Annotated in this window: 92 protein-coding genes, 4 tRNA genes and 1 pseudogene; 15 read left to right on the forward strand and 82 right to left on the reverse strand. The window is 68.6% G+C overall.

The annotated features are described in order from the left end of the window. The 33 genes and pseudogenes from KUF83_RS14390 to KUF83_RS14550 form a co-directional block, all read right to left on the reverse strand. A pseudogene (locus KUF83_RS14390) lies at positions 1–400 on the reverse strand (DNA-directed RNA polymerase subunit alpha); the annotation flags it as partial. Between the two features lie 120 nt (positions 401–520). Further along, positions 521–925 (reverse strand): 30S ribosomal protein S11, encoded by a 405-nt coding sequence (rpsK, locus tag KUF83_RS14395; RefSeq protein WP_003956432.1) that lies wholly within the window; start codon positions 923–925, stop codon positions 521–523. Between the two features lie 69 nt (positions 926–994). Next, the gene (rpsM, locus tag KUF83_RS14400; protein ID WP_055513621.1) at positions 995–1,375 is read right to left on the reverse strand and encodes a 30S ribosomal protein S13; all 381 of its coding nucleotides are present in this window, start codon (positions 1,373–1,375) and stop codon (positions 995–997) included. 211 nt (positions 1,376–1,586) lie between these two features. After that, a complete protein-coding gene (gene rpmJ / locus KUF83_RS14405; RefSeq protein WP_003998809.1) occupies positions 1,587–1,700 on the reverse strand; it encodes a 50S ribosomal protein L36 in 114 nt (37 codons plus the stop codon). Positions 1,701–1,758: 58 nt separating this feature from the next. After that, on the reverse strand, positions 1,759–1,980 hold the full coding sequence (gene infA / locus KUF83_RS14410; RefSeq protein WP_003948620.1) for a translation initiation factor IF-1: 222 nt from the start codon (positions 1,978–1,980) through the stop codon (positions 1,759–1,761). A 317-nt stretch (positions 1,981–2,297) separates the two neighbouring features. Further along, complete coding sequence (map, locus tag KUF83_RS14415) at positions 2,298–3,134, reverse strand: type I methionyl aminopeptidase (protein ID WP_217455075.1); 837 nt, start codon at positions 3,132–3,134, stop codon at positions 2,298–2,300. A gap of 99 nt (positions 3,135–3,233) precedes the next feature. Next, a complete protein-coding gene (locus tag KUF83_RS14420) occupies positions 3,234–3,923 on the reverse strand; it encodes an adenylate kinase (RefSeq protein WP_217455076.1) in 690 nt (229 codons plus the stop codon). Beyond that, a complete protein-coding gene (secY, locus tag KUF83_RS14425; protein WP_217455077.1) occupies positions 3,923–5,236 on the reverse strand; it encodes a preprotein translocase subunit SecY in 1,314 nt (437 codons plus the stop codon). Before secY ends, KUF83_RS14420 begins: the two co-directional genes overlap by 1 nt. Before the next feature lie 248 nt (positions 5,237–5,484). Then, entirely contained in the window at positions 5,485–5,940 is a 456-nt protein-coding gene (gene rplO, locus KUF83_RS14430) for a 50S ribosomal protein L15 (protein WP_043676833.1), read from the reverse strand. A 2-nt stretch (positions 5,941–5,942) separates the two neighbouring features. Further along, positions 5,943–6,125: a 50S ribosomal protein L30 gene (rpmD, locus tag KUF83_RS14435; RefSeq protein ID WP_033319647.1), complete on the reverse strand. Its 183-nt coding sequence runs from the start codon at positions 6,123–6,125 to the stop codon at positions 5,943–5,945. Positions 6,126–6,127: 2 nt separating this feature from the next. Next, positions 6,128–6,730 carry a 30S ribosomal protein S5 gene (gene rpsE / locus KUF83_RS14440; protein ID WP_055513610.1) on the reverse strand — a complete coding sequence of 201 codons (603 nt, stop codon included), beginning with the start codon at positions 6,728–6,730 and terminating at the stop codon, positions 6,128–6,130. 67 nt (positions 6,731–6,797) lie between these two features. Next, on the reverse strand, positions 6,798–7,181 hold the full coding sequence (gene rplR / locus KUF83_RS14445; protein WP_189776125.1) for a 50S ribosomal protein L18: 384 nt from the start codon (positions 7,179–7,181) through the stop codon (positions 6,798–6,800). 3 nt (positions 7,182–7,184) lie between these two features. Continuing rightward, positions 7,185–7,724, reverse strand: a complete 540-nt coding sequence (gene rplF, locus KUF83_RS14450; RefSeq protein WP_217455078.1) for a 50S ribosomal protein L6 — start codon at positions 7,722–7,724, stop codon at positions 7,185–7,187. Between the two features lie 24 nt (positions 7,725–7,748). Further along, positions 7,749–8,147, reverse strand: coding sequence for a 30S ribosomal protein S8 (gene rpsH, locus KUF83_RS14455; protein ID WP_055614920.1), 399 nt, complete (start codon positions 8,145–8,147; stop codon positions 7,749–7,751). A gap of 237 nt (positions 8,148–8,384) precedes the next feature. Next, positions 8,385–8,570, reverse strand: a complete 186-nt coding sequence (locus KUF83_RS14460) for a type Z 30S ribosomal protein S14 (protein WP_003948630.1) — start codon at positions 8,568–8,570, stop codon at positions 8,385–8,387. Between the two features lie 5 nt (positions 8,571–8,575). Beyond that, complete coding sequence (gene rplE / locus KUF83_RS14465) at positions 8,576–9,133, reverse strand: 50S ribosomal protein L5 (protein WP_107022199.1); 558 nt, start codon at positions 9,131–9,133, stop codon at positions 8,576–8,578. Beyond that, positions 9,133–9,456, reverse strand: a complete 324-nt coding sequence (gene rplX, locus KUF83_RS14470) for a 50S ribosomal protein L24 (RefSeq protein WP_055513601.1) — start codon at positions 9,454–9,456, stop codon at positions 9,133–9,135. Before rplX ends, rplE begins: the two co-directional genes overlap by 1 nt. A gap of 2 nt (positions 9,457–9,458) precedes the next feature. Then, positions 9,459–9,827: a 50S ribosomal protein L14 gene (gene rplN, locus KUF83_RS14475; protein WP_003992364.1), complete on the reverse strand. Its 369-nt coding sequence runs from the start codon at positions 9,825–9,827 to the stop codon at positions 9,459–9,461. Between the two features lie 103 nt (positions 9,828–9,930). Beyond that, positions 9,931–10,218, reverse strand: coding sequence for a 30S ribosomal protein S17 (gene rpsQ / locus KUF83_RS14480; protein WP_143642848.1), 288 nt, complete (start codon positions 10,216–10,218; stop codon positions 9,931–9,933). Then, entirely contained in the window at positions 10,218–10,442 is a 225-nt protein-coding gene (gene rpmC, locus KUF83_RS14485) for a 50S ribosomal protein L29 (RefSeq protein ID WP_003998824.1), read from the reverse strand. The genes rpsQ and rpmC overlap by 1 nt, the downstream gene beginning before the upstream one ends. Further along, entirely contained in the window at positions 10,442–10,861 is a 420-nt protein-coding gene (rplP, locus tag KUF83_RS14490; protein WP_099500627.1) for a 50S ribosomal protein L16, read from the reverse strand. The genes rpmC and rplP overlap by 1 nt, the downstream gene beginning before the upstream one ends. Positions 10,862–10,866: 5 nt before the next feature. Beyond that, positions 10,867–11,718 (reverse strand): 30S ribosomal protein S3, encoded by an 852-nt coding sequence (gene rpsC / locus KUF83_RS14495; protein ID WP_217455079.1) that lies wholly within the window; start codon positions 11,716–11,718, stop codon positions 10,867–10,869. Next, positions 11,718–12,065, reverse strand: a complete 348-nt coding sequence (gene rplV / locus KUF83_RS14500; protein ID WP_030619142.1) for a 50S ribosomal protein L22 — start codon at positions 12,063–12,065, stop codon at positions 11,718–11,720. The genes rpsC and rplV overlap by 1 nt, the downstream gene beginning before the upstream one ends. Positions 12,066–12,106: 41 nt before the next feature. Then, positions 12,107–12,388 (reverse strand): 30S ribosomal protein S19, encoded by a 282-nt coding sequence (gene rpsS, locus KUF83_RS14505; RefSeq protein WP_005481224.1) that lies wholly within the window; start codon positions 12,386–12,388, stop codon positions 12,107–12,109. 12 nt (positions 12,389–12,400) lie between these two features. Then, positions 12,401–13,237, reverse strand: a complete 837-nt coding sequence (gene rplB / locus KUF83_RS14510) for a 50S ribosomal protein L2 (RefSeq protein WP_055614926.1) — start codon at positions 13,235–13,237, stop codon at positions 12,401–12,403. A 39-nt stretch (positions 13,238–13,276) separates the two neighbouring features. Beyond that, a complete protein-coding gene (gene rplW, locus KUF83_RS14515) occupies positions 13,277–13,693 on the reverse strand; it encodes a 50S ribosomal protein L23 (RefSeq protein WP_107022195.1) in 417 nt (138 codons plus the stop codon). After that, the gene (gene rplD, locus KUF83_RS14520) at positions 13,693–14,349 is read right to left on the reverse strand and encodes a 50S ribosomal protein L4 (RefSeq protein ID WP_217455080.1); all 657 of its coding nucleotides are present in this window, start codon (positions 14,347–14,349) and stop codon (positions 13,693–13,695) included. The genes rplW and rplD overlap by 1 nt, the downstream gene beginning before the upstream one ends. A 7-nt stretch (positions 14,350–14,356) precedes the next feature. Further along, a complete protein-coding gene (rplC, locus tag KUF83_RS14525) occupies positions 14,357–15,001 on the reverse strand; it encodes a 50S ribosomal protein L3 (protein ID WP_217455081.1) in 645 nt (214 codons plus the stop codon). Positions 15,002–15,018: 17 nt separating this feature from the next. Further along, on the reverse strand, positions 15,019–15,327 hold the full coding sequence (gene rpsJ / locus KUF83_RS14530; protein WP_003948644.1) for a 30S ribosomal protein S10: 309 nt from the start codon (positions 15,325–15,327) through the stop codon (positions 15,019–15,021). A 585-nt stretch (positions 15,328–15,912) separates the two neighbouring features. Beyond that, a complete protein-coding gene (locus KUF83_RS14535; protein ID WP_217455082.1) occupies positions 15,913–16,632 on the reverse strand; it encodes a hypothetical protein in 720 nt (239 codons plus the stop codon). A gap of 149 nt (positions 16,633–16,781) precedes the next feature. Continuing rightward, positions 16,782–17,210, reverse strand: coding sequence for a hypothetical protein (locus tag KUF83_RS14540; protein WP_217455083.1), 429 nt, complete (start codon positions 17,208–17,210; stop codon positions 16,782–16,784). Between the two features lie 90 nt (positions 17,211–17,300). Further along, on the reverse strand, positions 17,301–17,636 hold the full coding sequence (locus KUF83_RS14545) for a hypothetical protein (protein ID WP_217455084.1): 336 nt from the start codon (positions 17,634–17,636) through the stop codon (positions 17,301–17,303). Beyond that, complete coding sequence (locus KUF83_RS14550; protein WP_217455085.1) at positions 17,633–22,249, reverse strand: RHS repeat-associated core domain-containing protein; 4,617 nt, start codon at positions 22,247–22,249, stop codon at positions 17,633–17,635. The genes KUF83_RS14545 and KUF83_RS14550 overlap by 4 nt, the downstream gene beginning before the upstream one ends. 299 nt (positions 22,250–22,548) lie before the next feature. On the opposite strand from KUF83_RS14550, the gene KUF83_RS14555 reads away from it, so the two are divergent. After that, positions 22,549–24,198: a hypothetical protein gene (locus KUF83_RS14555; protein ID WP_217455086.1), complete on the forward strand. Its 1,650-nt coding sequence runs from the start codon at positions 22,549–22,551 to the stop codon at positions 24,196–24,198. Positions 24,199–24,667: 469 nt separating this feature from the next. Here KUF83_RS14555 and KUF83_RS14560 read toward each other — a convergent pair whose 3' ends face one another. From KUF83_RS14560 to KUF83_RS14645, 18 genes are all read right to left on the reverse strand, one after another. Further along, entirely contained in the window at positions 24,668–25,750 is a 1,083-nt protein-coding gene (locus tag KUF83_RS14560; protein ID WP_254643845.1) for an endo-1,4-beta-xylanase, read from the reverse strand. Positions 25,751–25,785: 35 nt separating this feature from the next. Beyond that, complete coding sequence (locus tag KUF83_RS14565; RefSeq protein ID WP_217455087.1) at positions 25,786–28,869, reverse strand: glycosyl hydrolase 115 family protein; 3,084 nt, start codon at positions 28,867–28,869, stop codon at positions 25,786–25,788. A 248-nt stretch (positions 28,870–29,117) separates the two neighbouring features. Then, positions 29,118–30,311 (reverse strand): elongation factor Tu, encoded by a 1,194-nt coding sequence (gene tuf / locus KUF83_RS14570; protein WP_217455088.1) that lies wholly within the window; start codon positions 30,309–30,311, stop codon positions 29,118–29,120. A 164-nt stretch (positions 30,312–30,475) separates the two neighbouring features. Further along, positions 30,476–32,605, reverse strand: a complete 2,130-nt coding sequence (fusA, locus tag KUF83_RS14575) for an elongation factor G (RefSeq protein ID WP_217455089.1) — start codon at positions 32,603–32,605, stop codon at positions 30,476–30,478. Between the two features lie 39 nt (positions 32,606–32,644). Continuing rightward, on the reverse strand, positions 32,645–33,115 hold the full coding sequence (rpsG, locus tag KUF83_RS14580; protein WP_030345396.1) for a 30S ribosomal protein S7: 471 nt from the start codon (positions 33,113–33,115) through the stop codon (positions 32,645–32,647). 2 nt (positions 33,116–33,117) lie between these two features. Beyond that, positions 33,118–33,489: a 30S ribosomal protein S12 gene (gene rpsL, locus KUF83_RS14585; RefSeq protein WP_003948652.1), complete on the reverse strand. Its 372-nt coding sequence runs from the start codon at positions 33,487–33,489 to the stop codon at positions 33,118–33,120. 291 nt (positions 33,490–33,780) lie between these two features. After that, positions 33,781–34,320, reverse strand: a complete 540-nt coding sequence (locus KUF83_RS14590; RefSeq protein WP_217455090.1) for a DUF1707 and DUF4190 domain-containing protein — start codon at positions 34,318–34,320, stop codon at positions 33,781–33,783. Positions 34,321–34,512: 192 nt separating this feature from the next. Beyond that, positions 34,513–38,412 (reverse strand): DNA-directed RNA polymerase subunit beta', encoded by a 3,900-nt coding sequence (locus tag KUF83_RS14595; RefSeq protein ID WP_217455091.1) that lies wholly within the window; start codon positions 38,410–38,412, stop codon positions 34,513–34,515. Positions 38,413–38,513: 101 nt separating this feature from the next. Continuing rightward, positions 38,514–41,999 carry a DNA-directed RNA polymerase subunit beta gene (rpoB, locus tag KUF83_RS14600; RefSeq protein WP_217455092.1) on the reverse strand — a complete coding sequence of 1,162 codons (3,486 nt, stop codon included), beginning with the start codon at positions 41,997–41,999 and terminating at the stop codon, positions 38,514–38,516. Positions 42,000–42,635: 636 nt separating this feature from the next. Next, positions 42,636–43,016 carry a 50S ribosomal protein L7/L12 gene (gene rplL, locus KUF83_RS14605; RefSeq protein ID WP_217455093.1) on the reverse strand — a complete coding sequence of 127 codons (381 nt, stop codon included), beginning with the start codon at positions 43,014–43,016 and terminating at the stop codon, positions 42,636–42,638. 109 nt (positions 43,017–43,125) lie between these two features. Beyond that, positions 43,126–43,656 carry a 50S ribosomal protein L10 gene (gene rplJ, locus KUF83_RS14610; protein ID WP_217455094.1) on the reverse strand — a complete coding sequence of 177 codons (531 nt, stop codon included), beginning with the start codon at positions 43,654–43,656 and terminating at the stop codon, positions 43,126–43,128. Positions 43,657–43,965: 309 nt separating this feature from the next. Then, the gene (locus tag KUF83_RS14615) at positions 43,966–44,844 is read right to left on the reverse strand and encodes a DUF1396 domain-containing protein (RefSeq protein ID WP_217455095.1); all 879 of its coding nucleotides are present in this window, start codon (positions 44,842–44,844) and stop codon (positions 43,966–43,968) included. Positions 44,845–44,967: 123 nt separating this feature from the next. After that, positions 44,968–45,867 (reverse strand): hypothetical protein, encoded by a 900-nt coding sequence (locus KUF83_RS14620; RefSeq protein ID WP_217455096.1) that lies wholly within the window; start codon positions 45,865–45,867, stop codon positions 44,968–44,970. 163 nt (positions 45,868–46,030) lie between these two features. Then, positions 46,031–46,756, reverse strand: a complete 726-nt coding sequence (gene rplA / locus KUF83_RS14625) for a 50S ribosomal protein L1 (protein WP_217455097.1) — start codon at positions 46,754–46,756, stop codon at positions 46,031–46,033. Between the two features lie 79 nt (positions 46,757–46,835). Beyond that, positions 46,836–47,270, reverse strand: a complete 435-nt coding sequence (gene rplK / locus KUF83_RS14630; RefSeq protein WP_030359033.1) for a 50S ribosomal protein L11 — start codon at positions 47,268–47,270, stop codon at positions 46,836–46,838. A gap of 169 nt (positions 47,271–47,439) precedes the next feature. Then, a complete protein-coding gene (gene nusG, locus KUF83_RS14635) occupies positions 47,440–48,333 on the reverse strand; it encodes a transcription termination/antitermination protein NusG (RefSeq protein ID WP_217455098.1) in 894 nt (297 codons plus the stop codon). A gap of 77 nt (positions 48,334–48,410) precedes the next feature. Next, a complete protein-coding gene (secE, locus tag KUF83_RS14640; RefSeq protein ID WP_055610500.1) occupies positions 48,411–48,698 on the reverse strand; it encodes a preprotein translocase subunit SecE in 288 nt (95 codons plus the stop codon). 109 nt (positions 48,699–48,807) lie between these two features. Next, positions 48,808–48,880: transfer RNA gene (locus tag KUF83_RS14645), tRNA-Trp, on the reverse strand. Between the two features lie 225 nt (positions 48,881–49,105). Between KUF83_RS14645 and KUF83_RS14650 the strand changes: the two genes are divergently transcribed. Then, entirely contained in the window at positions 49,106–50,332 is a 1,227-nt protein-coding gene (locus KUF83_RS14650) for a pyridoxal phosphate-dependent aminotransferase (RefSeq protein WP_217455099.1), read from the forward strand. A gap of 133 nt (positions 50,333–50,465) precedes the next feature. Further along, positions 50,466–51,494 carry an adenosine deaminase gene (locus tag KUF83_RS14655; RefSeq protein ID WP_217455100.1) on the forward strand — a complete coding sequence of 343 codons (1,029 nt, stop codon included), beginning with the start codon at positions 50,466–50,468 and terminating at the stop codon, positions 51,492–51,494. On the opposite strand, the gene KUF83_RS14660 is transcribed toward KUF83_RS14655, so the two are convergent. The 10 genes from KUF83_RS14660 to KUF83_RS14705 form a co-directional block, all read right to left on the reverse strand. Then, on the reverse strand, positions 51,439–52,158 hold the full coding sequence (locus KUF83_RS14660) for a hypothetical protein (protein ID WP_217455101.1): 720 nt from the start codon (positions 52,156–52,158) through the stop codon (positions 51,439–51,441). The two genes, KUF83_RS14655 and KUF83_RS14660, sit on opposite strands and share 56 nt — an antisense overlap. Before the next feature lie 99 nt (positions 52,159–52,257). Beyond that, entirely contained in the window at positions 52,258–53,313 is a 1,056-nt protein-coding gene (locus KUF83_RS14665) for a UDP-N-acetylmuramate dehydrogenase (RefSeq protein WP_217455102.1), read from the reverse strand. 108 nt (positions 53,314–53,421) lie between these two features. Then, positions 53,422–53,799 (reverse strand): DUF3291 domain-containing protein, encoded by a 378-nt coding sequence (locus KUF83_RS14670; protein WP_217455103.1) that lies wholly within the window; start codon positions 53,797–53,799, stop codon positions 53,422–53,424. Positions 53,800–53,964: 165 nt separating this feature from the next. Further along, positions 53,965–55,404, reverse strand: coding sequence for an MFS transporter (locus KUF83_RS14675; protein WP_217455104.1), 1,440 nt, complete (start codon positions 55,402–55,404; stop codon positions 53,965–53,967). Between the two features lie 105 nt (positions 55,405–55,509). Further along, complete coding sequence (locus KUF83_RS14680) at positions 55,510–56,079, reverse strand: TetR/AcrR family transcriptional regulator (RefSeq protein WP_217455105.1); 570 nt, start codon at positions 56,077–56,079, stop codon at positions 55,510–55,512. A 147-nt stretch (positions 56,080–56,226) separates the two neighbouring features. After that, positions 56,227–56,655 (reverse strand): MaoC family dehydratase, encoded by a 429-nt coding sequence (locus tag KUF83_RS14685; RefSeq protein WP_217455106.1) that lies wholly within the window; start codon positions 56,653–56,655, stop codon positions 56,227–56,229. 4 nt (positions 56,656–56,659) lie between these two features. After that, entirely contained in the window at positions 56,660–57,112 is a 453-nt protein-coding gene (locus tag KUF83_RS14690) for a MaoC family dehydratase N-terminal domain-containing protein (RefSeq protein WP_217455107.1), read from the reverse strand. A gap of 89 nt (positions 57,113–57,201) precedes the next feature. Then, the gene (rpmG, locus tag KUF83_RS14695) at positions 57,202–57,366 is read right to left on the reverse strand and encodes a 50S ribosomal protein L33 (protein ID WP_003948671.1); all 165 of its coding nucleotides are present in this window, start codon (positions 57,364–57,366) and stop codon (positions 57,202–57,204) included. A 91-nt stretch (positions 57,367–57,457) separates the two neighbouring features. After that, a tRNA-Met gene (locus KUF83_RS14700) sits at positions 57,458–57,530 on the reverse strand. Positions 57,531–57,576: 46 nt separating this feature from the next. Continuing rightward, positions 57,577–57,649: transfer RNA gene (locus KUF83_RS14705), tRNA-Thr, on the reverse strand. 239 nt (positions 57,650–57,888) lie between these two features. On the opposite strand from KUF83_RS14705, the gene KUF83_RS14710 reads away from it, so the two are divergent. Then, positions 57,889–59,154: an amidohydrolase family protein gene (locus KUF83_RS14710; protein WP_217455108.1), complete on the forward strand. Its 1,266-nt coding sequence runs from the start codon at positions 57,889–57,891 to the stop codon at positions 59,152–59,154. Positions 59,155–59,387: 233 nt separating this feature from the next. Here KUF83_RS14710 and KUF83_RS14715 read toward each other — a convergent pair whose 3' ends face one another. Next, the gene (locus KUF83_RS14715; RefSeq protein ID WP_308403000.1) at positions 59,388–60,338 is read right to left on the reverse strand and encodes a hypothetical protein; all 951 of its coding nucleotides are present in this window, start codon (positions 60,336–60,338) and stop codon (positions 59,388–59,390) included. A gap of 261 nt (positions 60,339–60,599) precedes the next feature. Between KUF83_RS14715 and KUF83_RS14720 the strand changes: the two genes are divergently transcribed. Then, entirely contained in the window at positions 60,600–61,256 is a 657-nt protein-coding gene (locus KUF83_RS14720) for an NAD(P)H-binding protein (protein ID WP_217455109.1), read from the forward strand. A gap of 171 nt (positions 61,257–61,427) precedes the next feature. Here KUF83_RS14720 and KUF83_RS14725 read toward each other — a convergent pair whose 3' ends face one another. Together KUF83_RS14725 and KUF83_RS14730 are read right to left on the reverse strand one after the other, a co-directional pair. Then, positions 61,428–61,640: a hypothetical protein gene (locus KUF83_RS14725; RefSeq protein ID WP_217455110.1), complete on the reverse strand. Its 213-nt coding sequence runs from the start codon at positions 61,638–61,640 to the stop codon at positions 61,428–61,430. A 336-nt stretch (positions 61,641–61,976) separates the two neighbouring features. Further along, positions 61,977–62,058: transfer RNA gene (locus KUF83_RS14730), tRNA-Tyr, on the reverse strand. Between the two features lie 201 nt (positions 62,059–62,259). Between KUF83_RS14730 and KUF83_RS14735 the strand changes: the two genes are divergently transcribed. Beyond that, positions 62,260–62,748, forward strand: coding sequence for a YajQ family cyclic di-GMP-binding protein (locus KUF83_RS14735; protein ID WP_217455111.1), 489 nt, complete (start codon positions 62,260–62,262; stop codon positions 62,746–62,748). 126 nt (positions 62,749–62,874) lie between these two features. On the opposite strand, the gene KUF83_RS14740 is transcribed toward KUF83_RS14735, so the two are convergent. Beyond that, positions 62,875–63,141, reverse strand: a complete 267-nt coding sequence (locus KUF83_RS14740) for a GlsB/YeaQ/YmgE family stress response membrane protein (RefSeq protein ID WP_217455112.1) — start codon at positions 63,139–63,141, stop codon at positions 62,875–62,877. A gap of 243 nt (positions 63,142–63,384) precedes the next feature. Here KUF83_RS14740 and KUF83_RS14745 point away from each other — a divergent pair, with 243 nt between their 5' ends. Beyond that, the gene (locus tag KUF83_RS14745; protein WP_217455113.1) at positions 63,385–64,719 is read left to right on the forward strand and encodes an APC family permease; all 1,335 of its coding nucleotides are present in this window, start codon (positions 63,385–63,387) and stop codon (positions 64,717–64,719) included. 85 nt (positions 64,720–64,804) lie between these two features. Here KUF83_RS14745 and KUF83_RS14750 read toward each other — a convergent pair whose 3' ends face one another. From KUF83_RS14750 to KUF83_RS14815, 14 genes are all read right to left on the reverse strand, one after another. Further along, positions 64,805–65,371, reverse strand: a complete 567-nt coding sequence (locus KUF83_RS14750; protein ID WP_217455114.1) for an SMI1/KNR4 family protein — start codon at positions 65,369–65,371, stop codon at positions 64,805–64,807. Positions 65,372–65,447: 76 nt separating this feature from the next. Continuing rightward, positions 65,448–66,566 carry a barstar family protein gene (locus tag KUF83_RS14755; protein WP_254643847.1) on the reverse strand — a complete coding sequence of 373 codons (1,119 nt, stop codon included), beginning with the start codon at positions 66,564–66,566 and terminating at the stop codon, positions 65,448–65,450. Positions 66,567–66,600: 34 nt separating this feature from the next. After that, on the reverse strand, positions 66,601–66,999 hold the full coding sequence (locus KUF83_RS14760; RefSeq protein WP_217455116.1) for a YccF domain-containing protein: 399 nt from the start codon (positions 66,997–66,999) through the stop codon (positions 66,601–66,603). Then, positions 66,996–67,859: a zinc metalloprotease HtpX gene (htpX, locus tag KUF83_RS14765; protein WP_217455117.1), complete on the reverse strand. Its 864-nt coding sequence runs from the start codon at positions 67,857–67,859 to the stop codon at positions 66,996–66,998. Before htpX ends, KUF83_RS14760 begins: the two co-directional genes overlap by 4 nt. Positions 67,860–68,099: 240 nt before the next feature. After that, positions 68,100–69,611 carry an NADH-quinone oxidoreductase subunit N gene (locus KUF83_RS14770; RefSeq protein ID WP_217455118.1) on the reverse strand — a complete coding sequence of 504 codons (1,512 nt, stop codon included), beginning with the start codon at positions 69,609–69,611 and terminating at the stop codon, positions 68,100–68,102. Further along, positions 69,608–71,194 (reverse strand): NuoM family protein, encoded by a 1,587-nt coding sequence (locus KUF83_RS14775; RefSeq protein WP_217455119.1) that lies wholly within the window; start codon positions 71,192–71,194, stop codon positions 69,608–69,610. Before KUF83_RS14775 ends, KUF83_RS14770 begins: the two co-directional genes overlap by 4 nt. 6 nt (positions 71,195–71,200) lie before the next feature. Further along, positions 71,201–73,195 carry an NADH-quinone oxidoreductase subunit L gene (locus KUF83_RS14780; RefSeq protein WP_217455120.1) on the reverse strand — a complete coding sequence of 665 codons (1,995 nt, stop codon included), beginning with the start codon at positions 73,193–73,195 and terminating at the stop codon, positions 71,201–71,203. Further along, positions 73,192–73,599 carry an NADH-quinone oxidoreductase subunit NuoK gene (gene nuoK, locus KUF83_RS14785; protein WP_217455121.1) on the reverse strand — a complete coding sequence of 136 codons (408 nt, stop codon included), beginning with the start codon at positions 73,597–73,599 and terminating at the stop codon, positions 73,192–73,194. Before nuoK ends, KUF83_RS14780 begins: the two co-directional genes overlap by 4 nt. Then, a complete protein-coding gene (locus KUF83_RS14790) occupies positions 73,599–74,324 on the reverse strand; it encodes an NADH-quinone oxidoreductase subunit J (protein WP_217455122.1) in 726 nt (241 codons plus the stop codon). The genes nuoK and KUF83_RS14790 overlap by 1 nt, the downstream gene beginning before the upstream one ends. Beyond that, positions 74,321–74,935, reverse strand: a complete 615-nt coding sequence (locus KUF83_RS14795; RefSeq protein ID WP_217455123.1) for an NADH-quinone oxidoreductase subunit I — start codon at positions 74,933–74,935, stop codon at positions 74,321–74,323. The genes KUF83_RS14790 and KUF83_RS14795 overlap by 4 nt, the downstream gene beginning before the upstream one ends. A gap of 2 nt (positions 74,936–74,937) precedes the next feature. Beyond that, entirely contained in the window at positions 74,938–75,906 is a 969-nt protein-coding gene (locus tag KUF83_RS14800) for a complex I subunit 1 family protein (protein WP_217455124.1), read from the reverse strand. Next, positions 75,903–77,549, reverse strand: a complete 1,647-nt coding sequence (locus KUF83_RS14805) for an NADH-quinone oxidoreductase subunit C (protein WP_217455125.1) — start codon at positions 77,547–77,549, stop codon at positions 75,903–75,905. The genes KUF83_RS14800 and KUF83_RS14805 overlap by 4 nt, the downstream gene beginning before the upstream one ends. Continuing rightward, on the reverse strand, positions 77,546–78,169 hold the full coding sequence (locus KUF83_RS14810; RefSeq protein WP_217455126.1) for an NADH-quinone oxidoreductase subunit B: 624 nt from the start codon (positions 78,167–78,169) through the stop codon (positions 77,546–77,548). Before KUF83_RS14810 ends, KUF83_RS14805 begins: the two co-directional genes overlap by 4 nt. Then, complete coding sequence (locus KUF83_RS14815; RefSeq protein ID WP_374106063.1) at positions 78,160–78,609, reverse strand: NADH-quinone oxidoreductase subunit A; 450 nt, start codon at positions 78,607–78,609, stop codon at positions 78,160–78,162. Before KUF83_RS14815 ends, KUF83_RS14810 begins: the two co-directional genes overlap by 10 nt. A gap of 348 nt (positions 78,610–78,957) precedes the next feature. Here KUF83_RS14815 and KUF83_RS14820 point away from each other — a divergent pair, with 348 nt between their 5' ends. From KUF83_RS14820 to KUF83_RS14840, 5 genes are all read left to right on the forward strand, one after another. Then, positions 78,958–80,163: a sensor histidine kinase gene (locus KUF83_RS14820; RefSeq protein WP_217455127.1), complete on the forward strand. Its 1,206-nt coding sequence runs from the start codon at positions 78,958–78,960 to the stop codon at positions 80,161–80,163. Between the two features lie 427 nt (positions 80,164–80,590). Then, positions 80,591–81,946 (forward strand): sensor histidine kinase, encoded by a 1,356-nt coding sequence (locus KUF83_RS14825; RefSeq protein WP_217455128.1) that lies wholly within the window; start codon positions 80,591–80,593, stop codon positions 81,944–81,946. Between the two features lie 349 nt (positions 81,947–82,295). Beyond that, positions 82,296–82,967: a response regulator transcription factor gene (locus KUF83_RS14830; RefSeq protein ID WP_055509708.1), complete on the forward strand. Its 672-nt coding sequence runs from the start codon at positions 82,296–82,298 to the stop codon at positions 82,965–82,967. Between the two features lie 266 nt (positions 82,968–83,233). Continuing rightward, positions 83,234–85,162 (forward strand): 2-oxoacid:acceptor oxidoreductase subunit alpha, encoded by a 1,929-nt coding sequence (locus KUF83_RS14835; RefSeq protein WP_217455129.1) that lies wholly within the window; start codon positions 83,234–83,236, stop codon positions 85,160–85,162. Continuing rightward, positions 85,155–86,249, forward strand: a complete 1,095-nt coding sequence (locus KUF83_RS14840; RefSeq protein ID WP_217455130.1) for a 2-oxoacid:ferredoxin oxidoreductase subunit beta — start codon at positions 85,155–85,157, stop codon at positions 86,247–86,249. Before KUF83_RS14835 ends, KUF83_RS14840 begins: the two co-directional genes overlap by 8 nt. An 82-nt stretch (positions 86,250–86,331) precedes the next feature. On the opposite strand, the gene KUF83_RS14845 is transcribed toward KUF83_RS14840, so the two are convergent. Next, positions 86,332–86,724: a helix-turn-helix domain-containing protein gene (locus KUF83_RS14845; protein ID WP_217455131.1), complete on the reverse strand. Its 393-nt coding sequence runs from the start codon at positions 86,722–86,724 to the stop codon at positions 86,332–86,334. Between the two features lie 93 nt (positions 86,725–86,817). Between KUF83_RS14845 and KUF83_RS14850 the strand changes: the two genes are divergently transcribed. Together KUF83_RS14850 and rarD are read left to right on the forward strand one after the other, a co-directional pair. After that, entirely contained in the window at positions 86,818–87,672 is an 855-nt protein-coding gene (locus tag KUF83_RS14850; protein WP_217455132.1) for an SDR family oxidoreductase, read from the forward strand. A gap of 266 nt (positions 87,673–87,938) precedes the next feature. Then, positions 87,939–88,913, forward strand: a complete 975-nt coding sequence (gene rarD, locus KUF83_RS14855) for an EamA family transporter RarD (RefSeq protein WP_254643864.1) — start codon at positions 87,939–87,941, stop codon at positions 88,911–88,913. Between the two features lie 32 nt (positions 88,914–88,945). On the opposite strand, the gene KUF83_RS14860 is transcribed toward rarD, so the two are convergent. Continuing rightward, entirely contained in the window at positions 88,946–90,166 is a 1,221-nt protein-coding gene (locus KUF83_RS14860) for a 4-hydroxybenzoate 3-monooxygenase (RefSeq protein WP_217455133.1), read from the reverse strand. Positions 90,167–90,205: 39 nt separating this feature from the next. Continuing rightward, positions 90,206–91,777 carry an MFS transporter gene (locus tag KUF83_RS14865; protein ID WP_217455139.1) on the reverse strand — a complete coding sequence of 524 codons (1,572 nt, stop codon included), beginning with the start codon at positions 91,775–91,777 and terminating at the stop codon, positions 90,206–90,208. Positions 91,778–91,918: 141 nt separating this feature from the next. Between KUF83_RS14865 and KUF83_RS14870 the strand changes: the two genes are divergently transcribed. Continuing rightward, entirely contained in the window at positions 91,919–92,353 is a 435-nt protein-coding gene (locus KUF83_RS14870; RefSeq protein ID WP_217455134.1) for a helix-turn-helix domain-containing protein, read from the forward strand. The last annotated feature ends 38 nt before the right edge of the window (positions 92,354–92,391 follow it).

Here is a 92,391-nt window from a genome sequence, read left to right on the forward strand (position 1 = left end):
GCTTGCCCTTGCCGTTGAGCGTGGCGAGGACGAGGTCGGGGTTGTGGACCTCGACACCGGCCGGGGGCGCGATGTCGGCGGCGGTGACCAGACCCGGGCCCTGCTTGCGCAGGTACATCACGACAGGCTCGTCGTGCTCCGAGGAGACGACCAGCTGCTTGATGTTGAGGATCAGGTCGGTGACGTCCTCCTTGACGCCCGGCACGGTGGTGAACTCGTGCAGGACCCCGTCGATCCGGATGCTGGTGACAGCGGCTCCGGGGATCGAGGAGAGGAGGGTGCGACGGAGGGAGTTGCCGAGGGTGTAGCCGAAGCCCGGCTCCAGCGGCTCGATCACGAACCGGGAGCGGAATTCGTCAACGACCTCTTCGGTCAGCGACGGGCGCTGAGCAATAAGCATGTTGATCCTTCAGTCATGGGCACCCACTATTTGATGCCCTTGAGTACTTCAAGGGTACGGGCGGCACGCCTCCGAAGAGCCGTACCGCCCGAACCCAGGAAAAACTAAGACAACCGTGCGTCAGACGCGACGGCGCTTGGGCGGACGGCAGCCGTTGTGCGGCGTGGGCGTCACGTCCTGGATCGAGCCGACCTCGAGGCCGGTGGCCTGGAGGGAGCGGATCGCGGTCTCGCGACCGGAGCCCGGGCCCTTCACGAAGACGTCAACCTTGCGCATGCCGTGCTCCTGCGCGCGGCGGGCGGCCGACTCGGCGGCCATCTGCGCGGCGAAGGGGGTGGACTTGCGCGAGCCCTTGAAGCCGACGTGGCCGGCGGAGGCCCAGGAGATCACGTTGCCCGAGGGGTCCGTGATCGAGACGATCGTGTTGTTGAACGTGCTCTTGATGTGCGCGTGCCCGTGAGCGACGTTCTTCTTTTCCTTGCGGCGCACCTTCTTGGCAGCGCCCTGACGACCCTTGGGGGGCATCTATAACTCCTACGGGGAGGTGGTCGGTCCTACAGCGAAGACCGCTGATGAAGCGTTGTCCGCTGAGGACTACTTCTTGCCCGGCTTCTTCTTGCCGGCGATGGCGCGACGCGGGCCCTTGCGGGTACGAGCGTTCGTGCTGGTGCGCTGGCCGTGGACGGGCAGGCCACGACGGTGGCGCAGACCCTGGTAGCAGCCGATCTCGACCTTGCGGCGGATGTCGGCCTGAACCTCACGGCGGAGGTCACCCTCGGTCTTGAAGTTGTTGTCCACGTACTCGCGGATCCTGACCAGCTCCTCCTCGGAGAGGTCACGAACGCGGGTGTCGGGGTTGACGCCGGTGTCGGCCAGCGTCTTCTGAGAGAGGGTCCGGCCGATGCCGAACACGTAGGTGAGGGCAACCTCCACGCGCTTTTCGCGCGGGATGTCAACACCGGAAACGCGTGCCATTCAATGGCTCCAGTTGTCGTTCGGAGGTCTTCCGCAGAACCGGATCCCGCCCGCCGTCATCTTCGTCACTGGAAGACTCGGTACGAACCGGGTCCCCGGCCTCCGACCGGGGGTGTCGGATCCCTGCGAACAGGCGATCCGGGCTCTGCGTATGAACATGTTCTGCTTGCGTCGCGCGAAGTTCTGCGGGTGCAGAAGGTGCGGTCGTGCGTCAGCCCTGGCGCTGCTTGTGGCGCGGGTTTTCGCAGATGACCATGACCCGGCCGTGACGGCGGATCACCCTGCACTTGTCGCAGATCTTCTTGACGCTCGGCTTGACCTTCATTGGGTGAGGTTCTCCGGGTCAGTGCCACCACCCCGCGGAAACGGGGCACAGGCAAGATCTACTTGTACCGGTAGACGATCCGGCCACGCGTGAGGTCGTACGGAGACAGCTCCACCACGACCCGGTCGTCAGGGAGGATACGGATGTAGTGCATACGCATCTTGCCGCTGATGTGTGCCAGGACCTGGTGGCCGTTCTGGAGCTCGACCTTGAACATGGCGTTCGGAAGAGACTCGACGACAGTGCCCTCGATCTCGATGGCACCTTGCTTCTTGGCCACGCTTCGCCCTTCGAATCGACTACCTTGATCGACTCCGCGCTTACCGCATGCAGACATGCGGATGCACGAGAGCCGACGAGTCAGTCTACGCCAGGGCCCTCGGAAAGACGAATCGAGAAAGTCTGCCCCATACGGAAGATCCCTAAGCAGCGAGCTCGGAGCCGTCCCCGCGAACGGGCCGGGCACGGGCGCTCCATCAGGGCGCAAGGCTGTGACACACGCGGCTTTGCCGCGCGGGCGCGACCGGCCACGGAAACCCGCGGCCGCCGCAGAACAGGCCCTGTCCACCCCAGGACCTTTCCACCCCGAGGGCGGACTCAGCCCAGGGGATCGGGCGCGGCCGTGATCCCGTACTCGGCGAGCTTCGCCCTGCCCCCGTCGGGAGCGGTGAGAACCAGCGGGCCCTCGTCGGTCAGAGCGACGGAGTGCTCCCAGTGCGACGACCATGTGCCGTCGGTCGTGATGACCGTCCAGTCGTCGGAGAGGACCTCGGTCCTCGGCGTGCCCAGCGACACCATGGGCTCGATGGCGAGGCAGAACCCGGGCACCAGCTTCGGGCCCTTGCCCCGCCGGCGCTCCACGTAGTTCAGCAGATGTGGGTCCATGTGCATCTCGGTCCCGATGCCGTGGCCGCCGTAGTCCTCGATGATCCCGTACTTGCCGCCGCCGGGCTTCGGCTGGCGGCGGATGTACGTCTCGATGGCCCGGGAGACGTCGACGAGCCGGTTCCCCAGCTTCATCGCCGCGATTCCGGCCCACATCGACTCCTCGGTCACCCGGGAGAGCTCGATCAGTTCCGGAGCGTGACCGGACCCCACGAACGCCGTGTACGCGGCGTCCCCGTGCCAGCCGTCGATGATCGCGCCGGCGTCGATCGAGATGATGTCCCCGTCCTTGAGGACGACGTCGTCGCTCGGGATGCCGTGGACGACGACCTCGTTCGCCGAGGTGCAGATCGTGGCGGGGAAGCCGCCGTAGCCCAGGAAGTTCGACTTCGCCCCGTGCTCGTCGAGCACCTTGCGGGCGACCTGGTCGAGATCGCGTGTCGTGGCGCCGGGCACCGCCGCTTCCCTCGTCGCCTTGTGGACGGCGGCGACGACCAGGCCCGCCTCACGCATCTTGGCGATCTGCTCGGGGGTCTTGATCTGCACCATGGGGGCCCGCGCTCTCCGTCTTCCGCCTACTCGGATACCTACACAACAGTAAGGCCGCGGCGCCCGTCGAGGGCACCGCGGCCGAACAAGCCAGGACGACTACTTGTCGCCGTCGCCCTCGCTGTCGTTCTTGCCCTCGGCCTGACGCTTGAGGGCGTCCATCGCACGCTTGGTGACCTCGTCCACCTTGCCGAGCGCGGTGATCGTCACGACCAGGCCCTGGGCCCGGTAGTAGTCGATGATCGGCTCGGTCTGGGTGTGGTAGACCTCCAGGCGCTTGCGGACGGTCTCCTCGGTGTCGTCGTCACGCTGGTACAGCTCGCCGCCGCAGACGTCACAGACGCCTTCCTTCTTCGGCGGGCTGTAGGTCACGTGGAAGACGTGGGCCGATTCCCTGCGGCAGATGCGGCGGCCGGCGATGCGCTTGACCACCTCGTCCTCGGGGACCTCCAGGTCGAGCACCCCGTCCAGCTCCACACCATCGCCCTTGAGGGCCTGGTCGAGCGCCTCCGCCTGCGAGACGTTCCGCGGGAAGCCGTCGAGCAGGAAGCCGTTCACGGCGTCCGGCTGCTCCATACGGTCCCTGGCCATCGCGATGGTGACCTCGTCCGGCACGAGGTTGCCCTCGTCCATGTACGACTTGGCCAGTTTGCCCAGTTCCGTCTGGCGGCTGATGTTCGCACGGAAGAGGTCGCCCGTGGAGATGTGCGGGATCGACAGGTTCTGGGCGAGGAACGCGGCCTGCGTTCCCTTGCCCGCACCGGGCGGCCCGACGAGGACGATTCGCATCAGCGGAGGAACCCTTCGTAATTGCGCTGCTGGAGCTGGCTCTCGATCTGCTTCACCGTCTCCAGACCGACACCCACGATGATGAGGATGCTGGTACCACCGAACGGGAAGTTCTGGTTGGCGCCGAAGCCCGCCAACGCCATCGTCGGCACGAGAGCGATCAGACCCAAGTACAGCGAACCCGGCCAGGTGATCCGGTTGAGTACGTACGACAGGTACTCAGCGGTCGGTCGGCCAGCCCGGATGCCCGGGATGAAGCCACCATACTTCTTCATGTTGTCCGCGACTTCCTCGGGGTTGAACGAGATCGCCACGTAGAAGAACGCGAAGAAAACGATCAGGAAGAAGTAGAGGACGATGTGCGGTGGCGCGGCCGTGTCCGCGAGATTCTGCTCGATCCAGGTCTTCCAGCCGGAGGTGCCACCGGCGAACTGCGCGACGAGCGCCGGGATGTAGAGCAGCGACGAGGCGAAGATCACAGGGATGATGCCCGCCTGGTTGACCTTCAGCGGGATGTACGTGGAGGTGCCGCCGTAGGACCGGCGGCCGATCATGCGCTTCGCGTACTGGACCGGAATGCGGCGCTGAGCCTGCTCCACGAAGACGACCAGGCCGATCATGACCAGGCCGACCGCGATCACCGTGCCGAACTCGATCCAGCCGTCCGCCAGGTTGCCCTGCTCCTTGATGGCCCACAGCGCCGACGGGAAGGTGGCGGCGATCGAGATGAACATCAGGATCGACATGCCGTTGCCGATGCCGCGGTCGGTGATGAGCTCACCGAGCCACATGACCATGGCCGTACCGGCGGTCATGGTGACCACCATCGTGATGGTCACGAAGATCGACTGGTCGGGCACGATCTGGTTGCGGACCGGGCAGGTGGCGAACAGCGCACCACTGCGGGCGGTGGCCACCAGGCCCGTGCCCTGCAGGATGGCCAGGGCCACCGTGAGGTACCGGGTGTACTGCGTGATCTTCGCGGTACCGGCCTGGCCCTCCTTCTTGAGGGCTTCGAGGCGCGGGATCACCACGGTCAGCAGCTGCAGAATGATGCTCGCCGTGATGTACGGCATGATGCCCAGTGCGAAGATCGTGATCTGCAGCAGGGCGCCACCGCTGAACATGTTGACCAGGCCGAACAAGCCGGTGTTCTGGCTCGCGTCGTCGATACAGGTCTGGACGTTCTTGTAGTCGACACCAGGGATCGGGATGTGCGTGCCCACCCGATAGACCACGATGATGCCGAGCGTGAAGAGCAGCTTCTTGCGCAGGTCGGGCGTCTTGAACGCCCGGGCGAACGCGGTGAGCACGGTGCCTCCTGCGACCCCCGCGCAAGTGCGCCAGAGGTGACGGTCTTGAGGTTCGACGAATAAGTAACGGACAGCTAACTAACAGTCAGAAGCCGCCCGGAGTTCCCTGGCGGCACACCGGGCGAAAATCAGCAGCGCAGGCCACCTTACCGGCGACACCGCTCCCCTAGGAACGACCAACCGGGGATGCCCCTTTTGTGGGGCATCCCCGGTCGGGATCGCTCAAGTCATCGAGGCGCCTGCTGAATTCAGACGAGCTCGGTGACGGTACCGCCGGCGGCGGTGATCTTCTCCTTGGCGGAGCCGGAGACGGCGTCGACCGTCACCTGCAGTGCCACGGAGATCTCGCCCTGGCCGAGGACCTTGACGAGGCTGTTCTTGCGAACCGCACCGTTGGCGACGAGCCCCTCGACGGTGACTTCGCCACCCTCCGGGTACAGCGACGCCAGCTTGTCGAGGTTCACGACCTGGTACTCGGTCTTGAACGGGTTCCGGAAGCCCTTGAGCTTCGGGAGACGCATGTGGAGGGGCATCTGGCCACCCTCGAAGCGCTCCGGAACCTGGTAACGGGCCTTCGTGCCCTTGGTACCACGACCGGCCGTCTTACCCTTCGACGCCTCACCACGACCAACACGGGTCTTGGCGGTCTTGGCGCCCGGGGCGGGACGGAGGTTGTGGATCTTGAGCGGGTTGTTCTCCGCCATGATCAGTCGACCTCCTCAACCGTCACGAGGTGGCGGACGGTGTGAACCATTCCGCGGAACTCGGGGCGGTCCTCCTTGACGACCACATCGTTGATCCGCTTGAGGCCAAGCGAACGAAGGGTGTCGCGGTGGTTCTGCTTGCTGCCGATGTACGACTTCGTCTGCGTGATCTTGAGCTGAGCCATGACTACGCACCCGCTCCCGCACGTGCACGCAGCAGAGCCGCGGGGGCGACGTCCTCGAGGGGCAGACCGCGGCGGGCCGCGATCTCCTCGGGACGCTGCAGGCCCTTGAGGGCCGCCACGGTCGCGTGCACGATGTTGATCGCGTTGGACGAGCCGAGCGACTTCGACAGGATGTCGTGGACGCCGGCGCACTCGAGGACAGCACGCACCGGGCCACCGGCGATGACGCCGGTACCGGGGGAAGCAGGCTTGAGCAGGACGACGCCCGCGGCCTTCTCGCCCGTGATCGGGTGCGGGATGGTGCCCTGGATACGGGGGACCTTGAAGAAGTGCTTCTTGGCCTCTTCAACACCCTTGGCGATCGCGGCCGGCACCTCCTTGGCCTTGCCGTAACCGACACCCACGGTGCCGTCACCATCGCCCACTACGACGAGCGCAGTGAAGCTGAAGCGACGACCACCCTTCACAACCTTGGCGACGCGGTTGATCGCGACAACGCGCTCAACGTACGCGGTCTTCTCGGCAGCAGCGCCGCCGTCACGGCCCTTCCGGTCCCGCCGCTCGCCGCCACCGGCACCGCTTCCGCGGCGCTGGGGTCCAGCCATTGGAATTACCTCTCTCTGTTTCCGCTAGCTACGCAGCGTCAATAGTCACTGCGCGAACGGGCAGGACTCAGAACTTGAGTCCGGCTTCGCGGGCGGCGTCCGCCAGAGCGGCAATGCGCCCGGCGTACTGGTTTCCACCACGGTCGAACACGACAGCCTCGACACCGGCGGCCTTGGCGCGCTCGGCGACCAGGGCGCCGACCGACTTGGCCTGCTCGGACTTGTCGTTCTCGCCGCCGCGGATCGACGTGTCCAGGGTGGACGCCGACGCGAGGGTGTGACCCTTAACGTCGTCGATCACCTGGGCCACGATGTGGCGGTTCGAGCGCGTCACGACCAGGCGAGGACGCTCAGCCGTACCCGAGATGTGCTTACGGATCCGGATGTGACGACGCTTGATGGCAGCACGCTTGTAAGCGTCGCCCTTAGCAATCTTGACACCGTATGCCATGGCTTACTTACCCGCCTTTCCGACCTTGCGCCGGACGACTTCGCCCTCGTACTTGACGCCCTTGGCCTTGTACGGGTCGGGCTTGCGCAGCTTGCGGATGTTGGCCGCAACCTCGCCGACCTTCTGCTTGTCGATTCCCTCGACCGAGAAGTGCGTCGGGTTCTCGACCTTGAACGAGATGCCCTCGGGCGCCTCGACCGTGATCGAGTGGCTGTAGCCGAGCGAGAATTCCAGGTTGGAACCCTTCGCCAGGACGCGGTAACCGACACCGCTGATTTCGAGCTTCTTCACGTAACCCGTGGTCACGCCGGTGATCATGTTCGCCACCAGCGTGCGGGACAGGCCGTGGAGGGCCTTGTTCTGACGCTCGTCGTTCGGGCGGGTGACGTTCAGAACGCCGTCCTCACCCTTCGCGATCTCGATCGGCGCCGCGACGGTGTGGGAGAGAGAGCCCTTGGGGCCCTTCACCTGGACCGTACGGCCGTCGATGGTGACGTCCACGCCGGCGGGAACCGTGATGGGGAGCTTGCCAATACGCGACATAGCTGTTTCCTCCGTTCCCTTCCGCTACCAGACGTAGGCGAGAACTTCTCCGCCTACGCCCTTCTTGCCGGCCTGCTTGTCGGTGAGGAGACCGTGCGACGTGGAGATGATCGCCACGCCGAGGCCACCGAGCACCTTGGGCAGGGAGGTGGACTTCGCGTACACACGCAGACCCGGCTTCGAAATCCGCTTGATGCCCGCGATGGAGCGCTCACGGTTCGGGCCGAACTTCAGCTCGAGGACGAGCTTCTTGCCGACTTCGGCGTCCTCGACCTTCCAGCCGGTGATGAAGCCCTCCTGCTGGAGGATCTCCGCGATGTGAGACTTGATCTTGCTGTGCGGCATCGCGACATCGTCGTGGTACGCCGAGTTCGCGTTACGCAGACGAGTAAGCATGTCTGCGATGGGATCAGTCATGGTCATGAATTGGCCTTCGGCCTCTCTCGCCGGGGTTTCCTGTATGCGCCATCCCTCTCCCCACTCAGTGGCGGGACGGGTGCGGTGCGGGGACCTACGGCGTAGTAAGCGTTAACTAGTGGGCTGTGCCCACGGGCGTACGGGCGGTCAGACGCCCAACCCTCCTAGCCTAAGCCATGGAGGGGTGGGCATCCGACCGGACCCATTGCTTACCGAGAGCCTCTGGAGTCCAGAAGTACTGGACTACCAGGAGCTCTTGGTCACGCCCGGCAGCTCTCCACGGTGAGCCATCTCACGAAGGCACACGCGGCAGAGGCCGAACTTGCGGTACACGGAGTGCGGGCGGCCGCAGCGCTGGCAGCGGGTGTAGCCACGCACACCGAACTTGGGCTTACGAGCAGCCTTGGCAATCAGAGCCTTCTTCGCCATCTCGCTTACGCCTCCTTGAAGGGGAAGCCGAGGTGACGGAGAAGGGCACGGCCTTCGGCGTCGTTGGTCGCCGTGGTCACCACGGTGATGTCCATACCCCGGACGCGGTCGATCTTGTCCTGGTCGATCTCGTGGAACATGACCTGCTCGGTGAGACCGAAGGTGTAGTTGCCACGACCGTCGAACTGCTTGGGAGACAGACCACGGAAGTCGCGGATGCGCGGCAGCGCGAGCGACAGGGTGCGGTCCAGGAACTCCCACATGCGGTCGCCACGAAGTGTGACGTGGGCACCGATCGGCTGACCCTCACGCAGCTTGAACTGCGCGATGGACTTGCGGGCCTTGGTGACGGCCGGCTTCTGACCGGTGATCGTGGTGAGGTCGCGGATGGCGCCCTCGATCAGCTTGGAGTCGCGGGCGGCGTCGCCCACACCCATGTTGACCACGATCTTGACGAGGCCCGGGGTCTGCATGACGTTCTCGTACGAGAACTCTTCCTGCAGCTTGCCCGCGATCTCCTCGCGGTACTTCGTCTTGAGACGCGGAATGGTGGTGGTAGCCATCAGATGTCCTCACCCGTCCGCTTGGCAACGCGGATCTTGTTGCCCTCGTCGTCGAAGCGGAAACCGACGCGCGTGACGACCTTGTTGCCGTCCTTCTCAACGACCAGCTGGACGTTGGAGACGTGGACGGGCGCCTCGGTCGTGACGATGCCACCGGCCTGCGAACCGCGAGCGGTGGGACCGGCCTTCGTGTGCTTCTTGACCCGGTTGACACCCTCGACCAGGACGCGCTCGTCGCGCGGGTAAGCGGCAATGACCTTGCCCTGCTTGCCCTTGTCCTTACCGGTGATGACCTGGACCAGGTCGCCCTTCTTGATCTTCATGCTTACAGCACCTCCGGCGCGAGCGAGATGATCTTCATGAACTTCTTCTCGCGCAGCTCACGGCCGACGGGGCCGAAGATACGGGTGCCGCGAGGGTCGCCGTCGTTCTTCAGAATGACGGCGGCGTTCTCGTCGAAGCGGATGTACGAGCCGTCCGGACGGCGGCGCTCCTTGACGGTGCGAACGATGACCGCCTTGATGACGTCACCCTTCTTCACGTTGCCGCCGGGGATCGCGTCCTTGACGGTGGCGACGATGACGTCACCGATGCCCGCGTAGCGGCGACCGGAGCCACCGAGCACACGGATGCAAAGGATTTCCTTCGCACCAGTGTTGTCGGCGACACGAAGTCGCGACTCCTGCTGGATCACGTCTATCTCCTGATTGTCTGCCGGTTCCCGGGGCGGGGCCGCTTGTTACGGCGACCCCGCCCCGAGCCTGGCGGAACCAACCTGAGGGAATGCCCTCAGGTAATTACTTGGCCTTCTCGAGGATCTCGACGATGCGCCAGCGCTTCGTCGCGGACAGCGGCCGGGTCTCCATGATGATGACTCGGTCGCCGACGCCTGCGGCGTTCTGCTCGTCGTGGGCCTTGAGCTTGTTCGTACGGCGGATGACCTTGCCGTACAGCGCGTGCTTGACGCGGTCCTCGACGGCGACGACGACGGTCTTGTCCATCTTGTCGCTGACGACCAGACCCTCACGGGTCTTGCGGAAACCGCGGCTCGTCTTGGTCTCTTCAGTCACGTTGCTCTCGCTCATCAGGCGCTCTCCACCGTCTCGATGCCCAGCTCGCGCTCACGCATCAGGGTGTAGATCCGCGCGATGTCCTTGCGGACGGCCTTGAGCCGCCCGTGGTTCTCGAGCTGACCGGTCGCCGCCTGGAAGCGGAGGTTGAACAGCTCTTCCTTGGCTTCGCGGAGCTTCGCGAGAAGCTCCTCGTCACCCAGTTCGCGCAGCTCGGACGCCTTGGTACCGGCCGACATCACGCTTCACCTGCCTCGCGCTTGACGATCCGGCACTTCATCGGCAGCTTGTGGGCTGCGCGAGTAAGGGCCTCACGGGCGATCTTCTCGTTGGGGTAGGACAGCTCGAACATGACCCGGCCCGGGTGCACGTTCGCGACCCACCACTCGGGGGAACCCTTACCGGAACCCATGCGGGTCTCGGCGGGCTTCTTGGTCAGCGGGCGGTCCGGGTAGATGTTGATCCAGACCTTGCCGCCACGCTTGATGTGGCGGGTCATCGCGATACGAGCCGCCTCGATCTGGCGGTTCGTCACGTATGCCGGCGTGAGGGCCTGAATGCCGTACTCGCCGAACGAAACCTGCGTACCGCCCTTGGCCTGACCACGGCGCTTCGGGTGGTGCTGCTTGCGGTGCTTGACCCTACGAGGGATCAGCATGTCGGTCAGGCCTCCGTTCCGGTGCTCTCAGCCGGAGCGGCAGCGGCGGCGGGAGCCTCGGCCTTGGGGGCCTCGGCAGCCGGCGCGGACTGCTGCTGCGGCTTGCGGCCGCGGCCGCCACGCTCGCCACCACGACCACCACGGGCAGGGCGGTCGCCGCCGCCACCGGCACCACCACGGGCCGGGCGGTTACCCGCACGGGCCGCGGCGTTCTCGGCGCGGACCTCGGCGATGTTCTTGACGTCGCCCTTGTAGATCCAGACCTTCACACCGATACGGCCGAAGGTCGTCTTGGCCTCGAAGAAGCCGTAGTCCACGTTCGCGCGGAGCGTGTGCAGGGGCACACGGCCCTCGCGGTAGAACTCCGAGCGGGACATCTCGGCGCCGCCGAGACGGCCACCGCACTGGATCTTGATGCCCTTGGCGCCGGCCTTCATCGTGCCCTGCATGCTCTTGCGCATGGCACGACGGAAGGAGACGCGGGAGGACAGCTGCTCGGCAACGGCCTGGGCAACCAGCTGAGCGTCGGTCTCGGGGCTCTTGACCTCGAGGATGTTCAGCTGGACCTGCTTGCCCGTGAGCTTCTCGAGGTCACCGCGGATGCGGTCGGCCTCGGCGCCACGGCGGCCGATGACGATGCCGGGACGCGCGGTGTGGATGTCCACCCGCACGCGGTCACGGGTGCGCTCGATCTCAACCTTCGAGATGCCGGCGCGCTCCATGCCGGACGTCATCATCCGACGGATGGCGACGTCTTCCTTGACGTAGTCCTTGTACAGCTTGTCGGCGTACCACCGGGACTTGAAGTCCGTGGTGATGCCGAGCCGGAACCCATGCGGGTTAACCTTCTGGCCCATTACCGGGTTCCTTCCTTGCTGCTGACGACCACGGTGATGTGGCTGGTCCGCTTGCGGATCCGGTAGGCGCGGCCCTGGGCGCGCGGACGGAACCGCTTCAGGGTCGGACCCTCGTCGACGTACGCCTCGGAGATGACGAGGCTGTCGGCGTCGGTGTGGTCGTAGTTGTGTGCGGCGTTGGCAATGGCGCTGTCAAGCACCTTGCCCACCGGCACGCTCGCGGCCTGCGGGGCGAAACGCAGGACCGCCTGAGCCTCCGTGGCATCCATGCCACGGATAAGGTCCACCACTCGGCGGGCCTTCATGGGCGTAACGCGGATGTACCGCGCCTGGGCCCTGGCTTCCATGGTTGTCCTTCCAGTGTCTGTCATGGTCATTCCACCCCGCGTTAGCGGCGCTTCGACTTCCGGTCGTCCTTGACGTGACCCCGGAAGGTGCGCGTCGGCGAGAACTCGCCGAGCTTGTGGCCGACCATCGACTCGGTGACAAACACCGGAATGTGGGTCTTGCCGTTGTGCACCGCGATCGTGTGGCCGAGCATGGCCGGGATGATCATCGAGCGACGGGACCAGGTCTTGATGACGTTCTTGGTGCCGGCTTCGTTCTGTACGTCCACCTTCTTGATCAGGTGGTCGTCGACGAAGGGCCCCTTCTTGAGACTGCGCGGCATCTAAACCCGCTCCTAGCGCTTCTTGTTCGTCTTGCGGCGGCGGACGATGTACTTGTTCGAAGCCTTCTTCGGCGAACGAGTACGACCCTCCTTCTGACCCCACGGCGAGACCGGGTGACGTCCACCGGAGGTCTTGCCCTCACCACCACCGTGCGGGTGGTCAACCGGGTTCATCGCCACACCGCGGACGGTCGGGCGGACGCCCAGCCAGCGCTTGCGGCCGGCCTTGCCCCAGTTGATGTTGCTCTGCTCGGCGTTGCCGACCTCGCCGACGGTGGCGCGGCAGCGCACGTCGACCAGGCGGATCTCACCGGACGGCATACGGAGGTGGGCCATCTGGCCCTCCTTCGCGAGCAGCTGTACGGAGGCACCGGCGGAGCGGGCGAACTTGGCGCCGCCACCGGGACGGAGCTCGATCGCGTGGATCGTGGTACCGACCGGGATGTTGCGGAGCGCCAGGTTGTTGCCCGGCTTGATGTCGGCCCCGGGACCGTTCTCGACGCGGTCGCCCTGCGACAGGTTGCGGGGGGCGAGGATGTAGCGCTTCTCGCCGTCCGCGTAGTGCAGCAGCGCGATGCGCGCGGTGCGGTTGGGGTCGTACTCGATGTGCGCGACCTTCGCCGGCACGCCGTCCTTGTCATGGCGACGGAAGTCGATGACACGGTAGGCGCGCTTGTGTCCACCACCCTGGTGGCGAACGGTCACACGACCGGAATTGTTACGGCCGCCCTTGCTGTGCAGCGGGCGAACCAGCGACTTCTCCGGCGTGGACCGCGTGACCTCGACGAAGTCGGCGACGCTGGAGCCACGACGGCCCGGCGTAGTCGGCTTGTACTTGCGGATTCCCATTTCTCAGTCCTCGTCCGATATTCGGACCAGGGCGCTCCGTTAGGAGGCCTGGCCGAAGATGTCGATACGGTCGCCCTCAGCGAGGGTCACGATGGCGCGCTTGGTGTCAGCACGCTTGCCGAAACCGCTCTTGGTCCGCTTGCGCTTTCCCTGGCGGTTGATCGTGTTGACCCCGGTGACCTTGACCGAGAAGACCGCCTGGACGGCCTGCTTGATCTGGGTCTTGTTGGCGCCCGGCGCGACGACGAAGGTGTACTTGCCCTCGTCGAGCAGCGCGTAGCTCTTCTCGGAGACGACCGGCTTGATGAGGACGTCACGGGGGTCCGTGAAGCTCTTGCTCAGCGGCGTCTCGACGGTGTTCTTGCCCTCGGCCTCGTGGCGCTTCGCCTTGGCGATGCGCGCGGCCTTGGCGGCCTTGGCCGCCTTGGGGGCAATGCTCGGGTGACGCGTAGCCATCAGGCTTCGCTCCCTTCGGTGTCAGCGGCCTGGGGGCCAGACACGAAGGACTCGAAAGCGGCCTGGGTGAAGACCACGTCGTCCGAGACGAGAACGTCGTACGTGTTCAGCTGGCCCGGCTCCAGGATGTGGACCTGGGGCAGGTTGCGCGCGGAAAGCAGCGCGGCCTCGTCGGCGCGCTCGATGACCAGGAGCACGTTCTTGCGCTCACTGATCTTGCCGAGCAGGCTCTTGGCGGCCTTGGTGGAGGGGTTGTCGCCCTCGATCACGCCGGAGACGACGTGGATGCGAGCGTTGCGGGCCCGGTCGGTGAGGGCGTGGCGCAGGGCCGCGGCCTTCATCTTCTTCGGGGTCCGCTGCGAGTAGTCACGCGGCACGGGACCGTGCACGACGCCACCACCGGCGAACTGGGGCGCGCGGGTCGAGCCCTGACGGGCGCGGCCGGTGCCCTTCTGGCGGTACGGCTTCTTGCCGCCACCGCGAACCTCGCCACGGGTCTTGGTCTTGTGCGTGCCCTGGCGGGCAGCGGCCAGCTGGGCGACTACGACCTGGTGAAGCAGCGGGATGCTGATCTTCTCGACGTCGAAGATCTCCGCGGGGAGCTCGACCGTCCCGGTCTTGTCGCCTGCCGGCGAAATGATGTCAACAGTGCTCATCGTTACCTCAGGCCCCCTTGGCCGCGGTGCGGACCAGGACGAGGCCGCCGTTCGGACCGGGAACCGCGCCCTTGATGAGCAGCAGACCCTTCTCCGCGTCAACGGCGTGGACGGTCAGGTTCTGGGTGGTGACCCGCTCGTTGCCCATGCGACCCGCCATGCGGAGGCCCTTGAACACACGGCCCGGGGTGGCGCAGCCACCGATGGAGCCGGGAGAGCGGTGCTTGCGCTGGGTGCCGTGACCGGCGCCGAGGCCCTTGAAGTTGTGACGCTTCATGACACCGGCGAAGCCCTTGCCCTTGCTCGTGCCGGTCACGTCCACCTTGACGCCGGACTCGAAGGTCTCAGCGGTGATCTCCTGGCCGAGGGTGTACTCGCTGGCGTCAGCGGTACGGATCTCGACGAGGTGACGGCGGGGCGTGACGTCGGCCTTGGCGAAGTGACCCTTGAGGGGCTTGTTCACCTTGCGCGGGTCGATCTCGCCGAAGGCGATCTGGACCGACTCGTAGCCGTCCGAGTCATTCGTACGCACCTGGGTGACGACGTTCGGGCCGGCCTTGACGACGGTGACCGGAACAACACGGTTGTTCTCGTCCCACACCTGCGTCATGCCGAGCTTCTCGCCCAGGATGCCCTTGATCTGCTTGCTCATTCTCAGATCACCGGCCCTTAGAGCTTGATCTCGATGTCGACACCGGCCGGGAGGTCGAGTCGCATCAGGGAGTCAACGGTCTTGGGGGTCGGGTCGAGAATGTCGATCAGGCGCTTGTGCGTGCGCATCTCGAAGTGCTCGCGCGAGTCCTTGTACTTGTGCGGCGACTTGATGACGCAGTACACGTTCTTCTCAGTGGGCAGCGGCACCGGGCCCGCGACCGACGCACCAGTGCGCGTCACCGTCTCGACGATCTTCTTCGCCGAGCTGTCGATGACCTCGTGGTCGTAGGCCTTGAGCCGGATGCGGATCTTCTGTCCCGCCATGGCTACTCAGTAGTCCTTTGTCTCGTCTAACGCTCTGCAACCCGAGGGCTCACGTCCCTGGCCTCCGACCCACGCGGTCGGGTGTGTCGCGCCCTCGCCGACAGGGATATCCACGAGTGGATTTCCCTACCAGGGACGCGGCCCATCCAAAGACGACCGCAGGACCGGGGGCGAAACACCCACCGGGCGCCTGGCCGGCACCCCGCTGACACTTCCCGGAAGATTCCCGTACGTCCGCCCCAGCGCTGCCTTACGGCAGTTGGAGCGACGAGTACTGTGGGACTCGCTTCCGGTCCTCCCGACGGGAGGCGCGCAGCATCGGCACTCAACCGAGCAACCCCGACAGTCTGCCATACGGGGCACGGGGCTGGCCAATCGAGCCGGAGAGGATACCCCCGGGGTGACGTACATCAAACTCTTCGGGCAGACCCGCCCCGTCAGCGATGCCGACGCGGGACTTTCCGGGCATCGCTGAGCGCGTAGGCGATCTCCCGCCGCCAGGTCTCACACCCGCCCTGCACGCGCGACACGATCACGGTCGCTCGCGGCCGGAGGGCCTGCCCCAGGCCCTCGCCGTCCGGCTTCTCAGCCCCGGGGCTCGTCGCGTTCGAGCGCGTCGAAGTCGATCGGCTGACAGCCCGGGGCGTAGTCACGCAGGAACGCGGCCGCCTCCGTCGGCAGGGGCGGGGTCGCGATCACCGCGTACTCCAGTACGCGCTTCGGGGCGGAGTACTTCCAGAACTCGTACTCCGGCTCCCCCGCCGCGAGGCCCGGATACCGGTCCGTGACGCCGAGGCTGTCCAGGAGTTCGACAAGCGTGGTATCGGCGAGGTTCACCACCGGCTCACGCGGGAGCACGATCCGCTCCGCACCGGGGTCGAGACGAGGCTGCTTCCCTTGCGCGACGTCCTCCAGCTGGGGCCGGTCCAGCACGTACCAGGGCCCGGCGTGCTCCTGCACGAACCAGCTGTCCCGGGTGTCACTGCGATGGATGGCGCATTCGTCGCCCCGGAAGACCTGCTCGACGTAGCCGAGACCGGGCTGGACCAGGGTCTGGGTCGCGCCGGCCGCCTGATACGTGATCTCCCTTCCGTGCCCTGTCGCGATCTGCGCGAACTCGGCGGCGAACTCCGACCGGGCGGGCGAGGCACGCAGGCAGGAGAAGTGGAGCGACCCGGCCACGAACGCGTGGCCCTCCTGCCAGGTCGCCCGCATGAGGCGGTACGAAGGGACACTGCCGGCCCATCCGGGGATGTGCAGGACGAATTCCCCGCAGAAGACACAGGAAGCATCTTCCTTACTCATTACAGCTGAACCTCGGATTCCTGTCCCTGCTGACGACCACTTCCACATGATCCGACGCTTTGTATTCCAGGTCCCGCAACATGCTGTTGCCATCGAGCCCCAGCGGGCTCGCCGCTTCCCCATCCCACTCCGACGCCATGACCCCACCCTCAGAATTCTTCCGAAAACGGGGCGGAATTCCCTCCCCACTGGAATCGGTAGCCGTCGCTTCCACTGTCGTAGACAACGAGGAGGTTGCGGTCGGGAAGGTCGAATTCCTTCCGCACCCAGCCGTCCATCGCCAGTGCCGCCGCTTCGGACCGGAAATGAGCGAGTGGGAAGGTGAGTGCGGCAACCTCGATGAGCAGACCGTCGGGGTGCGCGGAGGACAGATCGGAGGAGTGAACCGAGAGCCCGAAGGAGAGCCATGCGGCGTCACGCCAGTTGATGCCGCGGGGAGGCGCCAGCCATACGTTGCGGTAGATCTGCATCCGGAACCCTTCACCCGCATCAGTGCCGGGGGCGCGGTGCTCCGCCGTCAGGTCTGCGGCCAGGCCGCCCAGAGGGCTCCGGAGGCGATACTTGAAAGTGGTACTCATCTGTCTCAACTTGGGAAGTTACTATGCCCTGGCATTCGACATGAAGATCACATCGCACCGTGCCCAGCAGCCGTCACCACCTCGTCCGCCCTACTCGTCCTTGAGGGTCCACACCGGCGAGTCCTTGGGCGGCAGCGGGCGGATCGACAACTTCGTGAAGTCGATGTCCCCGTCCTCGTCCGCGTCCCCCGTCGGCAGGCGGCCTTCTTCGTCGGCGTGGTAGTACGCGCCATAGGCCCAGAACTCCGGCAGTTCGTGGCACATGAGATCGGGGTACGGGGAGATCTCCAGGTTTCCGTACCTTTCGTTGATCCTCGCCACTGCCTCTGCACGGGAGATCCCGAAACGCTCCGTCATCTCGCCCGCCATCTCGCGAAAATATTCGAGCATTCCTTCGTCGAGCTTCAAAGTGAATTCTGCGGTCACGATGTCGGGGGTCCTAGTCGTCTATGAATTGAATTACTGAACAGTTCGGCCGCCCGGTCTCCGAATATGGCGATCTGGTGCCCCTCGAAGACTGGGTCCCTGCCTCGCAGGAAGGGTTTGGGGTTCATCACCATGGGGCCTTCGACCATCTCGAAGTTGTGGCCTGCGCCTCCCTCACGATGGTGCCTGATGAAGGACGCCAGATCATCGCTCGGGCCATTGAATATCCTACTGCTCAGGTTGTCCAGCTCCGCCCGGGGCACGCGGAAATGGATCACAGCCGGCACATCTCCATTGCGTGCCGCAAGTCTCTTCGACCACTCGAGGGCCTGTCGAGGATCATTGGTCACATAGAAACCCCTGCCGAAGTCCATATTGCGCGTGGAAGCACTGACGTCGATTCCATTCCGCACAATGTTGTCCGCGTGCCGGCCGATCGTCCCGTGATAGAGGTCGACCATGCACGGAGCCTTGAGCCCGAGCGGGTCCGTCCACTGCAGCGGGTTGTTCACATACGCGTGATGGTTCGGTGCCGGTGTGCGCCCCAGCGGATCGGGGCTCAAATAGCGCGCCGTGGCGGGCTCGTAGTAGCGGTGATGGTTGTAGTGCAGTCCGGTTTCCGCGTCGAAGTACTGGCCCGGGAAACGCAGCGGGCAGTCGGCACGGTCACCACCGGCCGGACCGGCCGGAACGCCCCACAGCGTCGACGACCGCGTCCAGACGACGTCTCCCTCCTCGTCGACCAGTTCCGTCGGCGTTCCGATGAGGTCGGTGACGATCGCGTAGAAGCGCTCGTCGATCTCTTCCTGTGACGAGTCCGGCCCCACCGGTCCACTGCCGCGGACCCGCTGGCCGACCGGTGTCGTTCCGCTGCCCCAGTCCCACGACGTACTGACGACGCCGTCCGTCTGCTCCGCGAGCCGATCACCGTCCCAGAAGAAGGTGATCTGCTCGACTACGGTCGGGCCGTCGTCCCCGAGCAGCTGCTTCGCCACGCGCCGGCCGAGCGGATCGTAGACGTAGTGCCAGTGACTGCCGTCCGGGGTGCGGACGTCCGTGAGCTGATCCTCGGCGTTCCACACATAGCGCCACTCGCGCCTGCCGCCGGACAGGAGCTTCGTGACCCGCCGGACCACCCGGCCCTGACCGTCGTGCCGGTAGAACGTACGACCCGCCCGCTCGATGAGGGTGCCCGAGTACGTCCGGTCCCCAGGGCCTGTCTCGGTGGCGTCCACCGGCGCAGACGTGCCGAAGGCGACGAGGTTGCCGAGGTCGTCGTACCGATACGTCTCGTCCCAGCCGGCGCCGCCCCGCGCGGCGGTCACCCGCCCGGCCCGGTCGAGCTCGAAGGACCGCTCGCCCTGGCGGAGGTCGGACATCCCGACAAGGCCGCCGTCGACACTGTGCTGGTAGGTGCGCCGAATCAGCTCGCCCGAGCCGGCCGACCGCACCTGCTGCGTCGTCCGCAGACGATCCGCGTCCCAGTCATGGGTCAGACGTGCCACATCGCCGAGTGCCCGCTCGATCTCGCGTCCCACGACGTCGTACTGGAAGGTGACGTCGTGCCGGCCCAGCCGCTGCACCAGCGAACGCCGCTCGGGCGCGTACGTCCAGCGCGTGACCGCACCGCTCGGCGTCCTCCGAAGGGTGCGGCGCCCTGTGATGTCGTACTCGGTGCGGACCTCCTGACCGTTCCACCGCTCCGCCAGGACCCGCCCCGTCGCATCGTGCTCGATACCGAGTGCGACATCGGTGTTCCGCGCCCCGACGAGCCTGCCGAGCAGGTCGTAGGCATACGTCGTCGTCGCGCCGTCGGCGTCCATGGCCACGACGTTGCCGAGTGAGTCATGGCTGAACGCCGTGACCTGTCCCGCTCCGTTGACACGCTCGACCAGGCGGCCCACCGCGTCGTAGCGGTAGGTCAGTCCGCGGCCGTTGAAGTCCGTCTCGGATGTCAACCGGCCCACGGGGTCGTACTCGTAGCGCCAGACCTGCCCGGCTCCGTTGGTGACACTTCTCAGCCGAAGTTCGGTGTCGTACTCAAAACGCTCCAGCGTCCCGTCCTCGTTCTCGCGCACGGAGCAGAGGTCGAAGTGGGTGTTCTGGTACGTGGTGCGGCGGCCGGTCGACGACGAGTACTCGAGGGGATTGCCCTCGGCGTCGTACGACCAGCGCTCGGTGGTCCCGTTCGGAAGCTGACGCCAGGAGATCTGGCCCTCCACCGTCCAGCCGACCCGGGTGACTCTCCCGAGAGGATCGGTGAGTTCGCTGATCCGGCCGAAGGCGTCCCGTACGAGGGAACTACGCGCGCCCAACGCGTCCCTCGTCCCAACTACCAGGCCGGCGTCGTCGTTGACGACGGTCTGCTGATGGTGGCCGAGCGCGTCCACGACCCCGGTGAGACCACCGCGCTCGTCGAACGTGAAGGAGGTCGTGGCACCGAGCGGGTCGACGACGGCCACGCGGTTGCCGCGCTCGTCGTAGACCGACTCCCATGTGCTGCCGTCCGGTTGCGTCACCTTGGTGACCAGATCGAGTTCGTTGTACTCGGTGGTGACGACACCCGCGTCGGGGCGGACGACTTCCGTGACATTGCCCGCCACGTCATGCCGGTAGCGCGTGGTACGTCCGAGCGGGTCGGTGAGGGCGACCAGTCGGCCGCGATCGTCCCAGGTGCGCGACGTGGTGTGGCCGAGAGGATCGGTCTCGCTGACGGGCCGGTACGCCTCGTCGAAGCTGTACGCCAGGGAATGCCCGAGGGAGTCGGTCGCGACCGTGGTGCGGGTTTCGTCGTCGTAGGCGTAGGCGTAGGCGAGGACTCCGTCGACACCGCCCGAGCGCACACACCGGTCGACGTCGTCGTACGCGTAGCGGTACCAGTCGCCTTGTCTGCTCTGCCAGCCCGTGATCCGCTGCCGGTCGTCGTAGCTGTAGCGCTGAGGCACCGAGGACGAGTCGGTGACACCAGTGAGGCGGCCCTGCTCGTCGTACTCGTAGGCCATGAGGCGCGGTCGGCCGGGAGCGCTGAGCAAGGTGAGGGCGGTGATGCGGTTCGAAGCCGTGGTGATTCCGAGCCGGTAGCCGGAGTGGTGAATCAGCTCTTCCGGGGAGCCGTCGGGGGCGTACCGGACATCGATGGTGTTGCCGTTGCGGTCTTCGATGCCGGCCAGCAGCAGTTCGCCCGCCCCGCCACTCGGTATTCGCTTGAACCGCAGCGTCGTGCCGTTGTCCGGCCGCCACACCGTGATCTCGCCGTCGGGGGTGCCGTCCCAGCTCAACGGCCAGCTGGGGCCGACGATCGGCTGCGCCGGCTCGGCGGCTTCCGGAACCGCGTAGTACAGCACGGTGCCGTCGTCCGCGACGAACCGGATGCCCTCGTCGTCGGCCAGGAGCCGCTGGTCCAGGGTCGATGTCCAGCCGGCTCCGAACCAGCGCCCGGCCTTCACGCCGGTGCGGTGGCTGCGTTCGACGACGAGGGGCAGGACGCCGGGCAGCGAGACGTCCGGTATCGACATCACCATCTGGCCGGTGGCCATGTCGATCGGATCACCGCAGGTGAAGAGGTTCTTCATCTGACGTCCGAGACCCTGTACGCGCGGACCGAGGCCCTTGAGGCCCATGGCCATGCCCTTGAGGCCCACCTTGCCCAGGGATTTCAACCCCTTGGCGAGGCCGCCGAGGCTGGTCAGGCCCTTCATGCCCGGGATGCAGTCCAGCGCCGCGAAGGCCACATCCAACAGGGACGCTTGGCCCTTCATATATTTGTTGAGGGTGTCGGCGAGGACGACGAGCGCCGCGATGAGGACGATCGCGCCGAGAATCGGCCCACCGATGATCAGCGCGATGACACCGAGCACAGCCACGACGACCTTGCAGACCGCGACGATGGTGTCCCAGTTGTCGGTGAACCAGTCCCCGACCTCCTCGTACCACTTCCGGTTCTGAATACCCGCGTCGGAGGCTTCGTCGAGCTTCCGCTTGGCCTCACCGGCCGCGTCCTCGCGCATCTTGCGGGCATCCGCGGCCATCTTCTTCGCGGCATCGAGGGCATTGGAGGCAGAGGTGACATCCGACTGAGCGGACGTCTGCGCGGACTCGGCACTCTGCGCGTCCCTCGTCGCGGCACGGACCTTGGACTCGTCCGGCTTCGGTACGTCCTTGCCGGCGTCCTTGTCCTCCTTGTACTTGTCCGCCTCCTTGTTGGCCCGGGTGACCCACGAATCGGCAGAGGAGAGACGGGACTTGGCGGAGGAGAGATCGGCCTGAGCCTCCCGCCCCTGGGCGAGAGCCTTGTCGGCGAGGGCTTGGGCGCGCTCCAACTGCGGCCAGTACGCCGTGAGCGCGTCCCCCGCCAGGTCGTACGACCTCTTCAGTTTCTTCAAGTTCTTCGGCACACCCGAGAACTCGTCCCGGAACACCTCAGCCGTCTTGCCCACCATCGACAGGACGGCATCCTCACCCGCCATCCCCTGCACCAGGCGAAGCGCGTCCTGCACATCGTCCGCGAAGTCATGCAGGCTCTTCGCCAACGACTTCACCCGGACCGGGTCCCCCGGCGTCGGATCCTTCTCCAGGTCCAACACATGCCAGCCCGTCGGCCGATAGCCCGCCACGCCGCAACCCCCGTCACAACCGCCCCGTACGAAACCGTACGCACCAGCGAATTTACTAGGCGTCGGCATCCCTCGCATGCAAGAAGAGTTCGGATCCCGAGGTCAGGCCTGCCAGTCGAGGCCAGTCAAGCTGCTGTTCAGGGACTCCGACGGAGTGTCCGTCGGCAGGCGCACTCGGCCCGAGCAACCCACTGCACGCGCCCCACAGCATCCGCGAGGAGTTTCCCCGCCGCTCCCCTCCTGTTCGCCGGGTACGGCTACCTTCGCCTCGCCCGGTCCGGTACAGGAGAGGCCCATCCATGAGCACCCCGATCCACCGCACCTCGCCACGGCAGTCCGCGGCCATCCTGACGGCGGCCCAGCAGCGCCGGGAAGGGAGCCGGACCGGGAGTACGTCCGCACGCTCGACGGAGCACGCCCTCCTCGCGATGCAGTCCCGCGCCGGCAACCGGGCCACGACCGCGGCGGTTCAGCGCGCCCGGGACACGGCCCGGGACACGGCCAGAGACCCCGCCCGAGACCCCGCCTCAGGCCCTTCCCGGGACACCGAGAGAGACAGCGCGGCGGAGAACGGCGGCGCGTCCGCCGGAGCGAAGAGCGCCGGAGCGAAGAAGAACTACCGCGACCGGATCGCCGCGCTCCTCGACAGGTTCAAGAAGAATCTCGAACCCATCGACACCTTCATCAAGGGCTTCCAGACCCCCACCAACGCGGCCTTCACCCAGCAGGCCGCCGTCTCGGCCAATGAGGGCCTCAAGCACTCCACCGCCGCCTCGGGGACCTCCGCGGCGTCGGGGAACCTCCTCACGGAGGCCGCCGGCACCGTGGTCAGTGGCATGGACGCGTACAAGAACATGAAGGACGCCAAGAAGCACGAGACCGGGGCCCACCACCACACGGCGAAGAAGAAGGCCAGGACCAAGGGGGCGGACGCGGTTGTCGGCGCCGCCAACTCGGGAAGCTACAGCGCCGCCATCGCCAAGGAGGTGACCAAGGTCCAGAAGGCGGCGAACGCCGCGGTGGCGTCCGAGGCGAGCGGTATCGCCAGCGCCTCCATCGGCGCGATCAAGGGCATGCGGTCCGCCTTCCGCGTCGGCGGGGCGGCCACCAAGTACCGGCAGATCAAGAAGTTGGGAGACCCCCACGTCGTCCAGGCAGGGTCACTGGCCCGGCTGAACGAGTCGCGGGAGCAGGCCGGCTGGGCCGCCGCGGAGGCCTACGTCGCACTGGACGCCTACTGGGCCCACGACGGCCCGGAACGGCTGGAGCTCGTCTCCGAGGCCATCGACGCCGCCTGGGAGGCGATGGGCGAGGCCCGTGACGCCGCCGAGACCCTCCAGCACGCCGAACAAGACGTGGAAAAGCTGAGCACCGTGCAGGGGTACGCGAAGAAGAAGCAGCTCACCAAGATGGGCAAGGAGACGGTCAGCGGCGGGGGCGAGTCCACCAAGGCCGCGGCCGGCATCGTGACGGCGGTCGCGGCGGGAACGGTCGGACTCGCGAGCAACCCGGTCGGATGGGGCCTCGCCGGGGCCGGGGCCGGCCTCGTCCTCGGCGTCACCCTGTACAAGGCGCTCCGCGCCGCCACGAAGCGCTACGAAGAGGTTCACCACCCCGAGCGCTGGGCGGCGAAGGGCGAGACCCCCGCGGAGGCCGCGTCCCGCAAGGAGTCACTGCAGCATGCCCTGAAGTTCTGGAAGAAGGTGTCGAAGGGCGAACGCCAGGCCATGGCGCGCGAGATCTACGCCCTGGCGGCGGGTCCCGACATCTCCGGGAGCGGCGGCACGACGGCCGAGATGCGGGAGTCCGCCAGATCCCTGCTCATCGCTCTCAAGTCCGGCCCCGCCAAGCACAAGCTGGAGCCGGAAGCGTGGGCTGAGACCCTCAACGACCCGGCGAAGACCGGCGGTTGGATCGCGGAGATAGCGGAACAGCTGGCCTCGGGGTGACCAGCCCCGTGCCGTGTCCCGCCGCCACCGGCCCCCGGAACTTCCCGTCCCGGTAAACGGCAGACCGGTCCCGCACGACGTCGAAGCTCTTCAAAGAACTTCGGGAGAACCCCACCAAACCCAACCCGGCCCTCCGCCTGAGGGCCGCGCCAGGCACCTCGTCAGCCTCGTTCCGGCACCACGTCAGCACCGCGAGGCCGCGTCGCCCACAAGGGTGACAATCACCAACTCAGCTGGATTTCCGTCCGGTTGGCGGACATGTGCTCGCCCCGCGACAACCGAGACACCCAGCAAGCCATTCAGCGAGACAACTCCAGAACAAACGACTGGGTCGGCAAGATGCGCGACTACGCCCTCGGCGACTGGACGATCTCGACGGAGAACCTGCCGCGCTACGCGGACAAGGAGAAGGTCAAGCCCGAGGGCAGTCAAGCCCGAGGGCACCGGCTGACACAGCCCCTGGTCGACGTCAACGCCCCTCCGCCAGCCCTTCCCGCACAGCCCCATGAGCCGGCTTCCGCCCGAAGTCCTCCCCCGTCAGCGTCGCCGCCCCCTGCCCCGCGAAAACCCCGGGCACCCACGAGTACTTGTCCGTGAACCCCCACACGGTGAAGGACCTGCAGCTCCGCGCCCCCAGGCAGGCGTCCAGCAGCCTCCGGAAGTACGTGGCCTGTGTGGCGAGCTTCTCCTCATCCACCGGCAGGATCATCCGGACGTCCACCTCGGTGAAAGCGGTCTGCATGCCCAGCCGTTCGAACCGCGCGAGGTTCCCCGGCACGTCCCCCGGGAACCCGTACTGGATCGCCAGGTGTCCCTGGATACCGAAGCCCTGCACCGGAACGCCCTCCGCCCGCAGCCGCTTCGCCAGGTCGTAGTAGGCCGTGGACTTCGCGTTGACGCCCTCCACGTTGTAGTCGTTCAGGAAGAGCTTCGCCTTCGGGTCCGCCGCGTGCGCCCAGCGGAAGGCGTCGGCGATGTAGGACGGGCCGAGTTTCTGCAGCCAGATCGAGTTCCGCAGCGAACCGTCCTCCTCGAAGACCTCGTTCACCACGTCCCACTGCTGGATCTTCCCCTTGTACCGCTTGACCTCCGTGGTGACGTGCTTGCGCAGGATCCCCCGAAGCTCCTCTGCCCCGATCGAACCGTCCGCCACCCCTGCCGTCAGCCATCCCGGCAACTGGCTGTGCCACACCAGCGTGTGGCCGCGGACCACCTGCCCCCGCTCGCGCGCGAACCGCACCAGCGCGTCCGCCCCCGACCAGTCGTACGTCCCCCGCGCCGGCTCCACGACCTCCCACTTCATGACGTTCTCAGCGGTGACGGAGTTGAACTCGCGCCCGGTCGTCCGTCGGTACGCCTCGTCGTCGGCCAGCGCCGCCATGTCCACGGCCGTGCCGATGCGCAGGCCGGCGCGGTCGGCGAGCGCCCGCAGCGGAGCCGTTCCCGAGCGGCCGAAACCCTGCGGAGTCTCGTCGGCCGTGGCCGTCCCGACGCCCGCCACCAGCAGTGTCGCGCTCAGCAGCCCGACCAGGGGCATGCGGAAGTACTTCATGTGCGGTCCCTCCAAGGAGTACGAACGAGTACGGCTCAGCGGATGCGGTGGCTCTCCGGCGGTCCCAGATACGTGGGCTCCAGCCCGCCCGTGTCGATCACCAGGCGTTGCAGCACCACCGTCGGGTCGACCGTCCAGAACTTCAGCCGGTGCACCCCGGCCGCCCCGATCATGTGGCGCGTAGACGTGCGGTTGACGTTGTCCGAGGTGTTGCGGGCCCACTCGATGTCCATCAGGCCGTCGTCGGCTCCGGTGGCCGCGTGGATGTCGACGGTCTGCGGCGCGTCCCCGTCGAACGAGATCCCGTACTTCAGTCCGCCCGTCGGCAGGGCCGGGTTGCGCGGTGGCAGATAGACCCACACCGTGACCGGCCCCGCGGACAGCAGGCTCACCTCGTACTCCAGCCGGGGGGACGAGCCGCCCGGCGTGCGCCGCGGAGCGGTCACCGGCCACGGCGTCACGCCCGCGCCCGTGCGGCCGATCCCGTCGATACGGCGCCATGTGCCCACCGAGCGCGTGAAGTGCTCGGCGTCGAGGGCGACGTACCCGCCCGCCTCCACGAACCCCCGCAGCCCGCTCGCCGGCGGCCGCTCGGCGATCACCGCGACCGTGACCGTCGCCCCGGCCCCCTCCACGGTCACCGACGCCTCGGTCCGCCCCCGCGGCGCCTTCGCCCAGTCGACGGTCAGCACGGCCCGCACCTGCTGGTCGACCCGGCCCCGCGGCCGGTCGACCACGAGCCACGGCACATGGGAGGTGATCCGGTAGTCGAAGGCCTCCCGGCCCCGGTTGAAGACCTCGATGTACTGGTCGGGCCGGGTCTGGTACGGGCTGAAGACAGGCAGTACGGGCGCGCCCGACGACCCACCCGGCCACCACTCCCCCGACTCCGTCCCGTCCACCGCCACGCCCATCGAGGCCCCCGCCGGCACGTCGATCCGCTTCACCGCCGGGAAGATCTCGTCGGGCAGCGCCACGTTGTTCCGCTCGGGCTGCTGCCAGGGCGCGTTCGGCCCGTACCGTTCCACGTCCCCGTACCCGATGTGCGGCTGCGTCTGGAAACCCCGCCACTTGCCGCCCGCCACCCGGGAGTTGAAGCGCTCGGCGAGTGCGAAGTCACGGGCCAGCCCGGCCTCCGCCTCGGCCGCCAGGCCGTTGGTCGCGGCCCGCCCCTGCCCGGCGTACAGCAGGTTGGTGAACTCCGCCTCCCGCAGCCCGTACAGGTTGGCCGTCGCCTCCACCTCGTACCCGACCAGCTCGAACCAGGCGTCCTGGTCCCCGGCGGGAAGTCTTCGGCCGATCCGCTCCGCGTCCTTCCCCAGCCGCCGCCACTCCTGCGTGACCCGCTCCAGTTCGCGATGACCGAAGTGGAAAGGCGTCTCCCGGTCGTCGTACACGACCTTCCCGTCGACCAGCGTGATCCTGCGGTTCAGCAGTTCGGGCTTGCGGCGCGACTGGAGCTGCGCGTATCTCGCCAGCACCTCGGCGATCGCCTCCGCCTGCGCCGCGCCGAAGTTCTGGGCCGCGTACCGCCGCTCCCACTCCCCGATGCTCTCCAGCGGCCAGCGTTCCGGGTTCCAGGCGTGGTCGAGGAAGAACTCCGTCGGCAGTTCGTTGCCCTTGAGGTCGCCGACGTTCGTGACCCACAGTTCGCGGTTCCCGTACTCGACCGCCTGGTGGAGCTGGTCCCACAGGTTCGGCAGCGACGTGGTGTCCACCCACTTGTAGTTGCGGCCGACGCCGACGTAGTCGAAGTGGTAGTAGAGCCCGTAGCCTCCGGCCCGCGCGGCCTCCGCCGGATCCGGATGCTTGCGGATGTTCCCCCAGTTGTCGTCGGTGAGCACGACCGTCACGTCGTCCGGCGCGCGCAGGCCGCGGTCCCAGTAGCGCTGGACCTCCTTGTAGAGCGTCCACACCTGCGGGGTCTCGGAGGCCGGGCGGCCGGTGACGTCCTCGATGATCGATCTCTGCGTCGCGATGATCTCCTGCATCAGTTCGATGGCGTCGCCGTCCGGCAGGCTCGTGTCGCCGTTCCCGCGCATCCCGAGCGTGACGACGCCTTCGAAGTCCTGGTCGGTCATGCGCTCGATGCCGTCGCGCCAGTACGCCTTGACGGCCTCCGCGTTCCGCCGGAACGACCACTCCCCCGTACCGCCGTACGGGTCCCGCCCCGGCGTCACGATGTTCCCCGCGCTGTCCCGCACGGCGGGCACCGCGTGCCGGTTCCACTCCTCGATGCCCCGCATCATCGGCGCCTCATGAGACGTGCCCATGACAATCCCGTACGCCTTCGCCCGTGCGTGGTTCTCCGGGTCGTCCTCCGCGAACGCCCTCCCCCACACCGCCGGCCACAGGTAGTTCGCCTTCAGCCGCAGCAGTACCTCGAAGACCTTCGCGTAGAAGTCCGCGGTGAAGCCGCCGGCATGCCCGGGCGCCTTGCCCGGCCCGAAGAAGGCGGGCGCCCACGTCCCCAGCGCAGGGTTCTCGTCGTTGATGAAGATCCCCCGGTACTTCACCGCGGGTGTGCCCTGGCTGAAGCGCCCCGGCAGCACGTACACCGCACTGCGGCGCACCGGACGCACGTCGTCCCACCAGTACCAGGGCGAGACCCCGATCCCGTACGAGACGTCGTACGCCCCGAAGATCGTGCCGCGCGGATCGCTGCCGGCCACCACGAACGCCCGCTCCACCCCCGGCATCGGCCGCTCGACCACGGTCTGCAGCGAGGTCTCCCACTTGCCGCGGATCCCGCGGACGTCGAGCTTTCCGGCCGCGACCAGCCCGTCGATCAGCGGACTGCGCCCGACCGTCCCCACCAGGACGATCTCCCGCGCCACCGAGGAGCCGGGCCGCACGCCCGTGACCCGCTCGATGTCGTCACGGAGGTCGCCCGCGACCCGTACGACTCCGGGGTGGTCGTCGGCGCTGACCACGACCGGCGCGCCCACCAGCGGGAACGCGCCCGGCTTCGGCGAGAAGGAGATGTACGCCCCCGGGTCGGTCGGGGCCCCAGGCGCGTCCTGCGCCCGTGCGACCCCGGACAGACCGGGCACCGCGGGCAACGCCACCAGCCCGGTCCCCGCCCCTAGAACGGCTCTACGGCTGACGCCTCCAGACATGCCACACCCCTCGAACGTGTCGTCGTCCCGAATTTGCTCAGCGGCATGACAAATGGTGGAGGGAGTGACCCCTGAGGGGAATGGGTCGTAGACGTCGAATAGTTTCGTAACGAATCATTTCGACGCGCGCTCCAGGGGCCGTCCGGGCACGGCAAAGGGGCCCGTACGACCGGAGTCGTACGGGCCCCTTCAAGGAGCTCAGCTGATGCTGGAGCTACCAGGCGTCAAGCCCGACAGGTAGGTGAAACCTACTTGTTGATCTTGGTGACCTGGCCGGCGCCCACGGTCCGGCCACCCTCACGGATGGCGAACTTCAGGCCCTCCTCCATGGCGACGGGCTGGATGAGCTCAACGGTCATCTCAGTGTTGTCGCCCGGCATCACCATCTCGGTGCCGTCGGGAAGGGTCACAACACCGGTCACGTCAGTCGTACGGAAGTAGAACTGGGGACGGTAGTTGTTGAAGAACGGCGTGTGACGGCCACCCTCGTCCTTGGACAGGATGTACGCCTGGGCCTCGAACGAGGTGTGCGGCGTGACCGAGCCGGGCTTGATGATGACCTGGCCGCGCTCGACGTCCTCGCGCTTGATGCCACGGAGGAGCAGACCGACGTTCTCACCGGCCTGGCCCTCGTCGAGCAGCTTGCGGAACATCTCGATGCCGGTGACCGTGGTGGTGGTCTTCTCGGTCTTGATGCCGACGATGTCGACGGTCTCGTTGACCTTGAGGACACCACGCTCGATACGACCGGTGACGACCGTGCCACGACCGGTGATCGTGAAGACGTCCTCGATGGGCATGAGGAACGGCTTGTCGACGTCACGCTCGGGCTGCGGGATGGACTCGTCGACGGCCTTCATCAGGTCGAGGACGGACTTGCCCCACTCCGCGTCACCCTCGAGGGCCTTGAGCGCCGAGACCTTGACGACCGGCAGGTCGTCGCCCGGGAACTCGTACTCGGAGAGGAGCTCACGGACCTCGAGCTCGACGAGCTCCAGGATCTCCTCGTCGTCCACCATGTCGGCCTTGTTCAGGGCGACGACGATGTACGGAACGCCGACCTGGCGGGCCAGGAGCACGTGCTCCTTGGTCTGCGGCATCGGGCCGTCCGTGGCGGCGACGACGAGGATGGCGCCGTCCATCTGCGCCGCACCCGTGATCATGTTCTTGATGTAGTCCGCGTGACCCGGGCAGTCGACGTGGGCGTAGTGCCGCGTCTCGGTCTGGTACTCGACGTGCGCGATCGAGATCGTGATACCGCGCTGGCGCTCTTCGGGAGCCTTGTCGATCTGGTCGAAGGCCGAGGCCTCGTTCAGGTCCGGGTACGCGTCGTGCAGCACCTTGGTAATGGCGGCCGTGAGGGTCGTCTTACCGTGGTCGATGTGACCGATGGTGCCGATGTTGACGTGCGGCTTAGTCCGCTCGAACTTTGCCTTCGCCACTGAATCCTCCTGCGGAGTGGTTCTGGTACGCCTTACTCATCGGCGCCAGGTGATCTTTGCTGGGATGCCGCCCGCGGGACCCTCCCCGGACAGGACGATCCCTCGTCCCCCCGGTTCGGGGCCCTGCGGTCGGTGTCAAGCCTAAAGCGTGCAAACGGTGTGTGTTACTCGCCCTTGGCCTTCGCGATGATCTCCTCGGCGACGTTCCGGGGAACCTCGGCGTAGGAGTCGAACTGCATCGAGTAGCTTGCGCGACCCGAGGTCTTGCTGCGGAGGTCGCCGACGTAGCCGAACATCTCCGAGAGGGGCACGAGGCCCTTCACGACGCGGGCACCGGCACGCTCCTCCATGGCCTGGATCTGGCCACGGCGGGAGTTGATGTCGCCGATGACCTCGCCCATGTAGTCCTCGGGCGTGGTGACCTCGACGGCCATCATCGGCTCGAGCAGCACGGGGCTGGCCTTGCGCGCGGCCTCCTTGAAGGCCTGCGAACCGGCGATCTTGAAGGCGAGCTCGGAGGAGTCGACCTCGTGGTAGGCACCGTCGAGAAGCGTGATGCGGACACCCGTCATCTCGTACCCGGCGAGGATGCCGAACTGCATGGCCTCCTGCGCACCGGCGTCCACCGACGGGATGTACTCCCGCGGGATACGGCCACCGGTCACCTTGTTCACGAACTCGTACGCCGGACCGTCGGTCTCGGTGATGGGCTCGATCGCGATCTGCACCTTGGCGAACTGACCGGTACCACCGGTCTGCTTCTTGTGGGTGTAGTCCACGCGCTCGACGGCCTTGCGGATCGTCTCACGGTAGGCGACCTGCGGCTTACCGACGTTGGCCTCGACCTTGAACTCACGGCGCATACGGTCGACCAGCACCTCGAGGTGCAGCTCGCCCATACCGCCGATGATGGTCTGGCCGGTCTCCTCGTCCGAGTGAACCTGGAAGGAGGGGTCCTCCTCCGCGAGACGCTGGATGGCTACACCCAGCTTCTCCTGGTCACCCTTGGACTTGGGCTCGATGGCGACCTGAATGACCGGCGCCGGGAAGTCCATGGACTCCAGGATGACCGGGTTCTTGTCGTCCGAGAGCGTCTCACCGGTGGTGGTCTGCTTCAGGCCCATCACGGCGACGATGTCGCCGGCGCCCACCGACTCGATCTCCTCACGCTTGTTCGCGTGCATGCGGTAGATCTTGCCGATGCGCTCCTTCTTGCCCTTGACGGAGTTCAGCACGGCGGTGCCGGACTCCAGGCGGCCCGAGTAGACCCGGACGAAGGTGAGCTTGCCCAGGTGCGGGTCGCTCATGATCTTGAACGCGAGGGCGGACAGCGGCTCGTCCACGGACGGCTTGCGCTTGATGACGACCTCGGGGTCCTTGACGTCGTGGCCTTCGATGGCCTCCACGTCGAGGGGGGTCGGCAGGTAGCGCACGACCGCGTCGAGCAGGGGCTGGACGCCCTTGTTCTTGAACGCGGTGCCACAGAACACCGGGGTGACCGTGGTGTCGTTGGACTTGCCGGACGCGATGGTGATGCGACGGATCGCGGCGTACAGCTGCTCCTCGGTGGGCTCCTGGCCCTCCAGGTACAGCTCCATGATCTCTTCGTCGTTCTCCGCGACGGCCTCGATCAGCAGACCGCGGTACTCCTCGGCCGCCTCGGTGTGCGTGGCCGGGATGTCGACGACGTCGTACATCTCGCCCTTCGCCGCCTCGGCGGACCACACGAGCGCCTTCATGCGGACCAGGTCCACAACGCCCTTGAAGTCCATCTCGGCACCGATCGGAAGCTGCATGACCAGGGGCTGCGCACCGAGGCGGTCCTTGATCATGTCGACGCAGCGGTGGAACTCCGCGCCGGTCCGGTCGAGCTTGTTCACGAAGCAGATACGCGGCACGCCGTAGCGGTCGGCCTGACGCCACACGGTCTCGGACTGCGGCTCGACACCGGCGACACCGTCGAACACCGTGACGGCACCGTCGAGGACGCGGAGCGAACGCTCCACCTCGACCGTGAAGTCGACGTGCCCGGGGGTGTCGATGATGTTGATCGTGTAGTCGTTGTCCTCGAGCGGCCAGTGACAGGTGGTCGCAGCAGAGGTGATCGTGATGCCACGCTCCTGCTCCTGCTCCATCCAGTCCATGGTGGCAGCGCCGTCGTGGACCTCACCGATCTTGTAGCTGACGCCGGTGTAGAAGAGGATCCGCTCGGTGGTGGTCGTCTTGCCCGCGTCGATGTGGGCCATGATCCCGATGTTGCGGACCTTGGCCAGGTCAAGTGAAGTGGTAGCCATAAGGCTTCGGTCTTCTCTCGGTCTCGATGTGGGTTGCGACTACCAGCGGTAGTGCGCGAAGGCCTTGTTGGACTCGGCCATCTTGTGGGTGTCCTCGCGCTTCTTCACAGCGGCACCAAGGCCGTTGGACGCGTCGAGAAGTTCGTTGAGCAGACGCTCGGTCATGGTCTTCTCGCGACGGGCGCGGGAGTAACCGACCAGCCAGCGCAGCGCCAGGGTGCTCGCGCGGCCGGGCTTGACCTCGACCGGCACCTGGTAGGTGGCGCCACCGACACGGCGGGACTTGACCTCGAGGGTCGGCTTGATGTTCTCCAGAGCGCGCTTCAGCGTGATGACCGGGTCGTTGCCGGTCTTCTCGCGCAGGCCCTCCATGGCGCCGTAGACGATGCGCTCGGCGGTGGAGCGCTTGCCGTTCAGCAGCACCTTGTTGATGAGCGACGTGACAAGAGGAGAACCGTAGACCGGGTCGATGATGACCGGGCGCTTCGGGGCGGGGCCCTTACGAGGCATTTCTACTTCTCCTTCTTGGCGCCGTAGCGGCTGCGGGCCTGCTTGCGGTTCTTGACACCCTGGGTGTCCAGGGAACCTCGGATGATCTTGTAGCGAACACCCGGCAGGTCCTTCACACGGCCACCACGCACGAGCACGATGGAGTGCTCCTGCAGGTTGTGTCCCTCACCCGGAATGTAAGCGGTGACTTCGATCCCGCTGGTCAGACGCACACGCGCGACCTTACGCAGGGCCGAGTTCGGCTTCTTCGGGGTGGTCGTGAACACACGCGTGCAGACGCCGCGACGCTGGGGCGAACCCTCGAGTGCGGGCGTCTTGTTCTTCTCGACCTTGTCCTGCCGGCCCTTCCGGACCAGCTGCTGGATCGTAGGCACTACTTCTCCGGTTTCTGTGTGCCGAATGGTGAAGCTAACCTGGAACACCGCCGACCCACGCGGTCGGGTGTGTCGAATACTGCAGATTCCCGCCGCAAGGCGGGAGGGGCGCAGATTGCGGTGGCCGGTGACGACTCCCCTAGTGCGGTTGAAGGCACGCACGGGAGCCAGGGCACACCCCAGGCACAAGGTCTGAGCGTACCTACCTCATACGCTGCGGTCAAAACAAATGGGCAGCGCTCACTACCCTGAGCGGACCATGCCAAGCGTCCGCCCCCGCTGTGATCTTCCTCAGAGCGCCAGGAGCGCGGCGAGCAGCAGGGTCAGCACCAGCGCCCAGCCCGCGGTGGACACCCATCCGAAGACCAGCCCGGTGAGCGCGAGACCGTCGCCGCCCTCGCCCGTCCGCCGGATCTCGGAGCGGGCGGTGTGGCCCAGGATCACCGCGGGAATCCCGGTGAGCCCGACCGTCACCAGGCAGAGCACACCGCAGATCGCCGACCCGACGGCCTTCTCGTTGGTCCTCTGCGCCACAGCGGGCAGGAACGTCCGTGGTACGGGCCCGAAGGCCGCCGGCAGCGGTACGGGCCCCTGAGGCAGGTCGGCCACCAGAAGGGCCAGCTCGCCCACCGTACGGGCCTCGTACGCCCGCGCCACCCGCTTCTCGAACTCGGGCTGCTGCATCCGCCCCTCGCCGAAGCCCGCTCTGAGCACGTCCACGGCACGCTCCCGGTCGGCGTTCGAGGCGAGCATCGAGTGCCCGGCCTGCTCCTGCCGGGAACGCGGACTGTTCCACCCCTGCCCCGGCTGCCACGGCGACGGATACGACACGGGAGCACCTCCCCCGGACTGGCTGGGTCTCCATCATGCGCCAACACGGCATTTCCGGCACAGGGCCTGCACCGCATGGATACGACGACTTCCCCCGGACCGTCCGAGGACACCATCCCAGACACCGGCCGGCACGCCGAAGGGCGGCCACCCCACCGGGGTGACCGCCCTTCGACTCAAGCAGACGCTCGCTTACTGGTTGTACGGACCGTAGTCGTAGTCCTCCAGCGGAACGGCCTGGCCGGAGCCCGTGCCGAACGGCGAGTAGTCGATGTCGTCGTAGCCGACGGCCGAGTACATCGCGGCCTTGGCCTCCTCGGTCGGCTCGACCCGGATGTTGCGGTAGCGGGACAGACCCGTACCGGCCGGGATGAGCTTACCGATGATGACGTTCTCCTTGAGGCCGATCAGGGAGTCGGACTTGGCGTTGATCGCCGCGTCCGTCAGAACCCTGGTCGTCTCCTGGAAGGACGCCGCCGACAGCCACGACTCGGTGGCCAGCGACGCCTTGGTGATACCCATCAGCTGCGGACGGCCGGAGGCCGGGTGGCCGCCTTCCTGGACCACACGACGGTTCTCGGTCTCGAACTTCGACCGCTCGACGAGCTCGCCGGGCAGCAGCTCCGCGTCGCCCGACTCGATGATCGTCACGCGGCGGAGCATCTGCCGGATGATGATCTCGATGTGCTTGTCGTGGATCGACACGCCCTGCGAGTTGTAGACCCGCTGGACTTCGCCGACCAGGTGGACCTGGACGGCACGCTGACCCAGGATGCGCAGCACGTCGTGCGGGTTGGTGGCACCCACGGTGAGCTTCTGGCCCACCTCGACGTGGTCGCCCTCGCCCACCAGCAGACGGGCACGCTTCGAGATCGGGAACGCCGTCTCGTCGCTGCCGTCGTCGGGGGTGACGACGAGCTTCTTGGTCTTCTCGGTCTCCTCGATCCGCACGCGGCCGGAGGCCTCGGAGATCGGGGCGACACCCTTCGGCGTACGAGCCTCGAAGAGCTCGACGACACGGGGCAGACCCTGGGTGATGTCGTCACCGGCCACACCACCGGTGTGGAAGGTACGCATCGTCAGCTGCGTGCCGGGCTCACCGATGGACTGGGCGGCGATGATGCCGACCGCCTCACCGATGTCGACCAGCTTGCCGGTGGCCAGCGAACGGCCGTAGCACATGGCGCAGGTACCGACGGCGGACTCGCAGGTCAGGACCGAACGGGTCTTGACCTCCTCGATGCCGTGCTTGACGAGCTCGTCGATGAGGACGTCGCCGAGGTCGGTGTTGGCCGGGGCCAGCACCCGCCCGTCGACGGTGATGTCCTCGGCCAGCGCACGTGCGTACACGCTGGTCTCGACGTTCTCCGCCTTGCGCAGGACGCCGTCGGCGCCGCGCTCGGCGATCTCCAGACGCAGACCGCGGTCGGTGCCGCAGTCCTCCTCGCGAATGATGACGTCCTGCGAGACGTCGACCAGACGACGGGTGAGGTAACCCGAGTCGGCGGTACGCAGGGCGGTGTCCGCCAGACCCTTACGGGCACCGTGCGTGGAGATGAAGTACTCCAGCACGGACAGGCCCTCACGGAAGGACGCCTTGATGGGACGAGGGATCGTCTCGTTCTTGGCGTTCGACACCAGACCACGCATACCGGCGATCTGACGCATCTGCATCATGTTTCCGCGAGCGCCCGAGTTCACCATCATGGAGACCGGGTTGGTCTTCGGGAAGTTCGCGTTCATCGCCTCGGCGACCTCGTTGGTCGCCTTGGTCCAGATCGCGATGAGCTCCTGCGTGCGCTCGTCCTTGGTGATCAGACCACGCTCGTACTGCTTCTGGACCTTCTCGTCCTGGTCCTCGTAGCCCTTGACGATCGCGCGCTTCGCGTCGGGAACGACGATGTCGGAGATGGCCACGGTGACGCCGGAACGGGTCGCCCAGAAGAAGCCGGAAGCCTTCAGGTTGTCGAGCGTCGCCGCCACGATGACCTTGGGGTACCGCTCGGCGAGGTCGTTGACGATCTCGGAGAGCTGCTTCTTGCCGACCTCGTAGTCGACGAACGGGTAGTCCTCGGGCAGCAGCTCGTTGAAGAGCGCGCGGCCCAGGGTGGTGTTCAGGCGGAAGGTGTCACCCTGCTGCCACTCCGGCTCGCCCTCCTCACGCGCCGGCGGGGTCCAGCCGCGCGGCGGGATGGTGCCCACCGGGAAGCGGATGTCCACGCGCGACTGCAGCGAGAGCTCGCCGGCGTCGAACGCCATGATCGCCTCGGCCGAGGAGCCGAAGGACCGGCCCTCGCCCTTGACGTCCCGCAGCTCGCCGTCGGTGGTGAGGAAGAACAGACCGAGGACCATGTCCTGGGTCGGCATCGTCACCGGACGGCCGTCGGCGGGCTTGAGGATGTTGTTCGAGGACAGCATCAGGATGCGGGCCTCGGCCTGCGCCTCCGCGGAGAGCGGCAGGTGCACGGCCATCTGGTCACCGTCGAAGTCCGCGTTGAACGCGGTGCAGACGAGCGGGTGGATCTGGATGGCCTTGCCCTCGACCAGCTGCGGCTCGAAGGCCTGGATGCCGAGGCGGTGCAGGGTGGGCGCACGGTTCAGCAGAACCGGGTGCTCGGCGATGACCTCTTCGAGGACGTCGTACACGACCGTGCGGCCGCGCTCCACCATGCGCTTGGCGCTCTTGATGTTCTGCGCGTGGTTCAGGTCGACCAGGCGCTTCATCACGAACGGCTTGAAGAGCTCCAGCGCCATCGCCTTCGGCAGACCGCACTGGTGCAGCTTCAGCTGCGGACCGACGACGATCACGGAACGCGCGGAGTAGTCCACACGCTTGCCGAGCAGGTTCTGACGGAAACGACCCTGCTTGCCCTTGAGCATGTCGCTCAGGGACTTCAGCGGGCGGTTGCCGGGACCGGTGACGGGGCGACCACGACGACCGTTGTCGAAGAGGGCGTCCACGGCCTCCTGGAGCATGCGCTTCTCGTTGTTCACGATGATCTCGGGCGCGCCGAGGTCGAGAAGCCGCTTCAGGCGGTTGTTCCGGTTGATCACACGGCGGTACAGGTCGTTCAGGTCGGAGGTCGCGAAGCGGCCACCGTCCAGCTGCACCATCGGGCGAAGGTCCGGCGGGATGACCGGCACGCAGTCGAGCACCATGCCCTTGGGGCTGTTGCTGGTCTGCAGGAACGCGGAGACGACCTTGAGGCGCTTGAGCGCACGGGTCTTCTTCTGGCCCTTGCCGGTACGGATGATCTCGCGGAGGCGCTCGGCCTCCTCGTCGAGGTCGAAGGACTCCAGGCGCTTCTGCAGCGCCGCGGCACCCATCGAACCGTCGAAGTACGTGCCGAAACGGTCACGCAGCTCGCGGTAGAGGAGCTCGTCACCTTCGAGGTCCTGGACCTTGAGGTTCTTGAAGCGGGTCCACACCTCGTCGAGACGGTCGATCTCGCGCTGCGCACGGTCACGCAGCTGCTTCATCTCGCGCTCGGCACCTTCGCGCACCTTGCGGCGCACGTCGGCCTTGGCGCCCTCGGCCTCGAGCTCGGCCAGGTCGGTCTCGAGCTTCTTGGCGCGGGCCTCCAGGTCGGAGTCGCGACGGTTCTCGACCTGCTGCCGCTCGACGGAGACGTGCGCCTCCAGCGAGGGCAGGTCACGCGTACGGCGCTCGTCGTCGACGTACGTGATCATGTACGCGGCGAAGTAGATGACCTTCTCGAGGTCCTTCGGGGCGAGGTCGAGCAGGTAGCCCAGCCGCGACGGAACGCCCTTGAAGTACCAGATGTGGGTGACGGGAGCGGCAAGCTCGATGTGGCCCATCCGCTCACGACGCACCTTGGCGCGAGTGACCTCGACGCCACAGCGCTCGCAGATGATGCCCTTGAAGCGGACGCGCTTGTACTTGCCGCAGTAGCACTCCCAGTCCCGGGTCGGACCGAAGATCTTCTCGCAGAAGAGTCCGTCCTTCTCGGGCTTGAGGGTGCGGTAGTTGATGGTCTCCGGCTTCTTGACCTCACCGTGGGACCACTGACGAATGTCGTCAGCGGTAGCAAGGCCGATCCGCAGCTCGTCGAAGAAGTTGACGTCGAGCACTTGTCGTCAATCCCTCTTTCGGGGTCGATTCTTCACTGGTCTGACTGGGGTCCGGGGTTGGTTAGCCGGGGCTCTTGTTCAGGGAGCCCCGGCCAGACCCGTCAGACCTCTTCGACGCTGCTCGGCTCACGCCGGGACAGGTCGATACCGAGCTCCTCCGCGGCGCGGAAGACGTCCTCGTCCGTGTCGCGCATCTCGATGGACATGCCGTCCGAGGACAGCACCTCCACGTTGAGGCAGAGCGACTGCATTTCCTTGATGAGCACCTTGAAGGACTCGGGAATGCCGGGCTCAGGAATGTTCTCGCCCTTGACGATGGCCTCGTAGACCTTCACGCGGCCGGTCACGTCGTCGGACTTGATGGTCAGCAGCTCCTGGAGGGCGTACGCGGCGCCATAAGCCTCCAGCGCCCACACCTCCATCTCACCGAAGCGCTGGCCACCGAACTGGGCCTTACCACCCAGCGGCTGCTGGGTGATCATCGAGTACGGACCGGTCGACCGGGCGTGGAGCTTGTCGTCGACCAGGTGGTGGAGCTTGAGGATGTACATGTAGCCGACCGAGACGGGCTCGGGGAACGGCTCGCCGGATCGGCCGTCGAACAGCGGCGCCTTACCGGTCGGGAGCACCATGCGTGATCCGTCGCGGTTCGGGATCGTGTGCTGCAGCAGACCGGCCAGCTCGTCCTCACGCGCACCGTCGAAGACGGGGGTGGCGACGTTGGTGCCGGGCTCGACCTTGTCGGCCTCGATGGCCTGGAGGCGCTGCGCCCAGTCGTCCGCGAGGCCGGAGACGTCCCAGCCGCGGCTGGCGAGCCAGCCGAGGTGGATCTCCAGGACCTGCCCCGGGTTCATTCGGGACGGGACACCCAGCGGGTTGAGGATGATGTCGACCGGCGTGCCGTCCTCAAGGAAGGGCATGTCCTCGATCGGAAGGATCTTGGAGATGACACCCTTGTTGCCGTGACGGCCGGCGAGCTTGTCACCGTCCGTGATCTTGCGCTTCTGCGCCACGTAGACCCGAACCAGCTGGTTCACGCCCGGCGGCAGCTCGTCGCCCTCTTCACGGTCGAAGACGCGGACGCCGATGACCTTGCCGATCTCGCCGTGCGGCACCTTCAGCGAGGTGTCGCGCACCTCGCGCGCCTTCTCACCGAAGATCGCACGGAGCAGGCGCTCCTCCGGGGTCAGCTCGGTCTCACCCTTGGGCGTGACCTTGCCGACCAGGATGTCGCCGGCGACGACCTCGGCACCGATACGGATGATGCCGCGCTCGTCGAGGTCGGCGAGGACCTCCTCGGAGACGTTCGGGATGTCCCGGGTGATCTCCTCGGGGCCGAGCTTGGTGTCACGGGCGTCGACCTCGTGCTCCTCGATGTGGATCGAGGAGAGGACGTCGTCCTGCACGAGGCGCTGCGACAGGATGATCGCGTCCTCGTAGTTGTGACCCTCCCACGGCATGAAGGCGACGAGCAGGTTCTTGCCCAGCGCCATCTCGCCTTCCTGGGTGGCCGGACCGTCGGCGAGAACCTGGTTCTCGACGACCCGGTCGCCCTCGTGGACGACAACCTTCTGGTTGACCGAGGTGCCCTGGTTGGAGCGCGAGAACTTCGCGACGCGGTACGTGGTGTACGTGCCGTCGTCGTTGGCGACGGTGACGTAGTCCGCGGAGACCTCCTGGACCACACCCGCCTTCTCGGCCTTGATGACGTCACCGGCGTCGACGGCGCAGCGGTACTCCATGCCGGTACCGACGAGGGGGGCCTCGGCGGTGATCAGCGGCACGGCCTGGCGCATCATGTTCGCGCCCATGAGGGCACGGTTGGCGTCGTCGTGCTCGAGGAACGGGATCATGGCGGTCGCGACCGACACCATCTGGCGCGGCGAGACGTCCATGTAGTCGACGTCGTCACCGGGGACGTAGTCGACCTCTCCGCCACGACGGCGGACCAGGACGCGGGCCTCCTCGAACCGGAAGTCGTCGCCGAGCGGCGCGTTGGCCTGGGCGATGACGAAGCGGTCCTCCTCGTCGGCGGTCAGGTAGTCGACCTCGTCGGTGACGACACCGTCGGTGACCCGGCGGTACGGCGTCTCGACGAAACCGAACGCGTTGACCCGGCCGTAGGAGGCGAGCGAGCCGATCAGGCCGATGTTCGGGCCTTCGGGGGTCTCGATCGGGCACATGCGGCCGTAGTGCGAGGGGTGCACGTCACGGACCTCGAAGCCGGCCCGCTCACGGGAGAGACCACCCGGGCCAAGAGCCGACAGACGGCGCTTGTGGGTGAGACCCGACAGCGGGTTGTTCTGGTCCATGAACTGCGACAGCTGGCTGGTGCCGAAGAACTCCTTGATGGAGGCGACGACCGGCCGGATGTTGATCAGGGTCTGCGGCGTGATCGCCTCGACGTCCTGGGTCGTCATGCGCTCACGCACGACGCGCTCCATACGAGCCAGACCCGTACGGACCTGGTTCTGGATGAGCTCGCCGACGTTGCGCAGACGACGGTTGCCGAAGTGGTCGATGTCGTCGGTCTCGACGACGATCGAGGTGCCGTTGTCACCAACGGTCTCGGTCTCACCGGCGTGCAGCTTCACCAGGTACTTGATCGTCGAGATGATGTCCTCGACGGTCAGGATCCCGGCGTCCAGCGGGGCCTCGCTGCCCAGCTTCTTGTTGACCTTGTAACGGCCGACCTTGGCGAGGTCGTAGCGCTTGGGGTTGAAGTAGAGGTTCTCGAGCAGCGTCTGCGCGGCCTCACGGGTCGGCGGCTCGCCCGGACGCAGCTTGCGGTAGATGTCGAGCAGCGCGTCGTCCTGGCCCTGGGTGTGGTCCTTCTCCAGGGTGGCGCGCATGGACTCGTACTCGCCGAACTCCTCGAGGATCTGCTCGGTCGTCCAACCGAGAGCCTTGAGCAGGACGGTGACGGACTGCTTGCGCTTGCGGTCGATGCGGACACCGACCATGTCGCGCTTGTCGATCTCCATCTCCAGCCAGGCACCCCGGGACGGGATGACCTTGGAGGAGAAGATGTCCTTGTCGGACGTCTTGTCGATGGAGGAGTCGAAGTAGACACCCGGCGAGCGGACCAGCTGGGACACCACGACACGCTCGGTGCCGTTGATGACGAAGGTGCCCTTGTTGGTCATGAGCGGGAAGTCGCCCATGAAGACCGTCTGGGACTTGATCTCGCCGGTCTCGTTGTTGGTGAACTCGGCAGTGACGAAGAGGGGCGCGGAGTACGTGAAGTCGCGCTCCTTGCACTCGTCGATGGAGTTCTTGGGAGGCTCGAAGCGGTGGTCGCGGAACGTCAGGGACATCGACCCTGAGAAGTCCTCGATCGGGGAGATCTCCTCGAAGATCTCCTCGAGACCGGACTTGGTGGGGACGTCCTGTCCGCTGTCCAGAGCCGCCTCGACACGAGCCTTCCACGCGGCGTTGCCGAGCAGCCAGTCGAAGCTTTCGGTCTGCAGCGCAAGAAGGTTCGGAACCTCGAGGGGCTCCTTGATCTTTGCAAAGGAGATGCGCAGCGGGGCGGTGCTGGCGCCGTTGTTCGTATTCGCGGTCGAGGCAGTGCGCGAGGCGGCCAAGAGGGGGTCCTTCCGAGGGCTCGGACTCACTACGCGCGTACCGGTCCCAAGCCGTGCACCGTGACAGACGTTCCTCGACCAGTCGAAAAGGACCAGGTCAGGGTCGGTTCGATCCACAGTGCTCAAGCGAGGGCATGCCCCTGGTGACGGGCAGGAGGCAGCTAACAGGCAGCGCAAAGGGTCAGTGTAGCCACTAGGCCCACTGATGTCCAGTGCGGGTTTTTGAAGACCCTCGTTGTTCTCAACCCCTGCTGCAAGCCACGCCCTCGATGCACATCGATACTGCCCTCTTCGCCACCGATCCATGCCTCGGATCCGGATCGTTGTGACGACGCGTCCTGAGAATTGCGCGCTGCGTGCGGTTCGTCAAGGCCCCCCATGCCCGAACCGGGTGCTGCCATCGTCACTTGCAACCCGTCCTGCAACCTGTCTCGCTGCCCGTCACAGGGCGGCCGGAGGCACGAACGAAGATCACCATACTCGTCGCCACCGACAGTTCAAGGCAGTCGCCGCACGGCCCCCTCGAACGCCGAAGAGCGACCACCCAGTTGGGTGATCGCTCTTCGGTGCGTCAGCGTTACAGCGCTACGAAAGCGGCTGCACACGGCCCGCAGGAGTCCTGGCGGACTCGTCGGGTCACTTGACCTCGACGGAGGCGCCGGCGCCCTTGAGGGACTCGGCAGCCTTCTCGGCGGCAGCCTTGTCGACCTTCTCGAGAACGGGCTTCGGGGCGCCGTCCACGAGGTCCTTGGCCTCCTTGAGACCCAGCGAGGTCAGCTCACGCACGACCTTGATGACCTGGATCTTCTTCTCGCCGGCACCCGTGAGGATGACGTCGAACTCGTCCTGCTCGGCCTCGGCCTCGGCCGGGGCGGCAGCGGCGGCGGGGCCGGCGGCGACCGCGGCGGCGGCGGTGACGTCGAACTTCTCCTCGAAGGCCTTCACGAACTCGGAGAGCTCGATGAGGGTGAGGGACTCGAACTGCGCGAGCAGCTCTTCCTGGGACAGCTTCGCCATGATGGCGTCCTTCCACTAATTCGGCAGGTGCCGGATGTACTGGTGAGGCGGGCGTACGTTCGGCCCGCTACGACCGTCGCCTGGGGCGGCGGTCAATGCGCGAGCCGAGTTACTCGGCACCGCCCTGCTCGTCGAGCTTGACGCGAAGCGCCTCCGCGGTGCGGACGAACTTCGACGGAAGCGCCTGGAAGAGCTGCGCAGCCTGAGTCTGCTTGCCCTTCATGGCACCCGCCAGCTTGGCGAGCAGAACCTCGCGGGACTCGAGGTCCGCAAGCTTCTTGATCTCGTCGGCGGACAGCGCCTTACCGTCAAGGACACCGCCCTTGATGACGAGGTTGGGGTTGTCCTTGGCGAAGTCACGAAGACCCTTCGCCGACGTCACCGGGTCACCGGTGATGAAGGCAACCGCCGTCGGACCGTTGAACAGGTCGTCGAGCGTAGAGATCCCGGCCTCGTTGGCCGCGATCTTGGTCAGCGTGTTCTTCACCACGGCGTACTGGGCGTCTTCACCGAGCGAACGACGCAGCGTCTTGAGCTGCGCCACGGTGAGACCCCGGTACTCGGTCAGCACAGCGGCGTTCGAGCTGCGGAACTGGTCCGCGAGCTCGGCTACCGCGGCAGCCTTGTCGGGCCTTGCCATAAGCGTGGCCTCCTTCCGGGTGATGAGGACCGCTCAGAAGGAGACTGGGAAAACGAAACGCCCCGGCGCAGGCGCACGGGGCGTGACTCGACCGAACGGATCCGCACGAAGTGCGGGAGTGTCCGGGAGCTCATCCACAGTCACCTGCGCGGGTCGTCCGCAATCCAGCGGATCCTTCGGTCACCGATTCCTCTTGCGAGAACACGGCAACGACCAGCGGTCTTTGGCTTCTGTGGAAGGTTACGTGAACGGGGCACTGTCAAGCAAATCCGTGCGGCGGCCGTCTTCCTGCCCGGGCCGACGCGGATGTCAGCTCTCGATGTCGCCCATCATCTCGGCCAGGTCCATGGTGTCCTTGGCGGGCGGCGCGGTGACCTTCACGGGCTTGTTGTAGTCGATGAAGGTGATCACCATGTCGAGCTTGCCCTTGTCGGCGTCGCCCTTCATGCGGAACTGCTTCGTGCGGTCCTCGCCGTCGACCCACATGTCCATCGTGAGCTCGTCGACGCCCATCTTCTCGTACTGCTCAAGGCTCTTCTCGCGCTGCTCGCGCGTGGCCTTGCTCTCGTCCTTCAGGGACTTGCGGAACTGGTCGAGGGTGACCGTGCCCTGGTAGTGCGTGGTCTCGACGCCGTCGATCTTCTCGGAGCCGACCTTCCGCACGTCCTTCGAACCGGTGAGGAAGGTGGACTCCTGGGCCGGGTTCTTGTCGGCCGCTCCCGCACCCGGGGCCGAGCCGCCCATCGCGTCCTCGCCGAGCGCGGACAGGTCGAACTTGATCCAGCTCTTGCCGTCCATCTCCTTGGCCGCCGCGGCGCCCCCGCCTATGTACATGGCCTTGTCGACCAGGCGGATCTCCGCGGTGCCGTCCTTGCCCTGGTCGAGGGCGGTCATCTTCATGCTCATGGCGACGTCGGGCTTCATCCGCATCTGGGCCTCGGCCTGGACGCGCCCCTCCTCCGGAGTCGTGCCCTTCATCCGGTAGCTGAGGGAGGTGATGTCCTCCGTGTTCTTCGCCGCCTTGGCCACGGCCGCGGCGGGCGTCATCTTCGGCGATGACTCGCCGGCGCCTTTGTCCTTGGCGCCGGAGTCCTCCGAACAGCCGGCCACACCCCCGCCGAGGACGAGTACGGCGAGCGCCGCGCCCGTCGCCCTGTGACGTACGGATCCGCGTACAGAAAGCTTCATGGTTCCCCCCTAGGAACAGATGAACGACTCACAGACAGGGCGCGAGCGTATCCCAGGGGAACCCAGGCGGTCCTCCGAGTTGTCATGGGGCCTGTGTGACGCCTGTGACGACTCGGAGGGTTCTCAGGCCGCCGGCTGCGTCTGCATCAGGTCCTTGAAGTCGGCGGTGTCGGCCGCCGGGGGCTCCTCCGTGGAGACCTTCACGCCGTAGTCGCTGTAGTACGCCGTCGAGGACATCGAGCCGGTCGCCAGCTCGCCCTTCTCGACCTTCTTGACCAGCAGGTCCTCGTCGTTCACCCAGATGTCGATCTTCTCGGTGGTCACCCCGGCCTGCTCCAGCTGGCGCTTCATGTCGGCCAGCTGCTTCTCGCTGAGGTTCGAGCTCTTGCCCGCGAGGTCCGCGACGTCGACCGTGCCCGAGTAGTGCGTGGTGTTCTCGCCTCGCACGTTCTCCTCGCCGACCTTCCGGACGTCCCCGGAGGCCAGCAGGAGCTTCACCGACTGGTTCGGTGTGGTGTTCTGCATCTGGTCCTTCATGTACGCGCCCGATCCGCCGGCGAGGTCCGCCAGGTCGTCGTACGCGTACTTGATCCAGTGCTTGCCGCCGGACTGCTCGGCGAACTTGTCGCCCATCTTCGCGTAGTAGGCGTCCGGCAGGTAGCGGGCCTCCATGGAGGTCGTGCCCATCTGGCGCATCTGGTCGGCCATCGTGCCGCCGGTGTACGTGATCGTCAGGTTGCCGGTGAGGCCGTCGGCCCAGCCGAGGGCGCCGTCCGCCTCCATCGACATCAGCGTGCCCATGGTCGTGGTGGACTCGACCTTGGCGGAGTCCGCCTTGTCGGTGCTCTTCTCCACGGTGCGCAGCGCCGCGATCGGATTGACCTGGGCCTTGGCCTTGCCGGCCGACTTGCCGTCCTCCCCCGAGCCCCCGCCGGAGTCCGAGCCGCTACAGGCCGCGGCTCCGGTCAGAGCGGCGGCCACCGCTATCGAGACGGTCACGCGGCGCGCGGTCGTGGTCTTCATTTGTCCCCCTATGCGATTCCTGTGCCCCGCACGCTAGCGCAGGCCACCGACACCCGGCCCGGAAACGGAGCCCGGACAGAAAGAGACGGGCCCCGCACCTCGAAAGGTTGCGGGGCCCGTCCTGGAATCGCGTCGCGACGCGGCTGCCGGGTGAGCGTCAGGCTCAGACGGCGGCCGGGTCCTCCTCGACGAGGAGGTTGCGGGTGCGGTTCGAGTCGACCGGAATGCCGGGGCCGATCGTGGTGCTGATGGAGGCCTTCTTGATGTAACGGCCCTTGGCGGCCGACGGCTTCAGACGAAGGATCTCGTCGAGCGCGGCGCCGTAGTTCTCCACCAGCTGGGTGTCGTCGAAGGACACCTTGCCGATGATGAAGTGCAGGTTCGAGTGCTTGTCGACGCGGAACTCGATCTTGCCGCCCTTGATCTCGGTCACGGCCTTGGCCACGTCCGGGGTCACGGTGCCGGTCTTCGGGTTCGGCATGAGACCACGCGGGCCGAGGACACGGCCCAGGCGGCCGACCTTGCCCATGAGGTCGGGGGTGGCGACGACGGCGTCGAAGTCCAGACGCCCCTTCGCCACCTCGTCGATGAGCTCGTCGGAGCCGACGATGTCGGCGCCCGCGGCGGTCGCGGCCTCGGCACGGTCACCGGTCGCGAAGACCAGGACCCGGGCGGTCTTACCGGTGCCGTGCGGGAGGTTCACGGTGCCACGGACCATCTGGTCGGCCTTGCGCGGGTCGACACCCAGACGGAAGGCGACCTCGACGGTGCCGTCGAACTTGGACGTGGAGGTCTCCTTGGCGAGACGGACGGCCTCGAGCGGGGCGTACTGCTTCTCCCGGTCGATCTTGGCGTCCGAAGCGCGGAGAGACTTGCTGCGCTTGCTCACTACTGCTCCTGTGTGTTCTGAGGAGGCGTGGTGCGGGCCGAGCAGGCCCTGCCACGGTGTTCTACAGGGGTGGTGGGGGTCAGCCCTCGACCGTGATGCCCATGGAACGGGCGGTGCCGGCGATGATCTTCGACGCGGCGTCCAGGTCGTTCGCGTTGAGGTCGGGCATCTTGGTGGTGGCGATCTCGCGGACCTGCGCCTGGGTGATCTTGGCGACCTTGGTCTTGTGCGGCTCGCCGGAGCCCTTCTCGACACCAGCGGCCTTGAGGATCATCTTCGCGGCCGGCGGGGTCTTGGTGATGAAGGTGAAGGAGCGGTCTTCGTAGACCGTGATCTCCACCGGGATGACCCAGCCACGCTGCGACTCGGTCGCGGCGTTGTAGGCCTTGCAGAACTCCATGATGTTGACGCCGTGCTGGCCCAGTGCGGGGCCGACCGGCGGAGCCGGGTTGGCCGCACCGGCCTGGATCTGGAGCTTGATGAGCCCCGTGACCTTCTTCTTCTTGGGAGGCATTGCTCTCTCCGGGTCCTAGTGAGAGTTTCCAGCCGCCATTCCGGATCATCCGGACGGAGGCATACCGCACAACGATAACGGGTATCTGTGCGCGGCCAAAAACCGAGCAGGTCAGACGGGCTGCGAGAGCCTGTCTGACCTGGTCGGAGGCATACGGTCCGAAAGAACGTCAGTTCTTCTGGATCTGGTCGAAGCTCAGCTCGACCGGGGTCTCGCGGCCGAAGATCTCGACGAGGCCCTTGACCTTCTTCGAGTCGGCGTTGATCTCGTTGATGGTCGCCTGCAGCGTGGCGAACGGGCCGTCGGTGACGGTGACCGAGTCGCCCACCTCGAAGTCCAGCACCTGGACCTCGAGCTTGCGGGACGGAGCCGGCTTGCCCTCGGCCTCGGCGGCCTCGCGGGCGGCCTTCTCCTCGGCCTCGGGAGCGAGCATCTTGACGATCTCGTCCAGCGTCAGCGGGTACGGGTCGTAGGCGTTGCCCACGAAGCCGGTGACACCGGGAGTGTTGCGGACGACGCCCCAGGACTCGTTCGTCAGGTCCATGCGCACCAGCACGTAGCCGGGGAGCTTGTTCTGCTTGACGGTCTTGCGCTCGCCGTTCTTGATCTGCGCGACCTCTTCCTGCGGCACCTCGGCCGCGAAGATGAAGTCCTCGACGTTCAGGGAGACGGCGCGCTGCTCGAGGTTGGTCTTCACGCGGTTCTCGTAACCGGCGTACGTGTGGATGACGTACCACTCGCCGGGCAGCGTGCGGAGCTCCTCGCGGAGGGCGGTCACGGGGTCGACCGGCTCGGTCTCCTCCTCGGCTTCCGCTTCCTCTGCCTCTTCGCCTTCTTCGCCGTCGGTCTCGTCGGAGACCGGCTCGTCGGCGGCGTCCTCGTCGGCTTCGAGCTCCTCGCCGGACTCGTCCTCGACGTGCAGGGCAGCCTCTTCGGCGGCGTCGTCCGCGGCGGCGTCGGCAGCCTCGACCTGGTCCTCGACGTCCGCGCCCTCGACGATGTCGAGTTCGTCGTCACGGGACTCGACCGACTCGACGGCATCGTTCAGGTTCGGGTCAGACACGGTGGCTGCTTCTTCCTGGATCATGGGGGTGGAACACGCGAAAGCGGGCGCCGGGTACGGCGCCCTTCGCGCTTGGCCTAGCCGAAGACGTACTTGGCGGCCTTGTCGAGTCCGAAGTCAATCACAGTCACCAGACCGATCATGATGACAACGAACACAATCACCACTGTGGTGTACGTCGTCAGCTGATTGCGGGTCGGCCAGACGACCTTGCGGAGTTCCGCGACGATCTGGCGGTAGAAGAGAGCGAGGCGCTTCAGCGGGCCCTTCTTGGCACGCTTACCGCCCTTGCGGCCCTTCTTCTGGGACTCCGGCGCCTCATCCTGGGCATCAGGCATGTCGATGGAGCCCACGGCGTCCGTCACTCGTCCTCACCTGATTCCGGGTCGTGGCCGTGCCGCGCCCGGTATGAGCCGCACGGCGGTGCAATGCAGTACGTACATGCGCACACATCCTGGCGAAAGGAGTGTGTAGCAGGGCCGGAGGGACTTGAACCCCCAACCGCTGGTTTTGGAGACCAGTGCTCTACCAATTGAGCTACGACCCTTTGCTTCCCTCACAACGTACCGCATCCGCCCGGGTGCTCGGTGTGCACCGGGAGAGCGCGGCCGGTGAAGGCCAACGAGGTGAGAGTGTACGTGGTCGGCGGCCGGTCGTCGAACAGAAAGTGTCCGTACGGACTTTGTGCGTGCTCGCCCCGGGCCCCGTCCGGCGCTGCTCAGTCTGTGAAACCGGTGTGCCGGGGAGGTTTCCGGTCTGGAACGATGGGCCCATGAGCGCTGCAACCCCTCCCACCGAGCGCCGGGTCTCCGCCCGGATCGGTGCGATCTCCGAGTCCGCCACCCTCGCCGTGGACGCCAAGGCCAAGGCCCTCAAGGCCGCGGGACGTCCGGTGATCGGCTTCGGCGCCGGTGAGCCCGACTTCCCGACGCCTGACTACATCGTCGAGGCCGCCATCGAGGCCTGCAAGAACCCGAAGTACCACCGCTACACGCCGGCCGGCGGCCTTCCCGAGCTGAAGGCGGCGATCGTCGCCAAGACGCTGCGCGACTCCGGCTACGAGGTGGACGCCTCCCAGGTCCTGGTGACCAACGGCGGCAAGCAGGCCATCTACGAGGCGTTCGCCGCGATCCTCGACCCGGGCGACGAGGTCATCGTCCCGGCCCCGTACTGGACGACGTACCCCGAGTCGATCCGTCTGGCCGGCGGTGTCCCGGTCGACGTCGTCGCGGACGAGACCACCGGCTACCGCGTCTCGGTCGAGCAGCTGGAGGCCGCCCGTACGGAGAAGACGAAGGTCGTCCTCTTCGTGTCGCCGTCCAACCCGACGGGCGCGGTCTACAGCGCCGAGGACACCGAGGCGATCGGCCGCTGGGCCGTCGAGCACGGCCTGTGGGTGATGACGGACGAGATCTACGAGCACCTCGTCTACGGGGACGCGAAGTTCACCTCGCTGCCGGCGGTCCTGCCGGAGCTGCGGGACAAGTGCATCGTGGTCAACGGCGTCGCGAAGACGTACGCGATGACCGGCTGGCGGGTCGGGTGGATCATCGGCCCCAAGGACGTCGTCAAGGCGGCCGCGAACCTGCAGTCGCACGCCACCTCGAACGTCGCCAACGTCTCCCAGATCGCCGCGCTGGCCGCCGTCTCCGGCGACCTGGAGGCCGTGGCGACGATGCGCGAGTCCTTCGACCGCCGCCGCAGGACGATCGTGCGGATGCTGAACGAGATCGACGGCGTGCTCTGCCCCGAGCCCGAGGGCGCCTTCTACGCGTACCCCTCGGTGAAGGCCCTTCTCGGCAAGGAGATCCGCGGCAGGCGCCCGCAGGACTCCGTCGAGCTGGCCGCCCTGATCCTGGAGGAGGCCGAGGTCGCGGTCGTCCCGGGCGAGGCCTTCGGCACGCCGGGCTACCTGCGGCTCTCGTACGCGCTGGGTGACGAGGACCTCGTCGAGGGCGTCTCGCGGATCCAGAAGCTGCTGGCCGAGGCCACGGACTGACCTGCTCAGCCTGACCGATCGGCGGGCCGCCTCCCTCTGGGGGGCGGCCCGCTTCTTCGTCTCTTCGTGCGAGCAAGACCACGTTCAGGGAAAGCGCTACCGATACGGGAGCGGCGTACGGCAGGATCCTGGAATGGAGCACGTACGTGATGTCTCTGAGCTGCCCAAAGCCCATCTGCATCTGCACTTCACCGGATCGATGCGGCACACCACCCTGCTGGAACTGGCCGACAAGCACGGGATCCATCTGCCCGACGCGTTGACCAGCGCGGAGCCTCCCAAGCTGCGGGCGACGGACGAGCGCGGCTGGTTCCGCTTCCAGCGGCTGTACGACGCGGCGCGGTCGTGTCTCAGAGACGCGGAGGACATTCAGCGGCTCGTCCGTGAGGCCGCCGAGGAGGACATCAAGGACGGCTCGGGCTGGCTGGAGATCCAGGTCGACCCGACGTCGTACGCGCCGCGCCTGGGCGGCCTGATCCCCGCCCTGGAGGTCATTCTGGACGCGGTGGACACGACCGCGCGCGAGACCGGGCTCGGCATGCGGGTCCTGGTGGCCGCGAACCGGATGAAGCACCCGCTGGACGCCCGCACGCTGGCCCGGCTGGCCGTGCGCTACGCGGACCGCGGCATCGTCGGTTTCGGGCTCTCCAACGACGAGCGCCGGGGCATGGCCCGGGACTTCGACCGGGCCTTCGCCATCGCCCGGGAGGGCGGGCTGCTGGCGGCGCCGCACGGCGGTGAACTCACGGGCCCGGCGTCCGTACGCGACTGCCTGGACGACCTGCACGCCTCGCGCATCGGGCACGGGGTGCGGGCGGCCGAGGACCCGCGGCTGCTGAAGCGGCTCGCGGACCGGGGCATCACCTGTGAGGTCTGCCCGGCGTCGAACGTCGCCCTCGGGGTGTACGAGAAGCCGGAGGACGTCCCCCTGCGCACGCTGTTCGAGGCGGGCGTTCCCATGGCGCTCGGTGCGGACGACCCGCTGCTGTTCGGCTCGCGGCTGGCCGCCCAGTACGACATCGCGCGCCGCCACCACGGGTTCACGGACGCCGAACTGGCCGAGCTGGCACGGCAGTCGGTACGGGGCTCGGCGGCCCCGCACGACGTCAGGGAGAAGCTGCTGTCCGGGATCGACGACTGGCTGACCGCCCCGGTTGCCTGAAGTGGTCGTAGGGCGGATACGCCTGGAAGCCGATGTCCAGCTCCGCCCCTCGCCCCAAGGTCAGGGGCAGGTGCGTGGAGAGCGAGGTGACCAGCACGTCCTGCCCCTCGGCGGCCCTCTTGCCGAGCGGGCCGAAGCCTGCCGCCAGCTCCAGGTGCACGGACGCCGAGGCGAAGGTGTCCCGGGCGCCGAAGAGGAACAGTGTCCGGGCGTGGACGGCGGGCTGGATCCGGTCGACCCGGTCGAGGTGGTCCCAGCGCTGGTCCCAGCGGGCCTGCCAGTCGGCGGCGTGGCGCGCGGTACGCCGCTCGTCGGTGCGGACGGTGGCCGGGGTGCCCCGGGCTGCCCCGCGGCGCAGGGCCGGCCAGGAGGAGGGCCGCAGGCCGAGCGACTGGTGGACGAGGACCAGATCGACCGGCACGCCGGGCGCGAACGTCCGGGGGACCCCTTCCCGCAGCGGGACATGGACGACGGTGTGCGGGGAGTACGCGGCGAACGAGAACAGTGCGGCGAGGCGGGACAGCCCGTCGTGGTCCCCGACCAGATAGCCCCAGTCCCGCATGGGGTCGCTGAGGGTGGTTCGTCGCAGCGCCGGGCGCGGCCGGACGACCCGGAACGCGTACCGGCCGGCTCTCGGCCTGGACTCGCTGACCCTCAGCCGCACGGGAGATGCCTCATGGGCTCAGGGTGATCGCCCGGCGCGGGCCCGGCAAGCGAATATCCCGCCGCCGCGCCGGGGGCGACGGGTCTCGGGGCGGCGGTCTCAGAGGCTGACGCCCACGGTCACCGGTTCGTTGACGAGGGTGATCCCGAAGGCGGCGTGGACTCCGGCGACGACTTCGCGGGCGAGGTCGAGGAGGTCCTCCGTGGTGGCCTCGCCGCGGTTGGTGAGGGCCAGGGTGTGCTTGCCGGAGATGCGGGCGGGGCCGGAGCCGTACCCCTTGGTGAAGCCGGACTTGTCGATCAGCCAGGCCGCGGAGGTCTTGGTGTGCTTGTCGCCCGCGGGGTAGGCGGGCGGGGTCACGCCGTCGCCCAGACGCTCCGCCACGCGCGCGTGGAACGCGGCGAACTCCTCGTGCGTGAGGATCGGGTTGGTGAAGAACGAGCCGGCCGACCAGGTGTCGTGGTCCTCGGGGTCGAGCACCATGCCCTTGCCCGCGCGTAGCTTCAGGACGGTCTCGCGGGCCGCGTCCAGGGGCACGCGGTCGCCGGTTCCGACCCCGAGCGCACGGGCCGTCTCGGCGTACTTGACGGGTGCGGACAGCCCGGCGGCGTCCTCCAGCTCGAAGCGGACGCGCAGCACGACGAAGCGCTCGGGGTCGCTCTTGAAGCGGCTGTGCCGGTACGAGAACGCGCACTCGGCGCTCGGAATCGTGACCGTCTCGCGGCTCCTCCGGTCGTATGCGACCACTTCGGTGATCGTCGACGACACTTCCTGGCCGTACGCGCCCACGTTCTGGATCGGGGTCGCGCCCGCGGAGCCGGGGATCCCGGCGAGGCACTCGATGCCCGCGAGGCCCGCCTCGACGGTTCGGGCGACCGCGTCGGTCCACACCTCGCCGGCGGCCAGTTCCAGGCTCGTGCCGTCGAGCGCGACGCCGCGGGTGGCGATGCGCAGGGCGGTGCCCGGGAAGCCCTTGTCGCCGATGACCAGGTTGGATCCGCCGCCGATCAGCAGCAGCGGCGTACCGGAGTCGTCGGCCTCGCGGACAGCGGCGACCACCTCGGCGTCGGTCGTCGCGGTGATCAGCCGGGCGGCGGGGCCACCGAGCCGGAAGGTGGTCAGCGGGGCGAGGGGAGCGTCGTGGAGTTCCTGCACGTGCCCAGAGTACGAGAACGGCCCCACCGGTCGGGGCGGGGCCGTTCTCGACGGGCTCTGCGGGCGCGGCGGACCTTGCGGGGCGCCCGCCGGGTACCGGCGTCCGGATCACAGGCGGCGGAGCGCCTCCGGCCAGTCCAGCGGGAGTTCGTCCGCCTTCACCGTCCAGCTCACGAACTTCGCGTCCCGCATCTGGGGGCCGAGGCCACGGGCGGTCGGCGCGTGGGTGCCGGAACGGGAGAAGGCCTTGAGCGCGGCGGGCGACTCCCAGGCGGACAGGGTCCAGAAGGTCCGCCGCAGAGGTGCTGCCTTCAGTGTGGCTCCGTACGCGCCGGGCGCCCTGCTCACCTGCCGCCAGACGGCCGGCGTCCTGGCGAAGAACTTCAGTGCGCCCCAGAGGGTGCGGGTCTCGAAGCGGGAGGCGAAGACGTGCACCTCCGCGCCCTGCGGCGGTGTGTTCGGCACGGTCCAGGGGAGGGTGGGCACGGCCGGTCTCCTTTCGGTCGGAATTCCGGGCTCATGGGGAGTGGATCGCAGGTGGCTCGCCGTGTCCGGGCTCGCACTCGGATACGCGTTCGTATCCGAGTCCGGGCCCGGATCTGCCCGACTGCGGAGCCGGTTCGGACCGTTTCCGCAGTCGGGCTCGCGGATTCAGCTCGACACCGTCTCCAGCACCCGCTCCGGCGCCTCCACGCCCTCCTCCGGCGCTGTCCTGCCCCGGCGACCCGGCATGCAGAGCGCCGCCGCACCCGCCACGGCCACCGCGGCGGAGCCGACCCACAGGGCCGGCCGGAGGCCGTCCACGAAGGTCTGCGGAGTCTCGTAGCCGCCCTGGGCGGCGAAGATCGAGGCCATCACCGCGATACCGAGCGCCCCGCCGACCTCGCGCAGCGCGTTGTTGGCACCGGACGCGATTCCCTGCTCCTGCTGCAGGACGCTGGACATGACCAGGCTGGAGGCGGGAGCGAAGAAGAGGGACATGCCGATTCCGCTGATGATCAGGGCGGGAAGCTGCGCGGTGTACGAGGTGTCGGACTCGACCACGAGGGCGAACCAGCCGAGTCCGACGGCCTGCAGGAACAGGCCCACGGCGACGACGGGCCGGCCGCCGATCCGGTCGGAGAGATAGCCCGCGATGGGCGCGACGATCATCGGCATACCGGTCCACGGCAGCATCCGCAGTCCCGCCTCGGTGGGCGAGTAGCCGAGCACGCCCTGCATGTACTGGCTGAGCAGGAAGATCGAGCCGAACATCCCTAGGAACATCAGCAGGCTCGCCGCGTTGATCCCGGCGAAGGCGCGGTTCCGGAAGAGCCTCATCGGCAGCATCGGGTTCTTGGCGTGCACCCCGTGGAGTACGAAGCCGACGAGGAGGGCCGTCCCTCCGATCAGAGCCAGCAGGATCACCCCGTCGGTCCAGCCGACGACGGGGGCGCGGACCAGTCCGTACACGATCCCGAAGAGGCCGCCGCTGGCGAGCAGGGTGCCGCGGATGTCGAGCGGGGCGCCGGAACCGAACGACTCCGACAGACGCATCCGGGCCAGCGGCAGCAGGGCGAGGCCCAGCGGAACGTTCAGCCAGAAGATCCACTGCCAGGAGAGGTGTTCGGTGAGGCTGCCTCCGATGAGCGGCCCCGAGGCGACCGCGAGACCGTTGACGGCACCCCAGATCCCGTACGCCATCCCGCGCTTGGCGGCCGGTACGGCGGCCGTGAGCAGGGTCAGCGTCAGCGGCATCATGATGGCCGCGCCGACGCCCTGGACGGCGCGGGCGGCGATCAGTGAGTCGATGCCGGGCGCCATGGCCGCGGCGGCGGACGCTCCGGTGAACACGGCGATGCCGACGATGAAGAGCCGGCGGCGGCCGAACCGGTCGCCGAGGGCCGCGCCGAACATCAGCAGTACGGCGAAGGTGAGCGTGTAGGCGCTCACGGTCCATTCCAGGTCGTCGAGTCCGCCTCCGAAGTCCTCACGGATCGAGGGCAGGGCGGTGGTGACGACGAGGTTGTCCAGGGCCGCCATGAATCCGGCGACGCTGGTGATGACGAGGGCCCAGACGGCTCCCCCGCGACGTTCCTTCTGCTGTGACATCGCTCCCCCAGCGGGTGATCGCTACCGTTGATTAGTTATTGATGACTAACTTTTGCGGTCATGAAAGTGCGGTTCTCTCCGCCGCACTCGCTCCGGCGTTCCTGTTCAGTGCTCGAGCCGTCCCTTGCTCCGGGCCGAGGGGTAGAGCCCCTCCCACACCCGGTGCTGGGGATCGAAGCCCATGGCCACCAGGCAGTTGATGAGCATCCCGTAGGCCATGAAGGTCGTGGTGTCGTTCGCGTCGGCGCCGAGCGGCAGGTGGACGGTGTCCCACAGCCGCATCCAGCCGGCCCGTACTGTCTCGCCGAGCTCGTGGTCGCCCGCCTGCTCGGCGGCCGCCACCGCGACGTACATCTGCATCTGCATCAGCAGCCGCTCGGGCTCCTCGGCGATGACCTTGGTGTAGGCGTCCGCCATGGAGTGCAGGGCCTCTTCGCCCTCCAGGCCCTTGGCGGCCTCCTCGAACGTGAGCCTGGAGTTCTCGAGGGAACGCTCGGCCGCCGCGAGGAAGATCGCCTTCTTGTCGGGGAAGAGCCGGAAGAGATACGGCTGTGAGACGCCCACCCGCTTGGCGATCGCCTCGGTGGACGTGCCGTTGTAGCCGCCCCGCGCGAACTCGCTCATCGCGGCGCGAATGACGCTCTCGCGCCTCTCTTCAGCACTCATCCTGACCATGCGACCAAGTTAGTACTCAATCACTAACTAAGTCAAGCGGGTGGGGACAGGGGGATGCGGAAGCGGGCGAGGACCGCCACAGGTAAGGGGCGTCCGCAATGGCGGACGCCCCTTACCTGTGCTTCCGCGGATGCGGCTCTCGGGCGGTCAGGCCAGTCGCACGACGGCCCGGGACATGCCGAGCACCTTCTGGCCCGCGCTCATCGCGACGAGGTCGACGCGCACGGTGTTGTCGTCGAGCTTGGCCGCGACCTTGCCGCTGACCTCGATCGTGGCTCCCTCGTCGTCGTTCGGGACGACGACGGGCTTCGTGAAGCGGACGCCGTACTCGACCACCGCGCCGGGGTCGCCGATCCAGTCGGTGACGACCCGGATCGCTTCGGCCATGGTGAACATGCCGTGCGCGATGACGTCAGGCAGGCCGACGTCCTTGGCGAACTTCTCGTTCCAGTGGATCGGGTTGAAGTCCCCCGAGGCGCCCGCGTACTGGACGAGCGTGGCGCGGGTCACGCCGAAGCTCTGGGCCGGCAGCTCGGTGCCGACCTCGACGTCGTCGTACGAGATCTTCGCGGTCATCTGTTCAGGCCCCCTCGGCCGCGCGGGACACGAGCTTGGTCCAGGCGGTCACCACGTGCTCGCCCGCCTCGTCGTGGACCTCGCCGCGGATGTCCAGGATGTCGTTGCCCGCCAGCGACTTGATCGCCTCGATGGTGGACGTGACCGTGAGCCGGTCTCCCGCGCGCACCGGGCGGCGGTGGACGAACTTCTGGTCGCCGTGCACGACCCGGCTGTAGTCGAGACCCAGCTGCGGGTCCCGGACGACCTGTCCCGCGGCCTTGAAGGTGATCGAGAACACGAAGGTCGGCGGGGCGATCACGTCGGGGTGGCCGTGGGCCTTGGCGGCCTCCGGGTCCGTGTAGACGGGGTTGAGGTCCCCCACCGCCTCCGCGAACTCACGGATCTTCTCCCTGCCGACCTCGTACGGGTCGGTGGGCGGGTAGGACCGCCCCACGAAGGACTGGTCGAGCGCCATCGGCTCGGCACCTCCTGGTTCGCAGCTGGTGTTAACGACGCGAGGCCGCCCCCCAACCACAGGGGACGGCCTCGTGTACGAGCCTGAAATTATCGCGTTTCGCGGTGCGCGGTGTGCGCGTTGCAACGCGGGCAGTGCTTTTTCATCTCCAGTCGGTCCGGGTTGTTACGCCGGTTCTTCTTGGTGATGTAGTTCCGCTCCTTGCACTCCACGCAGGCCAGCGTGATCTTCGGGCGGACGTCGGTGGCAGCCACTGGAGTGCTCCTTGACGAACGGATGGGACATGGACTAACGCATGAAAGAGTAGCCGATCGAAGGACCGACCCCACAATCGGCTACTGTCAGTAGCGGTGACCGGACTTGAACCGGTGACACAGCGATTATGAGCCGCTTGCTCTACCGACTGAGCTACACCGCTGTGATGTGATCAGTTCCCGTCTTGCGACGGGAACCTCCCACACCGGAGCCCCAATACGGAATCGAACCGTAGACCTTCTCCTTACCATGGAGACGCTCTACCGACTGAGCTATTGGGGCGAGCGATGAAGACATTACACGCTCGGCCGCCGATCGCCCAAATCCGTTTCGTGGCACCTGCCCCGGCCCGTTCCAGGGCGCTCTCGGGCCGTTCCGCACGCCCCTCGGGCACGACGGACCACACCGGTACGACTATTTCGCTCCTCCTCGATGCGCGCCGGTCGCCACCCTAGGCTCGACTCACGCTGCGTGATCTTGTGTCCCCTCCTGCGCAGCCGCCGCCGAGCCCCAGGAGCGCGATGCCCGACAGCCAGCCGCAGCCGCCGCACTCCTCCTCGTCCTCGTCGGGCTCCGCGAGTTCGTCCGGCCGGAGCGGCAGCTCCGAGCTGCTGCTCTGCGGTGCGCGGCTCACCGACGGCCGGACCGTGGACGTGCGGCTGGCCGACGGGCGTATCGAGGCGGTCGGCACGGCCGGCAGCCTCACCGCGCACACCGCGCGCGTGGACCTGTCCGGCTACCTGCTCCTGCCGGCCCCGGCCGAGCCCCACGCCCACGGCGACACGGCCCTGTCGGCCGACGGCGAGGGCCCGGCCTCGTACGAGGGTCACGAGGTCCAGCGCCGTACGACCGAGGCCGCTCTCCTCCAACTCGGGCACGGCGCGACCGCCCTTCGGTCGCACGTGCGCGTGGGCGATGTGCAGGGGCTGGGCTCGATGGCGGCGGTCCTCCAGGCGCGGCGCGCGCTGCGGGGGCTGGCGGAGCTGACGGTCGTGGCGATGCCCCGGGTGCTGACCGGGCTCGCGGGGGCCGACGGGCTGGCGATGCTGCGGGACGCGGTGAAGATGGGCGCCTCCGTAGTGGGTGGTTGTCCAGATCTGGACCCCGACCCGACCGGGTATGTGGAGGCGGTTCTGGAGGTCGCCTCGGAGCAGGGCTGCCCCGTCGATCTGCACACGGACGGTGACGATCCCGCGCGGCTGGCACGGCTCGCGGCGATGGCGGGCGGGCTGCGGTCCCGGGTGACACTCGGTCCCTGTGGAGGGCTCGGGCGGCTGCCCTCGGAGGTGGCCTCGCGCTCGGCGGACCAGCTCGCCGCGGCCGGGGTGGCCGTCGTCTGCCTGCCCCAGGGCGGCTGTTCGGGTGTGGACCGCCGCGGGACGGCTCCGGTACGGCTGCTGCGGGCGGCCGGGGTACGGGTCGCGGCCGGGAGCGGCGCTCTCAGGGACGTGTCGAACCCCGTCGGGCGGGGGGATCCGTTGGAGGCGGCGTATCTGCTGGCCTCGCGGTACGGGCTGCGGGCCGCTGACGCGTACGACGCGGTGAGTTCGTCGGCGCGTGCGGTGCTCGGGCTGCCGGAGGTGCGTGTGGAGGCCGGATTCCCGGCGGAGTTGCTCGCGGTGCGCGGGGACCGGCTCGACGGTGCCCTGTCGCTGGCGTACAGCCGGATCGTCGTGCACCGGGGGCGCGTGGTGGCGCGGACGAGCGCGGTGCGGGAGTACTGCAACTCGGCGGCGGCCGTTGCGCTGGACCTGCCGCGCCAGGGGCGGACGGGCGAGTCGTCGTGAGGGCGGGCCGGAGGAGTTGGCGGGTGGGGAACCGGTAGGCGAGGCGCCGGTGGACGACACACACACGCACGCGTGGCGGGATCCGGTAGACGACACACACACGCGCGCGTGGAGGGATTCCGTGGCCAACACCCCTCCACACGCGCGTGGAGGGGTGTTGGCCCCGTCACGCGCGTGTGTTGCCGTCATCGTGAGTCCGTGTGCCGAGGTGACCGGCGGCAGGGCTCGGTCTGTCAGAAACCGCTCAGCAGGCCGCTGGTGAAGGGGTTGCCCGGGCCGCCGAACTCGTCCGCGGGCATCTTCGTGGCGCCGGACGGGGCACTGATGTCGTCCGCCTCGCCAAACTTGACCACCAGGGGAAGCCTGGCGCCCTTCGCGTCTTCCGCGAGGGCTGCGAGGTCGACGGAGATGCGGGTCAGATCACCGTTCTTCAGAGAGAAGTCGACGGCGACCTTCTTGTCCGGAGCGTCCTTCAAGTCCTTGTCGGTGGGCAGTTCGGTGCCCGTCGGCAGGTCGTCGGCGAACGGCCGCAGCTTGTCCATGACACCGGTGAGCAGGTCGCGGAAGGAGGCCTTGGCGACGATCCGTTCGACACCGTCGCTGCCTCCCTTGTTGCTGAAGGTGACCTCGCGGGCGACGACCGACCGTACGGCCTTGAGGATCTTCTGCTGGGTCTTGGTGTCGATCTCGTCGGACCCGTCGGTTCCCGCGGACCCGCCGTCGGCCTTGTCCGAGCCGGAGGCGTCCTTCGCGGCGCGGTCGAGCTCACGGTTGTCGACCTTGACCCACTTGCCCTCAAGCACCTGCTTGAACTGCTCCTCGCCCTTGGGCAGTTCGTCGGCGGACGGCACGGGGAAGCCCATGGCGTCACCGACCGCCTTCATGTCGGCGCGGTAGTACGTGTAGTTGCCGACGAGCCGGTATTCGGCGAGGACACCGTCGGGTCCCGAGACCGCCACACCCGTACCGACGAGATCCTTCTCACCCGAGTCGGCGAGCGGCTTGCGCGACTCGACGGACACCTTGACCTTCACCTGGGTGAAGAGCTCCGCGAGCTCCGGCGGCATCTCGTCGCCGGGCTCCGCCGCTCCGGCCAACTTCGTGAGTGCGGAGGGCTTGGCGTCGAGCCCGAACTCGAAGGCCAGCGACTTCTTTTCGCCGAGCCCCTCGAAGGCCTGGTCCACCTTCTGACCGGCGGTGAGGTTCTCGACCGTGCCGCAGGCGGCCGTGCCGGCTGCCAGGACGGTGACGCAGCCGACCGCTGCGAGAGTCCCGCGTATGACAGGGCGCTTGCGGGCGGCGGGGGTCTTGCTCGTGGCGGTGATGACGGTCTCCTTATGACGCCCGACGGCGTCCCCTTCGTACAGCGTGAACGTTCATGAGACTCACGAGTTATCCACAGGGTTGTGCGGCGCGTGGGTCCATCCGGGCGTACGGTCGGAATCATGCGCATTGTCATCGCTGGAGGTCATGGTCAGATCGCGTTGCGGCTGGAGCGACTGCTCTCCGCGCGCGGTGACGAGGTGGCGGGGATCATCCGCCGAGCCGAGCAGGGCGACGATCTGCGGACGGCCGGCGCCGAGCCGGTGCTGTGCGATCTGGAGTCGGCTTCGGAGGAGGAGGTCGCCGAGCATCTGCGGGGCGCGGACGCCGCCGTCTTCGCGGCGGGCGCGGGCCCCGGCAGCGGGGTGGACCGCAAGGAGACCGTGGACCGGGGCGCCGCCGTGCTCTTCGCGGACGCGGCGGCCCGGGCCGGGGTGCGACGGCACGTGGTCGTGTCGTCGATGGGCGCGGACCCGGAGCATCCCGGGGACGACGTCTTCGACGTGTACCTGCGCGCCAAGGGCGAGGCCGACTCGTACGTACGGGCTCACCGGGGCCTCGACTGGACGATCCTGCGCCCCGGAATGCTGACGACGGACGCCGGCACGGGGCTCATCCGCCTGGAGGCCGCCACAGGCCGCGGGCCCGTTCCGCGCGACGATGTCGCCGCGGTCCTCGCGGAGCTGGTGGACACCCCGGCGACGGCCGGGCTGACCCTGGAACTGATCAGCGGTTCGACCCCGGTGTCCGTGGCCGTGAAGTCGGTGGCGGGAAACTGACGCGGGAGTAGGGGCTGGAGGAGGGCGGATGCAGGGCGGTCCGCCCTGCACGGCTCCGCTCACGAGACCCGTTCGTAAAGCCGCTCCATGAGGCCCGTTCATGAAGTCCGGCGGCGTACGGCGCCGGTTCATGGAGCCCGGCGGCGTACGAGGGCGTGCCGCGGGGGAGTATCAGAAGAGCGGAAGCTGGCCGGGGAACTCCGCCACGGCGTACCCGTCGAGGGCGGGCTGCGCCGCGCCCAGCTCCGCCTGCCTGCGCGAGCCCGGGCAGGACACGAGTTCCCCGCTCCCCCGCGCGCCCGGCGGGTCGTGCCGAGCGAACCGTCCGGCGACGACGGCGATCTCGCGACGGCACTCGGGGCAGTTTCGGCGGCGTGAGGACATGGGTCCAGCGTACGAAGAAAACGGCGGGCACCGGGGTCGGCGCACTCCGCGGCGAAGGACCGCCCGGAGCGCCGTAGACCGCCTGGAGCGGCTGACCCGGCAGCATCGCCGCGCCTGCCCCGGCGGTCCCGATTACCTGCTCGCGATGGACACCGTCCACAAGGCGTCCACGTGGCGCCCTGGGACATCCCCGGGGCCGTCGTTGGGCCGTCGCGCTGTTCGACTCTTGCCCCGATATCGCGTGCCGCCGTCGTCGGCGCATGGGGTCGCCCGAACACGAAGAAACCCTCTCTGAACTGCATAATCGCAGTTCAGAGAGGGTTTCTTCTCTCAGCGTGGCGGCGCCAGGATTCGAACCTGGGAAGGCTGAGCCGGCAGATTTACAGTCTGCTCCCTTTGGCCGCTCGGGCACACCGCCGGGGTAGCTGCCATTCGAACCGCTTTTCGGCGGCGCTCCGTGGCAACGACGTAAACGATACCCGATGCCCGGGGGTGCTTCGCCACCTGATTGATCGGTGCTCGGAGGGGAGGGGATGACTAGGCTTATGCGGATGCGGCCCGGGACCGAAGCGGGTTCGGCGGCCGCCACTACGCACCCCGATACAAGGAGCCACAGGACATGGCCGACTCCAGTTTCGACATCGTCTCGAAGGTCGAGCGGCAGGAGGTCGACAACGCCCTCAACCAGGCCGCCAAGGAGATCTCGCAGCGCTACGACTTCAAGAACGTGGGCGCCTCCATCTCCTGGTCCGGCGAGAAGATCCTGATGGAGGCGAATTCCGAGGAGCGGGTCAAGGCCATCCTCGACGTCTTCCAGTCCAAGCTGGTCAAGCGGGGCATCTCGCTGAAGGCGCTGGACGCCGGCGAGCCGCAGCTCTCCGGCAAGGAGTACAAGATCTTCTCGACGATCGAGGAGGGCATCTCCCAGGACAACGCGAAGAAGGTCGCGAAGATCATTCGCGATGAGGGTCCGAAGGGCGTGAAGGCGCAGGTGCAGGGCGACGAGCTGCGCGTCAGCTCGAAGAGCCGTGACGACCTGCAGGCCGTGCAGGCCCTGCTCAAGGGCAAGGACTTCGACTTCGCGCTGCAGTTCGTCAACTACCGGTGACGTTCCGGCTGTTCCGGCTGTTCCGGGCTGTTCCACGGACGGCCGTCGCGCGTACGGGAAAGGGCGGGCGCCCCTGGTGCCCGCCCTTTCCCGTCCCAGGCCGCAGCCGCGGCCTGGAGGGCGAGCTCACCTGCGCGAGTGGCCGAACATGATGCGGTACGCGACCAGCAGCACGAGCGAGCCGCCGATCGCGGCGGCCCAGGTGGTGCCGTCGTAGAAGTCCTTGGCGATCGGGTGGTCCAGCCAGCGTGCGGATATCCAGCCGCCGATGAACGCGCCCGCGACACCGATCAGTGTCGTACCGATGAAGCCACCGGGATCACGTCCCGGCAGCAGGAACTTGGCGATGGCGCCGGCCAGCAGCCCCAGAATGATCCAGCTGATGATGCCCATGCCGTGAACCTGCCCTTTCGTGCTGTGCCTGTGCTGTGATCCTGCTCGCACCAGGCTGTGGTCGTACCGCTGTCATGCCTCTGTTGTGCCGCTGTCGTGCTTCTGGTCGTTCTTCTGGCTTCTGTTCGTGCGGTGTTCTGCCAGTTCGCTGTTCTGTTCGTTCGTCGTGCTGTTCGTTCGTTGTTACTGGGGAGGACGTCGGCGCGTCGGTTCGCGGTTGCGACGATCAGTAGGGTGCGGCCCATGCCACAGTCCGATTCCGCCCGACCAGATTCGTCGCCCTCCGGGACGTCGCCGTCTGGGTCGTCGCCGTCCGGGTCGTCGCCGTCCGGCTCACCGTCGAGCGGTGCGGAGCTGCGGCGGACACTCGGCGTCGGGGACGCCGTGGTCATCGGTCTCGGCTCGATGATCGGCGCGGGGATCTTCGCCGCGCTGGGTCCCGCGGCCCGGGCCGCGGGGTCCGGGCTGTTCCTCGGGCTGGGCGTCGCGGCCGTCGTCGCCTACTGCAACGCGGCTTCTTCGGCTCGCCTCGCCGCCCGCTTTCCCGCGTCGGGCGGCACGTACGTGTACGGGCGGGAGCGGCTCGGCGCGTTCTGGGGATACCTGGCGGGCTGGTCGTTCGTCGTCGGGAAGACCTCCTCGTGTGCGGCGATGGCGCTCACCGTCGGCACGTACGTCTGGCCGGGTCAGGCGCACGCGGTGGCCGTCGGGGCCGTGGTGGCGCTGACCGCGGTGAACTACGGCGGTGTCCAGAAGTCCGCGTGGCTGACCCGGGTGATCGTCGCTGTCGTCCTCGCGGTCCTCGCTTCCGTGGTCGTCGGGTGTCTCACCTCCGGGGCCGCCGACGCCGGACGGCTCGACGTGGGCGTCTCGGGGGGTGTGGGAGGGGTTCTGCAGGCGGCCGGCCTGTTGTTCTTCGCGTTCGCCGGGTACGCGCGGATCGCGACTCTCGGCGAAGAGGTACGGGATCCGGCGCGCACCATTCCGCGAGCGATCCCGCTCGCGCTGGGTATCGCACTGGTCGTGTACGCGGCTGTGGCGGTGGCGGTCGTCTCCGTCCTGGGGCCGGGGGGCCTCGGGCAGGCGACAGCACCGCTCACGGACGCGGTACGCGCCGCGGGGGCGCCGGCACTCGTACCGGTCGTACGGGTGGGTGCCGCCGTGGCGGCGCTCGGGTCCCTTCTCGCACTGATCCTGGGGGTGTCACGGACGACGCTGGCCATGGCCCGCGACCGGCATCTTCCGAGCGGGCTGGCCGCCGTGCATCCGCGTTTCCAGGTACCGCACCGGGCGGAGCTCGCTGTCGGGGCGGTGGTCGCCGTGCTGGCCGCGACGGTGGATGTGCGGGGTGCGATCGGCTTCTCCTCCTTCGGGGTGCTGGTGTACTACGCGATCGCCAATGCCTCCGCCTGGACGCTGAGTTCGGCGGTCGTGTCACGGGTCGTGCCCGCGCTGGGACTGGTGGGGTGTGTGACGCTGGCTTTCGCCCTGCCCTGGGTGTCTGTGGTCGTGGGCGTCGGCGTACTGGGGCTGGGGGCGGTCGCGTACGGGGTACGGAGGCGGCTGGTCCCGCGCTGATCGAGCCCCGGGGAACATCGATGAGCGGGGGCAGGTAGGGGCTTGCGGCGACCGTGGGGTCCTGGCCGGCGCCGGGGTCAGCGCGCTAGGAGGCTCGCGCCGCCCCCGTACGTATGCGGAAGTCGTCCCAAGGCTCCAGGTCGGCCCCGTCGTTGAGCTCGTCGTACCAGCCGGTGCCGTCGAGCCAGGCGCGAAGCCAGGCCGTGAGGGTGGGGGCGTCCACGTACCACGCGTGGTCGGCGTCGTCGGCGTTCGGCTCGAACAGAAGGACCGTGCCGTCCGGGGTGCGGCAGTCCACGCACGCGTACATTCCGCAGCCCCAGTGGGATATCGGAAGGACGCCGTCCGGCCAGGGCCAGTCGGGGTCCTCGCGGCCGCTCTCACGGTGGGCGAGATACTGCGCAACGACGGCAGGCTCGCCCGAGGGCGCGCTGTCGAGCAGGGGCAACAGGCCGTACTCCGGACCGAATCCCCCGTCTCCTATCCGCAGGTAGAGAGCGGCGAGCAGCGGCGGCACGGCGAAGCCCAGTGCGGACTCCGCGCGGGCGAGCGTGGCCGCGTCCACCGGTGCGGGGAGCGAGGGCCAGCCCCACGGCCTGGAGTTGCGCGCCTCTGTGGAGACACGTACCAGCAACTGCTCGATCTCGGTCATGCGTTCATGATGCAGCGCGCCACCGACAGCCGGGCGAGCCTGTGGACAACCCCCGGAGCCGTCCTGTGGACAACTCTCAGTCGAGACGGACGTCGACGCCCTCGTCCACGAGGAAGGCGAGGAGCTCCTCGAACGTCCACGGGCGGTCGCCGGTGCGCGGGACGAGACCGAGGCAGGTGCGGGCGACCTCAGCGTCGTGCCAGACCAGGGTGAAGGGCAGCCGGGCGCCCCAGCGGCCACGGAGGCAGTCCGCGAGTGCGTCGAGGCCCCAGCCGAAGTAGCCGCCCGGTCCGTTGACCGCCTCGCCGAGCGCGCAGAAGAAGCCCGGCTCGTCGATGATGAGGCGGCCTTCGAGGTGATATGTGGCCCCGGGCTCCGCGTCGGGCCTGCCCGGCTGGTGGTGCTCCCGTGCCGTGTGCCGCCAGTGGCGACGGCCCTCCGGGCCGCACCGGGCCCAGCGACCGGGCTCGGAGGGCGGACCGGTGTCCCACAGCTCCCAGACCTCTTCGGCCGCGGTCGGCGGCCGCTCCGACCAGGGCTCCAGTGTGAGGTCCACCAGGCCGCGGCCGCGCGCCGAGGGGATCCACGCGACGAGTTCGCCCTCGACGGCGGACTCGACGGGGCGTCCCGCCGTGTCGAGGCGTATCAGCTTGGCGTGGCCGAGGTCTTCCTCGCCCGCGTCCAGGGCCGTACGGAGGGCGCCTTGCGGGGAGCAGCCCAGCAGCCGGACGGGCGGTTCCACCGGGTCCGGTTGCCCTTCCGGGACGTGTGCCAGGTCCCGGCAGCTGCCATGGGGCACGTCCTCGCGGCCGAGGAGCCGGTAGCCCGGGGAGAGCGGCGGGCACTGCGGATAGTCGAACGGGTTGTGCGGGGCCTCGCGCGCCTCGATCGTGATGTCGCGCAGCGACAGGTCGCGCGCGCACGGGCGGTCCCCGAGGACGCGTACGTCCTCCAGGGACCACTCCTCGACCCGTTCGCCCTGCTTGTCGAGGATTTCCAGGGCGAGGGTGCCGAGCGGGGCCGAGCCGTCGGCACGCGCGCGTGCGAGCACTTCGCGCAGCGTGCCTTCGGGGGCGCAGCCGATCAGCTCGTACGTCCCGCGGGCGGGAGCGGGCGGATCGCCGAAGAGGTTCTCGGCGTCCGCACACAGGGCCCAGGTCTCGTCGTCCTCCGCGTCGGCGTCGTACGCCTTCAAGACGTACTTCGGACGCCGCACTCCGGGAGCCGCTCTATCGGACCGACGACGTGAACGGCTGGTCCGTGCTCACGATTTCGCGTCCCAGCGGGAACAGCGACACCGGGATCAGCTTGAAGTTGGCGATGCCCAGGGGGATGCCGATGATCGTGACGCACTGGAGGAGGCCCGTGACGATGTGCGCGAGGGCCAGCCACCAGCCGGCGAGGACCAGCCACAGGATGTTGACGATGAAGGACGGCGCGCCCGCGTCACGGCGCTCCACCGTCGTCCGGCCGAACGGCCACAGCGCGTAGGCGCCGATACGGAACGACGCGATGCCGAACGGGATCCCGATGATCGTGATGCACAGCAGCACGCCCGCGACCAGGTAGCCCAGGAACAGCCAGAAGCCGCTCAGGACCAGCCAAATGACGTTGAGGATTGTCTTCACTGTTGGCGACCTGCCATCTGCTCGAGCCGGGCGATGCGCTCCGCCATCGGCGGGTGCGTAGAGAACATCTTGGAGAGTCCCTGGCCCGGACGGAAGGGGTTGGCGATCATCATGTGGCTCGCGGTCTCGATACGTGGCTCCGGGGGCAGCGGAAGCTGTTTGGTGCCCGCCTCCAGCTTGCGCAGGGCGCTCGCGAGGGACAGCGGGTCGCCGGTGAGCTGGGCGCCGGACGCGTCCGCCTCGTACTCCCGGGAGCGGCTGATGGCAAGCCGGATGAGGGACGCGGCGATCGGACCGAGGATGACGATCATCAGCATGCCGAGGAGGCCGGGTCCGTCGTCGTCGCTCGACCGGCCGATCGGGATCAGCCAGGCGAAGTTGACCAGGAACATGATGACGGAGGCCAGGGCGCCGGCGACGGACGAGATGAGGATGTCGCGGTTGTAGACGTGGCTCAGCTCGTGGCCGATGACGCCACGCAGTTCCCGTTCGTTCAGGATGCGCAGGACGCCCTCGGTGCAGCACACCGCGGCGTTGCGCGGATTGCGGCCCGTCGCGAACGCGTTCGGCGCTTCCGTCGGGGAGATGTACAGGCGGGGCATGGGCTGGCGGGCCTGTGTGGAGAGCTCACGGACCATCTTGTAGAGGGCCGGGGCCTCGAACTCGCTCACCGGGCGCGCGCGCATCGCGCGTAGAGCCAGTTTGTCGCTGTTCCAGTACGCGTACGCGTTCGTACCGATCGCGATGAAGAGTGCGACTACCAGGCCCATACGGCCGAAGAAGCTGCCGATGACGATGATGAGTGCGGACAGTCCCCCGAGGAGTACGGCGGTCCTGAGCCCGTTGTGCCGGCGGTGCACGGTACGCCCTCCAAATCGTGCGGCAGGGGAACCCTTGCTTGTCGATCTCTGACGCCACTGGTTCCGTGACTCCACGGTCCAGTGGACCCTCCCTCACTGGTCAACGCCAGGCGGGGGGCACTAGTTCCCTTGTGCGCGCGGCGCAGCGCGTGGGCCGTCCGGGTGACGGGACGACACCTCGGCACGCGCGCGTGCCGGGCGGCCGGGCCACGCGCGCGTGCGGATGCGTCAGGAACGGCGTCAGAAGAGGCCGGTGTCCGAGAAACGCAGGATGAGCTGAGGTGCTCCGGAGAGCGCGACGCCCAGGACGGCGGTCAGGGCGATCGCCGCGGTGAGGGGGGCCGGTACGCGGTGAGCCTCGGGCTCTCCCTCGGGGGCGCGGAACAGCAGCGTCGTCCACTGGAGGTAGTAGAACAGCGCGATCACGACGTTGACGGCCATGACCACGGCGAGCCAGCCGAGGCCCGCCTCCACGGCGGCCGAGAAGACCGTGACCTTCGCGAAGAGGCCGATGACGCCCGGCGGCAGACCGGCCAGGCAGAGCAGGAAGAAGCCGAGGACGAGCGCGGCGAGAGGGCGGGAGGCGTAGAGGCCGCGGTAGTCGCTGACGCGGTTCAGCGGCTTCGTACGGGCCACCAGGGCGGCCACCGCGAAGGCCCCGAGGTTCACGGCGGCGTACATGAGGGCGTACGCGACGGTGGAGCCGATGGCCTTCTCGGCGTCCTCGGAGTACGCGGCGGCCGCGATCGGCACCAGGAGGTAGCCGGCCTGGCCCACGGACGACCAGGCGAGGAGGCGAACCGCGCTGTACGCGCGCGTGGACCGTTGCCGCAGGGCGCCCACGTTGCCGATCGTCATGGTGAGGGCGGCGAGGGCGGCCAGGGCCGGCCCCCAGACGTCCGCGTACGACGGGAGGGCGATCACGGTGACGAGGATCAGGCCGGAGAAGCCGACCGCCTTGCCGACGACGGACAGGTAGGCGGCGACCGGGAGAGGCGCGCCCACGTAGGTGTCGGGCACCCAGAAGTGGAAGGGCACGGCGGCCGTCTTGAAGGCGAAGCCGACGAGGGTGAGGACGACGCCCGCCTGGGCGAGCGTGTGCAGTTGGGCGTCGACGTCCTCGATCCTGGTGGCGATCTCGGTGAGGTACAGGGTGCCTGTCGACGCGTAGACGAAGCTGACGCCCATGAGGCTCACGGCGGTCGCGGTGACCGAGGACAGGAAGAACTTCAGGGCCGCTTCGGAGGACTTCCGGTCGCCGTGCCTGATGCCCACGAGGGCGAAGGCCGGCAGGGAGGCGACCTCCAGGGCGACGATCAGGGTGGCGAGATCGCGCGAGGCGGGCAGGAGGGCGGCGCCCGCGGCCGAGGAGAGCAGCAGGAACCAGAACTCGCCTTCGGGGAGTTCCCTTTCGGCGTCCTTGAGGGCGGTCATCGACAGGAGCGCCGCGAGGAGTGCGCCGCCGAGGACGAGGAACTGGACGACCAGCGTGAACCGGTCGGCCGTGTAACTGCACACGTTCGCGTCGCCCGTCAGGCAGAACGTGGAGCGGTCGCCGTCCAGGAGGGGCAGCAGGGCGAGCGCGGAGACGGCGAGCCCCGCGACGGAGATCCAGCCGAGCAGGCCCTTCTTCCTGTCGCCCACGAAGAGGTCGGTGACGAGCACCACGAGTCCGACGACCGCCGCGATGGTGGGCGGGGCGATCGCGAGCCAGTCGACGGACTGGACCAGGGACTGGGCCTGCGAGCTCATCGGGTGCCTCCTGCGAAGAGCTGCTGCACGGCCGGGTCGGTCAGGCCGAGAAGGGCCTTGGGCCAGAGCCCGGCGACGACGGTGAGGACGACGAGCGGGGTCCAGGCCGCGAACTCGTAACTCCGGACGTCGGTGAGCTTCGGGCCGTCCCTCTCCGGAGCGGCGCCCATGCAGACGCGGCGGACCACGATGAGCATGTACGCGGCAGTGAGCAGGGTGCCGAACGCGGCGATCGCCATGAACGTCAGGAACGCGGGGCGGCTGAGGTCGTCGGCGGGGTCGAACGCGCCGAACAGCGCGAGCATCTCGCCCCAGAACCCGGCGAGGCCCGGCAGTCCGAGCGAGGCGACGGCCGCGAAGGCGAGCAGGCCGCCGAGGCGGGGCGCCTTGCCGTAGAGCGCGGCTCCGGACTTGTCCGCGAGGGTGTCGAGGTCGGTCGTGCCCGTGCGGTCCTTGAGCGCGCCGACGAGGAAGAACAGGAGGCCGGTGATGAGGCCGTGGGCGATGTTCGCGAACAGGGCACCGTTCACGCCGGTCGGGGTCATCGACGCGATGCCGAGGAGCACGAAGCCCATGTGGCCGACCGAGGAGTACGCGATGAGCCGCTTGAGATCGCCCTTCGCGCCCTGCCTGGCGAGAGCCAGGCAGGCCAGCGAACCGTAGATGATCCCGACGACCGCGAAGGCCGCGAGGTACGGGGCGAAGACGCTCATGCCGTCCGGCGTGACGGGCAGCAGGATCCGGACGAACCCGTACGTGCCCATCTTCAGCAGGACACCGGCCAGCAGGACCGAACCGACCGTCGGCGCGGCGGTGTGGGCGTCCGGCAGCCAGCTGTGCAACGGCCACATCGGGGTCTTGACCGCGAGCCCGATCCCGATCGCCAGAACGGCGATGACCTGCACGGATGTGGTCAGCTCGGGGTGACTGTCAGTGGCGAGTGCCACCATGTCGAAAGTGCCCGCCCTGATTCCGATCAGGAGCAGGCCGAGCAGCATGACGACCGAACCGAGCAGCGTGTAGAGGATGAACTTCCAGGCGGCGGCCTGCTTCTGCTCACCGCCCCAGCGGGCGATGAGGAAGTACATCGGGATGAGCACCATCTCGAACGCCAGGAAGAACAGCAGCAGGTCGAGGACGGCGAAGGTCGCGAGGGTGCCGGACTCGAGGACGAGGACGAGCGCCACGAATGCCTTCGGGGACGGGCCCGACGGCATATTGAAGTAGGAGTACAGCGCGCAGAGGAAGGTCAGCAGCGCGGTCAGCACGAGGAGGGGGAGAGAGATGCCGTCGATGCCGAGATGGATCCGCACGTCGAGCGCGGGGATCCAGCTGATGTCCGTCGTGGCCTGCATCCGCTGTGCCTTGACCGGGACGTCGTGGTCGAAGCCGAGCGCGAGGACGATCGCGGCGATGAGTACGGCGCCGGTGACGGTCACGCCGTGCCGCAGCACGGCCTGCTCGGGCGACTTCCCCTTCAGCCCGGGCGGGGCCGGCAGGAGAGCCGCGGCGGCCCCGATGAGCGGGGCGACGACGATGAACGCGAGAAGGAACTGCATCACGGACTCGTTGATATCGATCACGCCTGCTCACGCTCCCGTGGTGGCGACGAGGAGGGCGGCGACCGCCAGGACGACGGTGCCGGCGAGCAGCGCGCTCACATAGGTCTGCAGATTGCCGGTCTGGGCGCGCCGGACGGCCGCACCGAGCCAGCGGGGCAGTGCGCCCGCGCCCCGTACGTAGGTGTCGACGACTTCACGGTCGAGGAACCGGACGAGGGTGGCCGCGGCCTGGACCGGGCGGACGAAGAGCATCGCGTACACCGCGTCGAGGTGGAAGCCGACAGCCGCGTGGCGGTGCAGCGGGCCCAGCAGGAGTCGGCCGGGGTCCGCCGGGTCGGGCGCGGAGGCCACGTTCCCGTACGCGGGTGCGTGGCTCGCGATGGCCTCGGCCTCGACCAGGCCGCCGTCGGCGTCCGGGTGGGCCGCGACCGCGCCCAGTGGGACGTGGGCCGCCATGGCGGTGGTGTGCCGCCACGCGCCGTACGTGACGATGCCGCCGACCAGGGCGACGCCGGTGCCGAGGACGGAGGTGGCGAGGGTCGGGGTCAGGTCCCGGCCGTCGAACCAGTCGGGCAGCAGGCCGGTGGCGAGTCCGACAGCGAGTGACGGGAGGGCGAGCACCCACAGGACGGCGTTCATGGCGACGGGCTGCCTGCCGTGGTCGGGGGCCGGGGTGCCGTGGCCGCGGAAGGTGAGCAGCCACAGGCGCATCGCGTAGGCCGCGGTGAGCAGGGCCGCGGCCAGACCGGCGACGAGGACGATCCAGCCCGCGGCGCCGGGAACGCCCTCGCCGTGACCGGTGACGATGTGCTCGGCGGCGCCGAGGACGCCCTCCTTGGAGAAGAAGCCGCTGAAGGGCGGGATCGCGGCGAGCGCGAGGAGCGCCACGGTCATCGTCCAGTAGGCGTCGGGGACGCGGGCCCGCAGGTCCTTCATACGGGACATGGCGGCGAGGGAGTTGGTGCCGGCGGCGTGGATGATCACGCCCGCCGCGAGGAACAGCAGCGCCTTGAAGGCGCCGTGCGCGAGGAGGTGGAAGACGGCGGCACCACGGTCGCCGACGGCGAGTGCGCCGGTCATGTAGCCGAGCTGGCCGATCGTCGAGTACGCGAGGACGCGTTTGATGTCGTCCTGGGCGAGGGCGGCGAGGGCGGAGCCGGTCATGGTCACGGCGGCCATCACGGCGAGGACGACCAGTGCGGCGGCGGATGCGGTGAAGACCGGGAGGAGCCGGGCGACGAAGTAGACACCGGCGGCGACCATCGTCGCGGCGTGGATCAGCGCGGAGACGGGGGTGGGGCCCGCCATGGCGTCGGGGAGCCAGGTGTGGAGGGGGAACTGCGCCGACTTGCCCGCCACGCCGGCGAGGAGCAGCAGGGCGATCAGGGTCGGGTGGTCGAGTCCGCCGCTCGCGACGGTGCCGAGGATCTTCGTGATGCGGAAGGACCCGGCGTCGGCGGCGAGTGCGAACAGGCCGATCAGGAAGGGGACGTCGCCGAGCTTGGTGACGAGGAAGGCCTTGAGGGAGGCGGCCCGGGCTTCCGGGGTCTCCCAGTAGTGCCCGACGAGGAAGTACGAGCAGATGCCCATGACCTCCCAGCCGACCAGCAGCACCATCAGGTCGCCGGAGTAGACGACGAGCAGCATGGCGGAGGTGAAGAGGGAGACGAGAGCGGCGTACGAGGGGTAGCGCGGGTCGTCGCGCAGGTAGCCCGTCGAGTAGATCTGCACGCAGGTCGCGACCAGGCCCACGACGACGGCGACGAGGGCGGCGAAGCCGTCGATGTGCAGGGCCAGCTCGATGGGGACCGAGCCGGTGGGGGTGAGCTCGGTCGCCGCGTTCACGGCCCGGTCGCCGCCCTGGCGTACGGCGACGGCCACGGCGAGGCCGAGGGCGGCGAGGGAGGGCAGGACGGCGAGGGGGCGTACGAATCCGGGGGCCGTGCGGCCGAGGAGCAGGCCGGCGGCGGCGCCCAGGAACGGGAGGAGGGGGACGAGGACGGCGAGGGTGGTCGTGGTCACGCGGTGGCCTCAGCCTTCTCGGCCGGCTCGCTGCGGGCGGCCTCGGAGTCGTCGTCGGTGCCGTCGTCGGTGCCGTCGTCATCGGCGGACTCGGCGGTGTCGCGGAGTTTGTCGATGTCCGCGGTGCCGCGGTTGCGGTGGACGGCGAGGACGATCGCCAGGCCGATGCCGATCTCGGCGGCGGCGATGGCGATGGTGAACAGGGTGAGGGCCTGGCCGGAGTGCAGGGTGTCCTGGGCGGTCCTGCTGAGCCAGACGTCGAAGGCGACGAGGTTGAGGTTGACGGCGTTGAGCATCAGCTCGACGGACATCAGGACCAGGATCGCGTTGCGGCGTGCGAGGACGCCGTACAGGCCCGTGGAGAAGAGGAGGGCGGAGAGTACGGCCGGGTAGGCGAGGTGCATCAGCGGGCGCCTTCCTTGTCGCTCCGGGGGGCGTCGCCGGGCGCGGCCCCGCCCTTGCGGCCCTCGTCACGGGAGGCGCTGCTGCGGGAGCCGTCTCCGCGGGGGCTGTCGCTCCGGGGGCTCGGGGTGTTCGCGGTGGCCGTCTCCTTCGCCTTCGCCCTGCGGGAGAGGACGATCGCGCCGACGAGGGCGGCGAGCAGCAGGACCGAGAGGGCCTCGAAGGGGAGCACCCAGCTCTGGAAGAGGCTCGCGCCGGTGACCGCGGTGGAGCCGGCGGCGGCGCCGTCCAGGTCGATCCAGGTCGTCCGGAAGGCGTCGACGACGACCCAGACGAGGGCGGCGGCCGCGGCGAGCGCCACGGTGAGCGCGGCCCAGCGGTTGCCGGAGTCGGCGTCCGGGGAGCGGCCGATGGGGGCCCTGGTGAGCATCAGGCCGAAGAGAAGGAGGACGACGACGGAACCGACGTAGATCAGGACCTGCACCCAGGCGATGAACTCGGCCGTGAGGAGGAGGTATTCGACGGCGAGGCCACCGAGGGCGACCACCAGCCACAGGGCGGCGTGCACCAGCTGCTTCGTGGTGACCGTGACGATCGCGGCGCCGAAGGTGACCAGGCCGACGAGGAGGAAGGCGATCTCGACGCCCGTCGGTGAGAGGAAGCCGTGGGTCTCGGCGGCCGTGGTCGCGGTCCGCGCCGCCGTGACGGTGGCCGCGGCGGGGGTCACGATGTGCCTCCCTGCGGGTCGTCGAGCTCGGTCGGAGCCTGGGCTTGCGCCTGTGCCTGGGCCTGCGCCGTTGCCAGCTTCTCGGCGGTCTTGCGGGCGGCGGCGATCTCCTTGGGTTCCTCGGCGCCGGGGTCGAGGGCCGGCGGGGCCGGGACGGTCCACATCCAGTCGCGGAGCTTGTCGCGTTCGTGGGTGAGCTCGTGGATGTCGGTCTCGGCGTACTCGAACTCGGGGGACCAGAAGAGGGCGTCGAAGGGGCAGACCTCGATGCAGATACCGCAGTACATGCAGAGGGAGAAGTCGATGGCGAAGCGGTCGAGGACGTTGCGGCTGCGCTCGCGGCCGCCGGGCGCTGCGGGCGGGACCGTCTCCTTGTGGGAGTCGATGTAGATGCACCAGTCCGGGCACTCGCGGGCGCACAGCATGCAGACCGTGCAGTTCTCCTCGAAGAGGCCGATGACGCCACGGGTGCGTGGCGGCAGTTCGGGCTGGGCGTCCGGGTACTGCGCGGTGACGGTCTTCTTCGTCATCGTGCGGAGGGTGACGGCCAGGCCCTTGGCCAGACCTGAGCCGGGAATGCGGGGACGGGAGGGCGGGAGGGACTCAGCCATGGTTACGCGATCACCACCTTGACGATGCCGGTGAGGGCGATCTGGGCGAGGGAGAGGGGGACGAGGACGGTCCAGGCGAGCTTCTGGAGCTGGTCCTCGCGCAGACGGGGGTAGGTCACGCGCAGCCAGATGACGACGAAGGCGAGGGCGGCCGCCTTCAGCAGGGTCCAGACCCACCCGAGGCCGTCGGCACCCCACGGGCCGTGCCAGCCGCCCAGGAACAGCACGGTGGTCAGGCCGCACAGGACGACGATTCCGGCGTACTCGGCGAGGAGGAACAGCGCGAAGCGCAGACCGGTGTACTCGGTGTACGCGCCGAAGATGATCTCCGAGTCGGCCACCGGCATGTCGAAGGGAGGGCGCTGGAGTTCGGCGAGGCCCGCCACGAAGAAGACGATCGCGCCGACGATCTGCCAGGGCAGCCACCACCACTCGAACGCGTCGACGATGCCGGGGAGGGAGACCGTGCCCGCCGCCATGGCGACCGAGGCGGCGGTCAGCAGCATGGGGAGTTCGTACGCGAGGAGCTGGGCGGCGGTGCGGAGGCCGCCGAGGAGGGAGAACTTGTTGGCCGAGGCCCAGCCCGCCATGAGCGAGCCGAGGACGCTCACGCCCATCACGGCGAGGACGAAGAAGATGCCCGCGTCGACGACCTCGCCGACCGCGCCCTCGCCCGGGCCGATCGGGATGGCGAGGAGGACGAGAAGGTACGGCAGGAGGGCGACGGCGGGGGCGAGCTGGAAGACACGGCGGTCCGCGCCCGCGGGGACGATGTCTTCCTTCTGCGCGAACTTGACGCCGTCCGCGACGAGTTGGGCCCACCCGTGGAAGCCGCCCGCGTACATGGGGCCGAGGCGGCCCTGCATGTGGGCCATCACCTTGTGCTCGGCCTGACCCACGAGCAGGGGGAACGTCAGGAACACGACGAAGACGACGAGGAGTCGCAGGGCGACGTCGAGAGCGTCGTTCACTGCGTGCCTCCTGTGGGGCTGTCGGGACCTTCGGGGTCATAGGGGTGACGGGGGCCGTGCGGGGCGCTTGGGTCGTGCGGGGCGCTTGGGTCGTGCGAGTCATCGGCTTCCCCGGGCGTCGACGGCTCCTCCGGTGGCGGGGGCTCATCGGATGCCGATGCCGCGACGGGCTGGGGCCGAGGCGCGGTGGCCCCCGTGTCCGCCGGTTGCCCGGGCTCGTCGAAGGCGGGGCGGGCATGGTGCCAAGGGGCATCAGAACTGCGCGAGGCCGTGGGCGTCTTGGGCTCGGCGGATGCCTTTGGCTCGGCGGGCGCAGTCGGTTCAGCGGGCGCAGTCGGCTCGGCGGACGCAGTCGGCTCAGCGGGCGCAGTCGGCTCGGCGGGCGCCTGCGGATCGCCGGATGCCCCCGCATCGCGCGTCGCGTTCGGTTCGCTGGACGCCTTCGAATCGACCGCGGTCCCCGGCTCAGTGGAGGCCTTCGGCTCAGCCGGAGTGGCGGGCTGGACCGGGGCGTTCGGCTCGACGGCAGTTTCCGGCCCGGCCGGAATCTCCGGCTCAGCAGGTGTCTTCGACGCTGCCGGAGCGTCAGGCGTGGCACCGGTAGGGACCGCGCGCGCACCGGCGGAAGCTGCTCCCGAGGTGGCGGGATCCGCTGCCTCGGAAGCGGGCGTCGCGGAACCCTGCGCCGTCGAGCCGGGCGACGGGGACTCCGGCTCCGCAGCCGCGGGCGTCGCAGTCGTCGGCCCCACAGACGCAGGCGCCGCGGCAGCCGGCGCCCCTGCATCGGCCGACGCCGACCCCGACGCCGGAGTCGGCACCCCAGACCCCGACGCCCCAGAACCCTGGGCCCCGGCAACAGGCGTCCCAACGGCAGTTGCCTCAGTAGCAGGCGTTCCAGCAGCAGGAGTCCCGGCGGCAGTCGTTCCAGCCGCAGGAGTCCCTGCGGCGGGTGTCCCAGCCGTGCGTGTCGCCGTTTGGCTGGCTGAGCCTTCTCCTGCTGTGCGTGCGCGGCGTACCGGGCGGTCGCCGGGTGCGCGGGGGGCGCCTCGGGCCGGGCGGGCCGGGGCCGGGGGGAGTTGGCCCTTCAAGGGGCCCCACTCGTTCGGGTCGGGGACGCCCGGCGGGAGCATCTGGCGGCGTTTCGGGCCGCCGTGTTCCGACTCGCCGGGTTCCTTCGCGCCCGGCCAGGCCTTCGCCACGCGGGCGGCCAGGACGAAGTCCTTGCGGAGGGGGTGGCCCTCGAAGCCGTCGGGAAGGAGGAGCGGGTCCAGGCCGGGGTGGCCTTCGAAGGCGACGCCGAACATCTCGTGGGTCTCGCGTTCGTGCCAGGCGGCGCCCGCGTAGACCTCGACGGCGGAGGGGAGGACGGGTGCGGAGTGCGGCACCGTCGTACGGACGAGCAGGCGGCGTACGGGGGCCAGCGCGACCACGTGCGCCGAGACCCGAAAGCCCGTGCCGGGTTCGTCGACGGCGCTCAGCCAGTCGAAGTAGGTGCAGCCGAGTGCGTCACGCGCGCTCTCCAGGGAGGCGAGCCAGGAGGCCGGCGGCACGTCGACCGTCAGTACCTCGTACGACTCCTCGGCGGTGGCGTCCGGGCCGAAGAGTTCCTCCACGGGAGCGGGAAGCCATCCGGTCGTCGTCATCGGGCGTCCTCCGTGGCCGGAGGCGTCGCCGGCGGTCGCACGAGCCCGCTCTGCAGCGCGGCCGCGGAGGGGCGGTCACCGGCGGCGGAGCCGTACCGCTCCCCCAGCGACTCCCGGGCGATCTTCTCCTGGAGCTTGAGGATGCCCTGGAGCAGCGCCTCCGGGCGGGGCGGGCAGCCCGGCACGTACACGTCGACCGGGATGATCTGGTCGACGCCCTTCGTCACGGAGTACGAGTCCCAGTACGGGCCGCCGCAGTTCGAGCAGGCGCCGAAGGAGATGACGTACTTCGGCTCGGGCATCTGCTCGTACAGGCGCTTCACGGCGGGGGCCATCTTGTCCGTGACCGTGCCGGAGACGACCATCAGGTCGGCCTGGCGCGGGCCCGGCGCGAAGGGGATGACGCCGAGGCGGATGAAGTCGTGCCGGGCCATCGACGCCGCGATGAACTCGATCGCGCAGCAGGCGAGGCCGAAGTTGAAGACCCAGAGCGAGTAGCGGCGGCCCCAGTTCAGGACCACCTTCATCGGCTCGGGGGCGAGGCGGGCGAGTGCGCCCAGCCGCTTCGGCTCCGGCAGGTACACGGGTTCCGGAGAAGCCGCTTCGGGGGTCACGTCCATTCCAGGACGCCCTTCTTGTAGGCGTACAGCAGGCCGACGGCCAGGAAGCCGAGGAAGATGAACATCTCCACGAGCGTCGCCGCGCCGTAGCCCGGAGCGGCGAAGACCGTCGCCCACGGGAAGAGGAAGATCGAGTCGACGGCGAAGATCACGTAGAGGAAGGCGTAGACGTAGTAGCGGACCTGGGTGTGGGCCCAGCCCTCGCCGACGGGGTCGACTCCGCACTCGTACGTCATGAGCTTCTCGGGTGTCGGGACGACGGGCCGCAGCAGGCGGCCCGCTCCGAAGGCGACGGCGACGAACAGCACGCCGACCGCCGCGAGCAGTCCGACGACCGAATAGGACTGGAAGTAGTCCGCCGCGAGGAAGGTTCCGGCGGTCCCGGTCCCGGCTTCGGTTCCAGTGGTTCCGGCCGCCGCGACCATGGTCGGTTCCGGCACGTCCGCCCCTCGCTCCCTGACCTCGTATGACCTGGTACGGGCCCCCGTGGGAGCCCGTAGGACTACGCGTGCGCCTTCGTGCGCGCCGTGCGGTGCGCCGCGTTCGACGATCTGTACGCACCGGAGTCTAGGGCCTGCTAAAGAGACCGTAAGCAGCCCGTCACGGGTAGGCATCGTGCGACGGAGTTCCCGGGCCGCGGTCGGGCCGGCCCGCGACCGGTCCCGGGGGGCGATCCGGGGCTGTGGTCCGGGGCCGTCCCCGGTTGCCGGCGAGGGTGGGGTTTTCCCCCGGAGACGGAGGCGGCCCTCCTCATGGCGCCGCGGGCCGCGGCCCGGCAAGGTGGCGCTATGACCGAACGCATCCTGGCCGCCGGCGCTCCGGACGGCGGCGCCGACCGGCCGCCCCGCGCGCGCTTCGCCTATGACCGGCACACGTGGAAGGAGATCGCGCATCTCCTGGTGAACCTGCCGATGTCGCTCGTCGGATTCACGTACGTCGTCACCGTGCTGTTCGCGGGAGCCGGGCTGACGGTGACCGTGGTCGGACTGCCGTTGCTGGCGGCCGGGCTGCTGGGCGCGCGCCAGTTGGGGAAGCTGGAGCGGGGCCGGGCCAGGGCGCTGCTCGGGGTGCGGGTGGACGAGCCGAGCCCTCTTCCGTTGCGCGGGCGGGGCGGGTTCTTCACCTGGCTGTGGATGGCGTTGAAGGATCCGGTCGGCTGGCGGACGGTGCTGTACGAGTTCATGCGGCTGCCGTGGAGCATCGTCACCTTCACCGTCACGCTGGCCTCGTTGTTCGTGCTGTGGCCGGTGCTGCCGTTCATCGCGCGCGCCCTGACCAACGCGGACCGGGCGATGGTGCGCGCGCTGCTGTCCCCCTCCGACGAACTGGAGCGGCGGATCGCGGAGCTGGAGTCGGACCGGGGGGTGGTCGTCGACACGGCCGCGGCCGACCTGCGGCGCATCGAGCGGGACCTGCACGACGGGGCGCAGGCGCGGCTGGTGAACCTCGCGATGGGGCTCGGTCTGGCGAAGGAGAAGCTGCTGGAGGGCCAGGCCGACGAGACCGTCGCCGCCATGGTCGACGAGGCGCACGGCGAGGTGAAGCTGGCCTTGCAGGAACTGCGTGACCTGGCTCGCGGCATCCACCCGGCCGTCCTCACCGACCGCGGTCTGGACGCGGCGCTGTCCTCGGTCGGCGCCCGCTGCACCGTGCCGGTGAAGGTGACGGCCGACCTGCCGGCGCGCCCGGCCGCGGCCATCGAGGGCATCGCGTACTTCACGGTCTCCGAGCTCCTCCAGAACGTCAGCAAGCACAGCGGGGCACGGTCCGCCTCGGTCGACGTGTGGCGCTCGGACAACCGCCTGCTCATACAGGTCCATGACGACGGCCGGGGCGGCGCCTCGCTCGACGGCGGTACGGGGATGGCGGGGCTCGCGGAGCGGCTCGGCGCGGTGGACGGCCTGTTCATCATCGATTCGCCGGTCGGCGGGCCGACGACGATCACGGCGGAGCTGCCGTGGCGCAACCGGACGGAGGGCGCCGAGGGGAAGTAGCGCGCCCGGACGTCCGGAGCGCCCCGCCCCCGCCCCCGCACCCGCGCCCGCGGTCCGTCGGGCCCTTGGCCCGCGCCCGCGGTCCATCGGCCGCTTGGCCCGCGCCCTCAGCCCCGGCCCACGGCCTCGACCGAGACCCTCGACCCGCGCCCTCGACCGACACGCCCTCGACCGCCCCCGCAGGGGCGCGCCGGGGGCGTCGTCATATGTGCCGCCCCGTCGGCGGTCCGGCGGTCCGGCGGGGCGGCACGGGCGGCGGGGCGGTCCGTGACGGGGGTCCGGCGGGGTGGTGCGCAAGGTGATGCGGGGCATGCCGAGGGGTAGGGAAAACCCCCGGCCCAAGACGCCGACGCGCTCCATGTCCCGGGAGCGCCGCACCGAGCACTGTGGAGATACACCAGCGGACTAACAGAAACGGACGGCGGCCATGGCCACGGAGTACGGACAGGGATACGGGTGGGACGACGGCCCCGGATTCCGAGGGGAGGGCGCCGGGGAGCGGTGGCACCGGCTCCCCGCCGCGCTGCGGGCGCCGATCGAGGCGCGCAGCCTGCGTGAGTTCGCCTACCTGGTGCTGAACCTGCCGATCGCCGTAGTCGCCTTCACGTTCACCGTGACGATGATGTCGCTCGGCGTGGGCCTGCTGGTCACGTTCCTCGGCATCCCGGTGCTCGCCGCGGCGCTCGCGGGCTGCCGCGGGCTGGGCGCGCTGGAGCGGGCCCGCGCCCGCGGGCTGCTGGGGCTCGACGTCGCGGCGCCCGAACCGCTGCGGATGCGCAAGCAGGGTCCGATGAGCTGGGTGGGCGCGACGCTGAGGAGCGGCGCTTCCTGGCGGCACGCCCTCTACTCGGTCGTGCACTTCCCGTGGGCCGTGTTCAGCTTCTGCGTGTCCATCACCCTCTGGGCGACCGGTTGGACGCTGCTGACGTATCCCCTGTGGTTCTGGGTGTTCCCGATGTACGGCGGGCAGGACGGACTGCAGCTGTACGGGGACGAGACGCACCGGGTCTACCTGGACAACGCCTTCGAGATCACCGTGACCGCGATGGTGGGACTGCTGCTCACACTGGCGACGCCGTGGATCGTGCGGGCGCTGACGCTGGTGGACCGGCTCCTCGTGAGCGGGCTGCTGGGGCCTTCACGGCTGGCCACGCGTGTGGTGGAGCTGGAGTCGGACCGGGGTGTCGTGGTCGACACGGCGGCGGCGGACCTGCGGCGTATCGAGCGGGACCTGCACGACGGGGCGCAGGCGCGGCTGGTGGCGCTGGCCATGGACCTGGGGCTGGCGAAGGAGAAGCTCACGGAGGATCCGCAGGAGGCGGCGCGGATGGTGGGCGAGGCGCACGGTGAGGTGAAGACGGCCCTGCAGGAACTGCGGGACCTCGCACGCGGTATCCATCCGGCCGTGCTGACGGACCGGGGGCTGGACGCGGCGCTGTCGTCGATCGCCTCGCGCTGCACCGTTCCCGTGCAGGTCGAGGTCGACCTGCCGGCCCGGCCCGCACCGGCCATCGAGGGCATCGCGTACTTCACCGTGTCCGAGCTGCTGCAGAACATCAGCAAGCACTCGCGGGCCACCCGGGCGACGGTCGACGTCTGGCGGATCGAGAACCGGCTGATGATCCAGGTCGTCGACAACGGGGTGGGCGGCGCGGACTCCTCGGAGGGCTCGGGGCTCGCCGGGCTCGCCGGGCGTCTCGACGCGGTGGACGGCATCCTCGTGGTGGACTCGCCGGTGGCGGGGCCGACGCGGGTGACGGCCGAGCTGCCCTGGCGGGCCTGAGGCCTTCCCGTCCCGCGGAGCCGGATCGCCGGCCCCGCGGGACGACGGCGTTCCCCGGTTCCCGGCCCCGGCCCTTTCCGAACGGCCCCGCCCCCTTTCTGAACGGCCCCGGCCCTTTCTGCGCGGCCCGCCCCGTCCCGGAACCGAAGATCGGGCCTCACCCCCTGCCCGTACTCGCCCCCCGGGCGTCGGGGCCGGGCACGCGGCTCCCCGCGCCCCGGGTGGCCACCCGAAAACACGCCGCGCGCGGGTCCGGATGCTGGGATGCTGGGGTCTGACGTATGTGCGGGGCGCGGGCGGGGACCGAACCCGGTGCGCGGTCCGGGACGGGCTGGGGGGCCGAAAGATCGTGGAGGACAGGGTGCGCGTGGTCATCGCCGAGGATTCGGTGCTGCTGAGAGAGGGCCTGACCCGGTTGCTGACCGACCGCGGGCACGACGTGGTCGCCGGGGTCGGTGACGGGGACGCGCTGATCAAGACGATCACGGAGTTCGCGGCGCAGGACGCGCTGCCGGACGTCGTGGTCGCCGACGTCCGGATGCCACCGACCCACACGGACGAGGGCGTCAAGGCGGCCGTGCAGCTGCGCAAGCAGCACCCGGGGCTCGGTGTCCTGGTGCTGTCGCAGTACGTGGAGGAGCAGTACGCCACCGAACTGCTGGCCGGTTCCACCACCGGCGTCGGCTATCTCCTCAAGGACCGGGTGGCCGAGGTGAGGGAGTTCGTGGACGCGGTCGTCCGTGTGGCCCGCGGCGGCACCGCCCTCGACCCCGAGGTCGTCGCGCAGTTGCTCGGCCGCAGCCGCAAGCAGGACGTCCTCGCGGGACTCACCCCCCGCGAGAGGGAGGTCCTGGGACTGATGGCCGAGGGGCGGACGAACTCCGCGGTCGCCCGGCAGCTCGTGGTCAGCGACGGCGCGGTCGAGAAGCACGTGAGCAACATCTTCATGAAACTGGGCCTGTCCCAGAGCGACGGGGACCACCGGCGCGTTCTGGCGGTCCTCACCTACCTGAAGTCTTGACCTACCTGAAGTCCCGAGAAACTGACACTCTGTCAGAAATACACCGTGGCTCGAGCGCGAGAACCAAAGGATGAGCACGCAGCGTCTTCACAGGTAACGCCGGGGGGCGGATCGATCGTGACGGATCAGGGTGCACGGCAGTCTCAAAACGACGTCCATCATGCGAGTGTCCCGGGGAGGGCACCCCACTCCGACGTAGGGTTGGCCCCGGGAAGGCCTGCGGGAGGGCCACGCCCGGCCAGCCGCCTCGAAGGAGGTCCACTTCAGTGACCAGTCAGGTCAGCAGTCCAGCTGAGCAGGCCGACGGAGCCGTCGTAGGAGAACAGCGCAAACCGGCGAGTGAGAAGGACGTACGCCGACTCGATCGGGTGATCATCCGGTTCGCGGGGGACTCCGGCGACGGCATGCAACTGACCGGAGACCGCTTCACCTCCGAGACGGCATCGTTCGGGAACGACCTTTCGACACTGCCGAACTTCCCCGCCGAGATCCGTGCGCCCGCAGGAACCCTGCCGGGCGTTTCGTCTTTCCAGCTGCATTTCGCGGACCACGACATCCTCACCCCGGGCGACGCGCCCAACGTCCTCGTGGCGATGAACCCGGCCGCCCTGCGGGCGAACCTGGCCGACGTGCCGCGCGGCGCGGAGATCATCGTCAACACGGACGAGTTCACCAAGCGGGCGATGGCCAAGGTCGGCTGGGCCACGAGCCCGCTGGAGGACGGGACCCTGGACGGGTACAGCGTCCATCCCGTCCCCCTCACCACGCTGACGGTCGAGGCGCTCAAGGATTTCGACCTCTCCCGCAAGGAGGCGGAGCGCAGCAAGAACATGTTCGCGCTGGGCCTGCTGAGCTGGATGTACCACCGGCCGACCGAGGGCACCGAGAAGTTCCTGACCACCAAGTTCGCCAAGAAGCCGCACATCGCGGCGGCCAACATCGCCGCGTTCCGGGCCGGCTGGAACTTCGGCGAGACCACCGAGGACTTCGCCGTCAGCTACGAGGTGGCCCCGGCGGCCCACGCGTTCCCGACGGGCACGTACCGGAACATCTCCGGGAACCTCGCCCTGTCGTACGGCCTGATCGCGGCCTCCCGCCAGGCGGATCTGCCGCTGTACCTGGGCTCGTACCCGATCACGCCGGCCTCCGACATCCTGCACGAGCTGAGCAGGCACAAGAACTTCGGCGTGCGGACCTTCCAGGCCGAGGACGAGATCGCGGGCATCGGCGCGGCCCTGGGCGCGGCCTTCGGAGGCTCGCTGGCCGTGACCACGACGTCGGGTCCCGGTGTGGCGCTCAAGAGCGAGACGATCGGGCTGGCCGTCTCCCTCGAACTGCCGCTGCTGGTCATCGACATCCAGCGCGGCGGCCCCTCGACCGGCCTGCCGACCAAGACCGAGCAGGCCGACCTGCTCCAGGCGATGTACGGGCGCAACGGCGAGGCCCCGGTGCCGATCGTGGCTCCGCGCACCCCCGCCGACTGTTTCGACGCCGCCGTCGAGGCGGCCAGGATCGCGCTCAGCTACCGCACACCGGTGCTGCTCCTGTCCGACGGCTACCTGGCCAACGGCAGCGAGCCCTGGCGGATCCCCGAGATCGACGAACTGCCGGACCTGCGCGTGCAGTTCGCGCAGGGCCCCAACCACACGCTGGACGACGGCACCGAGGTCTTCTGGCCGTACAAGCGCGACCCGCAGACCCTGGCCCGCCCGTGGGCGATTCCGGGCACGCCCGGCCTGGAGCACCGCATCGGCGGCATCGAGAAGCAGGACGGCACGGGCAACATCTCGTACGACCCGGCCAACCACGACTTCATGGTCCGTACGCGGCAGGCGAAGATCGACGGCATCGACGTACCGGACGTGGAGGTCGACGACCCGCACTCCGCCGACACCCTGGTCCTGGGCTGGGGTTCGACGTACGGGCCGATCACCGCGGCGGTGCGGCGGCTGCGGGCGGCCGGCGAGAGCATCGCGCAGGCCCATCTGCGGCACCTCAACCCCTTCCCGCGGAATCTCGGCACGGTGCTGCAGCGTTACGAGAAGGTGGTCATCCCCGAGATGAACCTGGGTCAGCTGGCCACGCTGGTCCGGGCGAAGTACCTGGTGGACGCCCACTCGTACAACCAGGTCAACGGAATGCCGTTCAAGGCTGAGCAGCTCGCCACGGCTCTCAAGGAGGCCATCGATGGCTGAGACGACCACGGAAGGCCCGGGCACGATCGAGGCGCTCACCCTGGTGCCCAAGGCCGAGGCCAAGCAGTCCATGAAGGACTTCAAGTCCGACCAGGAAGTGCGCTGGTGCCCCGGCTGCGGTGACTACGCGGTCCTCGCCGCCGTCCAGGGCTTCATGCCCGAACTGGGCCTGGCGAAGGAGAACGTCGTCTTCGTCTCGGGCATCGGCTGCTCCTCCCGCTTCCCGTACTACATGAACACGTACGGGATGCACTCGATCCACGGCCGTGCGCCCGCCATCGCCACCGGACTCGCCTCGTCCCGCCGCGACCTGTCCGTCTGGGTCGTCACGGGCGACGGGGACGCGCTGTCCATCGGCGGCAACCACCTGATCCACGCGCTGCGCCGGAACGTGAACCTGAAGATCCTGCTGTTCAACAACCGGATCTACGGGCTCACCAAGGGCCAGTACTCCCCCACCTCCGAGGTCGGGAAGATCACGAAGTCGACGCCGATGGGTTCGCTGGACGCGCCCTTCAACCCGGTGTCCCTGGCGATCGGCGCGGAGGCGTCCTTCGTGGCGCGGACCGTGGACTCCGACCGCAAGCACCTCACCGAGGTGCTGCGGCAGGCCGCCGCTCACCCGGGCACGGCGCTGGTCGAGATCTACCAGAACTGCAACATCTTCAACGACGGCGCCTTCGAGATCCTCAAGGACCGGCAGCAGGCCGAGGAGGCGGTGATCCGCCTGGAACACGGCAAGCAGATCCGCTTCGGGGCACCCCTCGAGGACGGCCTCGGCTCGAAGGGCGTCGTGCGCGACGCGCTGAGCGGGGACCTGAAGGTCGTCACCGTCACTCCGGAGAACGAGCCGCGGATCCTGGTCCACGACGCGCATGCCACGTCACCGACCACGGCGTTCGCCCTGTCCCGCCTCGCCGATCCGGACACACTGCACCACACGCCGATCGGCGTCCTCAGGTCCGTCGACCGCCCCGTCTACGACACCCAGATGTCCGACCAGCTCGATGCGGCCATCGAGCAGAACGGCAAGGGCGACCTGTCGGCGCTGCTCGCGGGCGGGGACACCTGGACGGTCGTCGGCTAGCGGTTCCGTTTCCGGCACCACTCACGCGACACACCGGGGCCCGGACCGACAGGTCCGGGCCCCGGCTCGCGTCCCGCGCGGCTCAGGTGCGGTTCCCGTCGTACGCCTCCCGCGCCTTCACCACGGCGTCCATGCGCGTCGCGGTCCAGCTCGCCAGGGCCTCGACCTGTTCGGCGGCCTCGCGGCCCAGGTCCGTGAGCGAGTAGTCCACGCGCGGCGGGATGACGGGCTTGGCGTCCCGGTGGACGAAGCCGTCGCGCTCCAGGGTCTGCAGGGTCTGGGTGAGCATCTTCTCGCTGACCCGGCCGATGGCCCGGCGCAGCTCACTGAAGCGGTGAGGGCGCTCCATCAGGCGGATCAGGACGAGGACGCCCCAGCGGCTGGTGACGTGCTCCAGGACCAGACGGTGCGGGCACATCGCCTCGCCCTCGTGGTTCCACTTGCTCGGCTTGCTGACTGCTGCGCTTACGGCCATGCAAGTACCTTACTTCAAAGTGGGTACTTTCAAAGAGTTAGTGCAGCTCCTATGGTGAGTGTCAGACCCACCCCACAAGGAGTTGTTTCAGACATGAGCATTGTCGTCACCGGAGCCACCGGCCACCTCGGCCGTCTCGTCGTCGAAGGCCTGCTGGAGAAGGTTCCGGCGGAGGGAATCACGGCCGTCGTCCGCAACGAGGAGAAGGCCGCGGACCTCGCCGCCCGCGGAGTGAAGATCGCGGTCGCGGACTACAACGCTCCCGAGACCTTCGACAGCGTCTTCTCCGCCGGCGACAGGGTGCTGCTCATCTCCGGCAACGAGTTCGACAAGGGCCGCGTCGGGCAGCACAGGATCGTCCTCGACGCCGCCAAGGCCGCCGGGGTCGCGCTCCTCGCGTACACCAGCGCTCCCGGCAGCCTGAGCGCCGCACTGGCCGACGACCACCGGGGCACCGAGGAGGCGATCCTGGCGTCCGGCGTGACCTACGCCCTGCTGCGCAACGGCTGGTACAACGAGAACTACACCGAGAACCTGGCCCCCGTGCTGGAGTACGGCGCCGTCGTCCAGGCCGCCGGCGAGGGCAGGGTCTCCTCCGCCTCCCGCGCGGACTACGCGGCCGCCGCCGTGGCCGTGCTGACCGGCGAGGGCCACGAGAACAAGACGTACGAGCTGGGCGGCGACACCGCCTGGGGCTTCGCCGAGTACGCCGCCGAGGTGGCGAAGGCGTCCGGCAAGGAGATCGTCTACAACTCCGTGCCCGTGGAGGCCTACACGGGCATCCTGACCGGCGCCGGACTGCCCGGGCCGCTCGCCGCGATCCTGGCCGGCGTGGACGCGTCCATCGAGAAGGGCGAGCTGGTCGTCACCAGCGGCGACCTGTCCCGGCTGACCGGCCGTCCGACCACGCCGATCGCGGAGTCGGTCGCGGCGGCGCTCAAGGGCTGAGCACCGGCCGAGCCCCGGTTCCGGGCCCCTCCCCCGGGCCCGGAACCGGCACCCCCGCCTGTCACGACCGTATGGCGATACGGGCATGACGTGCGGGGGTTCTTGGCGCTACCTTCGTGGAGGCTGCGCGTGGCCCGGATGCCGCGGGTCCGCAGCGTTCGAGAGAAAGGGCCGTGCCGGTGGAGTCCAAGGGCGAGCAGCACACAGTGCTGGATTCCAGGAGTGAACAGCGGATCGGTCTGCTGAACGGCTTCGCCGCGTACGGCATGTGGGGGCTCGTCCCCCTCTTCTGGCCGCTCCTCGAACCGTCGGGAGCCGGGGAGATCCTCGCCCACCGCATGGTCTGGTCGCTCGGCGTCGTGCTGATCGCCCTCGCGGTGATGCGTCGCTGGTCCTGGGCCGGGCCGCTGCTGCGGCAGCCGCGCAAACTGGGCCTCATCACCGTCGCGGCGGCCACCATCACGGTCAACTGGGGCGTCTACATCTGGGCCGTGAACACCGGCCACGTGGTGGAGGCGTCCCTCGGCTACTTCATCAACCCGCTCGTCACCATAGCGATGGGCGTGCTGCTCCTGAAGGAGCGGCTGCGGCCCGCTCAGTGGGCGGCGGTCGGCATCGGCTTCGCCGCGGTCCTCGTCCTGACCCTCGGATACGGCCGGCCGCCGTGGATCTCCCTGTGTCTCGCCTTCTCCTTCGCCACGTACGGGCTGGTGAAGAAGAAGCTCAACCTCGGCGGGCTGGAGTCACTGGCCGCGGAGACCGCGATCCAGTTCCTGCCCGCGCTCGGCTATCTGCTGTGGCTGTCGTCCCGGGGCGGGGCGACCTTCGGCGGCGAGGGCGCCGGGCATGCGGCGCTGCTGGCCGCGACCGGTGTGGTGACGGCCCTGCCGCTCGTGTGCTTCGGCGCGGCGGCGATCCGGGTGCCGCTGTCCACGCTGGGGCTGCTGCAGTACCTGGCGCCCGTGCTGCAGTTCCTGCTCGGCATCCTGTACTTCCACGAGGCGATGCCCGCCGAGCGGTGGGCGGGGTTCGCGCTGGTGTGGGCCGCGTTGTCACTGCTGACGTGGGACGCGCTGCGGACGGCCCGGCGGTCGAGGACGGTCCTGCGGGAGGCGGCGGTCGCCGCCGCCTCGGTGGCGGCGGAGGCGGCGGTCGAGGCGGCCGACGAGGCGGACCGGGGCCCCGGCCGGACCGCCGTCCCGAGCCCGGGCCCCGGTTCGAAGCCGGGCACGCACGCGTAAGCGAACCGGCAGACGATGGTCGGCGGTCTCCGTCAGTAGTCGGTGTCCTTGCCGAGGAACAGTTCGGCGAAGCCGGCCGCGGCGGCGGGCGAGCCGAGGGTCCGCCGCAGCCGCGCCTTCGCGATGCCCGCACGGAACGGATCGCCGGACGACGTGCCGTGGTATACGTCGGACAGCCACTGCGAGAACTCCTGGTACTGCCACACCCGCCGCAGGCACTTCTCCGAGTAGTCGCGCAGCCCGCTCCCGTCGCCCTTGCCGTAGTGGGCGACGAGCGCGTCGGCCAGCACCAGGGAGTCGTGGATCGCGAGGTTCATGCCCTTGGCGCCTATCGGCGCGAGCAGGTGGGCCGCGTCCCCCACCAGATACAGGCGTCCGTACGCCATCGGCTCCACCACGTAGTTGTGCATGGCCAGGACCCGCTTCTCGATCAGCCTGCCCTCGGTGAGCGGCTGGGCGCCGTCCGCCGCGAGCCGTTCGTGGAGTTCGGCCCACACGCGCTCGTGGGACCAGTTCTCCGGGTCGTCGCCCGGCGGGCATTCGAGGTAGTAGCGGGTGACCTGCGGACTGCGGGCCATATGACCGGCGAACCCGCGCGGATGGATACCGAAGACGACGCAGTCGCAGGACGGCGGCGCCTCGGCGAGCAGGGCCAGCCAGCCGACACCGAAGTCGTGCCGGGCGACCGTGACGTGCTCCGGTGGCATACGGTCCCGGGTCACCCCGCGTGCGCCGTCGCAGCCCGCGACGAACTCGCAGTCCAGCCTGACGCGTTCACCCGTCGCCGGATCCGTGTACGCCACCGAGGGCCGGTCCGTGTCGATCCCGGCGGGCTCGACGTCGCGGACGCCGAAGCGGATGTCGCCGCCCCGGACGTCCGCGTACTCCCGCACCAGGTCCGTCACCAGCAGCGGCTGCGGGTAGACGTAGTGACGCCGGCCCGACACCTCGGCGTACGGGAACCGGTGGCGCTCCCCCGCGAGCCGGAACTCGCATTCGGTGTGCACCCCGGCGTTCTCCAGCAGCCTGTCCGCAAGGCCCCGGCCGTCCAGCGCGCGGACCGCCCACTCCTCCAGGAAGCCCGCGCGCGGCCGCTGCTCGATGAAGTCCCGGCTCTCGTTCTCCAGCACCACGCAGTCCACGGAGGCGGCCCGCAGGATGTTGGCCAGCGTGAGCCCGGCGGGGCCCGCGCCCACCACGACGACGCGGGTGCGCTGCGGGGAGGCTGACGGGACGGAGGCGTCTGCGGTCATGCGGACAGTATGGCCAATCCGGTGGCGCGAGTCGTCGACTCACGCGCTGCTGTGCGGAGTTGACGGAAGCGGGGCGGGGCTGCCGTCCGGGCCGGTGGCGGGGGTCGCCGTAGCCGTGACAGCGGCCACGGTCGTGGCCGCCGCGGTGGCGGGGGCTCCGGCGGTGACCGTGACGGCCGCCGCCTCGGTCGGCGGCTTCACCCGCCGTCCGAGGCCGAAGGACGACAGCAGCGCGCCCAGCGTCACCATCACCACCGGGACGACCAGCGCAGCGCGGAAGGCGGACAGGGTGGCGTCCGGGTCCGAGCCCGCGGACGCCCCCGAGGAGGCCAGGCCGTACACCGCCGTCACCGCCGAGATGCCGATCGCCGAGCCGAACTGGGTGAAGGTGTGCAACAGCCCGCTCGCCAGACCCTGTTCGGACTCCGCCACACCGTCGGTCGCCGCGATCGTGAGCGGCCCGTAGGCCAGGGCGAAGGCGGTGCCCGCGATGATCAGCGTCGGGAACATCGCGGCGTACGACCAGTCCATGCCGACGGGAAGGAACAGCCCGTACGCGACGATCGCCAGGACGAACCCGCCGAGGATCACCTTGCCGTAGCCGTAACGGGTGACCAGCCGGGGCGTGAGCGTGGGCGCGAGGACCGCGTCGCAGCCCAGCACCACCAGGGCGATCGCCGTCTGGAGCGAGGACCAGCCACGCAGCTCCTGGAGGTAGAGGGTGAGGACGAACTGGAACCCGAAGAAGGCTCCGACGAAGAGGAGTGCGCCCAGGTCGGCGCGTACGACGGACCCTGTACGGAAGATGCCGAGGCGGACGAGAGGAGTGGGGGTACGGCGTTCGACGACGACGAAGACCGCGAGCAGGACCGCTGCCACAGCCACCGCGCCGGCCGTCAGTCTCCAGCCCGCCAGCCCGTGTTCGAGGCGTACGACGGCGAAGGCGGCGATCAGCATGGCTGCCGCGGCGGTGGTCGCACCGAGGATGTCGAAGCCCTCGGTACGACGGCGGCGGCGCCCGGGGCTCTCCTCGGTCCGGGGTTCCCGGACGCGCGGCTGGGCGGGGATCAGGCGGACCGCCGCCGTCAGCAGCGCGCCCGCGAGCAGCACCGGGGCGAAGAAGACCCAGCGCCAGCCCAGCTGGGTGAGCAGTCCGCCGATGACCAGACCGAGTGAGAAGCCGGCGGCCGCCGTGCCCGCGAAGACCAGCAGGGCCTTGTTGCGCTGCGGGCCCTCCTCGTACGACGTCGTGATGAGCGACAGTGCGGCCGGGGTCATGAAGGCGGCCGCGACACCCGTGACGAAGCGGGCGACGATCAGCGTCCAGCCCTCCGTGGCGAACCCGCCCAGGCCCGAGAAGGCGAGGAAGACCGTCAGCCAGGTGAGGAACATACGGCGGCGGCCCAGCAGGTCGGCCGCACGGCCGCCGAGCAGGGTGAACCCCGCGTAGCCGAGCACGTACGCGCTCATCACCCAGGCCGCGGTGTCCGTGGGCAGGTCGAGGTCGGATCTGATGGAGGGGATCGCGACGGCCAGCATCGCGACGTCGATGCCCTCCAGGAAGATCGTTCCGCAGAGGACGAGCAGCAGGGCCCAGGCGCGGCTGCCCATCGGGGCTCCTCGGGTGTCCATGGTGACTCCTCGGGTGCTCATCCAACTCCTCGCGAGGAGAAGGAGAAAGTGGGGTGGTTACCCGGTCGAGGGTCAGTTCCCTCTTGTAACCGGTGCCAGCCTGCGGCAGCATCGGCAGGTATGGAAGAAGGCACTTTGAAGTCACCGAGTAACTGCGCGAGCACCGTGGACCACGGCGACGCGGACCCCTTCCAGTGGGACACCCGCGAGGACTGTCAGGTGCGGCAGATCCTCGACCGGGTGGCGGACAAGTGGTCCCTGCTGGTGATCGCCCTGCTCGAGTCCCGGCGGCTTCGGTTCACCGAACTGCGGCGGGAGATCGACGGGGTCAGCCAGCGGATGCTGACGGTCACGCTGCGGCAGCTGGAGCGGGACGGGCTCGTGAAGCGGACGGTGCATCCCGTGGTGCCGCCGCGGGTGGAGTACGAGCTCACTCCACTCGGGGGCACCCTGCACGCGACCATCCAGTCACTGGTGACCTGGACGGAGACCCACCAGGGGGAGATCGCGGCGGCTCGGTCGGCCTATGACGAGCGGAGTGCGACGGGGTCCTGAGGCTGGGCCGGGGGCGGGCTGGGGAGGCGGGCCCGGGG

This window comes from Streptomyces sp. BV286 (genome assembly GCF_019090165.1).
In the GTDB taxonomy this organism is placed as follows: Bacteria; Actinomycetota; Actinomycetes; order Streptomycetales; family Streptomycetaceae; genus Streptomyces.

Excerpts from the sequence above, each read along its gene's own strand:
- KUF83_RS14845 (WP_217455131.1), bottom strand. The coding sequence starts at position 86,724 with ATGGCCGTAAGCGCAGCAGTCAGCAAGCCGAGCAAGTGGAACCACGAG.
- KUF83_RS14795 (WP_217455123.1), bottom strand. The coding sequence starts at position 74,935 with ATGGCTGAGTCCCTCCCGCCCTCCCGTCCCCGCATTCCCGGCTCAGGT.
- rpsK (WP_003956432.1), bottom strand. The coding sequence starts at position 925 with ATGCCCCCCAAGGGTCGTCAGGGCGCTGCCAAGAAGGTGCGCCGCAAG.
- KUF83_RS14655 (WP_217455100.1), top strand. The coding sequence starts at position 50,466 with ATGGAGCACGTACGTGATGTCTCTGAGCTGCCCAAAGCCCATCTGCAT.
- KUF83_RS14850 (WP_217455132.1), top strand. The coding sequence starts at position 86,818 with ATGAGCATTGTCGTCACCGGAGCCACCGGCCACCTCGGCCGTCTCGTC.
- KUF83_RS14560 (WP_254643845.1), bottom strand. The coding sequence starts at position 25,750 with ATGAAGTACTTCCGCATGCCCCTGGTCGGGCTGCTGAGCGCGACACTG.
- rpsS (WP_005481224.1), bottom strand. The coding sequence starts at position 12,388 with ATGCCGCGCAGTCTCAAGAAGGGGCCCTTCGTCGACGACCACCTGATC.
- rplK (WP_030359033.1), bottom strand. The coding sequence starts at position 47,270 with ATGCCTCCCAAGAAGAAGAAGGTCACGGGGCTCATCAAGCTCCAGATC.
- rpsE (WP_055513610.1), bottom strand. The coding sequence starts at position 6,730 with ATGGCTGGACCCCAGCGCCGCGGAAGCGGTGCCGGTGGCGGCGAGCGG.
- rplF (WP_217455078.1), bottom strand. The coding sequence starts at position 7,724 with ATGTCGCGTATTGGCAAGCTCCCCATCACGGTTCCCGCCGGCGTGGAC.
- rpsC (WP_217455079.1), bottom strand. The coding sequence starts at position 11,718 with ATGGGCCAGAAGGTTAACCCGCATGGGTTCCGGCTCGGCATCACCACG.
- KUF83_RS14615 (WP_217455095.1), bottom strand. The coding sequence starts at position 44,844 with ATGAAGCTTTCTGTACGCGGATCCGTACGTCACAGGGCGACGGGCGCG.
- KUF83_RS14675 (WP_217455104.1), bottom strand. The coding sequence starts at position 55,404 with ATGTCACAGCAGAAGGAACGTCGCGGGGGAGCCGTCTGGGCCCTCGTC.
- KUF83_RS14810 (WP_217455126.1), bottom strand. The coding sequence starts at position 78,169 with ATGGACGTGACCCCCGAAGCGGCTTCTCCGGAACCCGTGTACCTGCCG.
- rplP (WP_099500627.1), bottom strand. The coding sequence starts at position 10,861 with ATGCTGATCCCTCGTAGGGTCAAGCACCGCAAGCAGCACCACCCGAAG.
- nuoK (WP_217455121.1), bottom strand. The coding sequence starts at position 73,599 with ATGCACCTCGCCTACCCGGCCGTACTCTCCGCCCTCCTCTTCTCCACG.
- rplD (WP_217455080.1), bottom strand. The coding sequence starts at position 14,349 with ATGAGCACTGTTGACATCATTTCGCCGGCAGGCGACAAGACCGGGACG.
- rplO (WP_043676833.1), bottom strand. The coding sequence starts at position 5,940 with ATGGCGGAGAACAACCCGCTCAAGATCCACAACCTCCGTCCCGCCCCG.
- rplE (WP_107022199.1), bottom strand. The coding sequence starts at position 9,133 with ATGGCTACCACCACCATTCCGCGTCTCAAGACGAAGTACCGCGAGGAG.
- KUF83_RS14770 (WP_217455118.1), bottom strand. The coding sequence starts at position 69,611 with ATGAGCTCGCAGGCCCAGTCCCTGGTCCAGTCCGTCGACTGGCTCGCG.
- KUF83_RS14540 (WP_217455083.1), bottom strand. The coding sequence starts at position 17,210 with ATGAGTACCACTTTCAAGTATCGCCTCCGGAGCCCTCTGGGCGGCCTG.
- KUF83_RS14420 (WP_217455076.1), bottom strand. The coding sequence starts at position 3,923 with ATGCGAATCGTCCTCGTCGGGCCGCCCGGTGCGGGCAAGGGAACGCAG.
- rplW (WP_107022195.1), bottom strand. The coding sequence starts at position 13,693 with ATGGCTACGCGTCACCCGAGCATTGCCCCCAAGGCGGCCAAGGCCGCC.
- rpsQ (WP_143642848.1), bottom strand. The coding sequence starts at position 10,218 with ATGAGCGAGAGCAACGTGACTGAAGAGACCAAGACGAGCCGCGGTTTC.
- KUF83_RS14740 (WP_217455112.1), bottom strand. The coding sequence starts at position 63,141 with ATGGGCATCATCAGCTGGATCATTCTGGGGCTGCTGGCCGGCGCCATC.
- rplX (WP_055513601.1), bottom strand. The coding sequence starts at position 9,456 with ATGAAGATCAAGAAGGGCGACCTGGTCCAGGTCATCACCGGTAAGGAC.
- KUF83_RS14685 (WP_217455106.1), bottom strand. The coding sequence starts at position 56,655 with ATGACCGCGAAGATCTCGTACGACGACGTCGAGGTCGGCACCGAGCTG.
- rpsM (WP_055513621.1), bottom strand. The coding sequence starts at position 1,375 with ATGGCACGCGTTTCCGGTGTTGACATCCCGCGCGAAAAGCGCGTGGAG.
- KUF83_RS14840 (WP_217455130.1), top strand. The coding sequence starts at position 85,155 with ATGGCTGAGACGACCACGGAAGGCCCGGGCACGATCGAGGCGCTCACC.
- KUF83_RS14870 (WP_217455134.1), top strand. The coding sequence starts at position 91,919 with ATGGAAGAAGGCACTTTGAAGTCACCGAGTAACTGCGCGAGCACCGTG.
- rpsH (WP_055614920.1), bottom strand. The coding sequence starts at position 8,147 with ATGACCATGACTGATCCCATCGCAGACATGCTTACTCGTCTGCGTAAC.
- rpmJ (WP_003998809.1), bottom strand. The coding sequence starts at position 1,700 with ATGAAGGTCAAGCCGAGCGTCAAGAAGATCTGCGACAAGTGCAGGGTG.
- rarD (WP_254643864.1), top strand. The coding sequence starts at position 87,939 with ATGTGGGGGCTCGTCCCCCTCTTCTGGCCGCTCCTCGAACCGTCGGGA.
- fusA (WP_217455089.1), bottom strand. The coding sequence starts at position 32,605 with ATGGCTACCACTTCACTTGACCTGGCCAAGGTCCGCAACATCGGGATC.
- KUF83_RS14820 (WP_217455127.1), top strand. The coding sequence starts at position 78,958 with ATGACCGAACGCATCCTGGCCGCCGGCGCTCCGGACGGCGGCGCCGAC.
- rplV (WP_030619142.1), bottom strand. The coding sequence starts at position 12,065 with ATGGAAGCCAGGGCCCAGGCGCGGTACATCCGCGTTACGCCCATGAAG.
- KUF83_RS14620 (WP_217455096.1), bottom strand. The coding sequence starts at position 45,867 with ATGAAGACCACGACCGCGCGCCGCGTGACCGTCTCGATAGCGGTGGCC.
- rplR (WP_189776125.1), bottom strand. The coding sequence starts at position 7,181 with ATGGCATACGGTGTCAAGATTGCTAAGGGCGACGCTTACAAGCGTGCT.
- KUF83_RS14735 (WP_217455111.1), top strand. The coding sequence starts at position 62,260 with ATGGCCGACTCCAGTTTCGACATCGTCTCGAAGGTCGAGCGGCAGGAG.
- KUF83_RS14805 (WP_217455125.1), bottom strand. The coding sequence starts at position 77,549 with ATGACGACGACCGGATGGCTTCCCGCTCCCGTGGAGGAACTCTTCGGC.
- KUF83_RS14710 (WP_217455108.1), top strand. The coding sequence starts at position 57,889 with ATGCCCGACAGCCAGCCGCAGCCGCCGCACTCCTCCTCGTCCTCGTCG.
- KUF83_RS14750 (WP_217455114.1), bottom strand. The coding sequence starts at position 65,371 with ATGACCGAGATCGAGCAGTTGCTGGTACGTGTCTCCACAGAGGCGCGC.
- KUF83_RS14680 (WP_217455105.1), bottom strand. The coding sequence starts at position 56,079 with ATGGTCAGGATGAGTGCTGAAGAGAGGCGCGAGAGCGTCATTCGCGCC.
- KUF83_RS14555 (WP_217455086.1), top strand. The coding sequence starts at position 22,549 with ATGAGCACCCCGATCCACCGCACCTCGCCACGGCAGTCCGCGGCCATC.
- KUF83_RS14825 (WP_217455128.1), top strand. The coding sequence starts at position 80,591 with ATGGCCACGGAGTACGGACAGGGATACGGGTGGGACGACGGCCCCGGA.
- rpmD (WP_033319647.1), bottom strand. The coding sequence starts at position 6,125 with ATGGCTCAGCTCAAGATCACGCAGACGAAGTCGTACATCGGCAGCAAG.
- KUF83_RS14745 (WP_217455113.1), top strand. The coding sequence starts at position 63,385 with ATGCCACAGTCCGATTCCGCCCGACCAGATTCGTCGCCCTCCGGGACG.
- KUF83_RS14720 (WP_217455109.1), top strand. The coding sequence starts at position 60,600 with ATGCGCATTGTCATCGCTGGAGGTCATGGTCAGATCGCGTTGCGGCTG.
- KUF83_RS14690 (WP_217455107.1), bottom strand. The coding sequence starts at position 57,112 with ATGGCGCTCGACCAGTCCTTCGTGGGGCGGTCCTACCCGCCCACCGAC.
- KUF83_RS14535 (WP_217455082.1), bottom strand. The coding sequence starts at position 16,632 with ATGAGTAAGGAAGATGCTTCCTGTGTCTTCTGCGGGGAATTCGTCCTG.
- KUF83_RS14565 (WP_217455087.1), bottom strand. The coding sequence starts at position 28,869 with ATGTCTGGAGGCGTCAGCCGTAGAGCCGTTCTAGGGGCGGGGACCGGG.
- rplC (WP_217455081.1), bottom strand. The coding sequence starts at position 15,001 with ATGAGCAAGCAGATCAAGGGCATCCTGGGCGAGAAGCTCGGCATGACG.
- KUF83_RS14865 (WP_217455139.1), bottom strand. The coding sequence starts at position 91,777 with ATGGGCAGCCGCGCCTGGGCCCTGCTGCTCGTCCTCTGCGGAACGATC.
- KUF83_RS14650 (WP_217455099.1), top strand. The coding sequence starts at position 49,106 with ATGAGCGCTGCAACCCCTCCCACCGAGCGCCGGGTCTCCGCCCGGATC.
- map (WP_217455075.1), bottom strand. The coding sequence starts at position 3,134 with ATGGTGCAGATCAAGACCCCCGAGCAGATCGCCAAGATGCGTGAGGCG.
- rpsJ (WP_003948644.1), bottom strand. The coding sequence starts at position 15,327 with ATGGCGGGACAGAAGATCCGCATCCGGCTCAAGGCCTACGACCACGAG.
- KUF83_RS14460 (WP_003948630.1), bottom strand. The coding sequence starts at position 8,570 with ATGGCGAAGAAGGCTCTGATTGCCAAGGCTGCTCGTAAGCCCAAGTTC.
- KUF83_RS14860 (WP_217455133.1), bottom strand. The coding sequence starts at position 90,166 with ATGACCGCAGACGCCTCCGTCCCGTCAGCCTCCCCGCAGCGCACCCGC.
- rplL (WP_217455093.1), bottom strand. The coding sequence starts at position 43,016 with ATGGCGAAGCTGTCCCAGGAAGAGCTGCTCGCGCAGTTCGAGTCCCTC.
- rpsG (WP_030345396.1), bottom strand. The coding sequence starts at position 33,115 with ATGCCTCGTAAGGGCCCCGCCCCGAAGCGCCCGGTCATCATCGACCCG.
- rplJ (WP_217455094.1), bottom strand. The coding sequence starts at position 43,656 with ATGGCAAGGCCCGACAAGGCTGCCGCGGTAGCCGAGCTCGCGGACCAG.
- KUF83_RS14725 (WP_217455110.1), bottom strand. The coding sequence starts at position 61,640 with ATGTCCTCACGCCGCCGAAACTGCCCCGAGTGCCGTCGCGAGATCGCC.
- rplB (WP_055614926.1), bottom strand. The coding sequence starts at position 13,237 with ATGGGAATCCGCAAGTACAAGCCGACTACGCCGGGCCGTCGTGGCTCC.
- rpmC (WP_003998824.1), bottom strand. The coding sequence starts at position 10,442 with ATGTCGGCCGGTACCAAGGCGTCCGAGCTGCGCGAACTGGGTGACGAG.